This window comes from Streptomyces sp. NPDC002793 (assembly GCF_040295485.1).
Classification (GTDB): Bacteria; Actinomycetota; Actinomycetes; order Streptomycetales; family Streptomycetaceae; genus Streptomyces.
The window spans coordinates 57115-172457 of sequence record NZ_JBEOVL010000001.1 but is presented as its reverse complement, the minus strand read 5'-3'; the positions used below and the strand labels follow the sequence as shown (position 1 = coordinate 172457).

98 protein-coding genes, 2 tRNA genes, 3 pseudogenes and 1 riboswitch (1 of these 104 running past the window's edge) are annotated in these 115343 nt (G+C 71.1%); of the genes and pseudogenes, 63 read left to right on the top strand and 40 right to left on the bottom strand.

Features of this window, described 5'->3' with window-relative positions:
• On the bottom strand, nt 1-1360 hold the 5' portion of the coding sequence (locus tag ABT001_RS00755; protein ID WP_351270252.1) for a dolichyl-phosphate-mannose--protein mannosyltransferase. The gene continues 407 nt to the left of window position 1, outside the view; only the first 1360 of its 1767 coding nucleotides appear in the window; it begins with the start codon at nt 1358-1360; its stop codon lies off the left edge, out of view.
• A gap of 70 nt (nt 1361-1430) precedes the next feature.
• Here ABT001_RS00755 and rsmI point away from each other — a divergent pair, with 70 nt between their 5' ends.
• The 5 genes from rsmI to ABT001_RS00730 all read left to right on the top strand — a co-directional run bounded on the left by rsmI (nt 1431) and on the right by ABT001_RS00730 (nt 5689).
• A complete protein-coding gene (gene rsmI, locus ABT001_RS00750) occupies nt 1431-2309 on the top strand; it encodes a 16S rRNA (cytidine(1402)-2'-O)-methyltransferase (RefSeq protein WP_351270723.1) in 879 nt (292 codons plus the stop codon).
• Nucleotides 2310-2467: 158 nt separating this feature from the next.
• A complete protein-coding gene (locus ABT001_RS00745) occupies nt 2468-2863 on the top strand; it encodes a hypothetical protein (RefSeq protein ID WP_351270249.1) in 396 nt (131 codons plus the stop codon).
• A gap of 100 nt (nt 2864-2963) precedes the next feature.
• Nucleotides 2964-3830, top strand: coding sequence for a TatD family hydrolase (locus tag ABT001_RS00740; protein WP_351270246.1), 867 nt, complete (start codon nt 2964-2966; stop codon nt 3828-3830).
• A 90-nt stretch (nt 3831-3920) separates the two neighbouring features.
• Nucleotides 3921-4793, top strand: a complete 873-nt coding sequence (gene rsmA, locus ABT001_RS00735) for a 16S rRNA (adenine(1518)-N(6)/adenine(1519)-N(6))-dimethyltransferase RsmA (protein ID WP_351270244.1) — start codon at nt 3921-3923, stop codon at nt 4791-4793.
• Nucleotides 4790-5689 (top strand): 4-(cytidine 5'-diphospho)-2-C-methyl-D-erythritol kinase, encoded by a 900-nt coding sequence (locus ABT001_RS00730; RefSeq protein WP_351270241.1) that lies wholly within the window; start codon nt 4790-4792, stop codon nt 5687-5689. Before rsmA ends, ABT001_RS00730 begins: the two co-directional genes overlap by 4 nt.
• A 74-nt stretch (nt 5690-5763) precedes the next feature.
• On the opposite strand, the gene ABT001_RS00725 is transcribed toward ABT001_RS00730, so the two are convergent.
• Nucleotides 5764-6402 carry a lipoprotein gene (locus ABT001_RS00725; RefSeq protein WP_351270239.1) on the bottom strand — a complete coding sequence of 213 codons (639 nt, stop codon included), beginning with the start codon at nt 6400-6402 and terminating at the stop codon, nt 5764-5766.
• Between the two features lie 147 nt (nt 6403-6549).
• Here ABT001_RS00725 and ABT001_RS00720 point away from each other — a divergent pair, with 147 nt between their 5' ends.
• The 5 genes from ABT001_RS00720 (at nt 6550) to ABT001_RS00700 (ending at nt 15269) form a co-directional block, all read left to right on the top strand.
• The gene (locus tag ABT001_RS00720; RefSeq protein ID WP_351270237.1) at nt 6550-8367 is read left to right on the top strand and encodes an ABC-F family ATP-binding cassette domain-containing protein; all 1818 of its coding nucleotides are present in this window, start codon (nt 6550-6552) and stop codon (nt 8365-8367) included.
• A gap of 104 nt (nt 8368-8471) precedes the next feature.
• Nucleotides 8472-10160 carry an outer membrane protein assembly factor BamB family protein gene (locus ABT001_RS00715; RefSeq protein WP_351270234.1) on the top strand — a complete coding sequence of 563 codons (1689 nt, stop codon included), beginning with the start codon at nt 8472-8474 and terminating at the stop codon, nt 10158-10160.
• 336 nt (nt 10161-10496) lie between these two features.
• On the top strand, nt 10497-12332 hold the full coding sequence (locus ABT001_RS00710; protein ID WP_351270231.1) for an outer membrane protein assembly factor BamB family protein: 1836 nt from the start codon (nt 10497-10499) through the stop codon (nt 12330-12332).
• A 58-nt stretch (nt 12333-12390) separates the two neighbouring features.
• Complete coding sequence (locus ABT001_RS00705) at nt 12391-14301, top strand: outer membrane protein assembly factor BamB family protein (protein WP_351270228.1); 1911 nt, start codon at nt 12391-12393, stop codon at nt 14299-14301.
• A gap of 272 nt (nt 14302-14573) precedes the next feature.
• Nucleotides 14574-15269, top strand: a complete 696-nt coding sequence (locus ABT001_RS00700) for a helix-turn-helix transcriptional regulator (protein WP_351270720.1) — start codon at nt 14574-14576, stop codon at nt 15267-15269.
• Nucleotides 15270-15302: 33 nt separating this feature from the next.
• Here ABT001_RS00700 and ABT001_RS00695 read toward each other — a convergent pair whose 3' ends face one another.
• Together ABT001_RS00695 and ABT001_RS00690 are read right to left on the bottom strand one after the other, a co-directional pair.
• On the bottom strand, nt 15303-15602 hold the full coding sequence (locus ABT001_RS00695) for a hypothetical protein (protein WP_351270226.1): 300 nt from the start codon (nt 15600-15602) through the stop codon (nt 15303-15305).
• 15 nt (nt 15603-15617) lie between these two features.
• Nucleotides 15618-17288, bottom strand: coding sequence for a sodium:solute symporter family protein (locus tag ABT001_RS00690; protein WP_351270223.1), 1671 nt, complete (start codon nt 17286-17288; stop codon nt 15618-15620).
• A gap of 238 nt (nt 17289-17526) precedes the next feature.
• Between ABT001_RS00690 and galT the strand changes: the two genes are divergently transcribed.
• Genes galT through galK form a run of 3 tightly spaced genes read left to right on the top strand, consistent with a single transcriptional unit; the run spans nt 17527 to nt 20719 of the window.
• Nucleotides 17527-18570, top strand: a complete 1044-nt coding sequence (galT, locus tag ABT001_RS00685) for a galactose-1-phosphate uridylyltransferase (RefSeq protein ID WP_351270221.1) — start codon at nt 17527-17529, stop codon at nt 18568-18570.
• Complete coding sequence (gene galE, locus ABT001_RS00680) at nt 18567-19547, top strand: UDP-glucose 4-epimerase GalE (protein ID WP_351270218.1); 981 nt, start codon at nt 18567-18569, stop codon at nt 19545-19547. The genes galT and galE overlap by 4 nt, the downstream gene beginning before the upstream one ends.
• A complete protein-coding gene (galK, locus tag ABT001_RS00675) occupies nt 19544-20719 on the top strand; it encodes a galactokinase (protein ID WP_351270216.1) in 1176 nt (391 codons plus the stop codon). Before galE ends, galK begins: the two co-directional genes overlap by 4 nt.
• Here the strand turns inward: galK and ABT001_RS00670 are convergent.
• Nucleotides 20709-21146, bottom strand: a pseudogene (locus ABT001_RS00670) (GNAT family N-acetyltransferase); the annotation flags it as partial. The gene galK and the pseudogene ABT001_RS00670 overlap by 11 nt on opposite strands.
• 270 nt (nt 21147-21416) lie before the next feature.
• On the opposite strand from ABT001_RS00670, the gene ABT001_RS00665 reads away from it, so the two are divergent.
• Nucleotides 21417-22262, top strand: a complete 846-nt coding sequence (locus tag ABT001_RS00665; RefSeq protein WP_351270214.1) for a LuxR C-terminal-related transcriptional regulator — start codon at nt 21417-21419, stop codon at nt 22260-22262.
• Here ABT001_RS00665 and ABT001_RS00660 read toward each other — a convergent pair.
• Nucleotides 22221-22718, bottom strand: coding sequence for a MarR family winged helix-turn-helix transcriptional regulator (locus ABT001_RS00660; RefSeq protein ID WP_351270211.1), 498 nt, complete (start codon nt 22716-22718; stop codon nt 22221-22223). The two genes, ABT001_RS00665 and ABT001_RS00660, sit on opposite strands and share 42 nt — an antisense overlap.
• Nucleotides 22719-22806: 88 nt before the next feature.
• Between ABT001_RS00660 and ABT001_RS00655 the strand changes: the two genes are divergently transcribed.
• The gene (locus tag ABT001_RS00655) at nt 22807-23604 is read left to right on the top strand and encodes a trans-aconitate 2-methyltransferase (protein ID WP_351270208.1); all 798 of its coding nucleotides are present in this window, start codon (nt 22807-22809) and stop codon (nt 23602-23604) included.
• Here ABT001_RS00655 and ABT001_RS00650 read toward each other — a convergent pair.
• The 3 genes and pseudogenes from ABT001_RS00650 to ABT001_RS00640 form a co-directional block, all read right to left on the bottom strand.
• Nucleotides 23600-23701 (bottom strand): annotated as a pseudogene (locus ABT001_RS00650) (Uma2 family endonuclease); the annotation flags it as partial. The gene ABT001_RS00655 and the pseudogene ABT001_RS00650 sit on opposite strands and share 5 nt — an antisense overlap.
• Before the next feature lie 82 nt (nt 23702-23783).
• Nucleotides 23784-24470, bottom strand: coding sequence for a TetR family transcriptional regulator (locus ABT001_RS00645; RefSeq protein ID WP_351270205.1), 687 nt, complete (start codon nt 24468-24470; stop codon nt 23784-23786).
• A complete protein-coding gene (locus ABT001_RS00640) occupies nt 24467-25450 on the bottom strand; it encodes an acyl-CoA desaturase (RefSeq protein WP_351270202.1) in 984 nt (327 codons plus the stop codon). The genes ABT001_RS00645 and ABT001_RS00640 overlap by 4 nt, the downstream gene beginning before the upstream one ends.
• Nucleotides 25451-25777: 327 nt before the next feature.
• Between ABT001_RS00640 and ppc the strand changes: the two genes are divergently transcribed.
• Complete coding sequence (ppc, locus tag ABT001_RS00635) at nt 25778-28507, top strand: phosphoenolpyruvate carboxylase (protein WP_351270199.1); 2730 nt, start codon at nt 25778-25780, stop codon at nt 28505-28507.
• Between the two features lie 30 nt (nt 28508-28537).
• Here ppc and ABT001_RS00630 read toward each other — a convergent pair whose 3' ends face one another.
• The 6 genes from ABT001_RS00630 to ABT001_RS00605 form a co-directional block, all read right to left on the bottom strand.
• Nucleotides 28538-29008 (bottom strand): hypothetical protein, encoded by a 471-nt coding sequence (locus ABT001_RS00630; protein ID WP_351270196.1) that lies wholly within the window; start codon nt 29006-29008, stop codon nt 28538-28540.
• Between the two features lie 75 nt (nt 29009-29083).
• On the bottom strand, nt 29084-29677 hold the full coding sequence (gene pth / locus ABT001_RS00625) for an aminoacyl-tRNA hydrolase (RefSeq protein WP_351270193.1): 594 nt from the start codon (nt 29675-29677) through the stop codon (nt 29084-29086).
• A 105-nt stretch (nt 29678-29782) separates the two neighbouring features.
• Nucleotides 29783-30361, bottom strand: coding sequence for a 50S ribosomal protein L25/general stress protein Ctc (locus ABT001_RS00620; RefSeq protein ID WP_351270190.1), 579 nt, complete (start codon nt 30359-30361; stop codon nt 29783-29785).
• Between the two features lie 199 nt (nt 30362-30560).
• Nucleotides 30561-31541 (bottom strand): ribose-phosphate diphosphokinase, encoded by a 981-nt coding sequence (locus tag ABT001_RS00615; protein WP_351270187.1) that lies wholly within the window; start codon nt 31539-31541, stop codon nt 30561-30563.
• 119 nt (nt 31542-31660) lie between these two features.
• Nucleotides 31661-33109, bottom strand: a complete 1449-nt coding sequence (glmU, locus tag ABT001_RS00610) for a bifunctional UDP-N-acetylglucosamine diphosphorylase/glucosamine-1-phosphate N-acetyltransferase GlmU (RefSeq protein WP_351270184.1) — start codon at nt 33107-33109, stop codon at nt 31661-31663.
• A 106-nt stretch (nt 33110-33215) separates the two neighbouring features.
• Nucleotides 33216-33287, bottom strand: a tRNA-Gln gene (locus tag ABT001_RS00605).
• A 186-nt stretch (nt 33288-33473) separates the two neighbouring features.
• On the opposite strand from ABT001_RS00605, the gene ABT001_RS00600 reads away from it, so the two are divergent.
• The gene (locus tag ABT001_RS00600) at nt 33474-34784 is read left to right on the top strand and encodes a sensor histidine kinase (RefSeq protein ID WP_351270181.1); all 1311 of its coding nucleotides are present in this window, start codon (nt 33474-33476) and stop codon (nt 34782-34784) included.
• 6 nt (nt 34785-34790) lie between these two features.
• Here the strand turns inward: ABT001_RS00600 and ABT001_RS00595 are convergent, their stop codons facing one another.
• A complete protein-coding gene (locus ABT001_RS00595) occupies nt 34791-35300 on the bottom strand; it encodes an SUKH-3 domain-containing protein (RefSeq protein WP_351270179.1) in 510 nt (169 codons plus the stop codon).
• Nucleotides 35301-35311: 11 nt separating this feature from the next.
• Nucleotides 35312-35833 carry a YwqJ-related putative deaminase gene (locus ABT001_RS00590; RefSeq protein ID WP_351270177.1) on the bottom strand — a complete coding sequence of 174 codons (522 nt, stop codon included), beginning with the start codon at nt 35831-35833 and terminating at the stop codon, nt 35312-35314.
• A gap of 237 nt (nt 35834-36070) precedes the next feature.
• Between ABT001_RS00590 and ABT001_RS00585 the strand changes: the two genes are divergently transcribed.
• The 3 genes from ABT001_RS00585 to ABT001_RS00575 all read left to right on the top strand — a co-directional run bounded on the left by ABT001_RS00585 (nt 36071) and on the right by ABT001_RS00575 (nt 40625).
• Nucleotides 36071-37048: an SMI1/KNR4 family protein gene (locus tag ABT001_RS00585; RefSeq protein WP_351270174.1), complete on the top strand. Its 978-nt coding sequence runs from the start codon at nt 36071-36073 to the stop codon at nt 37046-37048.
• 5 nt (nt 37049-37053) lie between these two features.
• Nucleotides 37054-39522 (top strand): SUKH-4 family immunity protein, encoded by a 2469-nt coding sequence (locus ABT001_RS00580; protein WP_502967396.1) that lies wholly within the window; start codon nt 37054-37056, stop codon nt 39520-39522.
• 203 nt (nt 39523-39725) lie between these two features.
• Nucleotides 39726-40625 (top strand): cellulose-binding protein, encoded by a 900-nt coding sequence (locus ABT001_RS00575; RefSeq protein WP_351270169.1) that lies wholly within the window; start codon nt 39726-39728, stop codon nt 40623-40625.
• Here ABT001_RS00575 and ABT001_RS00570 read toward each other — a convergent pair.
• Nucleotides 40603-41112, bottom strand: coding sequence for a MarR family winged helix-turn-helix transcriptional regulator (locus tag ABT001_RS00570; protein WP_351270167.1), 510 nt, complete (start codon nt 41110-41112; stop codon nt 40603-40605). The two genes, ABT001_RS00575 and ABT001_RS00570, sit on opposite strands and share 23 nt — an antisense overlap.
• Nucleotides 41113-41278: 166 nt before the next feature.
• Between ABT001_RS00570 and ABT001_RS00565 the strand changes: the two genes are divergently transcribed.
• Nucleotides 41279-42736, top strand: a complete 1458-nt coding sequence (locus tag ABT001_RS00565) for an MFS transporter (RefSeq protein WP_351270164.1) — start codon at nt 41279-41281, stop codon at nt 42734-42736.
• A gap of 21 nt (nt 42737-42757) precedes the next feature.
• On the opposite strand, the gene ABT001_RS00560 is transcribed toward ABT001_RS00565, so the two are convergent.
• The 3 genes and pseudogenes from ABT001_RS00560 to ABT001_RS00550 all read right to left on the bottom strand — a co-directional run bounded on the left by ABT001_RS00560 (nt 42758) and on the right by ABT001_RS00550 (nt 45362).
• Nucleotides 42758-43060: a WGxxGxxG family protein gene (locus ABT001_RS00560; RefSeq protein ID WP_351270161.1), complete on the bottom strand. Its 303-nt coding sequence runs from the start codon at nt 43058-43060 to the stop codon at nt 42758-42760.
• 237 nt (nt 43061-43297) lie between these two features.
• Nucleotides 43298-43801 (bottom strand): annotated as a pseudogene (locus ABT001_RS00555) (GNAT family N-acetyltransferase); the annotation flags it as partial.
• A gap of 115 nt (nt 43802-43916) precedes the next feature.
• Nucleotides 43917-45362 (bottom strand): NCS2 family permease, encoded by a 1446-nt coding sequence (locus ABT001_RS00550; protein WP_351270159.1) that lies wholly within the window; start codon nt 45360-45362, stop codon nt 43917-43919.
• Between the two features lie 338 nt (nt 45363-45700).
• Here ABT001_RS00550 and ABT001_RS00545 point away from each other — a divergent pair, with 338 nt between their 5' ends.
• Complete coding sequence (locus ABT001_RS00545; RefSeq protein ID WP_351270157.1) at nt 45701-46321, top strand: XRE family transcriptional regulator; 621 nt, start codon at nt 45701-45703, stop codon at nt 46319-46321.
• A 16-nt stretch (nt 46322-46337) separates the two neighbouring features.
• Here the strand turns inward: ABT001_RS00545 and ABT001_RS00540 are convergent, their stop codons facing one another.
• The gene (locus ABT001_RS00540; RefSeq protein WP_502967391.1) at nt 46338-47933 is read right to left on the bottom strand and encodes an MFS transporter; all 1596 of its coding nucleotides are present in this window, start codon (nt 47931-47933) and stop codon (nt 46338-46340) included.
• Between the two features lie 361 nt (nt 47934-48294).
• Here ABT001_RS00540 and ABT001_RS00535 point away from each other — a divergent pair, with 361 nt between their 5' ends.
• A complete protein-coding gene (locus ABT001_RS00535) occupies nt 48295-49083 on the top strand; it encodes an ABC transporter ATP-binding protein (RefSeq protein WP_351270155.1) in 789 nt (262 codons plus the stop codon).
• Nucleotides 49080-51662, top strand: a complete 2583-nt coding sequence (locus ABT001_RS00530) for an ABC transporter permease (protein WP_351270152.1) — start codon at nt 49080-49082, stop codon at nt 51660-51662. The genes ABT001_RS00535 and ABT001_RS00530 overlap by 4 nt, the downstream gene beginning before the upstream one ends.
• Nucleotides 51663-51743: 81 nt before the next feature.
• Here the strand turns inward: ABT001_RS00530 and ABT001_RS00525 are convergent, their stop codons facing one another.
• Complete coding sequence (locus ABT001_RS00525) at nt 51744-52118, bottom strand: type II toxin-antitoxin system VapC family toxin (RefSeq protein WP_351270150.1); 375 nt, start codon at nt 52116-52118, stop codon at nt 51744-51746.
• Nucleotides 52118-52360: a type II toxin-antitoxin system Phd/YefM family antitoxin gene (locus ABT001_RS00520; protein ID WP_351270147.1), complete on the bottom strand. Its 243-nt coding sequence runs from the start codon at nt 52358-52360 to the stop codon at nt 52118-52120. Before ABT001_RS00520 ends, ABT001_RS00525 begins: the two co-directional genes overlap by 1 nt.
• Nucleotides 52361-52544: 184 nt before the next feature.
• Between ABT001_RS00520 and mfd the strand changes: the two genes are divergently transcribed.
• Nucleotides 52545-56075, top strand: coding sequence for a transcription-repair coupling factor (gene mfd / locus ABT001_RS00515; protein ID WP_351270144.1), 3531 nt, complete (start codon nt 52545-52547; stop codon nt 56073-56075).
• Nucleotides 56076-56140: 65 nt separating this feature from the next.
• On the opposite strand, the gene ABT001_RS00510 is transcribed toward mfd, so the two are convergent.
• Nucleotides 56141-56524: an ATP-binding protein gene (locus ABT001_RS00510; RefSeq protein WP_351270141.1), complete on the bottom strand. Its 384-nt coding sequence runs from the start codon at nt 56522-56524 to the stop codon at nt 56141-56143.
• Nucleotides 56525-56674: 150 nt separating this feature from the next.
• Here ABT001_RS00510 and ABT001_RS00505 point away from each other — a divergent pair, with 150 nt between their 5' ends.
• Entirely contained in the window at nt 56675-57217 is a 543-nt protein-coding gene (locus ABT001_RS00505) for a UTRA domain-containing protein (RefSeq protein WP_351270139.1), read from the top strand.
• Nucleotides 57214-58011, top strand: a complete 798-nt coding sequence (locus ABT001_RS00500; protein ID WP_351270137.1) for a GntR family transcriptional regulator — start codon at nt 57214-57216, stop codon at nt 58009-58011. Before ABT001_RS00505 ends, ABT001_RS00500 begins: the two co-directional genes overlap by 4 nt.
• Here the strand turns inward: ABT001_RS00500 and ABT001_RS00495 are convergent.
• Nucleotides 57980-58564, bottom strand: a complete 585-nt coding sequence (locus ABT001_RS00495; protein WP_351270135.1) for a TetR/AcrR family transcriptional regulator — start codon at nt 58562-58564, stop codon at nt 57980-57982. The genes ABT001_RS00500 and ABT001_RS00495 overlap by 32 nt on opposite strands.
• A gap of 108 nt (nt 58565-58672) precedes the next feature.
• Between ABT001_RS00495 and ABT001_RS00490 the strand changes: the two genes are divergently transcribed.
• From ABT001_RS00490 to ABT001_RS00480, 3 genes are read left to right on the top strand one after another with little or no spacing between them, the layout of a single operon-like run.
• Complete coding sequence (locus ABT001_RS00490) at nt 58673-59539, top strand: SCO6745 family protein (RefSeq protein ID WP_351270132.1); 867 nt, start codon at nt 58673-58675, stop codon at nt 59537-59539.
• 50 nt (nt 59540-59589) lie between these two features.
• The gene (locus ABT001_RS00485; RefSeq protein WP_502967390.1) at nt 59590-60342 is read left to right on the top strand and encodes an HNH endonuclease family protein; all 753 of its coding nucleotides are present in this window, start codon (nt 59590-59592) and stop codon (nt 60340-60342) included.
• A gap of 25 nt (nt 60343-60367) precedes the next feature.
• Entirely contained in the window at nt 60368-60694 is a 327-nt protein-coding gene (locus tag ABT001_RS00480; RefSeq protein WP_351270130.1) for a hypothetical protein, read from the top strand.
• Nucleotides 60695-60763: 69 nt separating this feature from the next.
• On the opposite strand, the gene ABT001_RS00475 is transcribed toward ABT001_RS00480, so the two are convergent.
• Nucleotides 60764-61579: a DUF4352 domain-containing protein gene (locus ABT001_RS00475; RefSeq protein ID WP_351270127.1), complete on the bottom strand. Its 816-nt coding sequence runs from the start codon at nt 61577-61579 to the stop codon at nt 60764-60766.
• A gap of 195 nt (nt 61580-61774) precedes the next feature.
• Between ABT001_RS00475 and ABT001_RS00470 the strand changes: the two genes are divergently transcribed.
• The 14 genes from ABT001_RS00470 to ABT001_RS00405 all read left to right on the top strand — a co-directional run bounded on the left by ABT001_RS00470 (nt 61775) and on the right by ABT001_RS00405 (nt 79000).
• Nucleotides 61775-63922, top strand: coding sequence for an N-6 DNA methylase (locus ABT001_RS00470; RefSeq protein WP_351270125.1), 2148 nt, complete (start codon nt 61775-61777; stop codon nt 63920-63922).
• Between the two features lie 161 nt (nt 63923-64083).
• Complete coding sequence (locus ABT001_RS00465) at nt 64084-64758, top strand: hypothetical protein (RefSeq protein WP_351270122.1); 675 nt, start codon at nt 64084-64086, stop codon at nt 64756-64758.
• Nucleotides 64755-66317, top strand: coding sequence for a serine/threonine-protein kinase (locus ABT001_RS00460; RefSeq protein WP_351270120.1), 1563 nt, complete (start codon nt 64755-64757; stop codon nt 66315-66317). The genes ABT001_RS00465 and ABT001_RS00460 overlap by 4 nt, the downstream gene beginning before the upstream one ends.
• A 133-nt stretch (nt 66318-66450) precedes the next feature.
• Nucleotides 66451-67104, top strand: a complete 654-nt coding sequence (locus ABT001_RS00455; protein ID WP_351270117.1) for a SurA N-terminal domain-containing protein — start codon at nt 66451-66453, stop codon at nt 67102-67104.
• A 43-nt stretch (nt 67105-67147) separates the two neighbouring features.
• On the top strand, nt 67148-68143 hold the full coding sequence (locus ABT001_RS00450) for a nucleoside triphosphate pyrophosphohydrolase (RefSeq protein WP_351270115.1): 996 nt from the start codon (nt 67148-67150) through the stop codon (nt 68141-68143).
• Nucleotides 68140-69468: a cytochrome P450 family protein gene (locus tag ABT001_RS00445; protein ID WP_351270112.1), complete on the top strand. Its 1329-nt coding sequence runs from the start codon at nt 68140-68142 to the stop codon at nt 69466-69468. The genes ABT001_RS00450 and ABT001_RS00445 overlap by 4 nt, the downstream gene beginning before the upstream one ends.
• 107 nt (nt 69469-69575) lie before the next feature.
• Nucleotides 69576-70574: a transglycosylase family protein gene (locus ABT001_RS00440; protein WP_351270109.1), complete on the top strand. Its 999-nt coding sequence runs from the start codon at nt 69576-69578 to the stop codon at nt 70572-70574.
• Between the two features lie 290 nt (nt 70575-70864).
• Nucleotides 70865-71035: riboswitch (cyclic di-AMP (ydaO/yuaA leader) on the top strand.
• On the top strand, nt 71036-71734 hold the full coding sequence (locus ABT001_RS00435) for a transglycosylase family protein (protein WP_351270106.1): 699 nt from the start codon (nt 71036-71038) through the stop codon (nt 71732-71734).
• A 299-nt stretch (nt 71735-72033) separates the two neighbouring features.
• Nucleotides 72034-73320 (top strand): phosphopyruvate hydratase, encoded by a 1287-nt coding sequence (eno, locus tag ABT001_RS00430; RefSeq protein ID WP_014155837.1) that lies wholly within the window; start codon nt 72034-72036, stop codon nt 73318-73320.
• A gap of 94 nt (nt 73321-73414) precedes the next feature.
• The gene (locus tag ABT001_RS00425) at nt 73415-73885 is read left to right on the top strand and encodes an FtsB family cell division protein (protein WP_351270102.1); all 471 of its coding nucleotides are present in this window, start codon (nt 73415-73417) and stop codon (nt 73883-73885) included.
• 64 nt (nt 73886-73949) lie between these two features.
• Nucleotides 73950-74564: a DUF501 domain-containing protein gene (locus ABT001_RS00420; RefSeq protein ID WP_351270712.1), complete on the top strand. Its 615-nt coding sequence runs from the start codon at nt 73950-73952 to the stop codon at nt 74562-74564.
• Nucleotides 74561-75514 carry a Ppx/GppA phosphatase family protein gene (locus ABT001_RS00415; protein ID WP_351270099.1) on the top strand — a complete coding sequence of 318 codons (954 nt, stop codon included), beginning with the start codon at nt 74561-74563 and terminating at the stop codon, nt 75512-75514. The genes ABT001_RS00420 and ABT001_RS00415 overlap by 4 nt, the downstream gene beginning before the upstream one ends.
• 527 nt (nt 75515-76041) lie before the next feature.
• The gene (locus tag ABT001_RS00410; RefSeq protein ID WP_351270097.1) at nt 76042-77439 is read left to right on the top strand and encodes an NAD(P)/FAD-dependent oxidoreductase; all 1398 of its coding nucleotides are present in this window, start codon (nt 76042-76044) and stop codon (nt 77437-77439) included.
• Between the two features lie 256 nt (nt 77440-77695).
• Nucleotides 77696-79000, top strand: coding sequence for a class I SAM-dependent methyltransferase (locus ABT001_RS00405; protein WP_351270094.1), 1305 nt, complete (start codon nt 77696-77698; stop codon nt 78998-79000).
• Nucleotides 79001-79058: 58 nt separating this feature from the next.
• Here ABT001_RS00405 and ABT001_RS00400 read toward each other — a convergent pair whose 3' ends face one another.
• The 3 genes from ABT001_RS00400 to ABT001_RS00390 all read right to left on the bottom strand — a co-directional run bounded on the left by ABT001_RS00400 (nt 79059) and on the right by ABT001_RS00390 (nt 83597).
• A complete protein-coding gene (locus ABT001_RS00400) occupies nt 79059-81587 on the bottom strand; it encodes an ABC transporter permease (protein WP_351270091.1) in 2529 nt (842 codons plus the stop codon).
• Between the two features lie 56 nt (nt 81588-81643).
• On the bottom strand, nt 81644-82453 hold the full coding sequence (locus ABT001_RS00395) for an ABC transporter ATP-binding protein (protein WP_502967389.1): 810 nt from the start codon (nt 82451-82453) through the stop codon (nt 81644-81646).
• 124 nt (nt 82454-82577) lie between these two features.
• Nucleotides 82578-83597, bottom strand: a complete 1020-nt coding sequence (locus tag ABT001_RS00390; protein WP_351270085.1) for a LacI family DNA-binding transcriptional regulator — start codon at nt 83595-83597, stop codon at nt 82578-82580.
• Between the two features lie 225 nt (nt 83598-83822).
• On the opposite strand from ABT001_RS00390, the gene ABT001_RS00385 reads away from it, so the two are divergent.
• From ABT001_RS00385 to ABT001_RS00345, 9 genes are all read left to right on the top strand, one after another.
• Nucleotides 83823-85556, top strand: a complete 1734-nt coding sequence (locus tag ABT001_RS00385; protein ID WP_351270082.1) for an ABC transporter substrate-binding protein — start codon at nt 83823-83825, stop codon at nt 85554-85556.
• 83 nt (nt 85557-85639) lie between these two features.
• Nucleotides 85640-86635 carry an ABC transporter permease gene (locus tag ABT001_RS00380; protein WP_351270079.1) on the top strand — a complete coding sequence of 332 codons (996 nt, stop codon included), beginning with the start codon at nt 85640-85642 and terminating at the stop codon, nt 86633-86635.
• Nucleotides 86632-87537, top strand: coding sequence for an ABC transporter permease (locus tag ABT001_RS00375; RefSeq protein WP_351270076.1), 906 nt, complete (start codon nt 86632-86634; stop codon nt 87535-87537). The genes ABT001_RS00380 and ABT001_RS00375 overlap by 4 nt, the downstream gene beginning before the upstream one ends.
• A 4-nt stretch (nt 87538-87541) precedes the next feature.
• A complete protein-coding gene (locus ABT001_RS00370; RefSeq protein ID WP_351270074.1) occupies nt 87542-88486 on the top strand; it encodes an ABC transporter ATP-binding protein in 945 nt (314 codons plus the stop codon).
• Entirely contained in the window at nt 88468-89379 is a 912-nt protein-coding gene (locus tag ABT001_RS00365; RefSeq protein ID WP_351270071.1) for an ABC transporter ATP-binding protein, read from the top strand. The genes ABT001_RS00370 and ABT001_RS00365 overlap by 19 nt, the downstream gene beginning before the upstream one ends.
• Nucleotides 89376-91790, top strand: a complete 2415-nt coding sequence (locus tag ABT001_RS00360; RefSeq protein ID WP_351270068.1) for a glycoside hydrolase family 2 protein — start codon at nt 89376-89378, stop codon at nt 91788-91790. The genes ABT001_RS00365 and ABT001_RS00360 overlap by 4 nt, the downstream gene beginning before the upstream one ends.
• A gap of 249 nt (nt 91791-92039) precedes the next feature.
• Nucleotides 92040-92126, top strand: a tRNA-Leu gene (locus ABT001_RS00355).
• 344 nt (nt 92127-92470) lie between these two features.
• Nucleotides 92471-93358: a Bax inhibitor-1/YccA family protein gene (locus ABT001_RS00350; protein ID WP_351270067.1), complete on the top strand. Its 888-nt coding sequence runs from the start codon at nt 92471-92473 to the stop codon at nt 93356-93358.
• Nucleotides 93359-93585: 227 nt separating this feature from the next.
• Entirely contained in the window at nt 93586-93915 is a 330-nt protein-coding gene (locus tag ABT001_RS00345) for a hypothetical protein (protein ID WP_351270064.1), read from the top strand.
• Here the strand turns inward: ABT001_RS00345 and ABT001_RS00340 are convergent.
• The 3 genes from ABT001_RS00340 to ABT001_RS00330 form a co-directional block, all read right to left on the bottom strand.
• Nucleotides 93912-94775 carry a hypothetical protein gene (locus tag ABT001_RS00340; protein ID WP_351270061.1) on the bottom strand — a complete coding sequence of 288 codons (864 nt, stop codon included), beginning with the start codon at nt 94773-94775 and terminating at the stop codon, nt 93912-93914. The two genes, ABT001_RS00345 and ABT001_RS00340, sit on opposite strands and share 4 nt — an antisense overlap.
• A gap of 278 nt (nt 94776-95053) precedes the next feature.
• Nucleotides 95054-96274, bottom strand: a complete 1221-nt coding sequence (locus ABT001_RS00335) for an acetyl-CoA C-acetyltransferase (RefSeq protein ID WP_351270058.1) — start codon at nt 96272-96274, stop codon at nt 95054-95056.
• A gap of 155 nt (nt 96275-96429) precedes the next feature.
• On the bottom strand, nt 96430-97410 hold the full coding sequence (locus ABT001_RS00330) for an SGNH/GDSL hydrolase family protein (RefSeq protein WP_351270710.1): 981 nt from the start codon (nt 97408-97410) through the stop codon (nt 96430-96432).
• A 155-nt stretch (nt 97411-97565) separates the two neighbouring features.
• On the opposite strand from ABT001_RS00330, the gene ABT001_RS00325 reads away from it, so the two are divergent.
• Complete coding sequence (locus tag ABT001_RS00325) at nt 97566-98969, top strand: cystathionine beta-synthase (RefSeq protein ID WP_351270055.1); 1404 nt, start codon at nt 97566-97568, stop codon at nt 98967-98969.
• Nucleotides 98970-99310: 341 nt separating this feature from the next.
• Here ABT001_RS00325 and ABT001_RS00320 read toward each other — a convergent pair whose 3' ends face one another.
• Nucleotides 99311-99727: a hypothetical protein gene (locus tag ABT001_RS00320; RefSeq protein ID WP_351270052.1), complete on the bottom strand. Its 417-nt coding sequence runs from the start codon at nt 99725-99727 to the stop codon at nt 99311-99313.
• Nucleotides 99728-99855: 128 nt separating this feature from the next.
• Between ABT001_RS00320 and ABT001_RS00315 the strand changes: the two genes are divergently transcribed.
• The gene (locus ABT001_RS00315; RefSeq protein ID WP_351270050.1) at nt 99856-100659 is read left to right on the top strand and encodes a maleylpyruvate isomerase family mycothiol-dependent enzyme; all 804 of its coding nucleotides are present in this window, start codon (nt 99856-99858) and stop codon (nt 100657-100659) included.
• Nucleotides 100660-100719: 60 nt separating this feature from the next.
• On the opposite strand, the gene ABT001_RS00310 is transcribed toward ABT001_RS00315, so the two are convergent.
• Nucleotides 100720-101307, bottom strand: coding sequence for a thioredoxin domain-containing protein (locus tag ABT001_RS00310; protein ID WP_351270047.1), 588 nt, complete (start codon nt 101305-101307; stop codon nt 100720-100722).
• Between the two features lie 148 nt (nt 101308-101455).
• Here ABT001_RS00310 and ABT001_RS00305 point away from each other — a divergent pair, with 148 nt between their 5' ends.
• A complete protein-coding gene (locus ABT001_RS00305; protein ID WP_351270044.1) occupies nt 101456-102304 on the top strand; it encodes a MurR/RpiR family transcriptional regulator in 849 nt (282 codons plus the stop codon).
• A gap of 229 nt (nt 102305-102533) precedes the next feature.
• Here the strand turns inward: ABT001_RS00305 and ABT001_RS00300 are convergent, their stop codons facing one another.
• The 5 genes from ABT001_RS00300 to ABT001_RS00280 all read right to left on the bottom strand — a co-directional run bounded on the left by ABT001_RS00300 (nt 102534) and on the right by ABT001_RS00280 (nt 106237).
• The gene (locus tag ABT001_RS00300; protein WP_351270041.1) at nt 102534-102908 is read right to left on the bottom strand and encodes a hypothetical protein; all 375 of its coding nucleotides are present in this window, start codon (nt 102906-102908) and stop codon (nt 102534-102536) included.
• 98 nt (nt 102909-103006) lie between these two features.
• Nucleotides 103007-103474 (bottom strand): roadblock/LC7 domain-containing protein, encoded by a 468-nt coding sequence (locus ABT001_RS00295; protein ID WP_351270038.1) that lies wholly within the window; start codon nt 103472-103474, stop codon nt 103007-103009.
• 38 nt (nt 103475-103512) lie between these two features.
• On the bottom strand, nt 103513-104325 hold the full coding sequence (locus tag ABT001_RS00290; RefSeq protein ID WP_351270035.1) for a transcriptional regulator: 813 nt from the start codon (nt 104323-104325) through the stop codon (nt 103513-103515).
• A complete protein-coding gene (locus tag ABT001_RS00285) occupies nt 104322-104729 on the bottom strand; it encodes a hypothetical protein (RefSeq protein ID WP_351270033.1) in 408 nt (135 codons plus the stop codon). The genes ABT001_RS00290 and ABT001_RS00285 overlap by 4 nt, the downstream gene beginning before the upstream one ends.
• A 158-nt stretch (nt 104730-104887) precedes the next feature.
• Nucleotides 104888-106237 (bottom strand): APC family permease, encoded by a 1350-nt coding sequence (locus tag ABT001_RS00280; RefSeq protein ID WP_351270030.1) that lies wholly within the window; start codon nt 106235-106237, stop codon nt 104888-104890.
• A 128-nt stretch (nt 106238-106365) separates the two neighbouring features.
• Here ABT001_RS00280 and hutU point away from each other — a divergent pair, with 128 nt between their 5' ends.
• The 7 genes from hutU to ABT001_RS00245 all read left to right on the top strand — a co-directional run bounded on the left by hutU (nt 106366) and on the right by ABT001_RS00245 (nt 115260).
• On the top strand, nt 106366-108030 hold the full coding sequence (gene hutU, locus ABT001_RS00275) for a urocanate hydratase (protein ID WP_351270029.1): 1665 nt from the start codon (nt 106366-106368) through the stop codon (nt 108028-108030).
• Nucleotides 108031-108047: 17 nt separating this feature from the next.
• Nucleotides 108048-109262 carry an allantoate amidohydrolase gene (locus tag ABT001_RS00270; protein ID WP_351270708.1) on the top strand — a complete coding sequence of 405 codons (1215 nt, stop codon included), beginning with the start codon at nt 108048-108050 and terminating at the stop codon, nt 109260-109262.
• A complete protein-coding gene (locus ABT001_RS00265; protein ID WP_351270026.1) occupies nt 109253-110623 on the top strand; it encodes a formimidoylglutamate deiminase in 1371 nt (456 codons plus the stop codon). The genes ABT001_RS00270 and ABT001_RS00265 overlap by 10 nt, the downstream gene beginning before the upstream one ends.
• Nucleotides 110624-110676: 53 nt before the next feature.
• Nucleotides 110677-111849, top strand: a complete 1173-nt coding sequence (gene hutI, locus ABT001_RS00260) for an imidazolonepropionase (protein WP_351270024.1) — start codon at nt 110677-110679, stop codon at nt 111847-111849.
• A gap of 129 nt (nt 111850-111978) precedes the next feature.
• A complete protein-coding gene (locus ABT001_RS00255; RefSeq protein ID WP_351270022.1) occupies nt 111979-113076 on the top strand; it encodes a GNAT family N-acetyltransferase in 1098 nt (365 codons plus the stop codon).
• A gap of 88 nt (nt 113077-113164) precedes the next feature.
• On the top strand, nt 113165-114436 hold the full coding sequence (locus tag ABT001_RS00250) for a glycosyltransferase family 2 protein (RefSeq protein WP_351270705.1): 1272 nt from the start codon (nt 113165-113167) through the stop codon (nt 114434-114436).
• Nucleotides 114433-115260, top strand: a complete 828-nt coding sequence (locus ABT001_RS00245) for a polysaccharide deacetylase family protein (protein WP_351270019.1) — start codon at nt 114433-114435, stop codon at nt 115258-115260. Before ABT001_RS00250 ends, ABT001_RS00245 begins: the two co-directional genes overlap by 4 nt.
• Nucleotides 115261-115343: the final 83 nt, after the last annotated feature.

Here is a 115343-nt window from a genome sequence, read left to right as displayed (position 1 = left end):
ACGCCGCCCACCAGAGCACCGGGGTGCCCAGTGCCAGGACCTCTCGGGCGCACTTGCCGGACGCGGATTGGAGGCAGCCCGTCTCCTCCTCGTAGAAGTACGAGACGGGCCGGCCCAGCACGATCCAGCTCCACGGGTTGGACTCGTACGTGTGGCCGGAGGTCAGGCCGACGTGGAAGTCGTAGACCTGGTTCTCGTAGTGCCACAGGCTGCGCAGCCAGTCGGGGAGCCAGGTCCAGTTGCCGCCCTTGCCCTCGGTGGCCGCCCAGTTGCGGTAGTACCCCTTGTCCGTGACGATCCAGCCGGTCCACGACACGACGTACGTGCCGATCGCGACCGGCACCGTGGAGACGAACGCGGGCAGCAGATCCCTGAGGACCACCGCGCGGTACGGCTGCACCGCGCCCGCCGTACGCCGCGCGCCGACGTCCCAGAGCACCACCATCACACCGAACGCGGCCAGGATGTAGAGCCCGTTCCACTTCGTCGCGAAGGCCAGGCCGAGCATCACGCCGGCCGCGATCCGCCAGGGCCGCCACCCGAGACGGAGGGTTTCGGCGATGTGGGCGTCCGGGCGCAGGAGCCCCTCCTCGTCGACCGGGAGCGCCGCGGCCAGCCTGCGACGGGACCGGTCACGGTCGATGAGGAAGCAGCCGAAGGCCGCGAGCACGAAGAACATGAGCACCAGGTCGAGCAGCGCGGTGCGGCTCATCACGAAGTGCAGCCCGTCCACGGCCAGCAGGGTGCCGGCGAGGCAGCCCAGGAACGTCGAGCGGAAGAGCCGACGGCCGATGCGGCACAGCATCAGGACGGACACCGTGCCGAGCAGCGCCACCATGAAGCGCCAGCCGAACGGGGTGAAGCCGAAGAGCTGTTCGCCGAACCCGATGATCCACTTGCCGACCGGCGGATGCACGACGTAACCCGGGTCCACCGGGATGTCCACCGAGGACGGGTCCTTGAGGATCAGCTTGTCGACGTCCTTCGGCCAGGAACCCTCGTAGCCCTGGTTGACCAGGGCCCAGGAGTCCTTGGCGTAGTACGTCTCGTCGAATATCACCGCCTTCGGGCCGCCCAGATTCCAGAACCGCAGTACCCCGGCGACCAGGGCGACCAGCAGCGGACCGCCCCAGGCGGCCCAGCGCACCAGGCGGCCGGCCAGGGCCGGTGGCACGGCGAGCACGTTCCAGAACTGCCGGCCGGGGCGGGCGTAGGGCGGGACCAGGCGCTCGCGCAGCCCCGCCTCCGGCCGTGGGGAATGGCCGAAGCGGCGCAGCCGCTGCTGCCAGGAAGGCGGCTGTTCGCCGGTGTGATCCCCGGCGTCGTTGCCCTGCTGGGCTTCGGGCGCAGTACTCGTCACCGCGCCATCGTAGGGAACGCATCTGTGCGAGTGGTGCCGCCCGTGCTGGGAGGATGGCGATGTGACTGGAATGACTGGAACGCTCGTACTCGCAGGGACCCCCATCGGTGACGTGTCGGACGCCCCGCCACGGCTCGCCGCCGAGCTGGAGACGGCCGATGTCGTGGCCGCCGAGGACACCAGGCGGCTGCGCCGGCTCACGCAGGCGATGGGCGTCCACACGACGGGTCGTGTCGTGTCCTACTTCGAGGGCAACGAGTCGGCGCGCACGCCCGAACTCGTCGAGGCCCTGGTCGGCGGCGCGCGCGTCCTGCTCGTCACCGACGCGGGGATGCCCTCCGTGTCCGATCCCGGCTACCGGCTCGTCGCCGCCGCAGTGGAGCAGGGCATCAAGGTGACCGCCGTACCGGGGCCCTCGGCCGTGCTGACCGCGCTCGCGCTGTCCGCGCTGCCCGTGGACCGCTTCTGTTTCGAGGGCTTCCTGCCGCGCAAGGCGGGCGAGCGGCTCGGGAAGCTCCGTGAGGTCGCCGACGAGCGCCGCACGATGGTCTTCTTCGAGGCCCCGCACCGGCTGGACGACACCCTGGCCGCGATGGCCGAGGTCTTCGGGGCGGACCGCAGGGCCGCCGTGTGCCGGGAACTGACCAAGACGTACGAGGAAGTGAAGCGCGGCCCGCTCGGCGAGCTGGCGGAGTGGGCGGCCGAAGGCGTGCGCGGCGAGATCACCGTCGTGGTCGAGGGCGCCACGGACTCCGGTGGCGAAGGACCGGACGCCGAGGAGCTGGTGCGCAGGGTGCAGGTGCGCGAGGAGGCGGGGGAGCGGCGCAAGGAGGCCATCGCGGCGGTCGCGGCCGAGGCGGGGCTGCCCAAGCGCGAGGTGTTCGATGCGGTGGTGGCGGCAAAGAACGCGGCTCGGACCGGCCAGGAACAGGGCAAAGGACTAACCTGAAAAGTAAAGCCCGGACCGCGTGCCGGGCCCTTGGGCCATGGATCGGCCAAAAACGTCCCAACACTCGGCAGGCCTGGTGCTTCGCCGCCGGTGAAGGCGTCCACTTGGGGGTGGGACGCACCACCGGAGTGCTTGTCCCACGGACAAGAGGAGCAGGCATGAGTGACACAGCGGCAACCACCGTGCACGAGGCGTACGCCTTCGCCTGCATGAGGTGTGGGCACGGCTGGGAACAGGCCTACGAGATAGAGCACCACATCGACGGCGCGGGCAACGCGTTCGTGGTGTACAAGGCGGACGGTGAGCGTGTGCCCTCGCCGCTGTCCACCCCGACGTGCACCAACTGCGGCGGACACGTGGTGCGGATCATGCGCGCCGGCCGGGTCTCGACCGTGCAGGATCTGCTCCAGCGCCAGTACGCCACCCATCCGGCGCGGGCCGGTGAGGACGTGTCGGGCGGGGAGAAGACGGTCGCCACCGCTGTACCGGCTCCCGGCCCCGCACCACGCCACTGGCAGCTGTCGGATCTGCTGCATCCCTTCCACCGGCGCTGAGACCGCGCGCGTCGGGAACCGCGCGTCGGGACCGGGCGTCGGGAGTACGCGCCGAGACCGCGCGCTGAGAGAGGTCTCCGGGCCTCGTAGAGTCGTCGGTATGAGCCGTACCGACGCCCCGCCGCTGCCCGAACCCCTCAGGGTCCCGGTCGCCGATTCGCACACCCACCTGGACATGCAGGACGGAACCGTCGAGGAGGGCCTCGCCCGGGCCGCGGCCGTCAACGTGACCGCCGTCGTCCAGGTGGGCTGCGACGTGAAGGGCTCGCTCTGGGCCGCAGAGACCGCCGCCGCGCACCCCTCCGTGCACGCCTCCGTCGCCCTGCACCCCAACGAAGCCCCGCGCATCGTGCACGGGGACCCCGAGGGTGCGGCGCGGCAGGGCGTCCGGGAGCCGGGCGGCAGGGCCGCGCTGGACGAGGCGCTGGCCGAGATCGACGCGCTGGCAGCCCTCGACCACGTACGCGCTGTCGGCGAGACCGGCCTCGACCACTTCCGTACCGGCCCCGAGGGCATGGCCGCCCAGGAGGAGTCGTTCCGGGCTCACATCGAGATCGCCAAGCGGCACGGCAAGGCCCTGGTCATCCACGACCGGGAGGCGCACGCGGACGTGCTGCGCATCCTCGCCGACGCGGGCGCGCCGGAGCGGACCGTCTTCCACTGCTACTCCGGAGACGCCGACATGGCCCGGATCTGCGCGGCGGCCGGGTACTTCATGTCCTTCGCGGGCAACGTCACCTTCAAGAACGCGCAGCCGCTGCGCGACGCGCTGGCCGTCGCCCCTACCGAGCTGGTGCTCGTCGAGACGGACGCCCCCTTCCTCACCCCCGCCCCGTATCGCGGACGGCCCAACGCGCCCTACCTGATCCCGGTCACGCTCCGGGCCATGGCCGAGGTGCGGGGCACCGACGAGGACACCCTGGCGGCAGCCGTCTACGACAACACGGCTCGGGCGTTCGACTTCTGAGGGCTGTCGTTCTCGTTCCGACAGCCGGTGTTCTCGTCCGGATCAGGCCGGAGAGAGATCCCGGCCCCGTGACCGCCGTAGGCTTGGCGGGTGAGCACCACAGAGCCCGACGCCCTCCTGGGCCCCGCAGACATCCGTGAGCTGGCCGCAGCACTGGGCGTACGCCCCACCAAGCAGCGCGGTCAGAACTTCGTCATCGACGCCAACACGGTCCGCAGGATCGTGCGGACCGCCGAGGTGAGGCCGGACGACGTGGTGGTCGAGGTCGGACCCGGGCTGGGTTCGCTGACCCTGGCCCTGCTGGAGGCGGCCGACCGGGTCGTGGCCGTGGAGATCGACGACGTGCTCGCGGGCGCCCTGCCGGCCACGGTCGCCGCCCGGCTGCCGGAGCGCGCCGACCGCTTCGCCCTGGTCCACTCCGACGCGATGCTGGTCACGGAGCTGCCCGGCCCGGCGCCGACCGCGCTCGTCGCCAACCTGCCGTACAACGTCGCCGTGCCGGTCCTGCTCACCATGCTGGAGCGCTTCCCCACCATCGAGCGGACGCTCGTGATGGTGCAGGCCGAGGTCGCCGACCGGCTGGCAGCCAAGCCCGGCAACAAGGTCTACGGCGTGCCGTCGGTCAAGGCCAACTGGTACGCAGACGTCAAGCGCGCCGGATCCATCGGCCGCACCGTGTTCTGGCCCGCCCCCAACGTCGACTCGGGGCTCGTGTCCCTGGTCCGGCGCACGGAGCCGGTCCGTACCACCGCGAGCAGGACCGAGGTCTTCGCCGTGGTGGACGCCGCCTTCGCCCAGCGCCGCAAGACGCTGCGCGCAGCCCTGGCCGGCTGGGCCGGCTCGGCCCCCGCCGCCGAGGCCGCCCTGACCGCCGCGGGGATCTCGCCGCAGGCCCGGGGCGAGGCACTGACAGTCCAGGAGTTCGCCGCCATCGCCGAGAACAAACCGGAGCCCTCCGCATGACCCACAGCGTCACCGTCCGCGTACCCGCCAAGGTCAACGTGCAGCTCGCGGTGGGCGCCCCCCGCCCCGACGGCTTCCACGACCTGGCCAACGTCTTCCTCGCCGTGGGCCTGTACGACGAGGTCACCGTCACCCCCGCGGACGCCCTGCGCGTCACCTGCTCAGGACCGGACGCCGGGCAGGTGCCGCTGGACGCCACGAACCTCGCGGCCCGCGCCGCGATCGCCCTGGCCGCCCGGCACGGCCTCGCCCCCGATGTGCACCTTCACATCGCCAAGGACATCCCCGTCGCGGGCGGCATGGCGGGCGGCAGCGCCGACGGGGCCGCCGCCCTGCTGGCCTGCGACGCCCTGTGGGGCACCGGCGCGAGCCAGGAGGAACTCCTGGAGATCTGCGCCGAGCTGGGCAGCGACGTGCCGTTCAGCCTGATCGGCGGGGCCGCCCTCGGGGTCGGCCGCGGTGAACAGCTGACCCCCGTCGAGGTCGGTGGCACCTTCCACTGGGTCTTCGCCGTCGCCGACGGCGGGCTCTCCACCCCCGCCGTGTACGGCGAGTTCGACCGGCTCACCGCGGGCACGCGGGTGCCCGAACCGGCCGCCTCCCCCGCGCTCCTCGCGGCCCTGCGCAAGGGCGACACCACCGCGCTCGCCGGGGCACTCGGCAACGACCTCCAGCCCGCCGCCCTCTCCCTGCGCCCCTCGCTGGCCGACACCCTCGCGGCGGGCACCGCCGCGGGCGCCCTGGCCGCGCTGGTCTCGGGATCCGGGCCGACCACCGCTTTCCTGGTCGCGGACGAGGAGTCGGCGCGCACGGTCGCGGACGCCCTGCTGGCGTCCGGCACCTGCCGCAGCGCACGGGTGGCGGCGTCACCCGCGGCAGGGGCCACCGTCGTCTGACCGGTCGGGCAGGCCCGGCGGCCGGTGGGTCGCCGCAGGAAGACGAACGGGTGCCGCCGTGGGCGGCACCCCGGTCAGGCCGGCTTCACGGTCCTCTTCGCCAGCTCGTACGCCGGGAGCATCTCCTCGTGTTCCTGGGAGTCCAGCCCGCCCAGGTGCACCAGGACCGGGCCCTCCGGCGTCGCGACCGCGAAGGCGCGTGCCGTCTGCGGCCCGTCCAGCAGTACGGAGGTCACCGTGTAGGTGACCTCCACGACCGCCGCCGACCCCGCCCCGGTCGCCGCGTACGACGGTTCGGACGCGCTCCCGTCAGCGGCCAAGAAGTCCTCCAGCGCAGCTCGCGGCGTGGTGCCGGAACCCTTGCCCTGCCAGACGTGGAGGAAGCCGATGTTCCCGGCGGGTTTGGCGTCGATCTCGCAGACCAGCGTGGTCGAGCCCCGCTGCCCCAGTGCCGCGAACTCGGAGGCGGGATCGACGTCCACGGGCTGCGGCTCCCAGTCCGGCGCCAGCTCGAACGTCACCGGCAGCTCGCAGGCCGAGCCGGGGCCGCCCAGCGTGGCGGCCTTCGCCGCGGCGGGGCTCTCCGCCGCCTTCGAGGGGACCTCGTCCCCCTTGCCGGCCGTGTCACCGCCACCCGACGACGACGAACAGCCGGCCAGCGCCGCTGTCACCACGACCGCCGAAACCACGGCACGCACCGCGCCTCGCATCATGAAGTCCCCACCCCGGAGATGTTCCGAACCGCTCCGACCTGGGGTTACTCCCCACGATCGATCGCCGCACGCTATCGCACCCCGCGCGGCGACTACTCTGGGACGTCGAGCGGTCCCCGACGCAGGGACCACCTAGGCAGGAGTGAAATGGCCGTCAATCTGGTCAATGTCGAGCAGGTCAGCAAGGTGTACGGCACCCGTGCCCTGCTCGACGGTGTATCCCTCGGGGTGTCCGAGGGCGACCGGATCGGCGTCGTCGGCCGCAACGGCGACGGCAAGACGACGCTCATCCGGATGCTCGCCAAGCTGGAGGAGGCGGACACCGGCCGGGTCACCCACAACGGCGGGCTGCGCCTCGGTGTCCTGACCCAGCACGACTCGCTGGACCCGAAAGCCACCATCCGGCACGAGGTCATCGGCGATCTGGAGGACCACGAGTGGGCCGGCAGCGCCAAGATCCGTGACGTGCTGACCGGGCTCTTCGGAGGCCTCGCCCTCCCCGGCTTCGAGCACGGCCTGGACACCGTCATCGCCCCGCTCTCCGGCGGCGAGCGGCGCCGGATCGCGCTGGCGAAGCTGCTCATCGCCGAGCAGGACCTGATCGTGCTCGACGAGCCCACCAACCACCTCGACGTCGAGGGCATCTCCTGGCTGGCCGGGCACCTGCGGACCCGGCGCTCGGCGCTCGTCTGCGTCACCCACGACCGGTGGTTCCTGGACCAGGTCTGCACCCGCATGTGGGACGTCCAGCGGGGCAGCGTCCACGAGTACGAGGGTGGCTACAGCGACTACGTGTTCGCCCGGGCCGAGCGGGAGCGGATCGCCGCGACCGAGGAGTCCAAGCGGCAGAACCTGATGCGCAAGGAGCTGGCGTGGCTGCGGCGCGGCGCCCCCGCCCGTACGTCCAAGCCGCGCTACCGCATCGAGGCGGCCAACGAGCTGATCGCCGACGTGCCGCCCCCGCGCGACACCAGCGAGCTGATGAAGTTCGCCAACGCCCGGCTCGGCAAGACCGTCTTCGACCTGGAGGACGTGACCGTCCAGGCCGGGCCCAAGACCCTGCTCACCCACCTCACGTGGCAGCTCGGCCCCGGTGACCGCATCGGCCTGGTCGGCGTCAACGGCGCGGGCAAGACCTCACTGCTGCGGGCGCTCACCGAGGCGTGCCGCAGCCAGGGCGACGTACAGCCCGCCGCAGGGAAGATCGTCGTCGGCAAGACGGTGCGACTCGCCTACCTCTCCCAGGAGGTCGCGGAGCTCAACCCGAACCTCCGGGTGCTCGAAGCCGTGCAGCAGGTGCGCGACCGGGTCGACCTCGGCAAGGGCCGCGAGATGACGGCCGGCCAGCTCTGCGAGCAGTTCGGCTTCGCCAAGGAGAAGCAGTGGACGCCGGTCGGTGACCTGTCCGGTGGCGAGCGGCGACGGCTGCAGATCCTGCGCCTGCTGATGGACGAGCCGAACGTCCTCTTCCTCGACGAGCCCACCAACGACCTGGACATCGAGACCCTGACCCAGCTGGAGGACCTCCTCGACGGCTGGCCCGGCTCGATGATCGTGATCTCCCACGACCGGTTCTTCGTCGAGCGGACCACGGACCGGGTGATGGCGCTCCTCGGCGACCAGGCGCTGCGGATGCTGCCGCGCGGCATCGACGAGTACATCGAGCGCAGGCAGCGCATGGAGGAGACGGCCACGCCCGCCTCCGTCGCCGGGTCCTCGGCGCCGAAGGCGGCACCGGCCGAGACGGTCTCGCCGCAGGCCGCGCGCGCCGCGAAGAAGGAGCTCCAGAAGGTGGAGCGCCAGCTCGACAAGATGTCGACGCGGGAGACCACGCTGCACGCGCAGATCGCCGACAACGCCACCGACTTCGAGAAGGTCGCCCGACTCGACGCCGAGCTGCGCGAACTCGTGGCCGAGCGGGACGTCTTGGAGATGCGCTGGCTGGAGCTGGCCGAGGAGGCCTGAGCAGGCCTGAAGACCGTCGGCACCGACCCCGGGTGGTAGAAAGTAGGCCCGCCCGGGTCGGCGCGACCCCGCGGGGCAACAACCGTACGAGGGGGACTCCGCCGATGACTCAGCCTTCCGGCCCGCAACCGCCGCAGGGCGTCTTCGGGGCGCCGTACGACCCCGCGCGCCAAGGGAATCCTCCGCCTTCGCCGGGGGCTCCGCCGCCCGGATACGGATACCCGCCCCAGCAGCCGGGGCCGTACGCCCAGCCCTCCCCGCGGCAGCCCGGACCGTACGGCGGCCCGCAGCCGGGCCACGGCTACCCGCCGCAGCCGCCCACCGTCACCGCACCGCCACCCGGCGGGTCCGGTGGCGGCGGCCGCTTCAAGGGCCGGACCGGCAAGGTCATCGGCGCCGCGATCGCCTTGCTGCTCCTGGCCGGTGGCGGCATATGGCTGGCCACCTCCGGCGACGGGGAGCGGGAGCCCGTCGCCGGGCCGGACGCCGTCACCACGGGGCCGGGCGGCTCATCAGGGGACGGCAAGGACGAGGCCGTCGCCCGGCCGACCGCCGACGAGCTCAACGCGGGGCGCAAGCCGGGCGAGGCGAAGGTGGCATGGCTGGCGGAGAACGGGGTCGACCTCCCGCAGTACGGCGAGGAGACGCACGGACCCTGGTTCGCCGGGGACGTCGTCGCCAAGGGGATGTACCGCAAGCTGACCGGCTACGCGGTGGCCGACGGGACGGAGAAGTGGAGCCTGCGGCTGCCCACGGACCTCTGCGCCTCACCCACCGCCCCCACGGCGGACGGCAAGATCGTCGTGGCCGTCGAGGACAACGTCTCGGAGTCGGAGGCGGACTGCTCCGTCCTGCAGATGATCGACCTGCGCACCGGCACAGCGGGCTGGAAGAAGACGGTCGACCGGTCCGACATGCAGGACGGCCTCTCGCACGTCGCCATGTCGATCAGCGGGGACACGGTCACCTTCGGGCGTGACACCGCCTCCACCGCCTACCGGGTCAGCGACGGGAAGGAGCTGTTCGGCAAGCGTGAAGGCGTATGCCAGCCGTTCGCCTTCACCGGCGGCGCCCGGATGATCGCGGCCGTCAGCTGCCAGGCGGAGCCCGCCGACCCCGACCGCCAGCAGATCCAGGAGGTCGACCCGGTCACCGGGGCACCGAAGTGGACCTACGAACTGAAGCCGGGCTGGACGGTCGCGCACGTCTACTCCACCGGTCCGCTCGTCGTCTCGGTCAAACAGCCGGAGAAGTGGGCCGTCGTCGTCCTGAACGACGACGGGACCTACCGCTCCCAACTGGCGAGCGGTGAGGAGGACTACGGCGTCCGGTGCGGAGAGGAGTCCGTCGCGACCGGTAGCAACCTGGACGGCTGCGCGGGGGTCACGGCCGACGCGGAGAGGCTCTACCTCTCGACCCTGCCCGTTCCCGGTGCGAAGTCCTTGGACAACGAGGTCGTCGCGTTCGACCTGGACACCGGTGCCTCACTGTGGAGGGCGCCCGCCCCGTCCGGCCGGCTGGCGTTCCCGCTTCGCATGGAGGGCGGGAAGGTGCTGGTCCACGTGGAGGCCGCGTACCGGAAGCAGGGGGAGACCGGCACGCTGGAGCCGTCCACCGGGGCGTACACGACCCTGCTGAAACACCCGGCGTCGGCGACCGACACCGAGATCTCGCTCTTCCAGGCGAAGGCCGCCCACCAGGACGGCCGCACCTTCCTGCTTCCGCAGCGGATCAGCGCCGACCAGGACGAGGAGGAGAAGGCGGCGACCGCCGTTCTGGTCTTCGGCGAATAGGGGCCCAGGGCGCCGGGTGTTCACCAAACCCACTCGGCATGCACGCAGTTGACGGAGCGTCGGGAAGAGGGGCTCCCGCAGGCCCGCCCCGGTCGCGTAACGACGGCATCACGGGCCGGTTCTCCCTTGGGAACAGGGGGTGGACCGAGCCGGTGTCCCGGGTCCCGCGGGTGGTACAAAGAAGCCCCGCTCGACTGTCGTACCGCCGCGGAACCCATGCCCGATTCGCTCCTTTCCGGGGGGAATTCAGAGACTTCTCACACCTGGCCTCTGAGCCCAGCGGAATCGCGGGGGAGACCGGACCGGGCACCGGACCGCACGAAGGGGGACGTGCTGATGACCCAGCCGCCCGACCAGCAACCGCCGCAGGGGGGCTTCGGGGCTCCGCAGGAACCGCACGGCACTCCTCAGCCGCCCCAGCCGCAGTCACCACCCGCCGCACCACCGCAGGTTCCGCCCGGGTCCCCGCAGCCGCAGCCCCCCACGCAGCCGGGGTACGGCTATCCGCAGAACCCCGGCACGCAGCCCGGCTACGCCTATCCCCAGGCACCCGGTCAGGCCCCGGGTCAGGCGGCACCCGGCCCGTACGGCCAGCAGCCCGGCCCGTACGGCGCCCCCTCCGGGCCGTACGCCCAGCAGCCCGGCCCGTACGGCCAGCAGCCCGGTTACGGCTATCCGCAGCAGCAGTACCCCGGCGCGCCCGCGCCCGGCGGCGGTTCCGGCGGCAGCTCCTTCAAGGGCAAGCCCGCCGCCGTCATCGGTGCGGCGGTCGCCGTGCTCCTCGTCGTCGGCGGGGGCGTCTTCTTCGCCACGAGCGGTGACGGCGAGGAGAAGAAGCCCGTCGCCAAGGTAACCAGCGGCGCCCCGGACCCGGCCGCCTCGCCCACCGTCGACCAGGGCGACGGCAAGGGTGACGGCCGTGAGGCGAACGACGACCTGAACGCCGGGCGCAAGGCGGGCGAGGCGAAGGTCCTCTGGCTGACGAAGAACGACATCGACCTGCCGCGCAACGGCGCGGACGTCGAAGGCCCGTGGATCGTCGGGGACACGCTCGTCAAGGGCATGTACCGCTCGGTCGTCGGTCACTCGGTGACCGACGGCAAGCCGAAGTGGACCCTTCCGCTGCCCGCCGACCTGTGCGCCGCTCCCGGATCGGCCACCGCCGACGGCAAGATCGTCATCGGCGTCAAGGACGGCACCACGGACAAGGCCAACTGTTCCGTGCTGCAGATGATCGACCTCAACACCGGCAAGGCCGGATGGAAGAAGTCGGTCAAGAAGAACGGCACCTGGGACATGCTGTCCGACATCGGTCTGGCGATCAGCGGTGACACGGTCACCGTCGGACGTACGAGCAACTCCAACGCCTACCGGGTCAGCGACGGGAAGGAGCTGTTCGGCAAGCCCGCCGGGGACTGCCAGCCCTTCGCCTTCGCCGGCGGCCCCAAGCTGATCGCTGCGACCAGCTGCCGCACCGACGACGTGAACAACCCGCAGCACCAGATCCAGGAGGTCGACCCGGTCACCGGGAAGGCCAAGTGGACGTACGAGCCCAAGCGCGGCTGGGAGATCGACAAGGTCTACTCGGTGAGCCCCCTCGTCGTCTCGCTGACCCAGCGGGACGAGAAGAAGTGGGGCATCCTCGCGCTCAAGGAGAACGGCACGCTCCGTTCCCAGCTGGTCAGTGACAAGGGGGACAGCCCCGCCGTCGACTGCGGAGGCGACTTCTCGATCTTCGGCGCGAAGCTCGAAGGCTGCACCGGCGTCGCCGCCGACGCCAACACCTTCTACATGATGACCGAGGACGACACCAGCGGCAGCGCCCGCACCAACAAGGTCATCGCGTTCGACCTGAACACGGGCAAGTCGAAGTGGAAGGCCGCGGCCCCCGCCGAGCGCACCATGAAGCCGCTCCGCATGGAGGGCGGCAACGTCCTGGTCTACCTGGAGCCCTCGTACGACAAGGGCGGGGCGATCGCGACGATCGCACCCACCGGAGGCGCGCCGAAGGTGGTGCTGCAGCACCCGGACTCGACGACCGGGATCGAGAACTTCTTCTCGTCCGTGGTCGCCTACGAGGGCGGCCGTTCCTTCGTCGTCAGCGACCGCGTCAGCGCGACCAACGACGAAGCAGAGAAAGAGCAGACGACCATGATGGCCTTCGGCAAGTGACGGCCGACGACGGCAACCGCCACCCCTTCTCCTCAGACCCCGCAGAGGTACGCACGCCATGACTCAGCCGAACGACGGACCGCCCCAGGGCGGATTCGGCGCCCCGCAGGACCCGCCGCCCGGCGGATTCGGCGCGCCCACCCCGCCGCCCGCCGACCCGCTCGGCAAGCAGCCCCCGGCCGCATCGCCCATCCCGCCGCCCCCTGGCGGCTACGGCAGCCCGCCCACCCCGCCGCCCCCCGGCGGCTACGGCGCCCCGCAGGCGGCTCCGCCCGGGCAGCCGCCGCAGAACCCGGCGTACGGCTATCCGCAGGCGCCGCCTCCCGGGCAGCCTCCGACCCAGCCCGGCTACGGCTTCCCGCAGGGGCAGCAGCCTCCGACCCAGCCCGGCTACGGCTTCCCGCAGGCTCCGCCCCCCGGTGGGCCCGGCATGGCTCCGCAGCAGGGGTACGGCTACCCGACCGCCCCGATGCAGCCGCAGTACCCCGGCCCGCAGCAGGGCGGCGGCAAGAAGTTCACCACCCAGATGCAGATCATCGTCGCCGCGGCCGTCGCCGTGGTGCTGATCGTCGGCGGCGGCATCTTCTACGCCTCCAGCGGCAGCGACGAGAAGGGCAAGCAGGGCGAGGCGTCCTCGGCAGGAACCGGCGGCGAAGCCAAGGGCGGCGAGGGCGCGGGCCTGGACGGCGGCACCGAGAAGGCCCCGGCCGACACCAAGTCCAAGGTCGGCTTCCAGCTTCCGCACCCCAAGGTCACCGACACCACGACGGTCCACGGCTCCTGGGTCACGGACAAGGCGTACGTGAAGACCGGCGTGTACGAGATCGTGGGCTATGACCTCGCCAAGGGCACCAAGCTCTGGTCGGTCCCGCTGACGGGCCAGCTCTGCGCCGCGTCCCGGCACATGAGCAAGGACTACAAGACCGCCATCGCCTTCCAGGACGGCAAGCCGAGCGCGGAGGACAAGTACCCCTCCTGCACCCAGATCGGCGCGCTCGACCTGGCCACCGGCAAGCTCATGTGGAGCAAGTCCGTCACCTCCGCCGCCAGCGGCGACGAGCCCATCAGGTTCGGCGAGGTCACGCTCAGCGGTACGACGGTCGCCGCGGGCGGGACCAGCGGCGGTGCGGCCTTCAACCTCGCGAACGGCGCCGAGCTCTGGAAGCCGAAGGCCGACGCCAACAACTGCTACGACATGGGTTACGGCGGCGGCGACGCCCTCGCCGTGGTCCGCAAGTGCGGCACCTACGACAACCGGCAGCTCACCATCCAGGCGCTGAACCCGAGCACCGGCGCGCCGCTCTCGTCGTACGACATGCCGCCCGGCGTCGAGTACGCGAGCATCGTCTCCACCAAGCCGCTCGTGGTCGCGGCGGACGTCGGTGACACCGCCGGCGACGGCAGCAGCATCTCGGACTTCTTCTCCATCGACGCGGCCACCGGCAAGCTCATCGTCCGGATCTCGGCGGACGCGGACAAGTACGCCGGGGACTGCGGCTCCACGGAGGTCGAGCAGTGCGGCTCCCTGGCCGTCGGCAACAACAAGCTCTACGTGCCGACCGAGGAGCACGACGGCGGTGGTGAGTTCGGCGACACCAACGAGATCGTCGCCTTCGACCTCACCACCGGCAAGCTCGTCGGGGGCAGGGCGGACGCGGGCGACGACTACACGCTGACCCCGCTGCGCATGGACGGTTCCAACGTCATCGCGTACAAGCAGCCCCCGTACGACAAGGGCGGCCAGGTCGTCTCCATCGACGGCTCCACCTTCGAGGAGACCGTCCTGATGGTCAACCCGGACGACGAGGCGATCCGCGACGCGGAGACCAGCTTCTCCTTCGACTACGCCGAGTTCATCTACGAGAAGGGGCGGCTGTTCATCTCCGAGAAGATGGTCAGTGAGCCCAGGGACCCGTCCAACTCGCTGGACGACAAGCAGTACCTCGTGGTGTCCTTCACCACCGTCTGACAGCACCGTCTGACAGCACGGGTCCGACAGCACCGTCCGACGACGACGCACGTACCCACGGCCCTGCCGGTTGATCATCTAACCGGCAGGGCCGATCGTTTTCCGACGGGTAAGTGGCCCAATATGACGCAGAATTCGGCATTCTGGGGGGCTTCTGACCAGTAGGGGGCGCGCAGCGTCGAACAAGCGTGTAACTTGCCGGGGCAGAGGGGCCGGGGGCCTGGTCAGGGTTACGCAGCGGACGGGGCGCTGCACACATGGGGGCTATGTCGATGGGCGTGCGGCTCATGGTGGTCGATGACCACCGTCTGCTCGCCGAGGCACTCGCCTCGGCGCTGAAACTGCGGGGGCACCGCGTGCTCGCGGCAGCCGCGCCGACGTCCGGGGCCGCGGAACTGGTGGTCAGCAGGGCGCCGGAGGTCTGCCTGTTCGGCACGGCGGCGCCCGCCGAACCCGGGGCGTTCGACCCGATCGTGCGGATCGGACGGGAGCGCCCGCAGATCGCCGTGGTGGTGCTCGGTCCTGTACCGAGTCCACGAGGGATCGCCGCGGCCTTCGCCGCCGGTGCCGCCGGTTACGTCCGCCACGACGAACGCATCGAGGGTGTCGAGCGGGCCATGATCAAGGCCCGCGCGGGAGAGGCCGCCGTCTCTCCGCAGCTGTTGAGGGGCGCCTTCGCCGAGATGCTGCATCCGGCGGTCCAGCCGGACGACGAGGGGCAGCGGCTGCTGCGGATGCTGACCCCGCGCGAGGTCGAGGTGCTGGTGCGGGTCGCCGAGGGTGAGGACACCAGGCTGATCGCGGCCGGTATGGCGATCGCGCCGAGCACCGCCCGCACGCATGTGCAGCGGGTGCTGATGAAGCTCGGCGTGGGCTCCCGGCTGGAGGCCGCCGCACTGGCGGCCCGTACGGGACTGCTCGACCGGGCCGCGTCGGGAACGCGGCGGGGGCCGGACGGCCTCGCGTGATCGCGTGACGGTCCGGCCCCCGCGGCGTACCGGTCAGCTCTCCGGCGCGCTCGGGGCTTCGTCGGGCGCCGGGTCGGGCGCCTGGGCCGGGCGGAGTTTCATCCAGATCAGGAAGAAGAGGCCGAGCGCCAGCATGGCCAGGCCCGTCCACAGATTGATGTGGACGCCCTCGGCCTTCTCCAGGTCGGCGTCGGACGGGTTGATGCCGGCGATGGTGACGATCACTCCGTAGACCACGAAGAGACCGCCGATGATCCGCCGGATGTCGAAGAGCCGGGCCGCGGTCGCGGACTTGCGCTCCAGTTCGGAGACTTCCTTGTGCAGGTCGGACATGGTGAGTGCCTCCGATCAGAGCGAGTAGGGCAGGTAGCACAGGGTGGCGAGGACGATGGCGCCCCAGCCGAGCAGAGCGGGCTTGCGGTACCAGGCGCCGTCGCCCTCGTCCGGCACCTCGTCGGCGTCCGGGGACTCCGTCCCGTAGACCAGACCGGCCAGTTCGGCCTCCGGCTTGGGGGCGGTGAAGAGGGTGACGGCGACCATGACGACCGCACCGGCGACGAATCCGACGATGGCGGACACGAAGTTGGCGCCCTGGTCGGACGGGATGTCGATGATCCCCTGCTTGTAGATGACGAAGTAGTTCACCATCGCGGCCGTGGTGCCCGCGACGAGGCCCCAGACACCGGACTTCATCGAGGCGCGCTTCCAGAACATGCCGATGATGAAGACGACGAACATCGGGACGTTGAAGAACGAGAACAGCGTCTGCAGGTACGTCATGATGTTGGAGAAACTGGCCGCGATGAACGCCGTGCCGATCGACGCGAGCACACCCACCGCGGTGATCAGCCGGCCGAAGCGCAGGTAGTACGCGTCGGGCTGGTCCTTCTTCACGTACCGCTGCCAGATGTCCGTGGTGAACACCGTGTTGAACGAGGACACGTTGGCGGCCATGCCGGCCATGAACGCGGCCAGCAGGCCGGTCACCGCGATGCCGAGGACTCCGTTGGGCAGGAGCTCCTGCATCAGCAGCGGGATGGCGTCGTTGTACGTGAGGTCCGAGCCGGGTGTGCCGATCTTCGGGACGACGACGGCGGCGACCAGGCCCGGGATCATCACCGCGAAGACGATGAATATCTTCGGGAAGGCGGCGATGAGCGGGGTGCGCTTGGCCGCCGAGAGGTTCTTCGCGGACAGTGCGCGCTGCACCTCGGCGAAGTTGGTGGTCCAGTAGCCGAAGGACAGCACGAAGCCGAGGCCGAGGATGATCGTCAGCCAGTTGGCGCCGAGCGGGTTGGCGTCACCGATGCCGGTGCCGCCCCAGGCGGACATGAAGTCCGTGCCGTGCTGCTTCTCCAGCGAGCCGCTCAGCCCGTCCCAGCCGCCGACGCGCTTGAGGCCCAGCAGGGTCAGCGGGATCAGTGCGGCGAGGATGACGAAGAACTGCAGCACCTCGTTGTAGATCGCCGAGGAGAGGCCGCCGATGGTGATGTAGACGAGGACGAAGAGCCCCGCGACGACGATCGCGACCCACTGCGGCCAGCCGAGCAGCGCCTCCACGACGATCGACAGGGCGTAGAGGTTCACCCCCGCGATCAGGATCGCCGCGAACGCGAAGAGCACGGAGCTCAGCAGGTGCGCGGACTTGTCGAAGCGCTGGAGCAGGAACTCCGGTACGGAGCGGACCTTCGAGCGGTAGTAGAAGGGCATCATCACCAGGCCGAGGAAGACCATGGCGGGGATGGCGCCGATCCAGTACCAGTGGACGACCGCGACGCCGTACTGGGCGCCGGTCGCCGCCATGCCGAGGATCTCGGTCGCCCCGAGATTCGCCGCGACGAAGGCCAGACCGGTCACCCAGGCGGGCAGCGACCGTCCGGAGAGGAAGAAGTCGAGGCTTGTCTTCACGCTGGCCCGGGCGGCGAAGCCGATGCCGAGCACCACGACGAAGTAGATCGCCAGGATTGTGTAATCGAGCCCGTTGGTGGGGAGCCGGAGCCCTTCAGCCAGATAGTGCATGGGGGGTACTCGCTTCGTTGCGCGAACTGAACCCGTCGGAACCTACGCCTTTGTGTTCAGAAAATGAACAGTTCGCATGACGTTCTTTGTTCGATCGTGATCGTGCGAGGCTGAAATGCCCCGATCCTGTCGCTCGTCTGCACAGGGTGGTCACAGAACCTGACGGCATTGACGCACCTGTTGGGTTGTGATTAGTTATGTGCGGTTCTGTTTAGAGGGCGTTACATGGAGGAGCCTGGTGAAGAAGACGGTTACGACCCTCGCCGACGGCCGTGAGCTGATCTACTACGACTCCGCGGACGACACCGTCCGCGACGCGGTCGACCTGCGGCCGCTGGACGCCGTCTCGACGTCCTCGGAGATCCGCCACGACCCGCTGCTCGGTGACTCGGTGGCCATTGCCTCGCACCGGCAGGGGCGTACGTACCACCCGCCGGCCGACGAGTGCCCCCTCTGCCCCTCGCGGGAGGGCCGGCTCAGCGAGATCCCCGACACCGGCTACGACGTCGCCGTCTTCGAGAACCGCTTCCCCTCACTCGCCGGTGACTCCGGCCGCTGCGAGGTCGTCTGCTTCACCTCCGACCACGACGTGTCCTTCGCCGGCCTCACCGAGGACCAGGCCGCCCTGGTCCTGGAGGCCTGGACCGACCGCACGGCCGACCTCGCCGAGCTCCCGCAGGTCGCCCAGGTGTTCTGCTTCGAGAACCGGGGAGCCGAGATCGGCGTCACCCTCGGCCACCCGCACGGCCAGATCTACGGCTACCCCTTCGTCACCCCGCGCACCGAGCTGATGATGCGCTCGGCGGGGACCCACCGTGCCGAGACCGGCCGCAACCTCTTTGACGACGTGGTCGACCGCGAGCTCGCCGACGGCGAACGCGTCGTCCTGGAGGGTGAACACTGGGTCGCCTTCGTGCCGTACGCCGCGCACTGGCCCTACGAGGTCCACCTCCACCCGCGCCGCCGCGTCCCCGACCTGCGCGAGCTCGACGAGGGCGCCCGCACAGAGTTCCCACAGATCTATCTGGAACTCTTGAGGCGATTCGACCGGATCTTCGGCCCCGGCGAGCCGCCGACCCCGTACATCTCCGCCTGGCACCAGGCCCCCTTCCGGGGCCCAGGCCGTGAGGAGTTCGGGTTGCACCTGGAGCTCTTCACCATCAGGCGGACCACCGGCAAGTTGAAGTTCCTCGCGGGCTCCGAGTCCGGCATGGGCGCGTTCATCAACGACGTGCCGCCGGAGGCCGCGGCCCAGCGACTGCGAGAGGTAGCGAGCGAGTGAGCAACACCGGCAAGAAGTACCTGGTGACGGGCGGCGCGGGATACGTCGGCAGTGTCGTCGCCGCACACCTGCTGGAGGCCGGTCACACCGTGACCGTCCTCGACGACCTGTCGACCGGCTTCCGCGAAGGCGTCCCCGCGGGCGCCGAGTTCATCGAGGGCCGCATCCAGGACGCCGCCGAGTGGCTGGACGCCTCCTACGACGGGGTGCTCCACTTCGCCGCGTACTCCCAGGTCGGTGAGTCCGTCGCCGACCCCGAGAAGTACTGGGTCAACAACGTCGGCGGCACCACCGCCCTCCTCGCCGCCATGCGCGACGCGGGGGTGCGCACCCTCGTCTTCTCCTCCACCGCGGCGACCTACGGCGAACCGGTCTCCAGTCCCATCACGGAGACCGACCCCACCGCGCCGACCAGCCCGTACGGCGCCTCCAAGCTCGCCGTCGACCACATGATCAGCGGTGAGGCGACCGCCCACGGCCTGGCCGCCGTCTCCCTGCGCTACTTCAACGTCGCGGGCGCCTACGGCAGCTGCGGCGAGCGCCACAGCCCCGAGTCCCACCTCATCCCGCTCGTCCTCCAGGTCGCCCTCGGGCAGCGCGAGTCGATCTCCGTCTACGGCGACGACTACCCGACACCGGACGGCACCTGCGTACGCGACTACATCCACGTCGCCGACCTCGCCGAGGCCCACCTGCTGGCCCTGGAGGCGGCCACCGCCGGTGAACACCTCATCTGCAACCTCGGCAACGGCAACGGCTTCTCCGTACGCGAGGTCATCGAGACCGTCCGCCAGGTCACCGGCCACCCGGTCCCCGAGACCGCCGCCCCCCGGCGCGGGGGAGACCCGGCCGTCCTCGTCGCCTCCGCCGCCACCGCCAGGGAACGGCTCGGCTGGCAGCCGTCCCGAGCCGACCTCGCCGCCATCGTCGCCGACGCCTGGGCGTTCGCCCGCCGTGAGGAGTCCACCGCACCATGACCGACAACGCCGACCTGACCGCCTCGTTCACCGAGCTCTACGGGACCGCCCCCGAGGGGATCTGGGCAGCACCCGGACGAGTGAACCTGATCGGTGAGTACACCGACTTCAACGACGGCTTCGTCATGCCGCTCGCCCTCCCGCACCACGCCCGCGCGGCCGTCGCCCGACGTACCGACGGACAGCTGCGCCTGCACTCCACCGACGTACCGGGTGGCGTCGTCTCCCTGCGCGTCGACGAGCTCGTCCCGCACTCCGGGCACGGCTGGGCCGCCTACCCGGCCGGCGTCGTCTGGGCGCTCCGCGAGGCCGGCCACCCTGTGACCGGCGCGGACATCCAGCTCACCTCCACCGTGCCGGTGGGCGCCGGACTCTCCTCGTCGGCCGCCCTCGAAGTCGTCACCGCGCTCGCCCTGAACGACCTCTTCGCACTGGGCCTGAGCGGCCCGGAGATCGCCGTGCTCGGCCAGCGCGCCGAGAACGCCTTCGTCGGCGTGCCCTGCGGCGTCATGGACCAGATGGCCTCCGCGTGCTGCACCGAGGGACATGCGCTGTACCTCGACACCCGCGACCTCACCCAGCGCCAGGTCCCCTTCGACCTGGCCTCGCACGGGCTCCAGCTGCTCGTCGTCGACACCCGGGTCAAGCACGCCCTGGGCGACGGCGCGTACGCGGAGCGCCGGGCGGGCTGCGAGGCGGGCGCCCGGGCGCTCGGCATCCCCACCCTCCGCGACCTTCCGTACGAGGGCCTGGACGCCGCACTCGAAACCCTCGTGGCGGCCGGCGAGGACGAGTCGGTCGTCCGCTACGTCCGCCATGTGGTGAGCGACAACCACCGCGTGGAGCAGATCATCTCGCTGCTCGACGGGGGCGAGGTGCGCGCGGCGGGTCCGGTCCTCAACCAGGGGCACCTCTCGCTCCGCGACGACCTGCGGGTCTCGTGCCCGGAGCTGGACCTCGTGGTCGCCACGGCGAACAGTGCCGGGGCACTCGGGGCCAGGATGACCGGGGGCGGCTTCGGCGGCTCGGCGATCGTGCTGGTGGAGGAAGCGATGGCCGACACCGTCGCCAAGGCCGTCGCGGAGGCCTTCACCTCCGCCGGACACGCCGCCCCAGGAATCTTCCCCGCGGTCCCCTCGGCGGGGGCCCGGCGGGTCGTTCCAACTGCTTGACCAGGATGAACTCCGCGACGCCCGGCGGGTAGTCCGCCACCTCGCCGACCACCTCGTACCCCTGCTTCCGGTAGAAGTCCGGGGCCTGGAACCCCCAGGTCTCCAGCCGGGAGCGGGTACAGGCCCGGTCGTCGTGCGCGAGGCGTTCGGCCTCGGCGAGCAGCCGCGCGCCGAGGCCGAGGCCGCGGTGGGTGGTGTCCACCCAGAGCAGGTCCACATGGAGCCAGTACGCCCACGTCCGCCCGCTCAGTCCGCCGGCCAGCTCTCCGCCGTCGTCCAGGAGCCATACCTCCAGCGGGACTTCGTGCTCGGCGGATGTGGAATGCAGGGAGCGCAGCTCCGGCGACGCCTCCCAGTTGTCGTCGTGCAGCCGACGGCCCAGCAGAATACGACGTTCCTTGTCCACTTCGGTCTCAAGGCGGAACATGAACAACACCCTAAACACCTTGGGTGGTCAGTTCCGCGAATCGCCTTCCGGCGCACACCGCCCGCCGTACGCTGATGCTCAGCACCGGTGGGGGCCGGTGCCGTATCAGGGGACGAGACAGTCGGATGCGACACCCGGAGCGGGTGGCGGCGGGCACACGGCGGCGGCCGTGTGCCGGCGGCTCACCTGAGTGTTCCGGGTGTCGGGTCCGCCGCGGTCCATCCTCGTCGGGGCCGGCCATGAACGGGGCGCCCCAGGAGCTCACACAGCATGGGGGTGTCTGTGGCTCGTATCCGGGTTCTGGTGGTCGACGATCACCGCATCTTTGCCGAGTCCCTCGCCGCGGCTCTCGCCGCCGAGCCGGACGTCGACGTGTCCGCGGCGGGCAGCGGCCCCGCCGCGCTGCGGTGTCTGGAGCGCGCGACCGCCGAGGGGCGCCGCTACGACGTGATGCTGGTCGACGCCGAACTGGGCATCCTCGCCCCGGGCGCCGTCCGGAGCGTTCCCGCTCAGCGCGGTGCGCCGGACGGCGCGGCCGACGGCGCTCCGGTGGACGGCATCTCGCTGGTGGCCGGGGTGCGCGCGGGCCACCAGGACCTGCGCACGGTGGTGCTCGCCGAGAAGGACGACCCGCGCCGGGCGGCGACCGCGCTGCAGGCCGGGGCGTCGGGCTGGGTCGCCAAGGACTGCTCGCTGCAGCGGCTGCTGACGGTCATACGGGGCGTGCTGCGTGACGAGACGCATCTGCCGGCCGCCCTGCTGACCGGGGTCCTCCGGGAGCTGACCGCGGCCCGCAAGCACCGTACCGAGAGCGAGCAGCTCGTCGAGTCGCTGACGCCGCGCGAGCGAGAGGTGCTGCGTTGCATGGTGGCGGGCCTGGGCCGGAAGGCGGTCGCGGAGCGGCTCTTCCTGTCCCCGCACACGGTGCGTACCCATATGCAGAACGTGTTGGGGAAGCTGGGCGTGCACTCGACCCTGGCGGCGGTGGCGCTGGCCCGGCGGGCCGGAGTGGGCCCGGCCGCGCTGGGGCCCGTGTCGGGTTCCGGGAGCCAGGCCCGGAACCCGACACAGGCCCTAACCGGGGACGTTGTCGAACGGGGCGGTCAACCGGCGTAGCAACCCGGCCAGATCGGACTGCTGTTCACGGGAGAGCTCGACCAGAATGGCGCGTTCCTGGTCGAGCAGCCCGGCCAGCGACTGGTCGGCCTTGTCGCGGCCCAGGGCGGTCAGCCGGACCAGGACGCCGCGGCGGTCGCTCGGGTCGGGCAGCCGCTCCACGAGGTTCTTCTTGGTGAGCCGGTCGATGCGGTTCGTCATCGTGCCCGAGGTGACCAGTGTCTGGGTGAGGAGCTGGCCGGGGGAGAGCTGGTACGGGTCGCCGGCGCGGCGCAGGGACGTCAGGACGTCGAATTCCCAGGGCTCCAGCTCGTGCTCGGCGAAGGCGATCCTGCGGGCCCGGTCCAGGTGGCGGGCCAGGCGGGAGACACGGCTCAGGACCTCGAGTGGTTCCACGTCGAGGTCAGGGCGCTCGCGGCGCCATGCAGCGACCAGTCGGTCGACCTCGTCCTCCATGTCGATCAGTGTAGAGGGTCCCTCGACATGAAGTCTCTTGAATTCAAGTGTCTTGACATCAAGAGACTGGGCCGGTGATCCTGACCGTATGACAACACCCACCTGGGACCCCCGCCAATACCTCCGCCACGCGGACCATCGGACCCGCCCCTTCCTCGACCTCCTGGGCCGCATCGGGTCCCTGCCGCACGAACCCGCACCCAGGATCGCCGACCTCGGCTGCGGTGCGGGCAACGTCACCACGCTCCTCGGCGACCGCTGGCCCGGCGCACGCATCACCGGCTACGACAGCTCCCGCCGGATGCTCGAACGCGCCCGCGCCCACGCGGGACCCCTCCTCGACTTCGCCGAGGCTGACGCCGCCACCTGGACTCCCACCGAGACGTACGACCTCATCGTCTCCAACGCCCTGCTCCAATGGGTCCCCGGCCACACCGCACGCTTCCCCCACTGGCTGGCCGCCCTCGCCCCGGGGGGCACCCTCGCCTTCCAGGTCCCCGGCAACTTCGACGCCCCCAGCCACACCCTCATGCGGGAACTCGCCGGATCCCCGCGCTGGCGTGACCGCCTCGGCGGCGTCCTGCGCCACGACGGCGCCGTACACACACCCGCCGGCTACCTGGAGCAGCTCACCGCACCCGGCCGCACCGTCGACGTCTGGGAGACCACCTACCTGCACCTGCTCCAGGGGGAGGACCCCGTCCTCGACTGGGTCAGGGGCACCGGCCTGCGCCCGCTCCTCGACGCCCTCGACGACGACCCGGACGCCCGCGACGCCTTCGTCACCGAATACCGCGACCTGCTCCGCACCGCCTACCCGACCGGCCCGCACGGGACGGTGTTCCCGTTCCGCCGCGTCTTCGCGGTGACCCGCACGGCCGGGTGACCGCTTCCGCCCGGACGACGCAGACATCGGGCTCCGGGGCGTTGCGCCGGTCGAGGACCACGGTCATCTCGCGGCGAGCTTTGAGTTCCGGCGGGGATCCTGGTCCTGCACCACCACAGCAGGGTCCGTCTCGCGACCAGGTCATCACAACGAGTGATCACGTGCGCACCGTGGCGACGTCAGTTCTTCCGGTGGCCTATCAGCCGCGGCTTCGACTCCAGGTTCTCCAGCCCGTGCCACGCCAGATTCACCAGATGGGCCGCGACCTCGGCCTTCTTCGGCTTCCGCACGTCCAGCCACCACTGCCCGGTCAGCGCCACCATCCCGACCAGGGCCTGCGCGTACAGCGGGGCCAGCTTGGGGTCGAAGCCCCGGGCCTTGAACTCCAGGCCCAGGATGTCCTCGACCTGTGTCGCGATGTCGCTGATCAGCGACGCGAAGGTGCCGGTGGACTGCGCGACCGGGGAGTCACGGACCAGGATCCGGAAACCGTCCGTATACGTCTCGATGTAGTCCAGCAGCGCGAACGCCGCCTGTTCCAGCAGTTCGCGCGGATGGCCCGCCGTGAGCGCACCCGTCACCAGGTCCAGCAGCTGGCGCATCTCACGGTCGACCACGACGGCGTACAGGCCCTCCTTGCCGCCGAAGTGCTCGTACACCACGGGCTTGGAGACCCCGGCGCGCGCCGCGATCTCCTCCACCGAGGTGCCCTCGAAGCCCTTGTCGGCGAACAGGGCGCGGCCGATGTCCAGGAGTTGCTCGCGGCGCTCCTTGCCCGTCATCCGGACCCGCCGGGCCCTTCGGGTGGGGGCAGGCATGCTCTTCTCGCCGCTTGTGCTTCCGTCGGTCGCCACGTCGTCAATCATGCAGGGTCGGCGGCCGGGGGCTTGCGCCGGGAGGCGATACGCGAGGCGTCGGGCCACCGGACGTCGTGCGCCCAGCCCAGCTTCTCGAACCAGCGGATCAGCCGGGCGCTGGAATCGATCTGTCCCCTCATCACCCCGTGCCGGGCACTCGTCGGGTCCGCGTGGTGCAGGTTGTGCCAGGACTCGCCGCACGAGAGGACCGCCAGCCACCACACGTTCCCGGACCGGTCGCGGGACTTGAAGGGCCGCTTCCCGACCGCGTGGCAGATCGAGTTGATCGACCACGTCACGTGGTGCAGCAGAGCGACCCGGACCAGCGAACCCCAGAAGAAGGCGGTGAACGCGCCCCACCACGACATGGTGACCAGGCCGCCGACCAGCGGCGGGATCGCCAGCGAGAGGATCGTGAAGCTGAGGAAGTGACGCGAGATCGCCCGGATCGCCGGGTCCCTGACCAGGTCGGGGGCGTACTTCTGCTGCGGCGTCTGCTCCTCGTTGAACATCCAGCCGATGTGGGCCCACCACAGGCCCTTCAGCAGTGCAGGGAGGTTCTCACCGAACCGCCACGGCGAATGCGGGTCGCCCTCGGCGTCGGAGAACCGGTGGTGCTTGCGGTGGTCGGCCACCCAGCGCACCAGTGGACCCTCCACCGCCATGGAGCCGGCGACGGCCAGGGCGATGCGGAGCGGACGCTTCGCCTTGAACGAGCCGTGCGTGAAGTAGCGGTGGAAACCGATCGTCACGCCGTGGCAGCCCCAGTAGTACATGGCGACCAGCAGGCCGAGGTCGAGCCAGCTGACACCACGGCCCCAGGCCAGCGGCACCGCCGCGACCAGGGCCGCGAACGGCACCACGATGAACAGGAGCAGTGCGATCTGCTCGACCGATCGTTTCTTGTCGCCGCCGAGCGTGGCGGAGGGGGTTGCGGGGTCGCCTGCCGTCGGCAGGCCGTCGTCGATCACGTCGGGGCTGGTGGGCATTGGGGAGTCCCCTGTGAGGTGAGGAAATATGACGGTATGAGCGGGCTACGCTTCCGTAACCTACGGCAACGTAAGTATGGCAGCGAAGAGGGCCGCGACACGAGCGCGCCGCCGCCGTACGCCCGCTGCCACCGGGCCCCTGCTCCCCGCCTACCCCGGATCCGGTCCACCCCGCAGGGCAACGAGCACGCCGAACCCCAGGACACCTATCCTGGGAGCGTCGGACAGCGCGGTCCGCACTCTGCACATCCGGGGTGACCCGTCAGCACCGCGAGCGCCCCGGCCCCCCTGACAGACGTGCTCAACCACTGCAAGGAGCCGCACACTGTGAGCAGTGCCGACCAGACACCTGCCGCCACCACCGAACTGCGGGCCGACATCCGCCGTCTCGGCGACCTGCTGGGCGAGACCCTCGTACGCCAGGAAGGGCAGGACCTCCTCGACCTCGTCGAGCGCGTCCGCGCCCTGACCCGCACCGACGGCGAGGCCGCGGCCGCGCTCCTCGGCGACACGGACCTGGAGACCGCCGCACAGCTCGTGCGCGCCTTCTCCACCTACTTCCACCTCGCCAACGTCACCGAGCAGGTCCACCGCGCCCACGAGATGCGCGACCGCCGGGCCGCCGAGGGCGGGCTCCTCGCCCGCACCGCCGACCGCCTCAAGGACGCCGACCCCGAACACCTGCGCGAGACGGTCAAGAACCTCAACGTACGGCCCGTCTTCACCGCGCACCCCACCGAAGCCGCACGCCGCTCCGTGCTCAACAAGCTCCGCCGCATCGCCGAGCTGCTCGAAACCCCTGTCATCGAGGCCGACCGCCGACGCCACGACCTCCGGCTCGCCGAGAACATCGACCTCATCTGGCAGACCGACGAGCTCCGCGTCGTCCGCCCCGAGCCCGCCGACGAAGCGCGCAACGCCATCTACTACCTCGACGAGCTCCACGCCAACGCCGTCGGCGACGTCCTGGAGGACCTCGCCGCCGAACTGGAGCGCGTCGGCGTCGAACTCCCCGCCGACACCCGCCCCCTGACCTTCGGCACCTGGATCGGCGGCGACCGCGACGGCAACCCCAACGTGACGCCCGCCGTCACCTGGGACGTGCTGATCCTCCAGCACGAGCACGGCATCACCGACGCCCTCGAACTCATCGACTACCTGCGCGGACTCCTCTCCAACTCCATCCGCTACACCGGAGCCACCGACGAGCTCCTCACCTCGCTCCAGACCGACCTGGAGCGGCTCCCCGAGATCAGCCCCCGCTACAAGCGGCTCAACGCCGAGGAGCCCTACCGGCTCAAGGCCACCTGCATCCGCCAGAAGCTCGTCAACACCCGCGAGCGGCTCGCCACCGGCACCCCGCACCGCCCCGGCTGCGACTACCTCGGCACCGCCGAACTCATCGCCGACCTGGTCCTCATCCAGACCTCCCTGCGCGAACACCGCGGCGGACTCTTCGCCGACGGCCGCATGAACCGCACCATCCGCACGCTGTCCGCGTTCGGCCTCCAGCTCGCCACCATGGACGTCCGCGAACACGCCGACGCCCACCACCACGCCCTCGGTCAGCTCTTCGACCGCCTCGGCGAGGAATCCTGGCGCTACGCCGACATGCCCCGCGACTACCGGCAGAAGCTCCTCGCCAAGGAACTCCGCTCCCGCCGTCCCCTCGCACCGACCCCGGCACCGCTCGACGCCGCGGGCGAGAAGACCCTCGGCGTCTTCCACACCATCAAGCAGGCCTTCGAGCGCTTCGGCCCGGAAGTCATCGAGTCCTACATCATCTCGATGTGCCAGGGCGCCGACGACGTCTTCGCCGCGGCCGTCCTCGCCCGCGAAGCCGGGCTCATCGACCTCCACGGCGGCTGGGCCAAGATCGGCATCGTCCCGCTCCTCGAAACCACCGACGAGCTCCGCGCGGCCGACGTCATCCTCGACGAGATGCTCGCCGACCCCTCCTACCGCCGGCTCGTCTCGCTCCGCGGCGACGTCCAGGAGGTCATGCTCGGATACTCCGACTCCTCCAAGTTCGGCGGCATCACCACCTCCCAGTGGGAGATCCACCGCGCCCAGCGCCGGCTCCGCGACGTGGCCCACCGCTACGGCGTACGCCTGCGCCTCTTCCACGGCCGCGGCGGCACCGTCGGCCGGGGCGGCGGTCCCTCCCACGACGCGATCCTCGCCCAGCCCTGGGGAACGCTCGAAGGTGAGATCAAGGTGACCGAGCAGGGCGAGGTCATCTCCGACAAGTACCTCATCCCCGCCCTGGCACGGGAGAACCTGGAACTGACCGTCGCGGCCACCCTCCAGGCATCCGCCCTGCACACGGCGCCCCGCCAGTCCGACGAGGCACTCGCCCGCTGGGACGCGGCCATGGACACCGTGTCCGACGCCGCCCACGCCGCCTACCGCAAGCTCGTCGAGGACCCGGACCTGCCGGCCTACTTCCTCGCCTCCACCCCGGTGGACCAGCTCGCCGACCTGCACCTGGGCTCTCGGCCCTCCCGCCGCCCCGGCTCGGGCGTCTCGCTCGACGGCCTGCGCGCCATCCCCTGGGTGTTCGGCTGGACCCAGTCACGCCAGATCGTCCCCGGCTGGTTCGGCGTCGGCTCCGGCCTCAAGGCACTCAGGGAGGCCGGTCTCGACACCGTCCTGGAAGAGATGCACGGTCAGTGGCACTTCTTCCAGAACTTCCTCTCCAACGTCGAGATGACCCTCGCCAAGACCGACCTGCGCATCGCCCGGCACTACGTGGACACCCTCGTGCCCGACGAGCTCAAGCACGTCTTCGACGTCATCCAGGCCGAGCACGAACTCACCGTGCGGGAAGTCCTCAAGGTCACCGGCGGCAAGGAACTCCTCGGCACCAGCCCGGTGCTGCAGCAGACCTTCGCCATCCGTGACGCCTACCTGGACCCGATCTCCTACCTCCAGGTGTCCCTGCTCGCCCGTCAGCGTCAGGCGGCCGAACGCGGCGAGGAAGCCGACCCGCTCCTCGCCCGCGCCCTGCTGCTGACCGTCAACGGCGTGGCGGCGGGCCTCCGCAACACCGGCTGACGCACAGCGGAGTGACCGGGTGCGGTCCCCTCAGAGGGCGACGAACGTCGCCGTCAACAGGACCGCACCCGCGATCCCCGCGCCCCACGCCGTCCGCGTCAGCCGCATGCCGCCGCCGATCACCGGTGCGGCCAGCACCAGCGCACCGCCCAGCGGCACCCAGGCATGCAGAAGGCCCGGCGTCCCGGTGCGTACGACGTCACCGGTGCCGGGCTTCACCACGACGGGGAGACGAGCCCCCTTCTCCGCCGCCACGGACCGCCGGATCGTCACGGCGGCCCGGTCTCTCGACTCCGCGTCGGCCGTGAACGACCCCGTGCACACGTCCTCACCGCACGCCGTCACGGCCATGGTCCCGTGCTCACGGCCCTTGGCCAGCACGATGTGCTGCGCGCTGTTCCACGACGACCACGCGCCGGCGACCAACAGCAGCAGGACGACACAGCCCGCGGCGAAGACGCGGCCATGAGCCAGCAGCCGGTGGGACGAACTCCGTTTCATGGGGGCCGATCCTTGGGCAGAGCCATGCCCTCGGTCAACCTGTGGCCGAAAACGGCCCGAGAAGCAGCGGGAATGTCAGGAGTTGTACGAGGACTGAGCCCGTTCCAGCCCGTCCTCCAGCAACGACTCCACCGAATCCGCCGCCCGGTCCACCAGGTACGCGAGCTCCTTGCGCTCCGCACCCGAGAAATCCTTCAGCACGAAGTCCGCGACCTGCATCCGCCCCGGCGGCCGGCCGATCCCGAACCGTACCCGGTGATAGTCCGGACCCATCGCCTTCGTCATCGACTTCAATCCGTTGTGCCCGTTGTCGCCGCCCCCCAGCTTCAGCCGCAGCATCCCGAAATCGATGTCCAGCTCGTCATGCACCGCCACGACGTGGTCCAGCGGCACCTTGTAGAAATCACGCAACGAGGTGACCGGCCCACCGGACAGATTCATGTACGACATCGGCTTCGCCAGCACCACACGCCGGCTACCGGGGCCTGGCGAGCCGATCCGGCCCTCCAGCACCTGCGCCTGCGCCTTCTGCGCCCGCTTGAACTTCCCGCCGATCCGCTCCGCCAGGAGGTCGGCCACCATGAACCCGACATTGTGCCGGTTCGCCGCGTACTCGGGGCCGGGGTTGCCGAGGCCCACGATCAGCCAGGGGTCGGTGACGTCGGACATCTGCGCTCGGTCTCCTCGCGTACGAACCAGTGATGACAGGCGAACGGGGCGGCGGATCCCCGGAAGGGAACCGCCACCCCGTCAGTGAAGCAGGTGGGGCGAGGATCAGGCCTCGGCGGAAGCCTCCTCGGCGGGGGCCTCCTCGACCTGCGCGGAGACGACCTGGAGCACGACGGCGTCCTCGTCACCGGCGAGCACGGAGCCCTTGGGCAGCGGAACGTCCTTCGCCAGGATCGAGTCACCGGCGTCCAGGCCCGCGATGGAGACCGTGACGGACTCCGGGATGTGGGTGGCCTCGGCCTCGACGAGCAGGGTGTTCTGCACGTACTCGAGAAGGTTGCCGCCCGGGGCCAGCTCGCCCTCGACGTGCACCGCGATCTCGACCTCGACCTTCTCGCCGCGCTTCACGGTGAGGAGGTCGACGTGCTCGATGTTGCCCTTGATCGCGTTGCGCTGCACGGCCTTCGGGATCACGAGGGCGTCCTTGCCGTCGATCTCCAGACCGATCAGGACGTTGGCGGTACGCAGGGCGAGAAGCAGGTCGTGGCCCGGCAGGTTGATGTGGACCGGCTCGGCACCGTGGCCGTAGACGACTCCGGGAACCAGGTTGGCGCGACGGGTGCGACGGGCAGCGCCCTTGCCGAACTCCGTGCGGATCGTTGCGTCGAGCTTGATCTCAGCCATGCTGCACTCCTCGTAGGGTGACTCGAAAGGTGACGAAAAACCGATGGTCACCCGGCCCACGACAGGCCTGCTACGAAGAGCGCGTCGATAACGGACCACCGGCCCCGTGCCTACGCACGAGAACGGCCTCCCTCGCCGAGCAACTTGCACAGTCTACCCGGCGGAGAGGCCGCACCCAAAGTGGATCAATCGCAGGCGGTCAGTCGCCCTGCTCCTCGAAGAGGCTCGTCACCGAACCGTCCTCGAACACCTCTCGCACCGCACGCGCGATGGTCGGGGCGATCGAGAGCACCGTGATCTTGTCGATCTCCAGCTCACCCGGGGTCGGAAGCGTGTCCGTGAACACGAACTCGCTGACCTTCGAGTTCTTCAGGCGGTCAGCGGCCGGACCCGACAGCACACCGTGCGTCGCCGTCACTATGACGTCCTCGGCGCCGTGCGCGAACAGGGCGTCCGCGGCGGCGCAGATCGTGCCACCCGTGTCGATCATGTCGTCGACCAGGACACAGACCCGGCCCTCGACGTTGCCCACGACTTCGTGGACGCTGACCTGGTTGGGCACGTCCTTGTCGCGACGCTTGTGCACGATCGCCAGCGGAGCGTCCAGACGGTCGCACCAGCGGTCGGCGACGCGCACCCGGCCGGCGTCAGGGGAGACGATCGTCAGCTTCGAGCGGTCGACCTTCGCGCCGACGTAGTCCGCCAGGATCGGCAGCGCGAACAGGTGGTCCACCGGCCCGTCGAAGAAGCCCTGGATCTGGTCCGTGTGCAGATCGACGGTGAGGATCCGGTCCGCGCCCGCCGTCTTCATCAGGTCGGCGACCAGGCGCGCCGAGATCGGCTCACGGCCACGGTGCTTCTTGTCCTGACGGGCGTAGCCGTAGAACGGCACGATCACCGTGATCGAACGGGCGGACGCGCGCTTGAGCGCGTCCAGCATGATGAGCTGCTCCATGATCCACTTGTTGATCGGAGCCGTGTGGCTCTGGATCAGGAAGCAGTCGGCGCCGCGTGCGGACTCCTGGAAACGTACGTAGATCTCACCGTTGGCGAAATCGAAGGCCTTCGTCGGCACGAGACCGACACCCAGTTGATGTGCGACCTCCTCGGCCAGCTCGGGGTGGGCGCGGCCGGAGAAGAGCATCAGTTTCTTCTCGCCGGTCGTCTTGATCCCGGTCACAGCACAGTCTCCTCAGACGTGTATCTGGCACCGCGCGCATGTGTCCCGATGTGCGACGAGCCAGCCGAAATGGGTGAGCATCTATCACGGTACGCCGAGTCCGGCGCGCCTGTTTCCGGTCAGCTTTCGCCGTCGGGCTCCTGGGCGGCGGCCTGAGCCGCCTGCGCGGCCGCGCTGCCAGGACGCTTTCGAGCCACCCAGCCCTCGATATTCCGCTGCTGGCCCCGGGCCACGGCGAGCGAACCGGCCGGTACGTCCTTGGTGATGACCGAACCGGCGGCGGTGTAAACGCCGTCCCCCACCGTGACCGGCGCCACAAACATATTGTCCGACCCGGTCCGGCAGTGGGACCCGATCGTCGTGTGGTGCTTGGCCACCCCGTCGTAGTTCACGAAGACGCTCGCCGCACCGATGTTGGTGTGGTCGCCGATCGTCGCGTCGCCGACGTAGCTCAGGTGCGGCACCTTCGTGCCCTCACCGATCGTCGCGTTCTTCATCTCGACGTACGTGCCCGCCTTTGACTTCGCGCCCAGCCTCGTCCCCGGCCGCAGATACGCGAACGGCCCCACGGACGCGCCGGGGCCCACCTCGGCGCTGTCCGAGACCGTGTTGTCGACCCGCGCGCCCGCGTGCACGACCGTGTCCTTCAGCCGCGAGTTCGGGCCCACCTCGGCGTCCTCCGCGAGGTGCGTCGCGCCCAGCAGCTGGGTCCCCGGGTGCACGATCGCGTCGCGCTCGTACGTCACCGTCGCGTCGATCAGTGTGGACGCCGGGTCCACCACCGTCACGCCCGCCAGCATCGCGCGCTCCAGGAGCCGCTCGTTGAGGAGGCGCCGGGCCTCGGCCAGCTGGAGCCGGTTGTTGATGCCCAGGATCTCCCGGTGGTCTCCCGCCACCGAGGCGCCCACCCGGTGCCCGGCCTCGCGCAGGATCGACAGCACGTCGGTGAGGTACTCCTCGCCCTGGCTGTTGTCCGTGCGCACCTTGCCGAGCGCCTCGCCGAGCAGCCGGCCGTCGAACGCGAAGACCCCGGAGTTGATCTCCCGGATCGCGCGCTGCGCGGCGGTGGCGTCCTTGTGCTCGACGATCTCGGTGACCGCTCCGGTGGCCGCGTCGCGGACGATCCGGCCGTAGCCGGTCGAGTCCGGCACCTCGGCGGTCAGCACGGTGACGGCGTTCGCGTCGGCGGCGTGGGTGGTGGCGAGTGCGGAGAGCGTCCCGCCGGAGAGCAGCGGGGTGTCCCCGCACACGACGATGACGGTGCCGTCGACGGTGCCGCCGAGCTCCTCCAGGCCCATCCGGACCGCGTGGCCGGTGCCGTTCTGCTCGGCCTGGAAGGCGGTGCGTACGGGGGTGTCGCCGGCGGAGAGGTGCGCGGTGACCTGCTCGGCGGCGTGGCCGACCACGACGACGAGGTGCCGGGGGTCGAGCTCACGGGAGGCGGCGACGACATGTCCGACGAGCGAGCGCCCGGAGATCTCGTGCAGGACCTTGGGGGTCTTCGACTTCATGCGGGTGCCCTCACCCGCTGCGAGGACGACGACTGCTGCCGGGGGGTTGGCGCTCACGGATGTGCCCTTCGGCTTCGGGTGGTGGACGTCCGCAGGATACCGGGGGTGTTTGCGCCTGAAACGAGCGCGGGCCCCGACCAGGAGGTCGGGGCCCGCGCGGAAGCTCCCCCACCAGGACTTGAACCCGGACAAATAGCACCAAAAGCTACTGTGCTGCCAATTACACCATGGGGGAACGAAGCGGACATTCCTGCAATCCGCTCGATTGGCACCCAACACTATGCCGTACCGAGCGCCCTGCGCGCGACGGCACAACTCCCCGCTCTCCGCCGAGGGATGGTCAGGCAGGCCATGACAGGTCACTTTCCGTGCTGCAGGAGTCTCCCGAAAATGAGATGCGTGCGCCCGTAGGCTGGATGCCATGACCGCAACGGGGGCAGACCGGGAAGCGGCGGGTCCGACCACCCGCGGCTACTGGTGGTGGGGGCGGCGGCGGAGTGTCGCCCTGGACGTGGGGCTGGCGCTGGTTTCGGCCCTGGAGTGCGCGCTGGAAGGGGTGTCGTTCGCCGGGGACACCGGGCTGCCCGTGCCGCTCGGTGTGCTCTTCGGGCTGCTGGCGGGATCGGTGCTGGTGCTGCGCAGGCGCTGGCCGATCGCCGTGGTGCTGGTGTCGATAGCGACGACTCCGGCCGAGATGGGCTTCCTGATGGGGGTCGTCGGCCTGTACACCCTGGCGGCCTCCGACGTACCCCGCAGGATCACGGTGGTGCTCACGGGGATGACGCTCGTGGGCACCTTCATCGTGTCGTACGTGCGGCTGCGGCAGAGCGTGAGCGAGCACGCCGAATTCGGCCCGCTCTGGTACGTCCCGGTGGTGTCGCTCTTCATGTCGCTCGGGCTGACGGCGCCCTCGGTGCTCTTCGGCCTCTACATCGGGGCCCGGCGCAGGCTGATGGAGAGCCTGCGGGAGCGCGCGGATTCGCTGGAGCGCGAGCTGTCGCTGCTGGCGGACCGGGCGGAGGAGCGGGCCGAGTGGGCGCGTACGGAGGAGCGGGGCCGGATCGCGCGGGAGATGCATGACGTGGTGGCGCACCGGGTGAGTCTGATGGTGGTGCACGCCGCGGCGTTGCAGGCGGTGGCCCCGAAGGACCCGGCGAAGGCGGTGCGCAACGCGGCGCTGGTGGGGGACATGGGCCGGCAGGCGCTGACGGAGCTGCGGGAGATGCTCGGGGTGCTGCGGAGCGGGGACGCGCTGGTGGCTCCGCGGGCGGGGCAGGTTCCGCTGGCCTCGGTACGGGCCGCTGCCGCCGCGGTCACGGCCGTGGCGGAGGACGGGCCGCGGTTGCGCGAGGTGGAGGCGCTGGTGGCGCAGTCGCGTGAGACGGGGATGACCGTGGAGATGACGGTGGAGGGGGAGCCGCGTCCGTACGCGCCGGAGGTGGAGCAGACGGCGTACCGGGTGGTGCAGGAGGCGTTGACGAACGTGCACAAGCATGCGGCGGGCGCCAGGACGTGGGTGCGGCTGGCGCATCGGGGCGCTGAGGTGGCGATGCAGGTGGAGAACGGTCCGTCGGACGGTGCGACGGCGGACGCGGGGCTGCCGAGCGGCGGTAACGGCCTGGTGGGGATGCGGGAGCGGGTGCTGGGGCTGGGCGGTGTGTTCGTGTCGGGGCCGACGGATGTGGGGGGATTCCGGGTGTCGGCGGTCCTGCCGGACGGCGGGACGGTGTGAGGGCCGTCAGCCGGAGGTGAGGCGGGCGGGCTGGATGCCCGTCATGAGGGTTTCGAGGGCGCGGTCGATGTCGGAGCCCAGGTACCAGTCGCCGGTGTGGTCGATGGAGTAGACGCGTCCTTCGCTGTCGATGGCGAGGACCGCTTGGCCGTCACCTTCCTCGCCGAGTGGGGCGACCTCGGTTTCGAGGGCGCGTCCGAGGTCCCCGAGCGTGCGTGCGAGGTGGAGTCCGCTGAGTGGGTCGATGCGGGCGGTGGTGGTGGCGATCTGCCGGCCGGGTGCGGTGGAGCTGATGCGGAGTCCGCCGAATTCGGCCCAGGCTTCGACGGCCGCCGGGAAGACGGCGTGCTGGTGCCCGGCGGGGGAGGCGTAGGAGCGGAGGGCGTCGGCCCATTCCTCGGCCTGGCGGATGTCCCAGCGTCCCGGGCGCCATCCGGCGTCGCGGAGTGCGGCGTCGACGGCGACGGGGAAACGGGTGGTGGAGGTGCGGCCCTGTTGGCCGGGAAGGTCGCGCATGGGTGGTGTGGTCAGCCCTTCTCGGCGGTGGTCGCCGCACCGTTGGTGAGGTCGACGGGGCGTACGCCGAAGTGGGCGAGCATCTCCGTGCAGGAACGGCAGGGGGGCGCGTAGCTGCCGTGGAGGGGGTCGCCGTCCTCGCGGATGCGGCGTGCGGTGAGGCGGGCGTGTTTGAGCGCGCGGCGGGCCTCGCCGTTGGTGAGGGGTTTGCGCTGGGCGCGCTTGGAGCGGCTGTCGTCGGCCGCGGTGAGCTGGCGTGACAGCAGTATGGCTTCGGGGCACCGCCCGGTGAAGCGCTCACGCTGGTTGCTCGTGAGGGTGTCGAGGAAGTCCTGCACCAGGGGGTGGAGGACGGGGGGCTGGTCGCCTTTGCCCGCGGTGCAGGTGAGCGTCTCTCCGCGTACGGACAGGGCTGCGGCCACGGCGGGCAGGATGCCGTCGCGGCGGTGGTGGAGGCGGGGCGGGTGGTGGGGCTCGGTGGTGCTCCAACTGAGTCGCGGATCTCCGGATGTGACTGTTTGTGCTGTGTACATGGCGCTGGTGTCCCTCCCTGCAATCCCCCGAGTTGCGGGGGACAGCCTGCCAAATATGCAGGGTGGTGGGGAAGCGGGGTGGGTTAAACCGGTCTGCGTGTCGCGGCTCGGTGCCCGGGTTGTCGCGTGTCCGTCACGCGCCGGTGACGTTCGGTGAGTGGGGTGCGGGGGCGGGGGGCGTTGTTGCGTCACCGCATAGGCTGTGCGGAACACCGGACGCAGCAGGGGGCAACCGCCATGACGACAGGTCGGCTCGGGCAGCAAGCCGCGCCACCGAACGCGGCCTACGCCGGGCAGGTCGTGCATTTCCCGGATCCTGTCCGGGCGTCCCGCCACCCCAGGGGTGTGCGTGTGGACGGGAACGGCTTTCCGGTGCTTTCGCCGTACGCGCGCGCGGCCGCGGAGATCGCTGATCCACCTCCGGGGTTCGGCGTCGATGAGCTGCGGCTGACGGACTACGTGTCGGCGAACGCGGCGTTGGCGGCGAGCGGGCACGAGCTGTGGGACACGATCCCCGCGGTGGCGACTCCGCACGGCTGGACGTGGCATCACGTGGCGGGTGGCCGGCGGATGGAGCTGGTGCCGGTCGAGGTGAAGGCGCTGTTGCGTCATCACGGTGGCCTGGCGACTGCTTCGGTGGATCAGGCCCGTCGGGGTACGAGACCGTTGCAGGAGACACGGCCCGCTCATTTCCGGCTGCCGAAGGGCTCCGTGGCGGTGGGCGAGCAGCAGATCCTGGGGGTCGAGGAAGACCTCGGGTACCGGCTCCCGGGCGCGTACCGGTCGTTCCTGAAGGCGGCCGGTGGGTCGGCTCCGGTGGGTGCGGCACTGGACGCGGAGCTGGGTCTGCTGGTGGACCAGCCGTTCTTCACGGTGCGCGAGGAAGCCGCCATGAACGACCTGGTGTACGTCAACAAGTGCCTGCGTGACCACTTCACGAAGGATTTCCTGGGCGTGGCCTTCGTCCAGGGCGGGATCCTCGCCGTGAAGGTGCGTGGCGGAGGCGTGGGGTCGGTGTGGTTCTGCGCGTACGACGACGCGCGGGATCAGGACGGCTTGGGCGTGCAGGAGCGGGTGGACCGGCTGCTGTTGCCGTGCGGTGAGGATTTCGATGCGTTCCTGCAGCGGCTGGCGGGCAACCCGCCGGAGCTGGAGACGGTGGCGAACCTGATGGTGGACGGTGGCTTCGCGCGGGCCGTCCCGGTGGAGGGGTGAGCGCGGTGGTGACGTTCGCGCAGGCGCAGGAGCGGGCGGATGAGTGGGTCAACGGTGACGTGCCCGCCTATCAGCAACGTGAGGTCCGGGTCCGTGAGTTCGAGCTCGGCTTCGTGGTGTGGGCCGAGGACCGTGCGGAGGGCCCCGTTTCGGACGGGGGCCGCCAGCGGTTGGTGATCGCCCGGGACAGCGGTGAGGCCACGCTGTGGCCGGGGCTGCCGGTGGGCGAGGTGATACGGCGGTACGAGGAGGAGTACGGGGTTTCCGCGGAGACGCGGGATGCTCCGGAGCCGCCGCAGCGCATCGATCTGAATCAGACGTCGTTCCTGCTGACTCCGCCGGAGTGGTTGCAGGAGGCGGCGGACAAGCTGGGGATCCCGGACGGGCGCGCGGAGGCGGACGCACCGCCGCCACCCCCTGCTCCCTCCCCCTCCGTGCCTGGGCCGGCTCGTGCCGATTCGGGGGCGGGGTGGCCGGCTGCCGGTGGGCAGGAGGATCACGAGCCGACGGCGAATGACGGCGTGCCGGCCGGGGGGACGCCATGGGCGGGTACGGATACGAGTGCGACCGGTGACGGAGGAGGCGTGCCGCTGCCGGCGACGGTGTTCGCGCCGCCGCTCTCGGGGTCGGACGACGACGGGACCCCGCCTCCGGTGGTTCCGGCGGAGGCGCCCACGGCGCTGATGTCGGGTGGCAGCCAGCTGCCGCCGACCGCGGTCGTTCCCGGTCTCGATCCGCAGGCTCCGCCTCCGGGTCCTCGTCCCGCCGCCCCCGGCCCGGCCGCTCCGGCCGTTCCGGGGCCCGGGGCGGGGGACATCGCGGACGCGGCGACGAGCAAGGCCGCCGTGTCGCCGCGTGGTGCGCGGGGGACCGGTGCCACGCCGCCTCCGCCCCCGCCTCCGCCGGGGACCCCCGGCGTGCCGGGAGCGCGTCCGGGAGCGACTCCGCCGCCCTCCGGGCCGGGTGCGCCGGCGGGCGGCTACCTTCCGACGCAGCTCGTCTCGCAGCTCGGCCCTCCGGGCTCACCGCCGCCGCCTCCGGGCGCGACGCCGCCTCCTCCTCCCGGGCCTCCTGGGCCGCCTCCTGGCTCCACGCCGCCTCCGGGTGGCGGGATGCACCAGGCCGCGACGATGTTCGCCGACGCGAGCATCGGGGGTCCGAACGCGCCGCGGCCTCCGGGGCCTCCCGGCCCTCCTGCTCCTCCTGGCCCTCCCGGTGCTCCGGGGGCCCAGGGCGGGACTCCGCCGCCCCCACCTCCTGGTTCCACGCCGCCACCCGGTCCGCCCCCTCCTCCTCCGGGGGCCACGCCGCCTCCGGGCGGCGGGGTGCACCATGCGGCGACGATGCTGGCGGGCCCGGGGCAGGTCGGGCCGCCGGCGCCGCAGCCGCCCGGTCCGCCCGGTCCTCCGGGTCCGCCCGGTCCTCCCGGGATGCAGGGGCAGGGTCCGCACACCCCGCCGCCCCCGGGGGCGTACGGCTATCCGCAGCAGCCGACGGGGCAGCCGACGGTCGGCCCGGGCTATCAGGCCGTCCTGCGCTTCCGCGCGGCGGACGGCAGTGAGCAGCAGTTGATCCGGCGGTCGGCGCCGGGTACTCCGCATCCGGAGTGGCAGATGCTGCACGAGCTTCGTGCGATGAACGTGCCGCCGCAGCAGGTGATAGAGCTGCACACGGAGCTGGAGTCGTGTGAGCTGCCGGGTGGTTACTGCGCCCGGATGATCCGGGAGACCTGGCCGCAGGTCCGGATCACGAGCGTGGCGCCGTACGGTACGGATCATGCGAGCCGTCAGCAGGGGATGCAGCACCTGCTGACGCACCAGGGTGAGTTGCACCAGGTCGCGGACGGTCCGGCGCGGCCGGCTCCGGTGCGGGCGCCGTTGCCTCCGTTGCCGCCGCCTGCCATGGCCGTGCCTCCGGAGGCGCTCGCGGAGGAGCTGCACGGGGCCTTCGGGCCTGGTGTGCTCCGTTTCGATCAGCGTGCGGTGTCGCGTCAGGGTGTGCCGGAGGTGGTGGCGCGGACGCTGGTGTGGGCGGGTCTGCCCGCCGATTTCGGGCCGTTCTTCTGGGCACAGCCGGGTCATCCGGTGGTGCCGACGCTGGCGGAGCTGGCGGTGCAGCGGCAGGTGCAGCCGGCGTCGGACGCGGGCTCGTATCTGGTGATGGGTTCGGACTTCGGCCGGGCGATCTGTGTGCAGTACGGGACGGCGAACATCGTCGCCGTTCCGGTGGAGGCGGGTCCGGGCGGTCAGCCGGTGCCGCCGCAGTTCGTGAACACGGGGCTGCCCGAGTTCGTGCGGTCGATGGCGTTGCTGGGCCGGATGTGGCGGTTGCGGTTCGGGTTGACCCCGGAGCAGGCGGGCCGCTGGACGGTCGACTTCCAGGCGCAGCTGGTGGCTGTCGACCCGGCGGCGCTGGCGTCGCCTGAGGGCTGGTGGTCGGTTCTGCTGGAGCAGATGTGGGATGGACTGTTGTGATCCCGGCCGATGGAATGTGATCTGTTGTGTATGAGAGGCGCTCGTCCCGTGGAGGGACGAGCGCCTTTTGTGTGGGTTTTTGTGATGCGTGTCGCTTCAGTCCTGATTGCAGCTGATCGATTCCGACTTCCGGGTGAATTACCGCATCCTTGGCGTATTGCTTCTGGTCAGGGAGTCGGAGAGCGGGAAAGAGGGCTTCAGGGATGAGTGGTGGACCGGTGTCCGGGCACGGTTTCGTCGGTGTACGGGGGCGTGGCTACCGTCCTGAGCAGGTGGACCGCATGGTGGCCGCGCTGTCGGCGGAGCGGGACGGCGCTCTGGAACGGCTGTCCCGGCTGACGGATCTGGCCGACGAGCTGGCGGTGGAGTCGGCTCGGCTGGGTGAGGTGGTGGCCGCTCTCGCGCCGCAGACGTACGTGTCGCTGGGGGAGCGGGCGCAGCAGATCCTGGCTCTGGCCGAGGCCGAGGCGGAGGCGGCTCGCGGTGCGGCGCTGGAGGAGGCGCAGGGCCTGCGTGATGACGCGGACGCGGCGGGCCGGGAGGTGCGTGAGGCGGCGCGCGGGCAGGCGGAGGCCGTGCGTGCGGCGGCGGATGCCCATGCGGAGCAGGTGCTGACCGCGGCCCGGGAGGCCGCTCTGGCCCTGGTGGAGGGAGCGCGCCAGGAGGCCGGTGAGGTGCGGGAGGCCGCGGAGACGGAGATGGCCGAGACGCGCCGCCGTACGGAGGGTGTGCTGGCGCATCAGGAGCAGGAACATGCCGAGCGGGGCAAGGCGGCGGACGCGGAGATCGCGGCGGCGGAGGCCGCGACGGCGGAGCGCGAGGCCGAGCTGTCCTCTCGTGGCGAGGAGTTGCTGGCGCTGGCGCGGCGGGAGCTCGCGGAGGTGGAGGAAGCGGCCCGGCACGGCCAGGAGGACGCGGAGGCGCGGGCGGCGGAGCTGCTGGCAGGGGCCGGTGTGACCGAGGAGCGTGTGGTGCGGGAGACGGAGCGGGTCCTGCGGGAGCACGAGGAGAGCCGCGAAGAGGTCCAGGCGCACATGACGCACGTACGCAACTCGCTGGCGGCCCTGACGGGGCGTGCGGTCACGGGGCCGGCGGAGGACTGAGCGGTACGCCGCCCGCGGCGGGCCGTGCGGGCCGGGGGCGCGGCCAGGGACGTCCGGAGAGGCGCTCGATGCCGCAGTTGAAGCGCTGGAGGTGGGCGGCGAAGGCGGCGATGTCCTCCTCCGCCCAGTCGTGCATGACCCGGTCCAGGGCGCGCACGACGCGTTCGCGCTCCTGGTCGAGGAGCCCGGCGCCCCGATCGGTGATGCGGAACTTGCGGGCCATGCCGCCTTCGGGGTCGGGGATGCGCTCGACCAGTCCGGCGCGTGCCGCCGCGGCGGTCTGGCGGTTGAGCGTGGAGGCGTCGAGACCGAAGGCCTCGCTGAGCTCGCCGTTGGACATCGGCCCCTGGGCGCGGATGCGGCTCAGCAGGACGTAGGCGCTCCGCTCCAGGAGGGCGTTCCTGTGGCGCCCGCCCCGGTGGTGCGCGAGGTCGTGCCGCCCGAGCAGCATCTGCTCGTACTCCACGTCGTCCGTGGGTCGCTTCATGTCCGCGGGCCTCCAGCTCCTGTGCCCCGTCGATCGCACGTCGGCCGGGCGCCTTCATGCTCCCATGAGATGTGCATGAAGCACATAACGTGTATGACACATTCGGAATGTACGATGCACACTGTTCTTCGCCAGACGACACCACGACCCCAGGAGTTCCGTCCTCATGGATGCCCCCCAGCCGACAGTCAGATCAGGTGGTGTGATCGCCACCCTCGCCTTCGCCGGCACCGTGGCGGCGGTCATGCAGACCCTGGTCACCCCGCTCATCGCGGAGCTGCCGAAGCTCCTCGACACCACGTCCTCCAACGCCGCCTGGGTGATCACCGTCACCCTGCTCGTCTCGGCGGTCTGCGTGCCGGTCTCCGGACGGCTGGGCGACCTGCTGGGCAAGCGCCGGATGCTGCTCGTGTGCGCGGTCCCGCTGGTCGTCGGCTCGGTGGTGTGCGCGCTCGCGTCCTCCGTGGTCCCGATGATCGTCGGCCGTGGTCTGCAGGGGATGGGCATGGGCATGGTGCCGCTCGGCATCGCTCTGCTGCGTGACGTGGTGCCGAAGGAGAAGATGAGCTCCTCCATCGCTCTGGTCAGCGCCTCGCTCGGCATCGGCGGCGCCCTCGGCCTGCCGATCGCTTCGGCGGTCGCCCAGTACGCGGACTGGCGGGCGCTGTTCTGGGGCTCCGCCGCGCTGGCCCTCGTCATCTTCGCCCTGATCTGGTTCCTGATCCCGGACGTCCCGGCCGCCGCCAAGGGGCAGCGCTTCGACGGCCCCGGCGCCCTCGGCCTGGCCGTCGGTCTGGTCTGCCTGCTCCTCGCCGTCTCCAAGGGAGCCGAGTGGGGCTGGACCTCCACGACGACGATCGGTCTGTTCGTCGCCGCCGTCGTGGTGCTCGTCGCCTGGGGCTTCTGGGAGCTGCGGACCCAGGACCCGCTGGTCGATCTGCGCACCACGGCCCGCCCCCGGGTGCTCATCACCAACCTCGCGTCGCTCTTCGTCGGCTTCGGCATGTACGCCGGCATGCTGATCGCGCCGCAACTGCTCCAGTTCCCCGAGGCCACCGGCTACGGCCTGGGCCAGTCGATGCTCGCGGCCGGTCTGTGGATGGCACCCGGCGGCATCATGATGATGATCATCTCCCCGCTCGGCGGGAAGCTCACCGACTCCCGGGGCCCGAAGTTCACGCTGATCTGCGGTGTGCTGGTCATCGCCGCGGCCTATGGACTGGGGATCCTCCTGATGGGCTCCGCCTGGGGGCTGATGCTGTTCCTCATGGTCAGCAGCAGCGGCGTCGGCCTCGCCTACGGTGCGATGCCCGCCCTGATCATGAGCTCTGTCCCGGTGTCCGAGACGGCCGCCGCCAACGGGTTCAACACCCTGATGCGTTCGCTCGGCACCTCGATCGGCGCTGCCGTGATCGGCGCGGTCCTCGCCCAGATGACCACCGAGACGGCCGGTTACGCCTTCACCTCCGAGGCCGGGTTCCGTAGCGGTCTGATGCTCGGCTGCGGTGTCGCCCTGGTCGCCGTGGTGATCTCGGCGTTCATCCCGGCCCTGCGCCGCCCGGCCACCCCGGGTGAGCAGGCCGACGCGCCCGCCTCCCCGGAGGTGGCCGCGGTCAAGAGCTGACCGCGGGCCTGGCGGTCTGCCTCAGACGCGCGGGTCCGTCGGGTGGGAGCCCGTGGTGGGGCCGCCACCGGGAACGTTGCGCCGAGGCACGTCGTGCTCCTTCTTCTTGCGCGGGATGAGTCCGGCCAGACCGAGGAGGCCGACGAGCCCCCACAGTCCCCATCCGCCGCTGCTCTTGTCATCCTTGTCGTTGTCGTTCGCGGCGACGGGGGAGACGGCGGCGGATGACGCCACCTGCGCGGCGGGGGCCTGGGCGAGGGCGGGCGCCGCGGGGGCGAGGAGAAGGGCGGCGGTGAGAGCGAGAGTCGTCGAGGTGTGTCGCATCGTGTCGTTCCTCAGCTTCCGTGAATCGTCGGTGTGCGCTCCGATGACCGGCCACCGTCACGTGCGGAGGAGTGGAGCCCCGCACGCACGTGCGATGGTCCGGACGCATCCCGACCATCACCCCCCGTCGGGGCCGGTTCCGCAACCGCACGGACGGCCCGTCCGGCCGGCCCTGCCCTCGCGACCTGCGAATATGTCCTGACTGTCGTCGGACCACGCACCTGCCGAACGGGGTCGCACGGCCCGGCGCATGCAGGCCCGGGGCCACCGGTCCAGGCCGAGTGCCGTTTCGCGTCGCCGGATCCTCCGCAGGCCAGGGGCGAGCTCGCTGTCGTCCAGGAGCCGGAAGTCCAGGCGCGCGTAGTAGGGGGCGTTCCACGGGACCTCGGTGAACGTGGTGAGGGTCAGGGCGGGTGTTCCCTCGGCTGCGGCATGGCCGGCCAGGTGCTCCAGCAGGGACCGGCCGATACCTCGGCGAGCGCTGTCAGGGTGCACCGACACCTGCTCGACGTGCAGGTTGCCGTCGACGCGGTCCGCGATCAGGTAGGCGGCCGGGGCGTCGGCGGCATCGGCCGCGACCCAGGCGAGCCCGGACCGGTGGTAGCGGGCGAGCTCGCCGAGCGGGAGCGGGTCGTCCTCGGCGATCTCCGGCATGCCGATGTCCCGGAAGCACCGCCCGGCGGCTCTCTCGATGTCCTGGAGGAAGGGCAACTCGTCCAGGTGCGCGGCGCGGATGTGCATGGGCGCATTCTCCATGGCGAACTCTCCACGGCGAGGCCGTCCCGTCGGATACCGGCCGCGGAGGCGGTCGCCCCGGGTCGCACCAGGGGAGACCGCCTCCGCGGCGTTCGGCGTACTACTTGATGCCGAGGATCTGTTCCAGCGGGTCGATCGCGAAGTAGACGAGGAAGAGCGTCGCGGTGCCCCAGAGCAGCCAGTGGACCTCACGGGCCTTGCCCAGGCACGCCTTGATGATGACGTAGGAGACGAAGCCGGCGCCGATGCCGTTGGTGATGGAGTAGGTGAACGGCATGACGACGATGGTGAGGAACGCCGGGACGGCGAGCTCGTAGCGGTCCCAGTCGATGTGCTTGACCTGGGTCATCATCAGGAATCCGACCGCGACGAGCGCGGGTGACGCGGCCTGCATGGGCACGATGGTCAGGAGCGGGGCGAAGAAGAGGGCCAAGGCGAACATGCCGCCCGTGACGAGGTTGGCGAAGCCGGTGCGGGCCCCTTCGCCGACGCCTGCGGCGGACTCGACGTAGGTGGTGGCGGACGACGAGGAGGCGGCTCCACCGGCGACGGCTGCCGCGCCGTCGATGAGCAGGACCCGGCCCAGGCCCGGGACCTGTCCCCGTTCGTCGAGCAGGCCGGCTTCGGCGGTGACGCCGACGACGGTGCCCATCGTGTCGAAGAAGTCCGACAGGATGAGGGTGAAGACGAGCAGGACGACGGTCAGGACACTGATCTGGCCGAACGAGCCGAGCAGGTCGAACTGGCCGAGCAGCCCGAAGTCCGGTGCCGCGACGGGCTTGTCGGGCATGGCGGGGACGGTCAGGCCCCAGGACTTCACGTCGGCGAGCGCGTTGATGGCGAGGGAGAGGACGGTCATCACGACGATGCTGATGAGGATGGCGCCCTTCACCTTGCGGGCGAGGAGGACGACCGTCATGATCACGCCGAGGCAGAAGACGAGCATGGGCCAGCCCGTCAGGGTGCCGGAGCCGAGCTGGACGGGGACCGTGGTGTTCGCGGCGTCCGGGATGCGGGTGACGAACCCGGCGTCGACGAAGCCGATGAACGCGATGAACAGGCCGATGCCGACGCTGATGGCTTGTTTGAGGGCTTGCGGGATGGCGTGCATGATCGCTTCGCGCAGGCCCGTCGCCACGAGTACGCAGATCAGCAGGCCCTCGAACACGATGAGGCCCATCGCGTCGTCCCAGGCCATCAGCGGGGCGACCTGGTAGGCGACGACGGCGTTGATGCCCAGGCCCGCGGCCAGGGCCAGTGGCAGGTTGCCGCCCACGCCCATGATCAGGGTCATCACCGCGGCCACGAGCGCGGTGGCGGTCACCAGCTGCACGGGGTCCAGCTGTTCGCCGAACTTGTCCTTCGCGCCGCCGAGGATGATCGGGTTGAGCACGAGGATGTACGCCATGGTGAAGAAGGTGGCGAAGCCGCCGCGTACTTCCCGGGCGTAGGTCGATCCGCGTTCGGTGATGCGGAAGAACCGGTCGAGAGGGCCGCCGGATCTGGTCGGCGGTATCTCGGCCGGGGCGGTGTTGCTGGGGTGCATGAGCGCGTCTCCTGGACCTGCGGCGGACGAGGGCATGGGGGCGGAACCGCCGCTGCCCGGTGTGGGTGACAGGCAGTTGTGCGAACACACGAGCGGCGCCTTGCGAGCGGATCATACGTGTCAAGGCCGAAACCTCAAGTAGCTTGGCCTGAAACGGAGTTGGCGGCGCGTTGTCGTGTGTCGGTTCCTACGGAATCGCCGGTGATCTATCGAGTCAAACCATGACTCAGGCGACAGGGGCCATAGATTTCCGGTGACCGTGCCCTTACGTTCTGCGCGTGCAGCCTCCACTCCCTTTCAATGCGCGCGCTGCCCGAGTCCTGCGTGAGAAGCTCGGGATGGCCCACGGTCACGTCGCCTACGGAATGCGGTCCTCCTTCGGGACGGCTCATGTCACCCCTGAGCACATCGCGGCGTGGGAGCGCGGCACCGCTCAGCCCGACGCGCAGGAACTCGCCGCCCTGGCGGGTGCGTTGTGGTGCAACCCGCGCGACATCATGGGGCTTCCCCGCACGTTGCGGGAGCACCGCGTCGCCTGCGGCCTGCCGCCCGAGGACGTCGCCCGCGGCACCGGTCTGCCACTGGACGTCTACGTCCGGATGGAGGAGACCGGCCGCTGGACCGGTGACAAGCGGCAGTCCGCGAAACTCGGCGCTCTGCTCCTCCTCCCTCCGCGCGACTTCATCGCCATCACAGGGCTGGAGGACGAACTCGCCCGGCTGCTCACCGAGGCCGTCAGCACCCGGTGGCAGGCCCATGTCCGCGCCATCGCCAAGCTCATCTCCGTGGAGCGCAAGCAGCTGAAGGAGCCGCTGGACGCCATGTACCACGAGTACCAGGCCCTCATGGCGGCCACGCTCAGCCGGGCCAGCGGCAGCACCGCCTCCGGTGAGGACGGGCGGCGCTACGTCGAGGAGATCGTCGACCACTTCTGGGCGCGGCTGCAGGACGCGTCGTAGCCGCCCCTCTCCGGGCTCAGTTCTTGGGGGCCGGGGCGTCGTCCTCGTGCTCGGCCAGTACGGGGAAGCGGCGCGGGGCGACGAACACCAGGACCAGCAGCGCCAGCCCGGCCGCCGCGGCCGCGCCGACGAAGACGTGGTCGGTGGCGGTGTCGACGGCGCGACGCAGGTAGTCGGTCGCGGCGGCGGTCCGCGCGCCCGGATCCTCCAGGGCGCGGGAGATGCCGTCCAGGTCGCCGGGGAGCCCGCCGACCGGGGCGTCCGTCAGCCGGGAGGCGAGGGTCGAGTTGGCGACGGCGCCGAAGAGCGCGGCGCCCACGCTCTGGCCGACCTGGCGGCAGAAGAGGATGGACGCCGTCGTCGTACCCCGCTCGGCCCAGCCCACCGTCGACTGGACCCCCACGATCAGGGGAAGTTGGAAGAGGCCGAGCGTCGCGCCCAGCAGCAGCATGAGCAGGGCCGGCTGCCAGGCGGATCCGGGGTAGGGCAGCAGCGGGAAGCAGAGCAGGGCCAGCAGGGCCCCGGACATGCCGATGATCGCGGTGCGGCGGAAGCCGATGCGGTTGTAGACCCGGTCGGACAGGGCGGCGGAGACGGGCCAGCTCAGGGTCATCACGGACAGGACGAAGCCGGCCGCTATCGGGCCGAGCCCGAGGACGGACTGGGCGTACGTCGGCAGGAAGACGGTCGGCGCGACCATGAGCAGCCCCATCGCACCGAGGGCGAGGTTGACCGAGGCGATGGTGCGGCGCCGCCAGACCCAGCCGGGTATGACGGGTTCGGCCGCGCGCCGCTCGATGAGGACGGTCAGGACGGCCGTCGCGGCGCTCGCCCCCAGGAGCCCGAGCGAGGGCGGGGAGAGCCATGGCCAGGCGACCCCGCCCTGGACGAGCGCGGTCAGCAGCAGCGCGCCGGTGGCGAAGACCGCGAGGGCGCCCGCCCAGTCGACACGGGGACGGGTGGCGGGGCGCGGACGTGCCGGTTCGTGGAGGTGGCGGACCACCAGCCAGAGGGCGACGGCACCGACCGGCAGGTTGATCAGGAAGATCCAGCGCCAGTCGGCGTAGGCGGCGAGCAGCCCGCCGACCGCGGGGCCGGCCACGGCCGAAGTGGCCCAGACGGTGGAGAGTTTCGCCTGGATCTTCGGCCGTTCCTTGAGCGGGTACAGATCGGCGGCGATGGTCTGCACCGTGCCCTGGAGGGCACCGCCGCCGAGTCCCTGGACGACGCGGAAGGCGATGAGGGCGGCCATGTTCCAGGCGACGGCGCAGAGCAGGGAGCCGGCCAGGAAAAGGATGATGCCGGCGATCAGGACGGGCTTGCGGCCGAAGGTGTCGGAGAGTTTCCCGTACACCGGCAGGGTGACGGTCACGGCGAGCAGGTATCCGGAGAAGAGCCAGGAGAAGACGGAGAAACCGCCGAGGTCGCCGACGATCTGCGGGACGGCGGTCGCGACGATGGTGCCGTCGATGGCGGCGAGGCCCATACCGAGCATGAGGGCCGCCGCGACCGGGCGTCGGGCGCGGGCGGTGTCCTGTGCCGTCTCCGGGGCGACCGCTCCGCGCACCGCTTCCGGACTGTCCGTGCCGCCGATGCCGTCCGTGCCGCCCACAGGGGGTTCCCTTCCCTATGCATCTATTTCCTGGGGGTCACTGTCTCACCGCGCGCGCCAGGACGGGAGTGGCGGACCGGTGGGTGGGACCCCTACGCAGGTCTCGTCCGTGGGTGCCGAACCCCTAGGGGAAGCTACGTACTTCTGCCCAGGGGCCGTTCCTCCCGCCGGAGGACGAGACAGGGGCGCTTCGTTCCTTAGCTTGTTCTTACACCGGGGGTGCGGCCGGCCGGAGGGGACGGGGTGGGGGAAACCCCCTTCGAAGACTGCGCCAGGCACCAGCGCGCCGGAACCCCTTTCCATCTGAGACTCGGAACGTACACAGAGACGTCCGCGCATCGAGCGACATAGGAGAAAAACCGTGACAACGGCTGTAACCATTCCCAGGCACGGGGGCACTGGAGGGCGTACGGCCGTCGCGGCGCGAGCGCGGCAGGTCGTCAAGGCGTACGGCGCGGGGGAGACCCGGGTCGTGGCGCTCGACCATGTCGACGTGGACATCGTCCGCGGGCAGTTCACGGCGATCATGGGCCCGTCCGGGTCCGGCAAGTCGACGCTGATGCACTGCCTGGCGGGGCTGGACACGGTGACCTCGGGGCAGATCCACCTCGCGGACACCGAGATCACCGGGCTCAAGGACAAGAAGCTGACGCAGTTGCGCCGGGACCGGATCGGTTTCATCTTCCAGGCGTTCAACCTGCTTCCGACGCTCAACGCGCTGGAGAACATCACGCTGCCGATGGACATCGCCGGCCGTAAGCCCGACGCCGGCTGGCTTCAGCAGGTCGTGGACACCGTCGGTCTCGCCGAGCGGCTCAGGCACCGGCCCACGCAGCTCTCGGGCGGTCAGCAGCAACGCGTCGCGGTGGCCCGGGCGCTCGCCGCCCGACCGGAGATCATCTTCGGCGACGAGCCCACGGGAAACCTGGACTCCCGGGCCGGTGCCGAGGTGCTGTCCTTCCTGCGCAGGTCCGTCGACGAGCTCGGCCAGACGATCGTCATGGTCACCCACGACCCGGTGGCCGCCTCCTACGCGGACCGGGTCCTCTACCTCGCGGACGGCTCCATCGTCGACGAGATGCAGAACCCGACGGCCGAACAGGTCCTCGACCGGATGAAGGACTTCGACGCGCGCGGGCGGACGTCATGACCGTGTGGAAGACCTCGATGCGCAACTTCCTGGCGCACAAGGGACGCATGGCGCTGTCCGCCGTCGCGGTCCTGCTGTCGGTGGCCTTCGTCTGCGGGACCCTCGTGTTCACCGACACGATGAACACCACCTTCGACAAGCTCTTCGCGGCGTCGTCCGCCGACGTGACCGTGCGCCCGAAGGCGGCCGAGGGCGCCGACGACATCCCGGAGAACGGCAAGCCCGCGTCGCTGCCGGCCTCCGTCCTCGCCCAGGTGGAGAAGGCCGAGGGGGTGAAGGGCGCCGAGGGCGGCGTCATGAGCATGTCCGTCACGGTCGTCGACAGCCGGGACAGGAACATGAGCGCCGAGACCGGCGCCCCGACGATCGCAGGCAACTGGACGCGTAACGACCTGCGGTCCATGGAGATAGCCTCCGGGCACGCCCCACGCGGCCCGACCGAGGTCATGGTCGATTCCGACACCGCCGAGAAACACGGTCTGAAGATCGGTGACGAGCTGCGCACCATCGCGGTCACCGGTGACGTCAGGGCGAGGATCAGCGGCATCGCCGCCTTCACCGTCACCAACCCGGGCGCGGCCGTCGTCTTCCTCGACACGGCCACCGCCCAGCAGAAGCTGCTGGGTGCCCCCGGCCTCTTCACCCACCTGTCGGTCACGGCCGACTCCGGTGTCAGCGACACCCAGTTGAAGAAGAACGTCTCCGCCGCGCTCGGCGACGGCGCCGCGTACAAGCTGCAGACCCAGGACGAGGCAGCTGCCGCCGACAAGGACTCCATGGGGTCCTTCCTGGACGTCCTGAAGTACGCGATGCTCGGCTTCGCGGGGATCGCCCTCCTCGTCGGCATCTTCCTGATCGTCAACACCTTCTCGATGCTGGTCGCCCAGCGCACCCGTGAGATCGGGCTGATGCGGGCCATCGGATCCAGCCGTAAGCAGGTCAACCGGTCGGTGCTGATCGAGGCGGTGCTCCTGGGCGTCGTCGGATCGGTCCTGGGCGTCGTGGCCGGCATCGGTCTGGCGGTCGGGCTGATGAAGGTCATGAGCGCCGTCGGGATGGAGCTGTCCACCGGGGACCTCACCGTCGCGTGGACGACGCCGGTGACCGGGCTGGTGCTCGGCATCGTCGTCACCGTCCTCGCCGCGTACGTCCCGGCCCGCCGGGCCGGCAAGGTCTCCCCGATGGCCGCCCTCCGCGACGCCGGAACCCCGGCGGACACCAGGTCCGGCCGGGTCCGGGCGGCGCTCGGCCTGGTCCTCACCGGGGCCGGGGCCGCCGGCCTGTGGGCGACGACCCGGGCCGACGAGGCGAGCGAGGGCTCGCTCTACCTCGGCCTCGGCGTGGTGCTCACCCTCATCGGGTTCATCGTGATCGGCCCGCTGCTGGCAGGCGTGGTCGTGCGGGTGCTCGGCGCCGTCGTCCTGCGGCTCTTCGGTCCGGTCGGGCGGCTCGCGGAGCGCAACGCGCTGCGCAATCCCCGGCGTACGGGAGCGACGGGCGCGGCCCTGATGATCGGCCTGGCGCTGGTCGCGTGCCTGTCGGTCGTCGGGTCGTCCATGGTCGCCTCGGCGACCGAGGAGCTCGACAAGTCGGTCGGTACGGACTTCATCGTGCAGTCGAACACCGGTCAGCTGATCGTGCCGCAGGCCGCGGACGCCATCGGGAAGGTGCCCGGGATCGAGCACGTCACGAACTACAAGGTGCTCGCCGCGAAGCTGACGAACCCCGACGGCTCGACGGCGGACGAGCAGGTCATCGCCGCCGATGCGACGTACCCGCAGGACCTGCGGCGCAAGACGGTCGCCGGTGACCTGGCGAAGGCGTACGGCGCGGACTCCATGTCGGTCGGGTCGGACTACGCGGCCCTGCACGAGATCGAGGTCGGCGACGAGATGACCGTCGCCTTCAAGGCCGGCGAGACGGCGGAACTGAAGGTCGCCGCGATCACCTCGGACGACACGAACGTCGACCGGGGCGCGATGTACGTCAACGTGACCACCGCCGAGCGGTACTTCGAGGCCGCGGCGATGCCCGCGAACATGATCATGTTCGCGGCGGCGGAGGACGGCAAGGAGAAGGAGGCGTACGCGGCCCTCAAGAGCTCGCTCGCCGCGTACCCGCAGTACAACGTCCAGAATCAGGCCGACTTCAAGCAGGATCTGAAGGACCAGATCGGCCAGCTGCTGAACATCGTCTACGGGCTGCTCGCCCTGGCGATCGTCGTCGCGGTGCTCGGTGTGGTGAACACCCTGGCACTGTCGGTGGTCGAGCGGACCCGTGAGATCGGGCTGATGCGGGCGATCGGCCTCTCCCGCCGCCAGCTGCGGCGCATGATCCGGCTGGAGTCCGTCGTCATCGCCCTGTTCGGGGCGCTGCTGGGACTCGGCCTGGGCATGGGCTGGGGCACCTCGGCACAGAAGCTGCTGGCGCTGGAGGGGCTCGGGGTCCTGGAGATCCCGTGGCCGACCATCCTCACGGTGCTCGTGGCCTCGGCCTTCGTCGGACTGTTCGCCGCGCTGGTCCCGGCCTTCCGGGCGGGCCGCATGAACGTCCTGAACGCGATCGCCACGGACGGGTGACGGAGGTCGCCGCAGGATGACGCGATCCGGCCCCGGGTGCTCCACCGAGCGCCCGGGGCCGGATCACGTCCGCCGCCGTCGTCAGGCGTGCATGACCGGCACGTCGTACTGGGGGATCCACTTGTCGCGGGTGACGACCGTCAGCCCTTCGGTCTGGGCCTGGGCGACGAGGATGCGGTCGAAGGGGTCCCGGTGGAGCGGGGGGAGGCGGCCGGCCTTGACGCCGTGTCCTGCCGTGATCGCGAGGGTCGTCAACTGGCAGTCGCGGACGCGCTCAGCCAGATCGGCAGACCCTGGGAGCTTTCCGGCGGACTGCTTGATCGCGATTTCCCACGGGGTCGCGGCACTGAGATACACCGCAGGCTCCGTGTCGATCAGATCCTTGACCTCTTCGGAAAGCTCGGGAGAGTCATCGAGCCACCACAGGGCGATATGGGTGTCGAGCAGAAGACGCATCAGCGCATCCCGAAGGCTTCGGCGATGTCGTCCGGCAACTCGTCGAAGTCGTCGGGAATATGGATCTGCCCCCGGAGAGACCCCCGACCGGTCCGTCGTACCTTCGGATGAAGGGGCACGACCTTCGCGATGGGCTCGCCCGCCCGGCTGATCACGACCTCCTCGCCCGTCTCGACCTGTTGCAGTATCCGGGAGAAATGGGTCTTGGCCTCGTGCACGTTGTACTGCCGGGCTGCTTCCATGACCGCCTCGCTCGGGTCCGGAGTGGACTAGCTGCCGGACTAAGGTTAGCCCCGCTGCCGCCGTCCGGACAACGGCGTTCCCTCGCGCGAGTGACACCCCGGCGTCGTAGGCTGGAGCCCCCGGCCCGTCCCACGTGTCGGGCCCTTCGCGTTGCTCACTCGCCACACCGGACGGAATCCCTACATGAGCCTGCACGGTCTGCTGGATGTCGTCGTCACCGACCCGGCGCTCTCCGAAGCGGTGAAGGCCGCCGCCGACGGGCACCGGTCCCATGTCGACCTGGTCGGGCCGCCCGCCGCGCGCCCCTTCGCCGTGGCCGCGCTGGCCCGGGAAGCGGGGCGTACGGTGCTCGCCGTCACCGCGACCGGCCGGGAGGCCGAGGACCTGGCGGCGGCCCTGCGGACGCTGCTGCCCCCCGACACCGTCGCGGAGTTCCCGTCCTGGGAGACCCTGCCCCATGAGCGGCTCTCGCCCCGCTCCGACACGGTGGGCCGCCGTCTCGCCGTGCTGCGCAGGCTCGCGCACCCCCGGCAGGACGACCCGGAGACCGGCCCGGTCAGCGTGGTCGTCGCGCCGGTCCGCTCCGTGCTCCAGCCGCAGGTCAGAGGGCTGGGCGACCTGGAGCCCGTCGCCCTGAGCAGTGGGCAGACCGCGGATCTGGGTGAGGTCGTGGACGCCCTCGCGGCCGCGGCGTACGCCCGTGTCGAGCTGGTCGAGAAGCGCGGGGAGTTCGCCGTGCGCGGCGGCATCCTGGACGTCTTCCCGCCGACCGAGGAGCACCCGCTCCGGGTGGAGTTCTGGGGCGACGACGTCGAGGAGATCCGCTACTTCAAGATCGCCGACCAGCGGTCCCTGGAGGTCGCCGCGCACGGGCTGTGGGCCCCGCCCTGCCGTGAGCTGCTGCTCACCGAGGACGTACGCACCAGGGCCGCGGCGCTCGCGGAGGCCCACCCGGAGCTGGGCGAACTGCTGGGCAAGATCGCGGAGGGGATCGCCGTCGAGGGCATGGAGTCACTCGCTCCGGTCCTCGTCGACGAGATGGAACTGCTGCTCGACGTGTTGCCGAAGGGCTCGATGGCGCTGGTCTGCGACCCGGAGCGGGTGCGGACCAGGGCGGCGGACCTCGTCGCGACGAGCCAGGAGTTCCTCCAGGCGTCCTGGGCGGCCACAGCCGGCGGCGGCGAGGCTCCGATCGATGTCGGCGCGGCCTCCCTGTGGGGCATCGCCGACGTCCGGGACCGGGCCCGTGAGCTGGGCATGATGTGGTGGTCCACCTCCCCGTTCGCCGCCGACGAGGAACTGGACGGGGACACCCTGAAGCTCGGGATGCACGCCCCGGAGACGTACCGGGGGGACACCGCCCGGGCGCTCGCCGACACCAAGGGCTGGCTCGCCGAGGGCTGGCGCACGGTGTACGTCACCGAGGGACAGGGCCCCGCCTCCCGCACGGTCGAGGTGCTCGGCGGCGAGGGCATCGCGGCCCGCCTCGACCAGGACCTGGCCGAGCTCACTCCGTCGCTCGTCCACGTCTCGTGCGGGGCCATCGAGCACGGATTCGTCGACCCGGCCCTGAAGCTCGCCGTGCTGACCGAGACGGACCTGACCGGGCAGCGCACCGCCAGCAAGGACCTGGGACGCATGCCGGCCCGCCGACGCAAATCCGTGGACCCGCTGACCCTGCAGACGGACGACTACATCGTGCACGAGCAGCACGGTGTCGGCCGCTACATCGAGATGGTCCAGCGCACCGTGCAGGGCGCGACCCGCGAGTACCTCCTCGTCGAGTACGCCCCCGCGAAGCGTGGCCAGCCCGGGGACCGCCTGTACATCCCCACCGACCAGCTGGAACAGGTCACGAAGTACGTCGGCGGCGAGGCGCCGACCCTGCACCGGCTCGGCGGCGCCGACTGGACGAAGACGAAGCAGCGGGCCAAGAAGGCGGTCAAGGAGATCGCCGCCGACCTGATCAAGCTGTACTCGGCGCGGATGGCCGCCCCCGGGCACGCCTTCGGCCCGGACACCCCGTGGCAGCGCGAGCTGGAGGACGCCTTCCCGTACGCGGAGACGCCCGACCAGCTGTCCACGATCGCCGAGGTCAAGGAGGACATGGAGAAGTCCGTCCCGATGGACCGGCTGATCTGCGGTGACGTCGGGTACGGCAAGACGGAGATCGCGGTGCGCGCGGCGTTCAAGGCGGTCCAGGACGGCAAGCAGGTCGCCGTGCTGGTGCCCACGACCCTGCTGGTCCAGCAGCACTTCGGGACGTTCACCGAGCGGTACGCCCAGTTCCCCGTCAACGTACGGGCGTTGAGCCGCTTCCAGTCGGACACCGAGTCGAAGGCGACGCTGGAGGGGCTGAAGGACGGGTCCGTCGACCTGGTCATCGGCACGCACCGGCTGTTCTCGTCGGAGACGAGGTTCAAGGACCTGGGCCTGGTCATCGTCGACGAGGAGCAGCGCTTCGGCGTCGAGCACAAGGAGCAGCTGAAGAAGCTGCGGGCCAACGTGGACGTGCTCACGATGTCGGCGACACCCATCCCCCGTACGCTCGAAATGGCCGTCACGGGCATCCGTGAGATGTCGACGATCACGACGCCCCCCGAGGAGCGGCATCCGGTCCTCACCTTCGTCGGCCCGTACGAGGAGAAGCAGATCGGCGCGGCGGTCCGCCGTGAACTCCTGCGTGAGGGACAGGTGTTCTACATCCACAACCGGGTCGAGTCCATCGACCGGGCGGCGGCGCGGCTGCGGGAGATCGTGCCCGAGGCACGGATCGCGACGGCGCACGGGCAGATGGGGGAGAGCCGGCTGGAGCAGGTCGTCGTCGACTTCTGGGAGAAGCGGTTCGACGTGCTGGTCTCCACGACGATCGTCGAGTCCGGCATCGACATCTCCAACGCGAACACGCTGATCGTGGAGCGGGGCGACAACTTCGGCCTGTCGCAGCTGCACCAGCTGCGCGGCCGTGTCGGCCGTGGCCGGGACCGGGGCTACTCCTACTTCCTGTACCCGCCGGAGAAGCCGCTGACGGAGACCGCGCACGAGCGTCTGGCGACCATCGCCCAGCACACCGAGATGGGTGCGGGCATGTACGTGGCGATGAAGGACCTGGAGATCCGCGGCGCGGGCAATCTGCTCGGTGGTGAGCAGTCCGGACACATCGCGGGTGTCGGCTTCGACCTGTACATCCGGATGGTCGGCGAGGCGGTGGCGGACTACCGGGCGGCGGTGGACGGCGGCGTCGAGGAGGAGCCGCCGCTGGAGGTCAAGATCGAGCTCCCGGTCGACGCGCACGTCCCGCACGACTACGCCCCGGGCGAGCGGCTGCGCCTGCAGGCGTACCGGTCGATCGCCTCCGCGAATTCGGAGGAGGACATCAGGGCGGTCCGCGAGGAGCTCACCGACCGCTACGGCAAGCTGCCGGAGCCGGTGGAGAACCTCCTGCTGGTGGCGGGACTGCGGATGCTGGCCCGGGCCTGCGGGGTGGGCGAGATCGTGCTGCAGGGGCCGAACATCCGCTTCGCGCCGGTGGAGCTGAGGGAGTCGCAGGAGCTGCGGCTGAAGCGGCTGCACCCCAAGACGATCTTCAAGCCGGCCGCTCGGCAGATCCTGGTGCCGCGGCCGACGGCGGGCCGGATCGGCGGGAAGCCGGTGATGGGGCGCGAACTCCTGGCGTGGACCGGGGAGTTCCTCACGACGATCCTGGGGTCGTAGACGGCGGGATCTGTCGCGCGTCGGCCTCGCGGTGTTCACCGGCGGGGCCGACGCGTCTCTCGGAGTCAGGGCTTCTTGAATGTCACCCGGACGGTTTTGCCGACGCCGTGGTGGTCGACCTCGAATTCGGCGGCCAGCTGGGTGACGAGATACAGGCCGCGTCCCGAGCAGCTCTTGTCGTCCGGTTCCCGGGGTGCCGGCAGACCGTCGCCGCTGTCCCGGACCTCCAGCAGCACGAGATCATCTGCGGCGCTCAGCTGCACGGCGAACTCCCTGCCGGGAGGGACCGCGTGTGCGAGGGCGTTGGTCGCGAGTTCGGAGACGCAAAGCCTTATGTCCTCGATCAGGGGCGTCAGCCGCCACTCCGTAAGGACGCCGATGACGAAGTCGCGAGAGGCGCGGACGGACGTCTCCCGCCGGGGGAAACGTCGTTGCTGCGACAGAGACACGGTGGTCACCCCGTTGCTCGTGGGTTGTAACGCGACGACCGTACTGCGTTTCGTGAAAGGTGGCAAGGTATCCTTTCTGGGGTCGCATCGCTTCGCCTACCGTGTGCATCGATACGGTCCATGGTGTCGGTCGGTGGCAAGGAGGAGCCCATGGGTGAGGGAGAACCGGTCAGCACGTCCGCCCGCTATCTGACGCCGCCGGTGTCCGGTGCCGGGGACGCGTGGGCCGCCGAAGCGGCGGCCGGAGGGCGGCGGGGCACGCAGGAGATCCTGGGGGCGGGCGAGGTGGCGGCCCCCGGCCAGGTGGCGGATCTGCTCGGCGTGGAGTGGGGTGCGCCGGTCGTGGAGAGGCGGCGGATCATGTATCTCGACGGTGAACCGTGCGAGCTGACCCACACCTACTACCCGGTGGAGATCGCCCGGGGGACGGCGTTGGCCGTGACTTCCAAGATCAAGGGAGGCGCTGTGCGGCTGCTCGCCGAGCTCGGGCATGTCGGTGTCACGGCCCGCGAAGACGTGGCTGCCCGGCTGCCCACCGAGAGCGAGCGGCGTTCGCTTTCGCTGGGTGCGAGTGAGCCGGTCCTCGAACTGGCCAGGCTCACGTCGGCCGCCGATGGCCGGCCGATCCAGGCGGACGTGATGGTCATGGCTTCGCGCGGCCAGGGTTTGCGATACGAGATCAGGATCGGATGACCGTGCCCGGACGCGAAGAAGGGCCCGTGGACCGTCGTTCGCTCCATGAGCGGATCGCGGCCGATCTGCGGGAACAGATCATGTCGGGGGACCTGGTCCCTGGAGCGAGCCTGCCGTCGACCGCCCAGTTGAAGGAGCGGTTCGACGCCGCGAATGCCACGGTCCAGAAGGCCTTGCAACTCCTGAAACAGGAGAGGCTGGTGGTCGGTCGGCCCGGGGCCTCGGTGACGGTTCGCGACCATCGGCAGCGGACGATGCGGCCTGCCTCGTACATGGCGCCGGCGGCTGAGGGGGAACCGTACCGCTGGCTCACCGAGGCGGCGGGCTCGGGAGCCCGGACGTACAGCACGTTGGTGGACGTCGGTGAGTCGGAGCCCCCGGCGGACGTGGCCGAGGCGTTGAATCTTCGTTCGGGAGATACGGCGATCCTCCGACGTCAGGTGCTGTCGATCGACGACGAGCCCGCCGAACTCGTCGCCTCGTACTACCCGCTGGACATCGCCGAGAAAACCGCGCTCACGGAACGCCGAAGGATCCCTGGCGGTACGCCCACGCTTCTGGCCGCTCTGGGGTACCCGCCCAGGCTCGGTGTCGACCGGGTCTCCGCGCGGGTGGCCACGCAGGAGCAGTACGGTCTGCTGCGGCTCCCCGGTGACCTGCCCGTGCTGCGGACCCTGCGTGTGGTCTTCAGTGACCACGACCGCCCCGTCGAGGCCACGGTGATGGTCAAGGCCGGTCACCTCTACGAGGTGCAGTACGAGTTCACTGCGGACGGTCCGGGGTGCCCTGTCTGAACGTCAGTCCGGCCACGGTCCGGAACGCCTCCTCCGGAGTGCGGCCTTCGAGGGCGTCGGTCAGGTTGCCGCTGAGCAGCAGGGTCGCGAAGCCGTGGGCCAGGGACCAGGCGGCGACGCCGGTGAGGCGGGAGTCCTCGCCCCTGGCCGCGTCGGGCAGGCCGCTGACGCCGGCGCGCAGCGCCTCGGTGGCGCGGGCCTTCGCGGCGAGCAGGGCGGGGTCGTCGGCGCGGTGCAGTTCCGGGCGGAACATCACCTGGAAGTGCGCGGGGTGCGCGGCGGCGAAGCGTACGTAGGCCACGCCCCGTTCCTGGAGGTCGGGGGCGGCGGCCAGGGCGTCGGCGAAGAGCGCGTAGCCCTCGGCGGCGACGGCGGTGAGCAGACCGGTCCGGTCCTTGAAGTGGTGGGCCGGCGCGGCGTGCGAGACGCCGGCCCGGCGGGCCAGGTCGCGCAGGGACAGGGCGTCGGGCCCGTCGGCCGTGATGACGCCGAGCGCGGCCGTCAGGACCGCCCGCCGCAGGTCGCCGTGGTGATAGGTGCGCTCGCTGCTCATGGACCCACGGTACGCGAGATCTAGTCATTGACAAGTTCTGGAGGTGGTCGCATGCTGGGATCTACATCTAGGCGTTGACAAGTTTTGTGACGACGGGAGACCGGGGACATGGCCGACGAGCTGGGGCACGTACGTCAGATGTGGCACTTGCTGGAGCCGCTGCACGCCGTCTTCTACTACGCGCCGCAGGTGACCGAGGAGGCCGCCGCCCTCGGACACTCCACGGACGAGCGCTGGCCCGCCTACTTCGCATGGCGCGCGGCGCCGCTGGGGGCGGTGGACGCGGACCGGGTGACGGCCGTGTTCCACAGCTTCAGCCCGGCCATGGTGGCCAGGTACGTCCCGGCCGGGTGGGACGTGGCGGAGCCGCAGGAGGTGCTCGTGGCGCGTACGAGGGCGGTCGACCGGGCGTACCGGGCGCTGTTCGGTGACCGGGTGGAGGGTGCGGAGTTCGCCGAGGCCGCCGCACTGGCGCGCCGGGCCGCCGAGGCGGCGGACGTCACGGGGCTGCCGCTCGCCGGGGCCAATGCCGCGCTGCCCTGGCCCGAGGAGCCGCACCTGGTGCTGTGGCAGGCCGCCACGGTGCTGCGGGAGCACCGGGGGGACGGGCATGTCGCGGCGCTGGTCGCGGCGGGACTCGATCCGGTGGAGTCCCTGGTGTCGTTCGCGGCGGTCGGCGCCGCCCCGCCCGAGGTGTTCGCCGGTCGGGGCTGGAGCTCGGCCGAGTGGGAGGCCGGCCGGGCGCGGCTGGCCGGCCGGGGTCTGGTGGCGGCGGACGGGTCCGCCACGGAGGCGGGCCGGGCGCTGCGGGCGCGGGTGGAGAGGCGCACGGACGAGGCCGCGGCGGGCCCCTGGGTGGCGCTCGGGGCGGAAGGGCGGGAGCGGCTGGTGGAGTTGCTGGGCCCGCTGTGGGTGGAGGCCATCGGCTCCGGGCTCCTGCCGTCCGAGACGACGCTGGGGATCGGGAAGGTCTGAACGGGCCCTGGGGGGCGGGGGCCTTGCGCCCGACGCCTACGCTGGCCGCCGTGACGCCTCTTCCTTCCGTACGCCGCCCGGCCCGCCCGCACCGCTACCGCCCGGCCACGTTGCTGACGCTGGCCCTGACCGGATCGCTGGCCCTGACGGGCTGCGACGCGCTGACCGATGTGGCGGGCCCCTCGGCGACGCCATCCGCACGGGCCGCCGCCGGTACGGCACTTCAGGCGGTCGAGGGGCTCGTGGTGAAGGGCCGGGCGCCGAAGACGGGGTACGACCGGGACGAGTTCGGGTCCGCCTGGGCGGACACCGACCGCAACGGGTGCGGGACCCGGGACGACGTACTGGCGGAACAGCTGTCCGATGTCGCGCGGGACGCGGACGGTTGCAAGGTGCTCCAGGGGGTCCTCGACCCGGATCCGTACACCGGGACCCGCATCGCGTTCGTGCGGGGCCGCAGCAAGGTGGACATAGACCATCTCGTGGCCCTGTCCGATGCGTGGCAGAAGGGCGCCCAGCAGTGGAGCGCCGGAAAGCGGCGGGCCTTCGCGAACGACTCGCTCAATCTGGTGGCGGCGGACTCGTCCACCAACCGCCGCAAGGGGGAAGGGGACACCGCGACCTGGCTGCCGCCCAACACCTCCTACCGCTGTACGTACGTCGCGGGCCAGGTCTCCGTGAAGAGGAAGTACGGGCTGTGGGTGACCTCCGCCGAACGCGATGCCATGCGCGAGGTGTTGGCGAGCTGCCCCGAGCAGAAGCTGCCCGTGGGCGGCGAGCCGACCGAGGCGCCCGCGCGGTGAGCGCCGAGTGGCGATACTGGGGCCCATGTGGAGATGGCGGCTGACGGCCGTAGGAATGAACCTGTTGCTCGGAGTGCCGGGCATCGTGCCCGTGTGGCTGATGTGGTACTTCCTGTCGAACGGCTGGCTCGCGGACTCCGGCTTCACGCGGCCGGAGCCGACCGAGAACGACGGCATGATGCTGTGGCTGGTCGTCATCGTGCCCGTGGTGGGGGTCTTCGGGATCATCTGGTGGCTCGCCAACGACTGGGTGAGGCGCAGGTCCTCGCTGGCGCCCGGGGCGTACTGGACGGCCGGGGCGCTGCTCACGCTCGTGCCGACGGGGGTGCTCGTCGTCGGCTCGGTCGTGTGAGACGGCCCGGGGGCCGGCCCGTCCCCTGAGGGGTGGCCGGCCCTGTAGGGGCTTCGTGCGGTCCGTCCGTCAGAGCGTCAGCTCCCACTGGCTCGCGTCCCATTCGAAGCCGGGGCTGACCTCGACGGTCAGGTTCTCGGCGTCGGCGGGGGCGTCGAAGGCGTACGTGGCCGTGACCTTCTTGCCCGGCATGACCGTGGTGCCGGTGAACCCCTCGCCGATCTTGTCGTCGAAGATCTGCTCGGCGTTCACACCGTCCTCACCGGCGCGGGCGTCGACGCCGAGGAGCGTCGCGTCGAACTTCTCCTTGCCCTTGTTCTCGATGATCACCGAGACCTCGTAGGCGCTGTTGCCCTTGGTGTGGCCGATCGCGAACTCGGAGGCGGTGTACGGCGCCGGGGCGGCCACCGTGATCTCCAGGCCGTCGTCGTACGCCGCGGCGTCCCCCGCTCTCAGGGTGTCGTCCTCCTTGCCCTCGGCGCCGCCCGCCGCCCCGCCGCCGGCTGCGGGCTTCGCGGAGGCCGACGTGTCGGCGACCGCCTTGTTGAGGTCGGTCACCACGTCGTCCACGGCCTGGAAGGTCAGGACGGCCCCGACGACCGACAGGACCAGCGCGACCAGGCCGAGAATCGCGCCGAACGTCGTCACCCCCTTGTTCGTGGCCTCGCCGCGCTTGGCGCGGCCACGCCCGGCCAGGCCCAGGATCAGGGCGATGAGGCCCAGGATCCCCGCGAGCCAGAAGAAGAAGGGGATCAACCCCGAGACCGTCCCGATGATGCCGAGGACGAGCGCGGAGATACCGAGACCGTTACGGGCGGGACGGGTGCCCGGCGCCTGTGCGGGGGCGTACGGCTGCTGGGGCTGCGGCTGCGTGTACTGGGACATGGCTGTGCCCTTCCGATGAAGACGGGGAGTGTGAGCGGATCACTTCGCCGCATCGGTGTGCGGCGGGTCAATAAGACCAGAGGCTGTGAACCGAGTCAACACGGTATTGGTTGTGAACCGACCGAAGAGCGCTGTCGGTATGCTCGGCTCCACACATCAGGCGACACCGACGTGCGCGGAACGGGAGACAGGCCAGTGCCGGATGACTCGACAGAGGTGACCGCGGCCGGAATCGCCAGGCTCGCGGGCGTGGGGCGCGCGGCCGTCAGCAACTGGCGCCGCAGGCACGCCGACTTCCCGAAGCCGGTCGGGGGCACCGAGTCCAGCCCGTCCTTCGCACTGCCCGAGGTCGAGCGGTGGCTGCGCGAGCAGGGCAAGCTCGCCGAGGTCCCGCTGCGTGAGCGGGTGTGGCAGCAGGTGACGGGCCACCCGGACGGCGCCGTGACCGCGCTGATCCACACGGGGTGCGCACTGCTGCTCGTCCGGGACAGGCCCACCGCCTGGCTGGAGATCACCGCCGTCTCCGACGCCCGGATGGCAGGTGTGCTGCCGGGAGCCATGGACCACGTACTCGCCGACCGCTTCGGAGCGGACCGCTCGGAAGCCGGCCGTTCCGGGGCGGACCGTTCCGGCGCGGGCCGTGCGGTCCCCACCCCCACGGCCTCCGCCCTCCTCCCGTCCGTGCCCCTGCTGCGCGCCGCGGCCGAACTGGCGGCGGAGACCGGCGCCCAGCAGGCATTCGACTTCCTCTTCGGCCGGCAACTCGACGCCAACCCGCGTCAGTACACGCTCACGCCCCCCGGCCTCGCCGAGCTGATGGCCGACCTCGCGCAGCCCAGGGACGCCGCCCGGCGAGGCGGCAAGCGGGCCTCCCGTACCGTCCTGGACCCCGCCGCCGGAACCGGCGCCCTGCTGTGCGCCGCCGACGGGCCCACCGCGCTGTACGCCCAGGAGGCCGATCCCGACCTGGCGGCGCTCACCGCGCTCCGGCTGGCCCTGCACTCCACGGGCGGCGGCGCCGACGGGCCCACGCTCGCCGTGAGTGCGGGCGACACCCTGCGCACCGACGCGTTCCCCCGGCTCACCGTGGACGCGGTGCTCTGCCACCCGCCCTTCAACGAGCGCAACTGGGGCCACGACGACCTGGCCTACGACCCGCGCTGGGAGTACGGCCTCCCCGCCCGCACCGAGTCCGAACTCGCCTGGGTCCAGCACGCCCTCGCCCATCTCCGCGAGGGCGGGACCGCAGTCCTGCTGATGCCACCGGCCGCCGCCTCACGCCGCTCGGGGCGCCGGATCCGCGCCGACCTGCTCCGGCGCGGTGCCCTGCGCGCCGTCATCGCGCTCCCGGCCGGCGCGGCGCCTCCGTACGGCGTCCCCCTCCACATCTGGGTCCTCCGCAAGCCGGGGGCCGAGCAGCCCCAGGCACCCGAACTGCTCCTCGTCGACGCGGCGGAACCCGAGGCCGCCGGTCAGTCCGGCCGTGACCGGCTGGACTGGCCGGCGGTGCGAGGGACGGTGCTCGACGCGTGGACCCCCTTCGAGGTGCCGGGGCGCCGCGATCCCGTCGAGGAACGACCCGGGACCAGCCGGTCCGTCCCCGTCATCGAACTCCTCGACGACGACGTGGACCTGGCTCCCGCCCGCCATCTGCCGCCCCGGGCCGCAGGCGCCGGAGCGGCCGAACTCGTCCGCGTGCGGGAGCGGCTCGACGCCACCCTGAAGCTGACGGCCCGGCTCACCCCGCCGCCCGCCGCCCCCCGCGAACCGGCCAGGCGGCCCTTCACCACGGTCGGTGAGCTCGCCCGCGCGGGCGCCCTGCGCCTGCGGACCGGCACCGGCTCCGGCGGGGGCACGGCGCCCGTCCTCACCGAGCACGACGTCCTCGCCGGTACGGCCCCCAGCGGCACGCCCACCACGCAGACCGCGGCACCGGACGACGACCCGCTCCTCCTGGAACCGGGTGACGTCGTCGTGCCCGTACTCGGCGGGGGCTCGGTCGCCAGGGTCGTCGACGACGAGACCGCGGGTGCCGTCCTCGGCCGCAACCTCCAGCTGCTGCGCCCCGATCCGGCCGCTCTGGACCCCTGGTTCCTCGCCGGTTTCCTGCGCGGCACCGCCAACAACCGGCAGGCCAGCAGCTACGCCTCCACGGCGACACGGCTCGACGCCCGGCGTCTCCAGGTGCCACGTCTGCCGCTGGCCGAACAGCGGACGTACGGCGAGCAGTTCAGCGCCCTCGCCGCGTTCGAGGACGCGCTGCGCACGGCGGGGCGGATCGGCGGGCAGCTGGTGCAGGGGATGTACGACGGGCTGACGGACGGTTCGGTAGCCCCGGAGTGACGTGGGGGCACCCCGCAGTGACGTGAGGGTGCTCCGAGTGACCTGACAGGACCCCGGAGTGACGTGAAGCACAACGGTTGAGCACAACCCGGAACCGGTTGTCCGTGTCGGTGTATACGCTCACTGCACACGTCCGATCAACGCCCTCCCGGGAGCAGCACATGCACGGCTACGGCTATCCGCCGGAGCAGCAGCCGACGCGTCGTCCGTCCTCGGCCACCCTCATCACGCTGCGGGTGCTCTTCATCGCGCTCGCCCTGCTGAGCTGTGGAGTTCTCGCCTGGGCGGCCATGCTGCGACTGGCGGTCGTCACCCGGAGACCGCGCGACTGGTGGCTGTTCGGTCTGGTACTGGTGCTCAACGTCGGACTCATCGCCTACATAGGGGCGTTGCCCTCGGACGAGGACGTGATGACGGACGGGCAGGCGGTCGTCCTGCTGGCGTGGATCCTGGTCGTCTTCGGCGGCACGGTCACGTACTACCTGTACGCGGAGATTCGGCACTACGGCCCGTACGGCGCGTCGCGGGGCGCGCCTCACGCAGGGCCGCACACCGGTCCGCAGGCCGGTCCGCAGGCCGGTCCGCAGGTCGGCCCGTACACCGGCCCGTACGGCGGCTACGCGCCGCAGCGCGTGGGGCCCGCGACGCCCACGCCTCCCCACGGTTACCCGCCGGCCCCGCGGCAGAGCCCCGCGGCGGCCACACCGCCCCCGGCCACTCCTCCGGCGCGGCCCTCCGACGCGCCGAGGACCGCCGCTCCGCAGCGCCTCGACCAGGTGCGCGCCGAGCTCGACGAGCTGAGCGACTACCTCCGCAAGGAGGGCGACAACCGGTGAACGGGCGTGTCATCGCCGGGCGTTACGAGCTGGCGACCATCCTCGGTCAGGGCGGCATGGGCCAGGTCTGGACGGCGTACGACCAGCGCCTCGACCGCAGGGTCGCGGTGAAACTGCTGCGTCCCGACCGGGTCGCGGGCCCCTCGGGCAGCGTGGCCGCCGACGACCTGCGCCGCCGGTTCGTCCGCGAGTGCCGGGTCACCGCGCAGGTCGACCACCCCGGTCTGGTCACCGTCCACGACGCGGGGAGCGACGGCGAGGACCTCTATCTCGTCATGCAGTACGTCGAGGGCGCCGACCTCGCCGACCACCTCGCCGAGCACGCCCCCTATCCGTGGCCCTGGGCCGTGGCGATCGCCGCCCAGCTGTGCGCCGTGCTCTCCGCCGTGCACGCCGTGCCGATCGTCCACCGCGACCTCAAGCCCCGTAACGCGATGGTGAAGCCGGACGGCACCGTCACGGTGCTCGACCTGGGCATCGCCTCGGTCATGGACACCGACACCACCCGCCTGACCCACACCGGTTCACCGATCGGCTCCCCCGCCTACATGGCGCCCGAACAGGCGATGGGCGGGGCCGTCGGCCCGTACACCGACCTGTACGCACTCGGGGTGCTCCTGCACGAACTGCTCAGCGGGGACGTGCCGTTCGCCGGGTCCACCGCCCTGGGTGTCCTGCACCGCCACCTCTACGAGCCGCCGCTCCCGGTCCGCCAACTCCGGCCCGAGGTCCCCGAGGCGCTCGAAGCCCTCGTCCTGCGGCTGCTCTCCAAGGACCCGCAGCACCGTCCGGCCTCGGCCCAGGAGGTCTACGAGTCCCTGCGGCCCCTGCTGCCCACCGGCGGCGCACCGTCCGGACCCCTGGACCCGACCCGGCCCTTCCTCCGTCCGCAGGCCCCCTGGCCCGACCGGACGGCCGTGCCCGCTCCCGCGCCCGTCGTCCCCGTCCCGCAGCCGCCGCCCGCCGCGCCTCAGGAGCCGCCCGCCCGGCCGAACGTGGCGCGCGCCGTCGACGACGTGAAACGGCTGCTCGGCGAGGGCCGCATCACCCAGGCCGTCGACATCCTCGGCGGAATCCTGCCGGCCGCCGCCCAGGAGCACGGCGAGCACTCACCGGTCGTACGGATCCTGCGCAAGCAGTACGCGGCCACGCTCATGGACGACGGCCAGTACCGCCGCGCCCTTCCGGAGCTCCGTCGCCTCGCCGACGACCGCGCGGCGGAAGCGGGCCCCGCCGACTCCCAGACCCTGCACTACCGTTACGACGCCGCGCAGTGCCTGGAGCAGCTCGGCGAGGCCGCCGCCGCGCTCACCGAGTACCGCGCCGTCCTCCCTTATTACGAGAACGGCTACGCGACCTCCTCGGGACCCGGCCGGGCCTTCGACATCCGCCACCGCATCGGGCACCTCCTGCTCGCGGTGGGCGACCACACGGCGGGCCGCGCCCAGTTGCAGGCCCTGCTGTACGACACGGAGCGCGCCTACGGCCCCCACCACCAGCTCCCCACGGAGCTCCGCCGGCAGCTGGTCCACCACCGGGACGTACGCGGTTCCATGTGACCGGGTGCCGACCCCACACGGACCGGTCCGGAAATCGTTGGTCGAAGCAGTGGCCCGAATCACGTCCACTGCCTAACATCGATCACCGCAAGGCTTTGTGCACTGATGCACAAACTCTCCCCGGGAGGCTCCTTTGCACCGCCGACGTCGCACCGCGCTCGCCCTGTCCGCCGCAACGCTCGTCGCGGCGCCGCTCCTGACCGCCTGTGGCAACGAAGCCCATCCGGGCGCCGCGGCGGTGGTGGGCGGCGACCGGATCGACGTGGCCACGGTCCAGCGGCAGGCCTCGGACGTCCGCAGCGCGCAGCAGACGTCGGCACGGTCCGAGGATCTGGTGAAGGAGTCAGGGCAGCTGAATCGCGCCAAGTTGCACGGCCTGATCTTCGCGCGGGTCCTGGACCGTGCCGCGAAGGACGCGGGGGTGAGCGTCAGCCGTAAGGAGATCCAGCAGGTCCGGGCGGCGGCCACCGCCCAGTACGGCGGTGACACGGGCCTGAAGGCGGTGATGCTGGAGCAGCGCTGGGTCGCCGCCGGCCAGATCGAGGACGACCTGCGCAAAGAGGTCCAGCTCCCGAAGCTGGCCCAGGCGCTCGGCGCCGATCTGCAGACCCCGGCGGGACAGCAGGTGGTGGGGAAGGCGCTCACCGAGGCGTCGAAGGCGCTGCACATCGACGTCAACCCGCGCTACGGCAGCTGGGACGATCAGAAGATCCAGCTCAGCACCTACAAGGCCCCGTGGATCAGCCAGGTCACCCCTGTCCAGGGGCAGCCCGAGGCGGGGGCCTGAGCCGAACGGAGGGCCATGCCCGCCCAGGGGTAGGTTCGGGGGCGTGAACGCTGAAGATCCCGGTCGTATCGTCCTGCTCACCGCCAGCCACCGGGTCGCCCCCGGTCTGTTGTCCTGGCCCGCCTGGCAGACCCTGCACGGCGCCGACCGGGTGCTGTGCACCGAGCGGGACCACCCGCAGCTGCCGTACCTGCGCGAGGCGGGGGTCGCCGTCGAGCACGCCGCTCCCTCGGCCGAGGAGTTGGTGGACGACTGCGCGGGTGGCCGGACCGTGGTGGTGCTCGTGGGCGGCGAGGGCAATCAGCCGCTGACCGACGGCCTGGCCCGGCTCGGCGGTTCGGGCCGGGTGCAGATGCCGGACCTGGAGCTGCTGCCCGGTTCGTACGACCTGCCCGGCGCACGGCTGCTCGATCTGGTCCAGGTCATGGACCGGATCCGGCTGGAATGCCCGTGGACCTCGCAGAAGACGCACGAGGGCCTCGCGAAGTACGCCATCGAGGAGGCGTACGAACTGGTCGAGGCCATCGAGGACGGCGACCGCGCGGAACTGCGGGAGGAGCTCGGCGACGTACTGCTCCAGGTCGTCTTCCACGCGCGCATCGCGCAGGAGGACCAGGAGGAGCCGTTCGGTCTCGACGACGTCGCGGCCACGATCGTCGAGAAGCTGATCCACCGGCATCCGCACGTGTTCGGTGACGAGACCGCCGAGACCCCGGAGGACGTCCGAGCGCACTGGATGCGGACGAAGGCGATCGAGAAGCAGCGGGAATCGGTCACCGACGGTGTGCCGCCGGGCCAGCCCGGTCTGGCACTGGCGGCCAAGCTCGGCAGCAGGGTCCGCGCCGCGGGCCTCGACGTGGCGCTCCCCGAAGGCGAGGGGATCGGCTACCGGCTGCTCGCCCTCGCCGTACGGGCCGAACGGGTCGGCACCGACCCGGAGGCCGCCCTCCGGGCCGCCGCCCGCGCCTACCGGGACGCGATCCGGGCGGCGGAGGGGCTCGGGACGCCCGGCACCGCCGCGGACGGCGTCGAGGGATGAACGACGACCCCGGGACGGCCCCCGCGCCCGACGCACATCCCGACGCGACGCCCGCCGTGCCCGACACAGCGCCCGAACTCTTCACCTGGGAGTTCGCCACCGACCCGTACCCGGCCTACGCCTGGCTCCGTGAACACAGCCCCGTGCACCGCACGGCCCTGCCGAGCGGTGTCGAGGCCTGGCTGGTGACCCGGTACGCCGATGCCAAGCAGGCACTCGCCGACACCCGCCTCTCCAAGAACCCGGCCCACCACGCGGGCTCCGCGAACGCCAAGGGCAAGACGGGCATCCCGGGGGAGCGCAAGGCGGAGCTGATGACGCATCTGCTGAACATCGACCCTCCGGACCACACCCGGCTGCGCCGGCTCGTGTCCAAGGCGTTCACCCCGCGCCGGGTCGCGGAGTTCGCGCCCCGGGTTCAGGAACTGACGGACCGCCTCATCGACGACTTCATCGAGAAGGGGGACGCGGACCTCATCCACGACTTCGCCTTCCCGCTCCCGATCTACGCGATCTGCGACCTGCTCGGGGTGCCGCGCGAGGACCAGGACGACTTCCGGGACTGGGCGGGCATGATGATCCGGCACGGCGGCGGGCCGCGGGGCGGGGTGGCCAGGTCGGTCAAGAAGATGCGCGGCTATCTCGCCGAACTCATCCACCGGAAGCGGGAGAACCCCGGCGACGACCTGATCTCCGGGCTGATCCGGGCGAGCGACCACGGCGAGCACCTCACCGAGAACGAGGCCGCAGCCATGGCGTTCATCCTCCTCTTCGCCGGTTTCGAGACAACCGTGAACCTCATCGGCAACGGCACCTACGCCCTGTTGCGCAATCCGGCCCAGCGCGAACGCCTGGAACGCTCGCTGGCCGCCGGGGAGACGGACCTCCTCGACACGGGCTTGGAGGAGCTGCTGCGCTACGACGGTCCGGTGGAGCTCGCGACGTGGCGCTACGCCACCGAACCCGTGACGCTGGGAGGACAGGACATCGCGGCGGGGGACCCCGTTCTCGTGGTGCTGGCCGCAGCCGACCGCGACCCGGAGCGATTTCAGGATGCGGACACCCTGGACCTCGCTCGGAGTGACAATCAGCACCTCGGATACGGGCACGGCATCCACTACTGCCTGGGGGCGCCGCTGGCCCGGCTGGAGGGCCGGGTGGCGCTGGCGACCCTGCTGAGACGCCTCCCCGACCTGCGGCTCGCTGCGGAACCTGCCGATTTGCGCTGGCGTGGAGGGCTGATCATGCGCGGACTACGCACACTTCCCGTCGAGTTCGATCCCGGACATCCGGCCGCAGAAAGTGACAGCCTGTCAACTCTGTGACTTTCACGTGATCTCCGCTGCATCGACTTGTGACACACGTTCGAGTAGGGCTAGGTTCACCGTTCGACCAACCCGTTACACATGTCAGTCACACGGAAGGCAATCCCATGGGCTCCGCGACCGGCAGACACCGTCGCCCACGCCAGGCACCCGCCATCGTCGTCGCCGCAGGCGTCACGGGATCGGCCATCGCCATCCCGCTGCTCGGCGCGGGCAGCGCACAAGCCGCAGACGCGTCGACCTGGGACCGGGTCGCCGAGTGCGAGAGCGGCGGCATGTGGAGTGCCGACCTCGGCAACGGCTACTACGGTGGCCTGCAGCTCTCCGAGGACACCTGGTCGGACTACGGCGGCACGGACTACGCGTCCCGCGCCGACCTCGCGAGCCGCTCGCAGCAGATAGCCGTCGCGGAGAAGGTGCTGGCCGACAAGGGACCCCAGGCGTGGTCCAGTTGCTCGGTGATCTCCGGGCTCGCCGTGGACGAGGGGCTGCCCGGCGTCGACCCGGGCGACGAGCCCTCCGCCGAGCCCTCGGACACCGCGACCCCGTCCGGGACCCCCTCGCCCGAGGCGTCGGACGCGGAGGACGAGACGGCGGGCGCCGAGGACGAGTCGGACGCCTCGGAAGCCCCTGAGGGCTCCGGCGACGCCGAGGGCGGCGCGGACGAGGACACGACCGAGGACTCGACGGACCGGGGCGAGGCCGGCGCCTCGCCGTCCGCGACGCCGTCTCCCGAGGCATCCGGTACGCCCGGCGACTCGAAGGGCGACGGGGCGAACGGCGGGAAGCACCGCGGCACCCCGGCTCCCGAGGCGGACGCCGGTTCCGGTCCGGACGCCGGACGGGACTCCGGGCGCCACGCCTCGCGCGGCGACTCCGGGGCACGTGAGGGCGCCGAGGGGACGTACACCGTCCGCGACGGCGACAACCTCTGGGCGATCGCGGACGCGCAGGAGCTCTCCGGCGGCTGGTCCGCGCTCTACGAGGCCAACAAGGACGAGCTGGGCTCCGACCCGGACCTGATCCTCCCCGGCCAGAGCCTGGACCTCGGACTCGTCGGGGCGAACGCGCCGGGCGACTCGGCGGAGACCACCACCGCCGACTGATCAAAAGCGCAAAAAGGCCCCGAAAACAGGGGCAGTTCAGAGGCCTATGTCCACTTATGCGTAAGTGAGACATGGGTCTCTTTGCGTCAACTGGAGCGCCCCGTCCGCCCGATCCGTCCATATTGGCTCCGACCTGCGAAAACAGCTCGATCCGACTGGCCGTTACGTGCTGATTAGCCGTTATGTCCATCTTTGAATGTAGGGGTTGCGTGTGTTTACGGTCGGAGCCGCTCGCACCGCGGGCACCTTCGACCGTCACGCCGAATCCTGCCGTCGGCCGAAGGGGACCGACGCGTAAAGCGCCGTAGGCAGGAGCGGGGGACCCAGGTAAGTGCCGGACCCGGCCGTCGGAAGACGGGCGGGGTGCGGCTAGGGGTGAAGTCGTCCGCGGGAGCGGGTGACCGGGCAACTCACAGGCCCGAACCCGACAGCTCACCTCGTAGGCGTCGGTGAGGAGAACCATGCTGCTTTCCAGCAAGGGCAAGCACCGTCGCCCGTCCAAGGCCGTCCGTATCGCGACCCTGGCCGGTGTCACCGGTGCCGCCGTCGCCGTCCCGCTCATGGGTGCGACCGGCGCCTCTGCCGCCTCCGTCGAGACCTGGGACGCCGTCGCCCAGTGCGAGTCGGGTGGCAACTGGTCCATCAACACCGGCAACGGCTACTACGGCGGCCTGCAGTTCTCGCAGTCCAGCTGGGCCGCCGCCGGCGGTACCCAGTACGCCGCCCGTGCCGACCTGGCCACCAAGGGCCAGCAGATAGCCGCCGCCGAGAAGCTCCTCGACCTGCAGGGCCCGGGCGCCTGGGCCTGCGCCGGCGCCGGCGGCCTGACGAACGACGGGGTGGATCCGGGCGTCGACACCGGCTCCGGTTCCGAGAAGAACGGCGACACGGCCCCGCAGGCCGCACTGGAGCGCAAGGCCGAGCAGCCCACCACGCGCAGCGAGAAGCGTGAGGCCCCCGCGAAGACCGTCACCACCCCGACCGGCGAGAAGGTCGAGAAGGGTGACGGCGAGTACAAGGTGAAGTCCGGCGACACCCTCAGCAAGATCGCCGACGCGAAGAAGGTCAAGGGCGGCTGGGAGAAGCTCTTCGAGCTGAACGACGACATCGTCGACGACGCCGACCTGATCTTCCCGGGGCAGCAGCTCCACCTGAAGTAGGCACCAGCCGCCCGGGGTCCCCTCCTGCCCCGGTGGCCCGGTGGCCCGGCCCGGCGCGCTGACCCCCCGCGTGCCGGGCCGGGGTCCGTTCGCGGACGCGTCAGGGGATGCGTGTTCACTTCTTGTGGTTACTTGCCAGTAGAATTCTGGAGCTTTGCCCGGAATGAGGGCCCGCGGGTCCTTTTTCGTCCCAGGGGACGGGCGTACGGCCGACGGAGCGGGCCGGGCCGGTTAGGCTCGTGGCGCAAGGCCACAGTGACCCTGCACAACCAGTGTCAGATCCCAGAAGGAGATGCCTCGTGCCGTCCATCGACGTCGTCGTAGCCAGGGAAATCCTCGACTCCCGGGGGAACCCCACGGTCGAGGTCGAGGTCGGCCTCGACGACGGCAGCACGGGACGTGCTGCTGTTCCGTCCGGAGCCTCCACCGGAGCGTTCGAGGCCATCGAGCTTCGCGACGGTGACCCGAACCGTTACCAGGGCAAGGGCGTCGAGAAGGCCGTCCTCGCCGTGATCGAGCAGATCGGCCCGGAGCTCGTCGGTTACGACGCCACCGAGCAGCGCCTCATCGACCAGGCGATGTTCGACCTGGACGCGACCGAGAACAAGGGCTCGCTCGGCGCCAACGCCATCCTCGGTGTCTCGCTGGCCGTGGCGCACGCCGCGTCCGAGGCCTCCGACCTCCCGCTCTTCCGCTACCTCGGCGGCCCGAACGCGCACCTGCTGCCCGTTCCGATGATGAACATCCTGAACGGCGGCTCGCACGCCGACTCCAACGTGGACATCCAGGAGTTCATGATCGCGCCGATCGGCGCCGAGTCCTTCTCCGAGGCCCTTCGCTGGGGCGCGGAGATCTACCACACGCTGAAGAAGGTCCTGAAGACCAAGGGCCTCTCCACCGGTCTCGGTGACGAGGGCGGCTTCGCCCCCAACCTCGAGTCCAACCGCGCCGCCCTCGACCTCATCCTGGAGGCCGTCAAGGAGGCCGGTTACGTCCCGGGCCGCGACATCGCGCTCGCGCTCGACGTCGCCGCGTCCGAGTTCTACAAGGACGGCGTCTACGAGTTCGAGGGCAAGTCCCGCTCGGCCGCCGAGATGACCGAGTACTACGAGGAGCTCGTCTCCGCGTACCCGCTCGTGTCCATCGAGGACCCGCTGTACGAGGACGACTGGGCGGGCTGGAAGGTCATCACCGACAAGCTCGGCTCCAAGGTGCAGATCGTCGGCGACGACCTGTTCGTCACCAACCCCGAGCGCCTCGCCCGCGGCATCGAGGAGGGCTCGGCCAACGCCCTGCTCGTCAAGGTCAACCAGATCGGTTCGCTGACCGAGACCCTGGACGCCGTCGAGCTGGCCCAGCGCAACGGCTTCAAGTGCATGATGTCCCACCGCTCCGGTGAGACCGAGGACGTCACCATCGCCGACCTCGCCGTCGCCGTGAACTGTGGCCAGATCAAGACCGGCGCCCCGGCCCGCTCGGACCGCGTCGCCAAGTACAACCAGCTGCTGCGCATCGAGGAGATCCTCGACGACGCCGCCGTGTACGCCGGCCGTTCGGCGTTCCCGCGGTTCCGCTTCGAGGGCTGACAGCCCGAGCCCGGAGCACCAGCCTCCGTCCGTCCCCGCATCCGGTCCCGTACCGTGTGCGGGGACGGACGTGCGTAACGGGGAGGCGTGAGACATGGCCGGGAAGGACCGCGACCGGTTCTCCACCGCGACCAGGCTGCGACTGCTCGGTGAGCAGACGGCGGCCCGTGTCTACCGGTCCCAGAACCGCCGCCAGGCCCGCCGCTCCCGGCTCACCGGCCGGGCCGCGTTCCTCGCGCTGATCGTGTGCTCGCTGGTGGTGGCCCTCGCGTATCCCATGCGGCAGTACATCTCCCAGCGCGACCAGATCGCGGAGCAGGAGAGGCTTTCGCAGGAGGCCCGCCAGCGGACCGAGGAGCTGCGCGACGAGAAGGCGCGGCTCAAGGACGACGCCTACATCCGCCGTCTCGCGCGCCAGCACCTGCACTACGTGCTGCCCGGTGAGACCGGTTACACGGTGGTCGACCCGGACGCGGCCGAGGTGCGGCGGGGCGAGCCGGGGGCGACGGGGCGGCCGTGGCACGAGAACCTCTGGGACGGCGTGGACAGCGCGGACCGCGAATGACCACCGTCCTCCCCGTGCGTACGTACCGATTCATACAGTCCGACCGATGACATTCAAGGCAGGCATGGACACGCCCCCTCCGCAGACCGAATCCACCACTCCCACCGATGTGGACATCGCCGCGTTCGAGCTCCAGCTCGGTCGGCCGCCGCGTGGGCTGCGCGCCATCGCGCACCGCTGCCCGTGCGGCAACCCGGACGTGGTCGAGACGCAGCCCCGTCTGGAGGACGGCACACCGTTCCCGACGACGTACTACCTGACCTGCCCGCGTGCCGCGTCCGCGATCGGCACGCTGGAGGCCAACGGGGTCATGAAGGAGATGACCGAGCGGCTCGCCACGGACCCCGAGCTGGCCGCCGCCTACCGCGCCGCGCACGAGGACTACCTCGCGCGGCGTGACGCCATCGAGGTGCTGGAGGGCTTCCCGAGCGCGGGCGGCATGCCGGACCGGGTGAAGTGCCTGCACGTGCTGGTCGGCCACTCGCTGGTCGCGGGCCCCGGGGTGAACCCGCTGGGCGACGAGGCGATCGCGATGCTGCCCGAGTGGTGGGCCAAGGGCCCCTGCGTCAAGCCGTGCCCGGCTCCGTCCGAGGGCGAGGGGTGGACCGTCGACGGGGACGAGGACGGCCACTTCGCGTTCAAGCCGCTCGACGGGCCCGGCGAGGGGACGGGCCGGTGACCCGGGTCGCCGCCATCGACTGCGGTACCAACTCCATCCGTCTGCTCGTCGCGGACGTGGACCCCGCCACCGGTGACTTCAACGAGCTCGACCGGAGGATGAGGATCGTCCGGCTCGGCCAGGGTGTGGACCGGACCGGCCGGCTGGCCCCCGAGGCGCTGGAGCGCACGTTCGACGCCTGCCGTGAGTACGCGACCGTGATCAAGGAGCTCGGCGCCGAACGGATCCGGTTCGTCGCCACCTCCGCCTCGCGTGACGCGGAGAACAGCGGCACGTTCGTCCGCGGCGTCCTGGACGTCCTGGGCGTCGAGCCCGAGGTCGTCACCGGGGACCAGGAGGCGCAGCTCTCCTTCGACGGCGCCACGAAGGAACTGGTGGGCGGTGACCACCTGGAGAAGCCGTACCTCGTCGTGGACATCGGCGGCGGTTCCACCGAGTTCGTCGTCGGTGACGACACCGTCCGCGCGGCCCGGTCGGTGGACATCGGCTGTGTACGCATGACCGAACGTCACCTGGTCCTCGACGGGGCCGTGGTGGATCCGCCCACGCCCGACCGGATCGCCGCGATCCGCGCGGACATCGGTGCCGCCCTGGACCTGGCCGAGGAGACCGTGCCGCTCTCCTCGGCTGCGACGCTCGTCGGCCTGGCCGGGACGGTCACCACCGTCGCCGCGATGGCGCTCGGGCTGGAGGAGTACGACTCCGAGGCGATCCACCACTCCCGGGTCTCCGTCGGGCGGGTCCGTGAGATCACCGAGCGGCTGGTGGCCTCGACGCACGAGGAGCGCGCGGCGATCCCCGCGATGCATCCGGGCCGGGTCGACGTGATCGCCTCCGGGGCGCTCGTGCTGCTCGCGGTGATGGAGCGCACCGGTGCCCGCGAGGTCGTCGTCAGCGAGCACGACATCCTCGACGGGATCGCCTGGTCCGTGGCGCTCGGGGAGCGTTAGCCGGGATTCCGGTACATGTCGCGCCGGTTGCCCACCTCGACGACGAGGCGCCCGTGAGGTGAGTGGGACGGGGTGTGCTCACGGGTGTCCTCGAGGAGCGGTGAGATGCCGCTCATACGCATTCCGGCCTGCACCTCTGAGCTCGCCGCGGCCCCCTCCGGGTACCTCCGGAGGGGGCTTTCGCGAGGTCTCGCCACGAGGTTCGTGAACTTCTTCACAAGGAATTCGGCCCCTCTGGGGGAAGTTCTTCCCCCGAGGGGCCGTGCGGGTCGCCGGCGAGGTCGCACAGCAAGGCTGCGCGGAGGTTTCCGGGGTGTGGCAAGGGCGTGTCCGAGGTGGGTGGTTCGCCGTCCCTGGAGGCTCAAGGGCCAGCTCACAAGTGGTGAACAACGTTCGCCACGGCCTCGTGGTTCCCCGCCCGCACCATGACCTGGGTCACGTGGGCGGCGAAGTGTAGCAGAGGGTGGCGCATACCTTGTGAAGGGGCTCACGAGCATGCCCCCCGAGGGGGGTGGATACTCGATGGCATGAGCACCACGGAGCGTCCCAGGATCCTCGTTGTAGGCGGTGGGTACGTAGGCCTGTACGCAGCTCGTCGCATTCTGAAGAAGATGCGGTATGGAGAGGCGACCGTCACGGTCGTCGACCCGCGCTCGTACATGACGTACCAGCCCTTCCTCCCCGAAGCTGCTGCCGGCAGCATCTCGCCTCGGCATGTCGTCGTCCCGCTGCGACGCGTCCTGCCGAAGGCGGAGGTTCTCACCGGCCGTGTCACGACCATCGATCAGGACCGCAAGGTCGCCACGGTCGCGCCGCTCGTCGGCGAGGCCTACGAGCTGCCCTTCGACTACCTGGTCATCGCGATGGGCGCGGTCTCCCGCACCTTCCCGATCCCCGGCCTCGCCGAGCAGGGCATCGGCATGAAGGGCATCGAGGAGTCCATCGGTCTGCGCAACCACGTCCTCGAGCAGCTGGACAAGGCCGACTCGACGACCGATGAGGACGTCCGCCGCAAGGCGCTCACGTTCGTCTTCGTGGGCGGCGGCTTCGCCGGTGCGGAGACCATCGGCGAGGTCGAGGACATGGCCAGGGACGCCGCGAAGTACTACACGAGCGTGAAGCGCGAGGACATGCGCTTCATCCTGGTCGACGCGGCCGACAAGATCCTTCCCGAGGTCGGCCCGAAGCTGGGCGCGTACGGCAAGGAGCACCTGGAGAGCCGTGGTGTCGAGGTCTACCTCTCGACCTCCATGGACTCCTGCGTCGACGGTCACGTGGTGCTGAAGAACGGCCTCGAGGTCGACTCCAGCACGATCGTGTGGACGGCCGGCGTGAAGCCGAACCCGGCGCTGGCCCGCTTCGGTCTGCCGCTCGGCCCGCGTGGTCACGTGGACACCTCCGAGAAGCTCCAGGTGCAGGGCACCGACTACATCTGGGCCGCGGGCGACAACGCCCAGGTCCCGGACCTGGTCGGCCGCCGTGCGGGCAACCCGAACGCCTGGTGCCCGCCGAACGCCCAGCACGCGCTGCGTCAGGCCAAGGTCCTCGGCGACAACGTCATCTCCGGCATGCGGGGCTTCCCGCAGAAGGAGTACAGCCACGCCAACAAGGGTGCGGTGGCCGGTCTCGGCCTGCACAAGGGCGTCGCGATGATCGTCGTCGGCAAGATGAAGATCAAGGTCAAGGGCCGTCTGGCCTGGTACATGCACCGTGGGTACCACGGCATGGCCATGCCGACCTGGAACCGTAAGATCCGGATCTTCGCGGACTGGACGCTGGCGATGTTCCTCAAGCGCGAGGTCGTCTCGCTCGGCGCCATGGAGACTCCGCGCGAGGAGTTCTACGAGGCCGCCAAGCCGAGCCCCCCGCCCGTCGCGGCCAAGGCCGACGGCGACAAGGCCGGCGAGAAGGCCAAGGCTTCCTAGTACGTCACCGAAGGGGTCGTCCGCCATCCGTGGTGCGGACGGCCCCTTCGGTGTTTCCCGGGCTCCCTGGGCGCCCGGGAATAGATGGTGCGTGCAGGTATTTTGCCGTTCCGTTGCCCTGGAAAGGGATGGCGTGAGCACCGGACGGCGTTGACGCCGGTGTACCTCGCCCGGACCCCGAGGTGTCGCGGCCCGGTAGAGGCGCGTATATGCGAATTTGGGCACGTTCGGAAACACCACCACGGAGGTGTGCACCATGGCCGATGCCGCATCGCGGCTGACCGCTCTCGCCGAAGAGTTGCTGGGAGAACCCCTGCCGGTCCGGATCCGGGCCTGGGACGGCAGCGAATCCGGGCCGCCGGGTGCCCCCACCCTCGTCCTGCGCCATCGCCGCGCCCTGCGCCGGCTGCTCTGGAAACCGGGCGAGCTGGGCCTGGCCCGTGCCTGGGTGGCCGGGGAGATCGACATCGACGGCGATCTGTACGAGACCCTCGACGCCCTGGCCGCGCTGCTCTGGGAGCGCGGTGCCGACGCGAAGGACACCGTCCACCCCGTGCGGGACCCGAAGGTACGGGCGTTCGCCCGTGGCCTCGTCCAACTGGCCGGCCCCTGGCCCCCGCCGCCCCCGCCCGCCGAGGAGATCCGCCGCCGCACCGGCGCGCTCCACACCAAGCGCCGGGACAAGGAGGCCATCAGCCACCACTACGACGTGGGCAACGACTTCTACGCCATGGTCCTCGGCCCGTCCATGGTCTACTCCTGCGCCTACTGGCAGGACGGCGCCACACTCGAGGACGCCCAGCGCGACAAGCTCGACCTCGTCTGCCGCAAGCTCGCGCTCCAGGAGGGCGACCGCCTCCTCGATGTCGGCTGCGGCTGGGGCTCCATGGCGATCCACGCCGCCCGCGAGTACGGTGCCCAGGTCACCGGAGTGACGCTCTCCACCGAGCAGGCGGCGTTCGCCCGCAAGCGGATCGCCGAAGAGGGGCTCACCGACCGGATCGAGATCCGGGTCCAGGACTACCGGGACGTCAGGGACGGCCCGTACGACGCCATCTCCTCGATCGGCATGGCGGAGCACGTGGGCTCGGTCCGCTTCCGGGAGTACGCCGACGACCTCTACGCGCTCCTCAAGCCCGGCGGCCGGCTGCTCAACCACCAGATCGCCCGCCGTCCCGAGAAGGACGAGTCGGCCTACCACGTCGACGAGTTCATCGACGCCTACGTCTTCCCCGACGGCGAACTGGCCCCGGTCGGCCGCACCGTCGCCACCCTGGAGGAGGCCGGCTTCGAGGCCCGGGACGTGGAGGCGATCCGCGAGCACTACGCGCTGACCCTGCGCCGGTGGGTGACCAATCTGGAGGAGCACTGGAAGGAGGCCGTACGGGCCACCTCGCCCGGCCGGGCCAGGGTGTGGCGCCTCTACATGGCAGCCTCGGCGCTCTCCTTCGAGCACAACAAGATCGGTGTCAACCAGATCCTCGCGGTGCGCCCGCGGGAGGGCGGCGCGGCGGGCATGCCGCTGCGGGCCCGTGACTGGAAGGCGTCGGCGAACGGCTGATCCGGGAAACGGGAAGGGGCGGTACCCGCGTGGGTACCGCCCCTGTCCTACGTCCTGGTCACTCGGTCTTGATGGCGGTCAGCATGTTCAGCTTCGCGCCGCTACGGGCCGGCCAGAGGGAGGCCAGGACGCCCACCAGCCCTGCCAGCACCAGGAAGAGCGCGAGCCGGTCCCACGGGATGACCAGGGCGTAGCCCGGGATCGAGGCGGACAGGCTCTTCCCGATGGCCCAGCCGAGGAACGTACCGAGGGCGACTCCGACCACCGCTCCGAAGAGCGAGATGACGACGGCCTCCAGCCGGATCATCCGCTTGACCTTGCGCCGGTCGAGGCCGATCGCCCGCAGCATCCCGATCTCCTGCTGGCGTTCGAAGACCGACATGGCCAGGGTGTTGACGACGCCGAGGACGGCGATGATCAGGGCCATGGCCAGCAGCGCGTACATGATGTTCAGCGCGGTGTTGATGAAGCCGCCGAACATGTCCCGGAAGCCCTGGCGGTCCATGACGCTCATCGCCGGGTTGTCGCCGAGCGCGTCGATCACGGCCTGTTCGTTGGCATCGCTCTGGCCGCCGTCCATGGTCAGCCAGATCTCGCGGATGTCGGAGAGGGTCTCGTGCGGGGCGACGACGTCCTCGGGGATCAGCATCGGGGAGAGGAACTCGTTGCCCTCGTAGAGCGCGCCGACCTTCAGGGTCTCCTTCTTCTCGTCCTGGAACGTGACGGGCAGGCTGTCGCCGGTCTTCCAGCCGTGCGACTTCGCGGTCTCACGGGCGATGGCGATCTCGCCGTCCTTCAGGGAGGACAGCGAGCCGGAGACCGTCTTCAGGTCGAAGACCTTCTCGACGTCGCCCGGGGTGACTCCGGAGGCCGAGACGACGTCCTCACCGACGGAGGGGTAGAGAGCCCGCTGCGGGGACGCCGCCGCGACGCCGTCCGCCTTGCGCAGGGCGGTGAGGGCCGACTCGTCGAGCGGGCCCCCGCTGGCCATCGAGACCATGTAGTCGGCCCGGATGTTGTCCGTCGTCATCTTGTCGATGGCCTGGCCGAGCGTGACACCGAGCACGGAGATACCGGTGACCAGGGTGAGCCCGATCGCCAGGGCGGAGGCGGTGGCTCCGGTACGGCGCGGATTGCGGACCGCGTTCTGGGCCGCCAGCTTGCCGGAGACGCCGAACGTCCCGCGCATCAGCGGACGCACCAGGGCGATCACCGGGCGCGAGAGCAGCGGGATGAGCACGATGACACCGACGAGGGCGAGGAACGCCCCACCGCCGAGGAGCCAGCGGCCGTTCTCGTCGCCCTGGGCGGCACCGCCGACGATCAGGGCGGACCCGATGAGGGTGATCACCGCGCCGAACGAGTTGCGCACGACCAGCGACTTGGTGGTGGCCACCGCGTGCACGCTGCTCATCGCCGCCACCGGCGGGATCTTGGCGGCGCGGCGGGCGGGCAGCCAGGCGGCGAACACGGTGATCAGCACCCCGACGGCGAAGGCGGAGACGACCGCGGTGGGGGAGACGACCAGCGGACCGGCCGGGATCTGTCCGCCGAACGCGCCCATCGCGGAGCGCAGTCCCGTCGCGAGGCCGACGCCGAGGAGGAATCCGATCACCGAGGCGATCAGACCGACGACACCGGCTTCGAGCAGGATGGCCCACTTGACCTGACGGCGGGAGGCGCCGACGGCGCGCATCAGGGCGAGTTCCTTGGTGCGCTGGGCGATCAGCATGGTGAACGTGTTGGCGATCAGGAACACACCGACGAAGAGGGCGATGGCCGCGAAGGCCAGCAGCATCGCGTTGAGGCTCTTGAGACCGGACTCGGTCATCTCGGCCTCCTCGTCCGCGAGTGCCGCGCCCGTCCCGGCCTCGGCGTACTCAGGGAGGAGGGGCTTCACGGCTTCCAGCAGCTGCTGGTCGGACGCGCCGGCCGTGGCGGTGACGGTGACGTCCTTGAACTCGCCCGGCCGCAGGTAGAGCTGCTGGGCGACCTCGGTGTCGAAGAGGACCAGGCTGCCGCCCGCGTTCACGGCGCCGTCCTCGGTGGTGAAGATCCCGGAGAGGGTGTACTCCTTCACCGGCCCGTTGGTGGCGACCCGCACCGGCTCACCCACGCGGTACGCGCCCTTGCTCGCGGTCTCCTTGTCGAGGGCGACCTCGTCGGCCTTCGCCGGTCCCGAGCCGTCGGTGAACGCGTACTGCGCGTCCTTGCCGTCGGCGCCCGGGGAGAAGTTGGAGCCGGTGTTGGACCATCCGTCGCCGATGAGCTTGCCGTCGGTGTCGCCGACGCCGGCGAATCCGGAGACCCGCCCGGTGGCCTCGGCCACGCCGTCGAGGTCCTGGATCTTCCCGAGTGTGGCCTCGTCGATGCCGGGGGTCTCCTCGTCACCGCGTTCGGCCCACGTCGTGACGGCGACGGCGACCTTGTCGTAGTTCTTGGCGGACTGGTTGCGGAAGGCGTTGCCGAGGGTGTCGGTGAAGACCAGCGTGCCGGAGACGAAGGCGACGCCGAGCATCACGGCGAGCACGGTCATCAGCAGCCTGGCCTTGTGCGCAAGCACATTGCGCACGGCGGTACGGAACATGGAGTCGATTCCTGGGGGAGTTCGGAGCGCGGAAAGGGGGGCAGCCTCAGGGGGCGTCAGCTGGTGCGGCCCTTCGCGTCGAACGCCTTCATCCGGTCGAGGACTCCGTCGGCGGTGGGGTGCATCATCTGGTCGACGACCGCGCCGTCCGCGAGGAAGACCACGCGGTCCGCGTAGGCGGCGGCCACCGGGTCGTGGGTGACCATCACCACCGTCTGGCCGAGCTCACGCACCGAGTTGCGCAGGAAGCCGAGGACCTCGGCGCCTGAGCGGGAGTCGAGGTTGCCGGTCGGCTCGTCACCGAAGATGATCTCGGGCTGCGAGGCCAGGGCGCGGGCGACCGCGACGCGCTGCTGCTGGCCGCCGGAGAGCTCCGTGGGGCGGTGCTTCAGCCGCTCGGAGAGGCCCACCATGTCGATGACCTTCTGGAGCCAGGCTGCATCGGGCTTACGGCCGGCGATGTCCATCGGGAGGGTGATGTTCTCCAGGGCGGTCAGGGTGGGCAGCAGGTTGAACGCCTGGAAGATGAAACCGATCTTGTCCCGGCGCAGCTGCGTGAGCTGCTTGTCCTTCAGTGTCCCCAGCTCGGTCTCACCGATGCGCACGGAGCCGCTGCTGAAGCTGTCGAGACCGGCCACGCAGTGCATCAGCGTGGACTTCCCGGAGCCCGACGGGCCCATGATCGCGGTGAACTCCCCCTGCGGGAAGTCCACGGACACGCGGTCGAGGGCGACCACCTGGGTCTCACCCTGGCCGTAGACCTTCGACAGCTCCGTGGCGCGGGCGGCGACCGCGGTGGTGCGGTGAACGGTGGTGGTGGTCACAGGGGTACTCCTGGTTCGACTGTTTCGCGGGGACCCCTCCATCGTCCCCGCCGCATCCCGCCGGGGCGTCAGCCCCCGTGCCCGTTCCCGGGGCCCTCTTGAGTCGCATCCGCCGGCCCCCGGCGTACGTCTGAGGTAGGAGGCCGACCCTGAGCCGGCCGGGCCGTCAGCGGGGTGGGGCGGTCGATCCGCGAGGCACCAGACGGGCGGCCACGTCCTCGAAACCGGGGGCCGAGCCGTCCGCCACCATTGCCAGCAGCGTACGGGCCGCATGGGCGCCGTACGCCGAGATGTCCCTGCTCAGCGCGGTGAGCGGGGGGCGTACGACACGGGAGAGCTGGGAGTCGTCCCAGGCGACCAGGGAGAGGTCGGCGGGCACGTCCAGACCCATCTCCTGGGCGACCGAGAGTCCGGCGACGGCCATGATGTCGTTGTCGTAGATGACGGCGGTGGGCCGCGCGGCCGAGCCGATCAGCCGCCGGGTGGCGTGGGCGCCCTCCTCGCCGGAGTAGTCGGTGTGGACGACGACCGGCTCGTCGAGGCCGAGTCCGGCGCTGATCTCGCGCTGCGCGCGGTCGCGCAGCTGGGTGTGGATCAGCTCGGGCAGCCCGGCGACCCGGGCGACGGAGCGGTGACCGAGCGCGGCCAGATACGTCAGGGTGTCCCGCAGCGCCGCCGAGTCGTCCGACCACACGGGGGTGAGGGCCCCGGCCGCCGAGGGATGGCCGATCACGACGGCGGGCATGCCCAGCTCGGTGATGCCCTCGATGCGCGGATCGGGGGAGCGCACATCGGCGAGGAACACCCCGTCCACCCGGCCCTCGCCCCACCAGCGGCGGTACATCTCCAGTTCCTGCGCCGGTTCGGTGACGACCTGGAGGAGCAAGGCGCAGCCACGGGCCGAGAGTTCGGTCTCGATGCCGCTGATCAGCTCCATGAAGAACGGTTCGACCCCGAGCATCCTGGCCGGCCGGGACAGGGCGAGCCCCACGGTGTCGGCCCGGGCGTGGGTGAGGGCGCGGGCCGCGCTGTTGGGACGCCAGCCGATCTCCTGCGCGATGGCCTTGATGGAGGCACGCGTCGTGGGGGAGACCCCGGGCCTGTCGTTCAGGGCGTACGACACCGCGACCTTCGATACCCCGGCGCGCCGCGCGATGTCGGCGATCGTGGGGCGGTGCTTGGGCATGGGACCTCGCTTAACCGGTTCGTGATTCAAGCGCATCCTAGCCGCAGGTGTCTGACCAGTGTCTTCCCCTCATCGGTCCAGACCACTTCGAGAGCCCTTACAAAAACAGGCATGGGAGCGCTCCCGCTCTCTTGACACCGCTTCGGGCCACCCATACCTTCGCGGCACTTACCCGGTTCAGTAACTCCGCTCGGCAGGGACGGCGCGCGGGGAAAAGGAGGGGCTATGGGTTCGCGTACCCGGCTGCGGGTCACGACCGCGCTCGCCGTGTTCACGTTCGCCGCGACCGCCTGCACGGGAGGCGGCTCGGGGACGGCCGGCACCGGCGGCACGGCCGGCAAGGGCGGAGCACTGCCGCGCAACGAGACGCTCTACACGACCGGCACGCAGTGGGGGCCGCCGGCCAACTACAACCCGCTGCGCAACTGGGACCACGCGACCGGCACCCAGGGCCTGGTGTACGAGACCCTGTTCCACTTCGATCCGAACGAGGGCGAACTGAAGCCCTGGCTCGCGGAGTCGGGCAGCTGGACCGATGACAAGACGTACGAGGTGAAGCTGCGCCAGGGCATCACCTGGGCCGACGGCAAGCCGTTGACCGCCGGGGACGTGGCGTACTCCTACGGGCTGGGCAAGATCGAGGCCTCCTCCTTCCACTCGCTGTGGAGCTGGCTGTCCGACGCGAAGGCGGTGGACGACACCACGGTCCGCTTCACCTTCAAGGAGGCCCGCTACCAGGAGTGGGACTTCACCCTCTACGGCCAGCCGGTCGTCCCCGAGCACGTCTGGGGCTCGCGCTCCGACGAGGACGTCCTCAACGGCGTCAACGACAAGCCGGTCGGCACCGGGGCGTACAAGCTGAAGAACAAGTCCCAGGACCGGGTCGTCTGGGAGCGGCGTGACGACTGGTGGGGCACGGAGGCGCTCGGCATGACGCCTGCCCCCCGCTACATCGTCGACGTCTCCAACCCGAGCAACGAGGTGGTCATCGGCCAGCTCGGCCAGGGCCAGCTGGACCTCAGTAACAACTTCCTGCCCGGCGCCTCCTCGCTGATCAAGAGTAAGAAGGTCGTGTCGTACTACGACAAGGCCCCGTACATGCTCTCGGCCAACACCGCCTGGCTGGTGCCCAACACCACCAGGAAGCCGATGGACGACGCCGCCTTCCGCAGGGCGCTCGCCGCGTCCGTGGACATCGGGAAGATCGTCAAGGGGGTGTACGGCGACCTGGTCAAGCCCGCCTCCCCGACCGGTCTGCTCCCGCAGTGGGAGCAGTTCGAGGACAAGGCGCTCATCGCGGAGAAGGGCTTCACGCACGATGCCGCCGCGGCGAAGAAGGAGCTCGCGGAGGCCGGCTACGAGGACACGAACGGCGACGGCTTCGTCGAGAACAAGGACGGCTCCGCCCTCGCCCTGAAGCTGGCCGTGCCCTCGGGCTGGACCGACTGGATGGAGGCGGCCAAGGTCATCGCGGCCGGGGCCAAGGAAGCGGGCATCAGGATCAGCACCGAGTTCCCCGACCAGAACGCTCTCAACGAGCAGCGCGCCAAGGGCGAATTCGACCTCGTCCTCAACAACGAGCGCCAGCTGTCGAGCACCCCGTGGACGTACTACGAGTACATGTTCAAGATGCCGGTCCAGAAGCAGCAGAACACGGTGAACTTCGGCCGGTACGAGAACGCGGAGGCCTGGAAGCTGGTCCAGGAGCTGGGCGGGGTCAGGACCGACGACACGGCGGGCATGAAAGCCGCCGTCTCGAAGATCCAGGACATCCAGCTCACCGAGATGCCGATCATCCCGCTCTGGTACAACGGCCTCTGGTCGCAGTCCACCACCGGGACCTGGACGAACTGGCCGTCGGACGCCGAGGGAGCTCCCAGGACGGCGCCGGCCCTGTGGCGCAACTGGCTGGAGATGGGCGGCTTCGAGACGCTCACGCAGATCAAGCCCGCCAAGTGACGTCGCCGACTCCATGACCGCCCCGCCGTGCGCGTGCACCTGACCGTGCGCGCACGGCGGGGCTCTCCACCAGGGGAGCCCTCTTGCGCCGCTATTTCGCCCGCAAACTTCTCATCTACGCACTGACGTTCGTCGTCGCCGTCACCGTCAACTGGATGATCCCGCGTTTCATGCCGGGGGACCCGGTCTCCGCCATGGTCGCCCGCGCGCGGGTCTCACAGCCGGAGGCCGCCGAGGCGATGCGCACCTACTACAACAACCTGTTCGGCTTCGACGAGCCGCTGTGGCAGCAGTACCTCCACTTCTGGGGCGCGCTGCTCCAGGGTGACTTCGGGATCTCCGTCTTCGTCTTCCCCACCCCCGTCGGGGACGTCCTGCTCGACGCGCTCCCGTACACGCTCGGCCTGATGATCCCGGCCGTCCTGCTCAGCTGGTTCGTCGGCAACTGGATCGGCGCGCTGTCCGCCCGCCGCAAGGTCCTCGACAACACCGTGCTGCCGGCCGGTTATCTGCTGACCGCCATGCCGTACATGTGGATCGCCGTGATCCTCGCCTGGGCGCTGGGCGCCAAGGCCGGCTGGTTCCCCCTGTCGGGGGGCTACAGCCTGGACATTCAGCCCGGCTGGAGCGCCGCCTTCGCGGCGGACGCGCTGCACCACTGGGTGCTGCCGTTCCTCTCGCTGTTCCTCGTCGCGCTCGGCGGCTGGGCGATCGGCATGCGCAACATGATCATCTACGAGCTGGAGTCCGACTACTCCTCCTACCTGGCGGCCCTCGGCGCCCCCCAGCGGCTCATCCGCCGCTACGCCTTCCGCAACGCCGTCCTGCCCCAGGTCACCGGGCTGGCGCTCCAACTGGGCGTGCTGGTCGCCGGAGCGCTCGTCACCGAGATCGTCTTCGCCTACCCGGGGCTCGGCTCGCTGATCCTCGCCGCGATCCAGAACCAGGACTTCTTCCTGCTCCAGGGCGCGTTCCTGTTCATCGTCATCGGCGTACTGATCGCCAACTTCCTCATCGACATCGTGTACGTCGTCATCGACCCCCGCACCCGTACGGGCATGGCAGGAGGCACGGCATGAGCACACGGCCCGACCCGGCACCCGAGGCCCCCTCCGCACAGGCACCCGTGGCCGGGGCCGGCCGCGAGTCGCTGCACTACGCGGTGCGCAACCCCAAGCTGATCATCGGCGCGGGGGTGGTCGCGGTCCTGCTCGCGATCGGCCTCCTCGGCCCGACGCTGCTCGACAACGGCAGCCCCAACGAATACGTCGGCCCGCAGGCTGCGGCGCCCGACGGCACGTACTGGATGGGCACCACCACCTTCGGTCAGGACGTGTACGCCCAGTTCGTGCACGGGCTGCGCGCCACCTTCCTGGTAGGCGTCGTCGGCGGTGCCATCGCCGCCGTCATCGCCATGCTCGTCGGCTTCCTCGCCGGCTACCGGGGCGGAGTCGTCGACGAGATCCTCAACATGCTCACCAACGTCGTCCTGGTCATCCCCGCCCTCGCCGTCCTGCTGATCATCAACGCCTACCTGGGGGTGCGCAGCGTCGCCGTGCAGGGCCTGTTCATCGGCCTCACCTCCTGGCCCTGGGCGGCCCGCGCCATCCGCGCGCAGACGTTCTCGCTGCGCACCCGGGAGTTCGTCGACCTGGCCCGGCTCAGCGGGAGCGGCACCTGGCGGATCGTGTTCCGCGAGATCGCGCCCAACATGAGCTCGTACCTCTTCATGACGTTCATCCTGCTCTTCGGCGGATCCATCCTCATCGCCTCCTCACTGGACTTCATCGGGCTCGGCCCGACCGAGGGCGTCTCGCTCGGCCTGATGCTGCAGAGCGCCCAGCAGTGGAGCGCGCTCCAACTCGGCATGTGGTGGTGGTTCGTCCCCCCGGGCGCCGGGATCACCGCGATCGTCGGCGCGCTCTACGTCGCCAACGTCGGCCTCGACGAGGTCTTCAACCCGAAGCTGAGGGAGTCGTGAACGCATGACCCTGACCGTCAACGATCTGCGGGTCCACTACCGCACGCTCCGTGGCGAGGTCCGGGCCCTGGACGGAGTCGGCTTCGACCTGGCGGACGGCGAGATCCTGGGACTCGCGGGCGAGTCCGGCTGCGGCAAGACCACCCTGGGCAAGTCCCTCATCCGCCTCGACGGCCGGATGCGGCACGCGGGCGGCACCGTGACGCTGGACGGCGACGAACTGCCGCTCTCCGACGACCGCGCGATGAACGCCTACCGCTTCCACAAGATCTCGCTCGTCCCCCAGTACTCGATGAGCGCGCTCAACCCGACCCGGCGCATCGGCCGCATGATCCGCGAACTCCTCGCCTCGCGCGGCGTCACCGTGGACACCGGCGAACTGCACCGCCGGCTCGCCCTGGTCGGCCTCCAGCCCGAGGTGCTGGAGCGCTATCCGATCGAGCTGTCCGGCGGTATGAAGCAGCGCGCCGTCATGGTGATCTCCACGCTGCTCGACCCGTCCGTCCTCGTCGCCGACGAGGTCACCTCGGCGCTGGACGTCTCCAACCAGCAGGCCGTCGTGGGCGCCCTCACGGGACTCCGTGACAAGGGCCTGGTCAGAAGCATGATCTTCGTGACCCACGACCTCGGACTGACCTCGCACATCGCCGACTCGATCATGGTGATGTACGCGGGCAAGCTCGCCGAGAAGGCCCCCACGAAGGCGCTCACGAACACGCCCCGCCATCCGTACACCAAGATGCTGATCGGCTCGCTGCCCCAGGTCGGAGCCCGCTACACGGACAAGCCGCTCAGCGGCATCGAGGGCTCTCCGCCCTCCCTACTGAACCCTCCCGCGGGCTGCCGCTTCCGCGACCGCTGCCCGATCGCCGACGCCCGGTGCGCCGAGGAGCCGCCGGTCGTCGAGGTGGCCCCCCGTCACTCCGTCGCATGCTGGAAGGCGGCCTGATGCTGACCCTCGACCGTGTCACCAAGACCTTCCGGGCCGGCGCCTTCGGCGGCGGGTCCGTCACCGCCGTCGACCGGGTGTCCTTCGAGGTGGCGCCCGGCGAGCTGGTCTCCCTCATCGGCGAGAGCGGCAGCGGGAAGTCCACCATCGGGCGCATGGTCCTCGGCCTCACCCAGGTCAGCAACGGCAGCCTCAGCCTGGACGGCGAACAGGTCCGCCCCGGCAAGGACTTCTACCGCCGCGTCCAGGGCGTCTTCCAGGACCCCTTCAGCTGTTGCAACCCCGTCTTCAAGGCCGACCGCGTCTTCGCCGTCATCCGCCGCGCCTACCACCCGGGTGTCCAGGACAAGGAGTGGGCCGACCGCGTGGAGAAGGCCGTACGGGACGTACGCCTGGACCCCGGACAGGTCCTCGGCCGCTACCCGCACCAGCTCAGCGGCGGCCAGCTCCAGCGGATGCTCATCGCCCGCGCACTCCTGCTCGACCTGCGCTTCCTGGTCGCCGACGAGATCACCAGCATGCTCGACGCCTCGACCCGCATCGATGTGCTCAACCTCCTCGCCGGCCTCAAGGAGCGCGGACTCGGCGTCCTCTACATCACCCACGACCTCTCGCTCGGCACGTATCTCGCCGAGAAGACGGTGGTGCTGCGGGGCGGCCGTGTCGTCGAACGCGGCGACACCCAGAAGGTCTTCGGCAACCCCCTCCACCCCTACACCCGTACGCTCCTGGCCGCCGTGCCCCGGCTGAACCAGCCGTGGACCTCGGCCGAGCCCGTGGAGGCCTGCGCCTACCACCGGGCCGGCGCACGGGACACCGACCTGTACGAGACCGAGCCGGACCACTTCGTCGCCTGCGCCGGGCTCCCCGACTGCGGAAGGACCTCCGAGTGACCCCCCGCCACCTGCCCCTGCACGACGGCTGGACGCTCGTCGCCGACGGCCCCGTCCCGGTGGGGCTCCCCACCGCCGGCGTCCCCGCGACCGTCCCCGGCTGCGTCCACACCGACCTGCTCGCCGCCGGACTGATCGACGACCCCTACCTCGACGACAACGAGAAGCGGCTCGGCTGGATCGGCCGCACCGACTGGACGTACCGCACCGCCTTCACCTGGTCGGCCGACGCGCACGCGTTCACCGACCTGTGCTTCGACGGCCTCGACACCGTGGCCACGATCCTGGTCAACGGCACCGAGGCCGGATCCACCGCCAACCAGCACCGCGGCTACCGCTTCCCCGTCCGGCAGCTGCTCCGCGAGGGCCGCAACACCCTGGACGTGCGCTTCACCGCCCCGTACACCTACGCCGAAGCGCTGCGCGACGAGCTCGGCGACCTGCCGGGCGCGTACAGCGAGCCCTACGCCTTCATCCGCAAGATGGCCTGCAACTTCGGCTGGGACTGGGGCCCGACGCTGGTCACCTCAGGCATCTGGCGGCCGGTCGCGCTGGAGTCCTGGAGCGGGCCGCGCCTCGCCGAGGTCAAGGTCCTCGGCGACCTCGACGGGGACGGGGTACCGCGCCTGACGGTCACCGTCCACGTCGACCGGGCGGGGGACGAGGAACTGGCGGCCTCGGTCTCGGTGGTGGGCGCGGGCGCAGCCGTCGCCTTCCTCGTCCCTCCGGGCGAGGACCACGCCACGGTCACCTTCGCCGTCCCCGACGCCGAGGTCTGGTGGCCGCACAGCCACGGCGCCCAGCCGCTGTACGACATCGTCGTCACGCTCGGCGACGACGACGCCTGGAACGGCAGGACGGGCTTCAGGGGCGTCGCCCTGGAGCGGGACGCGTTCCGGATCTCCGTCAACGACGAGCCCGTCTTCGTACGCGGGGTGAACTGGATCCCCGACGACTGCTTCCCGGCACGCGTCACCCGGCAGCGAATCTCCGACCGCTTCGACCAGGCGATCGCCATGGGTGTCAACCTGATCCGCGTCTGGGGCGGCGGCGTCTACGAGAGCGACGACTTCTACGAACTGGCCGACGAGAAGGGGCTGCTGGTCTGGCAGGACTTCCCGTTCGCGTGCTCGGCCTACCCGGAGGAGCAGCCGCTGTACGACGAGGTGGCGGCCGAGGCCCGGGAGAATCTCGTGCGGCTCGCCCCGCACCCCTCGCTGGTGCTGTGGTGCGGCAACAACGAGAACCTGGAGGGCCACGCAGACTGGGGCTGGCAGGAGGAGCTGGAGGGCCGCACCTGGGGCCACGCCTACTACCACGAGCTGCTGCCCGCCCTCTGCGCCGAGATCGACCCCACCCGCCCCTACTGGCCGGGCTCGCCCTACTCCGGCTCCCCGGACCTTCCCCCCAACGACCCCGCCCTGGGCACGGTCCACCTGTGGGAGGTGTGGAACCGTGTCGACTACACGCGTTACGCCGACACCGCCCCTCGCTTCGTCGCGGAGTTCGGCTTCCAGGGCCCGCCCGCGTACGCCACCCTGCGCAGGGCCGTCAGCGGCCCGCTGGGCCTGGGTGCCCCGCTGATCGCCCACCACCAGAAGGCGGAGGACGGCGACGCCAAGCTGCTGCGCGGCCTGGGCGACCACCTTCCGCAGCCGACGTCCTTCGACGACTGGCACTGGCTCACCCAGCTGAACCAGGCCCGCGCGGTCGCCTTCGGGATCCGCCACTTCCGCTCCCACAGCCCGTACTGCATGGGGGCGATCGTCTGGCAGCTCAACGACTGCTGGCCGGTGGTGTCCTGGGCGGCGGTGGACGGCGACGGACGCCGCAAGCCGCTCTGGTACGCCCTGCGGTCCGCGTACGCCGACCGTCTGATGGCCGTACGCGACGGGGCCCTGCACCTGGTCAACGACTCGGCCCGGCCGTGGGAGGGCACCCTGCGGCTGACCCGGCGCTCCCTGGACGGCGCGGTGCTGGCCGAGGAGACGGCCGTGGTGGGCACGGCGGCCCGCGCGGTCACCCGGGTGCCCCTGCCCCCGTCGGTCGCCGAGCCGGACGACAGCACCCGCGAGGTACTGGTGGCGGAGCTGGGCGAGCTCCGGGTGGTCGAGTTCTACGAGGAGGACACCCGTCTCGCCCTGCCGCCGGCGCGGTATGACGCCACTGTCACCCAGGGTGACGAATCGGGCATCGGTTACCGGGTCACGGTGACGGCGCGGACGCTGCTGCGGGACCTCGCGCTCTTCCCCGACCGCCTGGATCCGGCGGCCGAGGTGGACGACATGCTCGTCACCCTGCTGCCCGGCGAGAGCGCCGTGTTCCACGTCACGGGCGCGGTGCTGAAGGACCCGGAGGCGCTGGGTGCGCGGCCCGTTATCCGGTGCGTCAACGACACCGCCCGGAGCTGAGGTGGCGGGCCCTGGCGAACGGTGGCGCACCCCATGGCGTGTGGGCCGTACGGGTGCGGCGAGTTTCCGTCATTCCCGTTTGCCAGGGTTCGTACCCATCGACCGGCCCGGGCGTGTGCTGATGCGGTAGGCGGTGTCTGACGGACCCTCACACGATCAATAAAATAAGACAACATCGGGCGCCTGTTCCGCTGTTCGAGGGAAGCCCCCGGATAGTGTCTTGTGGCAAACGCGGAGCAGCGCGCCCACGCCCGGGTGGTGGAATGCAGACACGGCGAGCTTAAACCTCGCTGCCTCCTCGGGGGCGTGCCGGTTCGAGTCCGGCTCCGGGCACCACCCGCACCGCGTGGGCGCCCGACCGCACTCCCCCTGTTCCAGCCGCCGCCTTCTTCCGGCCGCCCTCGGCGGGCGCGCGTTCCCGGGGACGTCGATCACTGTGTGTGCGTCGCCCGGCCCTCTCCGTGGGGGCGCGGGCAGTCGCTCATCGAGGCCGTCCACGGACAGTGCCGACGCGGGTGCTCCTTTTGCGGACAGGCCCGGTGGGCAGGAGGGTATCCGTGCAGCCCGGAGGAGGGGAACGTCAAGTTCCCGCGAAGATCCTCCTCCGGTATTAGGGTCATTGTTTTGCCTACCCATTACTCTTGACGCAAGGCCGCGCAAGGTGGCCATGGAGGAGTGAAATGAGGAGCAGCAACCCGGTCTTCTCGCGACGGGGGTTCAGCCGCGACAACGGCTACGCGGGCTTCAACGCGGCGCCGCAGGCCGGGGCCCCCGCAGCGGGTGCCAACCCGTACGCGCAGGGCACCGCCGCCAACCCGTACGCCACGAACCCCTACGCCCAGCAGGACACCCAGTACGGCGCCCCGCAGGCGCCCGCGCGCTCCGGTGCGATGACGATCGACGACGTCGTCACGCGTACGGCGATGACGCTGGGCACCGTGGTGCTCACCGCCGCGCTCTCCTGGGCCCTGCTGCCGGTCGATCAGGCCAATCTCGGCAAGTCCTACGGCATCGCGATCGGCGCCGCCCTCGTGGCGTTCGTCTTCGCGATCATCCAGTCCTTCAAGCGCAAGGCCTCGCCTGCGCTGATCCTGTCCTACGCGGCCTTCGAGGGTGTCTTCCTCGGGGTGATCTCCAGCACGGTCAGCACCTACATCAGCCCCGGCACGGTGATGCAGGCGGTGATGGGCACCATGTGTGTCTTCGCCGGTGTGCTCATCGCGTACAAGATGCGCTGGATCCGCGTCACGCGCCGCTTCTACGGCTTCGTGATGGCCGCCGCCATGGGCTTCGTGCTCCTGATGATGGTCAACCTGCTGTTCAGCGTCTTCGGCGGCGGTGACGGCCTGGGCTTCCGCAGCGGCGGCCTCGGCATCCTCTTCGGAGTCATCGGCATCATCCTCGGTGCGTGCTTCCTGGCCCTGGACTTCAAGCAGGTCGAGGACGGCATCAACTACGGCGCACCGCGCGAGGAGTCCTGGCTGGCGGCCTTCGGCCTCACCCTGACCCTGGTCTGGATCTACCTGGAGATGCTGCGTCTGCTCTCCATCCTCAACGGGGACGACTGACCCGTAGGTACGACGACGGGACGGCCCGCAAGCGCGATGCGCCTGCGGGCCGTCCCGCGTTTCGCGGGGAGTGCGTTCCCCGGCGGAGCTGAGCGGAGGAGGGAGGGGTCTTCGTCGACGGTGCGGAGCCGGTCCGTGATGTCGCGACCGGTGCTGTTCCTTCCCGGCACCGTGCCCGAGCGTCGGCGCGTTGGCAACCATCGTGCAGGGGCGCGTAGGGTCACGGCGTGCTCGATACGACCCCTCTGATCGCCGCCGTGGACCGATTCGCCGACCGACTCCGGAGCGCCCCGCAGAGCCGCCTCCAGCAGAACCTGGCCGCCGAGGCGCTGGCCACGGCCCGGGAGCTGTCCGCCCGGGCCCAGCGCGCCGAGGCGCCCGACCGGGAGCCGAGGATCATGCCGGACGCCGGGATATTCGCGGTCGGTGACCAGCTCGCCGTCGCGGGCCGGGACCTGGCCGTGGCACTGGAAACGGCCTCGTCCCAGGAGCTGGACGAGGCCGTGCGGTGTGTCGAGGAGGCGGCGGCGCGGGCCTTCGCGCCCGGGCCGCGCTAGAACGAGGCGATGACGCGGTCGGCGAGGATGTAGACGTTCTCCTCGCCGCACGAGAACGTCAGCGCGTAGGCGCCGGAGACTCCGGAACCTCCCAGCAGCACCGGCTGCTCACCGGAGCGCAGCGAGTCGGCGAGCCGCTCGGCGGTCTCCCGGTGGCCCGGTGTCATGCAGAGGGTGGTGCCGTCGGCGAAGACGTACACGTCGAGGGTCCCGAGCGGGCCGGGGCGTACGTCGGTGAGCTCCGTGGCGGTGTCGGCGAGCCGTTCCAGCCTGTTCACGGTACGCTCATGGTCGGTGACGACCGGTGTCTGTACGGGGACGAAGTCCGGGTGCGAGGGGTGGCGGCGGCGGGCCGCGGCGAGCTCGGGTGAGTCCTCGGCGAATTCCGCGTACTCGGCCACCTCGGCCGCTTCCGGGAAGTCGGTGAGCTCGGCCAGTTCCGTGAGCTCGTCCAGGGCGTCCCCGGCCTCCAGGTCCATCGCCTCCAGGCCCGCGAAGTCGGTCTGCCGGGGCATGAAGAACGGGGCGTCGTCGCCGAGGCCGCCCAGCAGTGACGGGGCGTCGGCGGCGTCGCGTGCCTCCTGGGCCGCCCAGAAGGCGCGGGCCTCGGCGAGCTCGCGTTCGCGTTCCTCGGCGAGGGCGTCGGCGACCGCCGCGCGTATCTCCTCGGCGGGCGTGCCGGCGCTGCGGTTCTGCTGTTCGGGCACGGACGCATGAAGGCTCCGTGTCTCCGCCAGCTCCGTGCGCAGAGCGGTGACCTGTCGACGCAGCCCGTGAGCGGCGTGCAGAGCGGCGGCGCCGACGGCCGTGGCAGCGGCGGTGGTCAGCAACAGGGCAAACGGCATGGCGCTCACTGACATACTCCCGGTTTCAATCGACACCCCCGACTTCCTACATCAGCTTGTCCTGTACCGGCGCCCACTGTCAGTGCATTACGTCACGAATTGGACAGGTCTTTGGGCCCGGTGTTCAGCTCTGTGGCCGGTGTGACCTGCGGGAATGCCTCTCCCCCGGGACGCAGATCACATCCTGGGGGAGATTCGGTCACGATCGGAGCTCGGGCCGGTTGAGAACTGCCCCCGTGAGGGAGCGCTGACCTGCTCCTGAGCCGGGTCCGGTGCGGATCGGCCCGCTCGGCTCAGCTCAGTCGCTCGATGACCATGGCCATGCCCTGGCCGCCGCCCACGCACATCGTCTCCAGGCCGAACTGCTTGTCGTGGAACTGCAGGCTGTTGATCAGCGTGCCGGTGATGCGGGCGCCGGTCATGCCGAAGGGGTGGCCCACGGCGATGGCGCCGCCGTTGACGTTGACCTTGTCGAGCGGCAGGCCGAGGTCCCGGTAGGACGGGATGACCTGGGCGGCGAACGCCTCGTTGATCTCGGCCAGGTCGATGTCGTCGACCGTCAGCCCGGCGCGCTTGAGCGCCTGCTTGCTGGCCTCGACCGGTCCGTAGCCCATGATCTCGGGGGAGAGGCCGGAGACTCCGGTCGAGACGATGCGGGCCAGCGGGGTCAGGCCCAGCTCGCGCGCCTTGGTGTCGGACATGATCACGAGGGCGGCGGCGCCGTCGTTCAGCGGGCAGCAGTTGGCCGCGGTGACGAGTCCGTCGGGGCGGAACACCGGCTTCAGGCCCTGCACGCCCTCCAGGGTGACGCCCGCGCGGGGGCCGTCGTCCTTCGAGACGACCGTGCCGTCCGGCGTGGTGACGGGGGTGATCTCGCGCTCCCAGAAGCCGTTCTTGACGGCTTCCTCGGCGAGGTTCTGTGACCGCACGCCGAATTCGTCCATGTCCTGGCGGGTGACGCCCTTGATCCGGGCCAGGTTCTCGGCGGTCTGCCCCATCGCGATGTACGCGTCCGGGACGAGGCCCTCCTCGCGGGGGTCGGTCCAGCTGGTACCGGTCTGCTCCGCCCGGGCGGCGGTGCGGGCCTCGGCGTCGGCGAAGAGCGGGTTGTGGGTGTCCGGCAGGCTGTCGGAGTTGCCCTTCGCGAAGCGGGACACCATCTCGACGCCGGCCGAGATGAAGACGTCGCCCTCGCCGGCCTTGATGGCGTGCAGTGCCATGCGGCTGGTCTGGAGCGAGGACGAGCAGTAACGCGTGACCGTGCAGCCGGGGAGGTGGTCCATCCCCATCTGTACGGCGATGACGCGGCCCAGGTTGTTGCCCTGCTCGCCGCCGGGGAGGCCGCAGCCGAGCATCAGGTCGTCGATGTCCTTCGGGTCCAGCTCGGGGACCTTGGCCAGCGCGGTTTGGATGACGGTCGCGGTCAGGTCGTCCGCGCGCAGGTCCTTGAGGGACCCCTTGAAGGCCCGGCCGATCGGCGAACGGGCGGCAGAGACGATCACGGCTTCGGGCATCACGCGGCTCCATGAGGGCTGGACGGCAGGAAGGCTGGGCTGCCTTGGAAGTTACCCGGACGTATAGCTGAGGTCACCCGACAGGCGATGTGATGCGGACCTCTTTTCTAAGCAACCGCTCAGTCGCCCGCATTGTTCCGTGGCGGGGAGCGGCGTCACGTGTCCTCGTGCGGCACCGGTTCCGTGTGCGCGGGCAGACGCTGCCGCCTGCGGTGCTTGAGCAGGGCCCAGGGCGCCCGGGCCGCCGTGACCTCGGTGCCCGCCTCCCTCGCCGCGCGGGAGGCCGCCTTGGCGACCGGGAGCATGCCCTCACGGCGCGAGCCGTCCAGGTGGTCGGACTCCGGCCACAGGCCGAGGACCGCGCACAGGGTCGGCAGCATCGCCATGGAGGCGGTCGCGTATCCCTCGGCCGAGGGATGGTAGTTGTCCGGGCCGAAGAGCTCCCGGGGGTTCGCCTCGAACTCCGGGCCGAGCAGGTCGCCCAGCGAGACCGTCCGTCCACCCTGTTCCACCGCGCCGATCGTCTGGGCCGCCGCCAGCTGCCGGCTCACCCGCCGGGCCAGCCACCGCAACGGCTGGTAGACGGGCTCGATCGTGCCCAGGTCCGGGCAGGTGCCCACGATCACCTCCGCACCGGCCGTGCGCAGCCTCCGTACCGCGGCGCTCAGACAGCGCACCGACTGCGTCGCGGGCATCCGGTGGGTCACGTCGTTCGCGCCGATCATGATCGCGCACACGTCCGGCAGCCCCGACGGATTTGCCAGCACCAGGGACACCTGCCGCTCCAGGTCGTCCGACCGGGCCCCCGGCAAGGCCACGTTCCGGAAATCGACCGGCCGTTCGGCCACCGCCGCCAGCCCGGACGCCAGGAGCGCCCCCGGGGTCTGGCCGGCCCTGCGCACCCCCTGCCCGGCCGCCGTGGAGTCGCCCAGCAGGGCGAAGCGCAACGGATCGGAGGGGCCGGCGAACGCCACCCCGTACCGTCCGTCCGCACTCGGCGGGACCGGGGCCTTACCCCCTCCCACCAGCCGTTTCGCCAGCTGCACCTCGGCCAGAACCAGGCCCACCGTCGCCGCACCGATCAGACCGACACCGCCGCCCCCGTAAGCCGCACCCGCCGCGATCCGCCGTGCCACCCTCGCTCTCGACACAGTCCGGTCCACCTCCTCCGTGCCGTACAGCCGTACGCAGCACTACCTGCCCCGTGGAGGGCGTAGCTCAATCGCTTCGCCCGATCTCCTGCCCGTACGCATACTCTTGCCTGACCATCACGGAGACCCCGGAGTACACGGTGCAATTCCACGATTCGATGATCAGTCTTGTCGGCAACACCCCGCTGGTCAGGCTGCGCAATGTGTCGGCAGGCATTCAGGCGACGGTCCTGGCCAAGGTCGAGTACTTCAACCCCGGCGGGTCGGTGAAGGACCGCATCGCGCTGCGCATGATCGAGGCCGCCGAGCAGAGCGGAGAGCTTCAGCCGGGCGGCACGATCGTGGAGCCGACCAGCGGCAACACGGGGGTCGGCCTGGCGATCGTCGCCCAGCAGAAGGGCTACAAGTGCATCTTCGTCTGCCCGGACAAGGTGTCCACGGACAAGATCAACGTGCTGCGGGCGTACGGCGCTGAGGTCGTCGTCTGCCCGACGGCGGTCGACCCGGAGCACCCCGACTCGTACTACAACGTGTCCGACCGGCTGGTCCGCGAGACGCCGGGGGCCTGGAAGCCCGACCAGTACTCCAACCCCAACAACCCGCGCTCGCACTACGAGACCACGGGTCCCGAGCTCTGGGAGCAGACGGACGGGCGGATCACCCACTTCGTCGCCGGCGTCGGCACCGGCGGCACGATCACGGGTACGGGCCGCTACCTCAAGGAGGTCAGCGACGACCGTGTGAAGGTCATCGGCGCGGACCCGGAGGGCTCCGTCTACTCCGGCGGCTCCGGACGCCCCTACCTCGTGGAGGGGGTCGGCGAGGACTTCTGGCCGAGCGCCTACGACCGTACGGTCACGGACGAGATCGTCGCGGTCTCCGACAAGGACTCCTTCCGGATGACCCGCCGCCTCGCCAAGGAGGAGGGGCTGCTCGTCGGCGGCTCCTGCGGCATGGCGGTCGTCGCGGCCCTGGAGGTCGCCGAGCGGCTCGGCCCCGAGGACGTGGTGGTCGTCCTGCTGCCGGACAGCGGCCGCGGCTACATGAGCAAGATCTTCAACGACGAGTGGATGGCGGACTACGGATTCCTGGAGGACTCCGGCCCCTCCGCCCGGGTCGGCGCCGTCCTCGACTTCAAGGACGGCCCGCTTCCCTCCCTCGTCCACATGCACCCGGAGGAGACGGTCGGCGAGGCCATCGAGGTGCTCCGTGAGTACGGCGTCTCCCAGATGCCGATCGTGAAGCCCGGTGCGGGCCACCCGGACGTGATGGCCGCCGAGGTCATCGGCTCCGTCGTGGAGCGCCAGCTGCTGGACGCGCTGTTCACCCAGCGGGCCGTGCTCTCCGATCCGCTGGAGAAGCACATGTCGGCCCCGCTGCCGCAGGTCGGTTCGGGAGAGCCGGTCGAGGACCTGATGGCCGTGCTCAGCGGTGCGGACGGTGCCGACGCGGCGATCGTGCTCGTCGAGGGCAGGCCGACGGGCGTCGTGAGCAGGCAGGACCTGCTGGCCTTCCTGGCGAAGGACGCGGGGCCCAAGCACTGACGTCCTCTCCCGTGAGGCCGTGGGGCCACGTGACCGCGAGGCCTGGGGCCGGGTTTCCCGGGTTCGCGAAATCGGTACGAGCGCGACACGTCGCCGCAGCACCGACTTAACACGGCTCCGGCAGAGTGAGGGGTGTCGGCAGGGAAACCCGCCGGCACCCGAGACGGCGACACGGACTACGGAGCGGCTCCCGGACCTCCACCGTCGCCCGGACGCGTCACCCGGCCCTGACCCGGAACCGCGTCCCTCGCGGGGACCGCCGTCGTCCCGCCCCCCGGGCAACCGGGGGTGCGGCGGTCCCCGCGATCACTCATGTGCGGGTCCGCCCGGGCGCCCGATTCTCAGCCGTCCCATTCGGATGCGGGCCGCTGCCTCTTCCGGATCCACGGCCAGGTACGGGCGTGTACGGCGTTCACGCCGAAGATGCCCAGCCAGGCCACGACGAGCCCTTCGATCCCGGCGTTCGCGACACCGATCGCGGACAGGGGGATGGCCAGGACCAGCGAGGCGACACCGAAGCCGAACCGCTCCCCGAACGTCCCGAGCGGCGCGGCGGGCTGTGCACCGCCCCGGGCGGCAGCCATCTGCTGCTCGGCGAGCCGACGCCGCGTCCGCCGGTCGTCCGTGCCGGCGAGCCGCTGCTCGACCTTCTCCAGGAACGAGTCGATGAGCGCGGACTCGTACTCCGGCCCCAGCTCGCGGCGGGCCTGCAGGGTGGCGTCGAGCTCTCGCCTGAGCTCAGGGTCACGGGCTTCCATGCGCCCACGGTACGAATCCCGGGAGCCCCGGTCATTGGGGCTATCCCCCCTGTTCCGGCGGGTCGGCGCACGGGGCGGGCCGTGCCCCGTCGGCGTAGCGTGGTTGACGGAAGACGGGAGGCGCGCCCATGGCCACCACCACAACGTCCGCCCGTGCCGTTCCCCGCACGACCGGGACCAGGGCCCGCCTGGTCAACGAGGCCGAGCTGCGGGCGACGCTCACCACGTACCGTGAGCTCTCCGACGAGGACTGGCGGCGCCCGGCCCCCTGCACCGGCTGGAGCGTCCGGGACATGCTGGCCCACATCGTCGGCCAGTACGAGGAGCTGCCGCGTCCCTGGGTCGCCGTGCGGCGTATCCGGAGGGCCGCGCTGACCCATCCGGGCCTCGGCCGGCTGGACGGGCACAACGAGGCCCAGATCGAGGACCGGCAGGCCGTCCCGGGGCGTGAACTGATCGGCGCACTGGCCCACTTCGCACCGCAGGGCCTCATCGCCCTGCGCCGTGTGCCCGCCCCGGTGCGCCGCAGGGTCCGGCTGAGTCTGCTCTATCCGGAGGCCAGGGCGCTGCCCGACGACTCGATGGACTACCTCGGCAACGTCCTCGTCGCCCGCGACACCTGGATGCACCGGGTGGACCTCGGCGACGCCATCGGGGCCGAGCCGGTCCTCGACGGGCACGACCGGGAGATCGTGGACCAGGCGGTGCTGGACCTGGCCCTCGCCTGGACGGGCCCGGCGGCGGAACTCGACCTCCACGGCCTCGCCGGAGGGCGGTGGCTGCTGGGCATCGGCACCCCGGCGGCCACCCTCCACGCGGACGCGGTCGACTTCGCCCGGCACCTGTCGGGGCGGCCGGTACACGGCGGGCTCGAACTGGAGGGCGAGCCCGGGGTGCGGGCCGCTCTGCTGGCGGCCCGTGTCGTGTTCTGACGTGTTCCGACGTGCGGGCCGGGACTCACGGCGGAGTCACCCGGTCACCCCGCCACTTCGTCATCCCGTCACATCGGCCACCTCGGCGAGGAACGCCTCAGGTGTGACGGCGTACCCCAGGGCGTTGATGACGGGGACGGGACTGCGGTCGATCAGGACCGTGGGGGTGGACCGTACGCCGCTCGTCCCGAAGGCAGCCGACACCTGAGCCGCCCAGGGCAGATAGGTGCGCTCACCGACCTTCTGCCGGAAGCCGTCCGTGTGCAGGGCCTCGACCCCGTCGGCCAGCCGCAGCAAGGTGTCCCGGTCGGCGAAGGCGTCCACCTCCTCGCTGGGCTGATCGGCGTACAGCGCCCGCAGGAAGTGCATGAACGGTTTCTGCCCCTCGTCCGCCGCGGCTCCCAGCGCGGCCAGTGCCTCCAGGGATCCGCTGCCGCCCGCGGCGTCGTCGATGAACGTGCCGAAATGGTGGTCCACCGCGAACCGGCCCTCGTCCGCCGCCCGCTCCATCACGGCTCCGAGGTCGAGCTCCATGCGCTTGCAGTAGGGGCAGCGCAGATCGGCGTAGACGCTCAGCACATGCGCGGCCTCGGGGTCGCCGTAGCGGACGATGACGCCGCCCGGCCCTCTCGTATTGGCTGGGATCATGACCCCAGGTTCGGTAGGGGAGAGCGGGCCCGCAATGCGGGAGCCGGACGGTGAGCACGCCCGGCTGTATATGGACATGCAGACCGTCGGCTGGCTGAATGGATTCCGCGCCGCCGGACCGGTGCGGCGGAACTCTGGAGGGGACAGCATGAGCGGGAGCAGCCCGGCTGCGCGGTTGCAGCGGCTCTTCGAGGAGCGGCGGCTCACGCCCACCCAGCGGCGGATCGCGCACTCCATGGTGCGGCGGGCAGCCGATGCCCCGTTCCTGTCGAGTGTGGAGCTCGCCGAACTGGCCGGGGTCAGCCAGCCGTCCGTCACCCGGTTCGCCGTGGCGCTCGGGTTCGACGGGTACCCGGCGCTGCGCAAGCACCTGCGGGAGGTCACCCCGGAGGGGACGGCCGCCGGGGGCGGGGTGGAGGAGAGCCTCAACGAGTACCAGCAGGCGGTGCTGGCGGAGATCGGGAACCTGCGGCAGCTGGCAGAACTGCTCGCCGATCCGGCCCCCGTGGAGCGGGCGGGGCAGCTGCTCGCCGGGTCGAGGCCGCTGCTCGTGCTCGGGCTGCGGGCCGCTTCCGCGCAGGCCCGGGGGTTCGGGTACTTCGCCGCCAAGGTGCACCCGGACGTACGCGTGCTCGACGAGGGCGGCAGCATGCTGCACGACCGCGTCGACGCGGCCAGGCGGGCCGGTGCGAGCGCGGTGATGTGCTTCGCGCTGCCGCGGCACCCGCGTGAGGTCGTCGACGCGCTGGCGTACGCGCGGGAGCAGGGGCTGACCGTCGTGACCGTGGCCGACTCGGCGTTCGCGCCGGTGGCGGCCCACAGCGATCTGCTGCTTCCGGCCGCCGTGGGGACCGGGCTCGCCTTCGACACCGCCTGTGCGCCGATGCTGCTGGGGCGGGTCCTGCTGGAGGCCATGTGCGACGGGTTGCCCGAGGCGCAGGCCCGGCTGGAGGAGTTCGACGCGAAGGCCGCCGCACGGGGGCTGTTCGTCGACTAAGGGCTGTCGGGACATCCCTTAGGGATTCCTCGTTTTCTCAGACGTCGCTCATCCGTCCGGCTCGGGCGCCGGGAGCGGCGGGACGACGTCCTGTACTGGGTGCGCACCGACTGGGTGGACCGTGGCCGGCCCGCGGGCCGGAGTGTGAAGGGCTACCGGACGACCGGCCCCGTGGCGGGGGACGCCGCACCCGGTGGGGCGCGGCGCCGCCGCCGGTGAGGACGCCGGGTCAGACCTCCAGATCCGCTTCGACCTTCCGGAGCTGGTGGCGGGCCATCGCGAGGTTGGCCCGGCCGGAGTCGAGCACGAGGTAGAGGAACAGGCCGTTGTTGCCACGGGTTTTGAGCAGCCGGATCAGGTGGTACTGGGTGCCGAGGGTGATCAGGATGTCCTCGATCTCGTCCTTGATGCCCAGGTGCTCCATGGTCCGGAGCTTCGCCCGGACGACGTCCGTGTTCCCGGCGGCGGCGACCTCCAGATTGAAGTCCTTGCCCCCGCCGAGGGTGCCCAGTGCCATGCCGCTGGTGTAGTCGACGAGTGCGACACCCAGGGTCCCCTCGATCGACGCCATCGCGTTCTTCAGCGATGCTTCGGTGTTGGCCATAGTGCTCGTTTCCTTTCCCCGGCCGGCCCGGTGGCCGGTCCGTTGCTCGGTGGTGCGCTGTCCGCCGGTGGCGCGTGCGTGACGGGCCGCGGCGGATGTCACGTGGAGTCCGGTGTCGTGGCGCGGCGGGGCAGGGCCCGGGACTGCTGCGGACGCGGAGGCGGCGCGGGGCGGTCGCCGCGTTCCTGTGCGGCGTCGACCATGTCGCCGATGCGCGCTCCGGCGCGGCGGCCTTCGAGGTGGAGGCGGCCGACGTTGATGCGGTCCTCGGCCAGCAGGGTCAGGACGGCGGAGGAGCCCGCCGCGTACGTGGCGACGTAGCCGCGCCCGCCTCGGATCAGCAGTTCGCGGAAGCCGCCGCGACCGGTGGCGTCCGTCATCCGGATCGAGACGCCGAGTGCCGCGGCGGTCAGCGCGGCGACGCCCTCGGCCTCGATGCCCGGGGTGTCGTGGGCGACGACCAGGCCGTCGGTGCTGGCGGCCAGCGCGCCGGTGAGGAGTGGGACCCGGGCGCGTAACCGCTGGAGCTCGGCGAGGACATCCTGCGCTTCGGCCTCGGGCACCATCAGCTGTCTCCTCCCGGCACGCTGTCTCAGCGCGCGTATCACAGGGCCTCCAATGCGTCTCTGAGCCGGCGCAGCAGGGCGACGTCGGGGTCGTTCGTGACCTCGGGCAGCGTGATGCGGCTCCGCCCGGCCGCCGACGCCGCTCCCGGCTCCGCCGCGGCCGGGTGGACCGCTTCGACGAGGCCGGCGGCCGCCAGCCTGCGCAGGTCGACCAGGAGGTGGAAGGCCGAGCGGCCCAGCTCCAAGGCCATGTCCGTGGCGGTGCGTTCGCCGTCCACCAGAGCCAGGACGCGGCGCTGGCGCGGGGGCACCGGGGTGTCGACGGGGTGGGCCGTGCGGGAGAGCGGCGCGGTGTCGGTGCGCGCGTCGGGCCAGATCCGGTCCAGGAGCTCGCGGCGCCGGAGCGTCTCGCGCTGCACGGCGTCCACGGGCACGGGGCGGACCGGGCCGATCCAGTGGGAGATCCCGTAGCGGAAGCGGGCCGGAGCGGTCGTGGGGGCCAGGGCGAAGAAGGCCGCGTCGTACAACGCCCCCAGATGGCAGAGCTCCAGCGCGCCGCCGGGGATCCGGCCGCTGTCCACGAGGTAGCGGCCGACCCGCTGCCGGGCGCCTGCCTGGGCGACCGCGTCCCACCAGCCCTCGGAACGCAGGGCCCCGCCCGTGGTGAGCAGGACGTCGATCCCGGGTGTCGCGGGGCTCTCCGCGTGGACGACCTCGCCGTCGGTGAGGTACAGGGTGCCGCGGTCACGCATCAGCGCGCCGGTCGCGCGCTCCGCCGCGAGCCGTTGCAGCATCGGGGACGGGGCGGCCCGTTCGGGTATGCCGGGTGGGGCGGTGGCGGTGGGTCTCATGCGAGGACCAGCCGCTCCGCTATCTCGCCGAGCCTCATGCGGGCCAGGGCGAGGTTGCCCTCCGAGCGGTCCAGCCAGAGGTGGAGGAAGACGCTGCTGTCGAAGGTCGTCTCGACGAAGCGGAGGATGTGGTAGCCGGGCGCGGTGGTGACGATGACGTCCTCGACGGCGGGGGCCGACGGGCCCGGTAAGCCGGCGACGGGTGTGTCCGGCGGCGCGAAGACCGGCTGCTCGGCGGCCATCCTCGCCACCTCGGCCGTCTCGGCCGCCGTGGCCTCGTGGTCGCCGTTGGGCGACTCGCCGATGGTGCCGAGCGCGAGGCCGCTCGTCCAGTCGACCACCGCCGCACCCCGGGCACCGGGCAGCCTCATGACTTCGATCAGGCACTCGTCGATTCCGGGCAACGCGAACTCCCCTCCCGACGTGGCGTACGGATGTAATGGAGAGGCTACGCAACGTGTGCGCGCGGGGTGGGAGTTCTGGCATTTTCCAGAGGTACATGCGGGGACCGTGTAAGAGCGGCCGGCCTCCCGAGGCGGAGCCGTTCCGCCTCCGCCCGCTGTCAGGCCCTGTCGCGGGCCCGCATCACCGCCCTGTTGAGCACCCAGAGGCCGATCCCGATCAGGAGGAGGATCCCGGCCCGGATGTAGACGTCCCCGGCCCGGTCGGCCAGTGGGCTCGCCAGGATCAGGGAGGTGATCGCCCCCAGCACGGGCAGCGCCGTCGGCGTGCGGAAGTGCCGGTGGTCCACCCGGTCCTTGCGCAGCACCAGTACGGAGATGTTGACGACGGCGAAGACGCAGAGGAGGAGGAAGGACGTGGTGTCGCCGAGGCCCTGGATCTCGCCGGTGGAGACGAGTCCGACGGCGAGCACGGTCACGAAGACGATGCCGGCCCAGGGGGTGCGGCGTCCGGCGAGGACGCGGCCCATCGCGCGGGGCAGGATGCGTTCGTTGGCCATGCCGTAGCAGAGCCGCGAGGCCATCATGATGTTGATGAGTGCCGAGTTGGTGACCGCGAACAGGGCGATGAGCGCGAAGAGTTCGGGCGGGAAGCCGACGCCGCCCGCCTTCACCACCTCGAGGAGCGGGCCGCTGGATCCCTCCAGGGTGCGGGAGTCGACCAGCAGGGACGAGACCAGGGCGACCAGGACGTAGACGGTGCCCGTCACCGCGACGCCGATGAAGATGGCACGTGGAAACGTCCGGGCCGGGTCGTGGGTCTCCTCGGCCATGTTCACCGAGTCCTCGAAGCCGACGAAGGCGAAGAAGCCGAGTGCGGTCGCGCCGAGGACACCGGTGATCAGGGCGTATCCCGTGCCGCCCGTGTCCAGGTCGGTGAGCCGGGAGGGTTCGCCGCCGCCGGTGAACACGGCGTAGGCCCCGATCGAGAGGATCACCGCGAGGCCGCTGAGCTCGACGAGCGTCAGGACGACGTTCGCCTTCACCGACTCGGCGACGCCCCGCAGGCTGATCGCGGCGAGGGCGAGGACGAAGAGGACCGCGACGAGTGTGGGCGGCAGGGCGTCGGTGAACTCGCCGAGGTAGTCACCGCTGAAGGCGCGGGCCGACGCGGCGGCGGAGGACAGGCCCGAGCACATGACCATGAAGGCGACGACGAAGGTCAGGAACGGGACCTTGAACGCCTTCTGGGTGTAGAGCGCGGCGCCCGCCGCCTTGGGGTACTTGCCGACGAGCTCGACGTACGAGGCCGCCGTGAGCAGCGCGACCACGAACCCGATCAGGAAGGGCAGCCAGAGGGCCCCGCCGACCTTGCCCGCGACCTTGCCGGTGGTGGCGTAGATGCCGGTCCCGAGGATGTCGCCGATGACGAACAGGGTGAGGAGCTTGGGGCCGAGGGCACGTCTGAGGGCGGGCTCACCGGTCGATGTCGTGGGCTGCGGTGCGGGCACGGGCGCCTCCCCGGGAGTGTGATGACTTCAGGTCTGCCCGGGGGAGGTGAGTGCCTCACCTGTTGACTAGGACTATTCAGGTAGACAGGATGTGAATAGGAGAGTCACATTCGCGAGGAGGCATCCCCATGTCAGGACCCCGCCCCGTACGGGCACCGCGCGGTACGGAACTGAGCGCCCTGGGATGGCAGCAGGAAGCCGCCCTCCGCATGCTGCAGAACAACCTCGACCCCGAGGTCGCCGAACACCCCGACAAGCTCGTCGTCTACGGCGGCACGGGCAAGGCGGCCCGCGACTGGCGGTCCTTCGACGCCATGGTCCGTACGCTGCGGACGCTGAAGCAGGACGAGACGATGCTGGTCCAGTCCGGGCGGCCGGTCGGTGTCATGCAGACCCACGAATGGGCGCCGCGCGTCCTGATCGCCAACTCCAACCTGGTCGGCGACTGGGCCAACTGGGAGGAGTTCCGCCGGCTGGAGGCCCTCGGGCTCACCATGTACGGGCAGATGACCGCGGGTTCCTGGATCTACATCGGAACCCAGGGAATCCTCCAGGGCACCTACGAGACCTTCGCCGCCGTCGCCGCCAAGCGGTTCGGCGGGACACTGGCGGGGACCATCACACTGACGGCCGGTCTCGGCGGGATGGGCGGGGCCCAGCCCCTGGCCGTCACCATGAACGACGGCGTCGCCCTGTGCATCGACGTCGACCCGCGCGCCATCGAGCGGCGGATCGAGCACCGCTTCCTGGACGTCAGGGCCGACTCGCTCGAACACGCGCTCCAGCTGGCCGTCGAGGCCCGCGACGCGCGGCGCCCGCTCTCCATCGGCCTGCTCGGCAACGCGGCGGAGCTGCTGCCCCGGATGCTCGCCGAGGGCGCGCCCGTCGACATCGTCACCGACCAGACCAGCGCGCACGACCCGCTCGCCTACCTGCCCGTCGGAGTCGACCTCGACGACATGGCCTCCTACGCGGCCGAGAAGCCCGCCGACTTCACCCGGCGCGCGCGTGAGTCGATGGCCACACACGTCGAGGCGATGGTCGGCTTCATGGACGCGGGGGCCGAGGTCTTCGACTACGGCAACTCGATCCGGGGCGAGGCCCAGCTCGCCGGGTACGCCCGCGCGTTCGACTTCCCGGGCTTCGTGCCCGCGTACATCCGGCCGCTCTTCTGCGAGGGCAAGGGGCCCTTCCGATGGGCCGCTCTCTCGGGTGAGGCGTCCGACATCCACAAGACGGACAAGGCGCTCCTGGACCTCTTCCCGGAGAACGAGTCGCTGCACCGGTGGATCAGGATGGCCGGTGAGCGGGTCCACTTCCAGGGCCTCCCGGCGCGCATCTGCTGGCTCGGCCAGGGCGAGCGCGACAAGGCGGGCGACATGTTCAACGACATGGTCGGCAACGGCACCCTCGCCGCTCCGCTCGCGATCGGCCGCGACCACCTGGACTGCGGTTCGGTGGCTTCCCCCTACCGCGAGACGGAAGGCATGCTCGACGGCTCCGACGCGATCGCCGACTGGCCGCTCCTGAACGCCATGGTGAACGTCGCCTCGGGCGCCTCCTGGGTCTCCATCCACCACGGCGGCGGCGTGGGCATGGGCCGTTCCCTCCACGCGGGTCAGGTCTCGGTCGCCGACGGCACGGAGCTGGCCGGCGAGAAGATCCGCCGTGTCCTCACCAACGATCCCGGCATGGGCGTCATCCGGCACGTCGACGCGGGCTACGACATCGCGGAGTCGGTGGCCGACGAGCGCGGTGTGCGCATCCCGATGCGGGAGGAGGGCACCGCGTGAGCGACACCTTCCACGCCATGTGGCGGTCGCTGCGCCCCATCGGCCGCAGCGACGCCTCCGGCGGCTACCGCCGCCACGCCTGGACCGGCGCCGACGCCGAGTGCCGCCTGTGGTTCCAGGCGCAGGCCGAGGCGCGCCGCCTCGACCACGAGGTCGACCGCAACGGCAACCAGTGGGCCTGGCTGGGCGATCCGCTCGCCGGGGATGCCGTGGTCACCGGGTCCCATCTCGACTCCGTGCCCGACGGGGGCGCGTTCGACGGGCCTCTCGGCGTGGTGTCCGCCTTCGCCGCTCTGGACGAACTCCGCCGCAGGGGAGTGGTGTTCACCAGGCCCCTCGCCATCGTGAACTTCGGCGACGAGGAAGGTGCCAGGTTCGGGCTCGCCTGTGTCGGCTCACGGCTCGCGGCAGGGCAGCTGACCGTCGAGAACGCGCACCGGCTGCGCGACGGGGACGGTGTCTCGCTGCCGCAGGCCATGGAGGCCGCCGGGTACGACCCCGACACCCTCGGCCCCGACCCCGAACGCCTCGCCCGGATCGGCGCGTTCGTCGAACTCCACGTGGAGCAGGGGCGCGCCCTCGACCTGACCGGGGACCCGGTCGGGGTCGCCTCGGCCATCTGGCCGCACGGCCGCTGGCGGTACGACTTCCGGGGCGAGGCCAACCACGCGGGCACCACACGGCTCGCCGACCGGCGGGACCCGATGCTCACGTATGCCGAGACCGTGCTCGCTGCCCGGCGCGAGGCGGAGCTCGCCGGAGGCCTCGCGACCTTCGGCAAGATCACCGTCGAGCCGAACGGGGTCAACGCCGTCCCCTCCCTCGTGCGGGGCTGGCTCGACTCGCGCGCCGCCGACCAGGAGACGCTCGACGCCGTCGTCAACGGCATCGAGCGGGCCGCGCGGGAGCACGCCGAGCGGGCCGGGATCGATCTCGACGTCGTACGCGAGTCGTTCACCCCGGTGGTGGACTTCCAGCACGCGCTGCGGGACGAGATCCGCCGGATCCTGGAGAAGCGAGGCGCCGACGGCGCGGGGGGACCCGTGCCCGTGCTCGGTACGGGGGCGGGACACGACGCGGGTATTTTGTCCGCTTCCGTGCCGACCGCCATGCTGTTCGTACGGAACCCCACCGGGATCTCGCACTCACCCGCCGAGCACGCCGCGGAGGACGACTGCGTGGCCGGGGTGCGGGCACTCGCCGACGTACTGGAAGGTCTCGCGTGCCGCTGACTACGCAACCGACGGGCACACCGGTCACCGCGACGTACTGGATGTCGCACGCCTGGCTCGGCACCCACGTCGAGCCGGGCGTCCTCCTGGACGTGTCCGGCGGGCGCATCGCAGGAGTCCGGACGGGCGTCGACGCGCCGCCGCCCGGAGCCACCGCCCTGCACGGGCTGACCGTCCCGGGACTGGCCAACACCCACTCGCACGCCTTCCACCGCGCGCTGCGCGCCACCGCCCAGGTGGGCTCCGGCACCTTCTGGACATGGCGCGAGCTGATGTACCGGACGGCCTCCCGTCTCACCCCCGACACCTACTTCGCCCTGGCCCGTGCCACGTACGCGGAGATGGCGCTGGCCGGGATCACCGCGGTGGGCGAATTCCACTACGTGCACCACGCGCCGGGCGGCACGCCCTACGCGGACCCGAACGCCATGGGCGAGGCGCTCATCGCCGCGGCGGCCGAGGCCGGCATCCGCATCACGCTGCTCGACACCGCCTATCTCGCCGCCGGATTCGGCGAGAAGCCGAACCGCCACCAGCTGCGCTTCTCCGACACCACCGCCGACGCCTGGGCCGAGCGGGCCTCCCTCCTCAAGGGCGACGACGACCTGGTGGTGATCGGCGCCGCGATCCATTCCGTACGCGCGGTCCCGGCCGGGCAGCTGTCCGCCGTCGCCCGGTGGGCCCAGGAGCGGGGAGCCCCGCTGCACGTCCACCTCTCCGAGCAGACGGCGGAGAACGACGCCTGCCTCGCCGCCCACGGGCGCACCCCTGCCCGGCTCCTCGCCGACCACGGGGTCCTCGGACCGCACACCACGGGCATCCACAACACGCACCTCACGGCCGAGGACATCGAACTCCTGGGCTCCTCCCGGACGGGAACCTGCATGTGCCCCACCACCGAACGCGACCTCGCCGACGGCATCGGCCCCGCGACCGCGCTCCAGGGCGCGGGCTCCCCCCTCTCGCTGGGCAGTGACAGCCACGCCGTGATCGACCTCTTCGAGGAGGCCCGCGCGATGGAGCTCAACGAACGCCTGCGCACCCATGTACGCGGCCACTGGACGGCGGCAGCCCTGCTCAGGGCGGCCTCCGCCGAGGGACACGCCGCGCTCGGCCGGCCCGACGCGGGCCTGCTCGAACCGGGCGCTCCCGCCGACCTGGCCACCGTCGCGCTGGACTCCGTCAGGACAGCGGGGCCGCTGCCCCGACTGGCAGCCGAAACAGCCGTATTCGCCGCCACAGCGGCCGACGTACGGCACACCGTGGTGGCGGGCCGGCACATCGTCCGGGACGGCCGTCACACACGGGTCGAGGACGTGCCCGGAGCACTCGCCTCGGCCGTCGCCGCCCTGCACGGCTGAGCGCCGCACCGCGAAGACGCCCCGGGCCCGAGCCGAGAGAAAGCCGTACCAGGATGACGACGACCGCCCTCACCCACATCGCGAACCTGGTCACCAACGACCCCTCCCTCGGAGACGGGACCCCCCTGGGCCTGATCCGGGACGCGGCCGTCGTCATCGACGGCGACCGCATCGTGTGGACCGGTGAATCCAGCAAAGCACCCGCCACTGACAACGCCGTCGACGCGGGCGGCCGTGCCGTGCTCCCCGGCTTCGTGGACTCCCACTCCCACCTGGTGTTCGCGGGTGACCGCACCGCCGAGTTCAACGCCCGTATGTCCGGCCGCCCCTACTCCGCGGGCGGCATCCGCACGACCGTGGCCGCGACCCGCGCCGCCTCCGACGACGCGCTCTCCGCCAATGTCGCGCGCCACCTGGCCGAGGCACTGCGCCAGGGCACCACCACCTTCGAGACCAAGTCCGGCTACGGCCTGACCGTCGAGGACGAGGCACGCGCCCTGCGCATCGCCGCCCGCCACACGGACGAGGTCACCTTCCTCGGCGCCCACATCGTCTCCCCGGACTACGCCGACGACCCGTCCGGTTACGTGGACCTCGTCACCGGGCCGATGCTGGACGCCTGTGCCCCGTACGCCCGTTGGATCGACGTCTTCTGCGAGCGGGGCGCCTTCGACGAGGACCAGGCGCGCACGGTCCTCACCGCGGGGAAGGCCAGGGGCCTGCACCCCCGCGTCCACGCCAACCAGCTCGGCCACGGCCCCGGCGTCCGGCTCGCCGTCGAACTGGACGCGGCGTCCGCCGACCACTGCACCCACCTGGACGACGCCGACCTCGACGCGCTCGGCCAGGGCCGCACCGTCGCGACCCTGCTCCCCGGCGCCGAGTTCTCCACCCGTGCGGCCTGGCCCGACGCCCGCCGCATCCTCGGTGCCGGCGCCACCGTCGCCCTGTCCACGGACTGCAACCCGGGCTCCTCGTTCACCTCCTCCATGGCCTTCTGCATCGCGCTGGCCGTACGAGACATGGGCATGACCCCCGACGAAGCGGTCTGGTCCGCGACCGCCGGAGGCGCCGCCGCACTGCGCCGCACCGACATCGGCCGCATCACCCCCGGAGCCCGCGCCGACCTCCTGCTCCTCGACGCGCCGAGCCACGTCCACCTCGCCTACCGGCCGGGAGTCCCGCTGGCCGCCGCCGTGTGGCGGCGGGGGGAACGGGTCGTGTGACGTCCCGGCTCCGGCGCGGGCGTCGCCCACCGGCCCGTCACAGGACGTCGCGGCCGTCTACCGCCGAGTGACCGCGCCCGGTACCGTTCCCGGCAGCGTGGCTCAGGGGGGTAGGACCGGGGGGTCTTGATGAGCGGCAGGCGCATACGTGTGGTCAGGCCCGGAGACCTGGGCGCGGGGGACATCGAGGACTGGCGGCAGCTGCGGGCGAGGTCCGGTGCCCCGGCACAGCCGTTCATGGAACCGGAGTTCACCCTGGCAGTCGGCCGCGTCCGGCCGCACGCGCGGGTGGCGGTGATCAGCGAGGAGTCCGGGGGAACGGCCGGCTTCCTCCCCTTCGAGCGGGGACGGCTCGGCCACGGACGGGCCATCGGCTTCGGGGTGTCCGACGTCCAGGGCGCCGTGCTGCGCCCCGGCCTCCGGCTGGACACCAGGGAACTGCTGCGGGCCTGCGACCTCTCCGCCTGGGAGTTCGACAACCTGGAGGAGCGCCAGGGCCTCTTCGCACCGGACGCCGCCCGCTCGTACGCCTCGTACGTCATCGATGTCGGCGACGGGTACGAGAGCTACGAGCAGGCGCTGCGTTCCCGGTCGCCGAAGTTCCTCAGGACCACCCTGGCCAAGGAGCGCAAGCTCGGCCGCGCGGCCGGAGAGGTGCGGTTCGTCCTCGACGAGAGGGACCCGGAGGTGCTGCGGACCCTGATGGAGTGGAAGTCCGCCCAGTACCGCAGGACCGGCCGCCGCGACCGCTTCGCCCGACAGTGGATCCGCGGGCTGGTGGAGTTCCTCTTCCACACCCGGGCGCCGGGATGCTCCGGCCTGCTCTCCGTCCTGTACGCGGGGGACCGGCCGGTGGCCGCCCACTTCGGGCCGCGCTCGCGGACGGTGCTCTCGTGCTGGTTCCCGGCGTACGACCCCGCGTTCGCGAAGTTCTCCCCGGGCCTGGTCCTGCACCTGCGGATGGCGCGGGCGGCGGCGGACGACGGCATCGGGCTGCTCGACCTGGGGCGCGGGGCGGCCGAGTACAAGGACGCGCTGAAGACCGGGGAGTTCACGGTCCACGAGGGCGCCTCGGTCCGGCCGGGCGCGGGGGCGGCCCTGCGGTGGCTCGGCCGTGAGCCCTCCCGCCGCGCGCACGCCTTCGTGACGAGACGGCCCCGGCTGGCGGGTCTGGCACAGCGCGGCCTGGAACGGGCAGGCCGGCTGCGCGAACCGAAACGTCCATAGCGCCACGACCCGGGGGGACCGGATGCCGTACGGGAACGGACCGACAGGGAACACGAGGCGGGTGCCGGACACCGGCCGACTCGCCGGCATGGCCGTCGCCGAGCTGGAGCTCGACGCCGCCGACGGGACGGGCGCGCGGCTGAGGCCCGCACCCGGCGGACCGCCCCTGGAGCTGCGGGACGGCGGCGAGCAGCGCGTCTTCGCCCTCGTACGGCTGCGCGGGCGCCCGGTCGGCACGGTCGTCGGGCGCGTCAGGGCGGGCGACGACCCGGCCTCCGTCCTCGCGCGGCAGGCGGCGGACGAGATCGTCGTCCCGGACGCCCCGGAGCGGCCGACGGCCGGGGAGGCCCCCAGGGCCACGGTCGTCGTCGCGACCAGGGAGCGGCCCACGCAGCTCGCCCGGGCCCTCGACTCGCTGCTCGCCCAGGACCATCCCGACCACGAGATCGTGGTCGTCGACAACGCCCCGGTCACCGGAGCCACCCGTGAGCTCGTCACCTCGGCGTACGCGGGCCGGGGCGTGCGCTACGAGGTGGAGCCCGTTCCCGGGCTGGCCGCCGCGCACAACAGGGGGATCCTCGTCGCGGAGGCGGAGGTCGTCGCCTTCACCGACGACGACGTCATCGCCGACCCGCAGTGGCTCGGCGCCCTCACCCGGCCCTTCGGTGAGGACCCCCGGACGGCCTGTGTCACGGGGCTGATCCTTCCGGCCAGGCTCAGCACCCCGGCGCAGGTCCTGCTGGAGAGTCACGGGGGCTTCGCCAAGGGCTTCTCCGCGCGCCTGTACGACCCGGCGCACCCGCCGGCGGACGAGCCGCTCTTCCCGTTCACCGCCGGACGGTTCGGCTCCGGTGCCAACATGGCCTTCCGGCGTGAGGCGCTGAACGCCGTCGGCGGTTTCGACCCCGCCACCGGCACCGGCACCCCCGCCAAGGGGGGCGACGACCTCTACGCCTTCGTGCGGCTCCTCGCCGAGGGGTATCCGCTGCACTACACACCCGACGCGGTCGTCTGGCACCACCACCGGGAGCGCTGGGAGGACCTGTGCGGGCAGGCGTACGGCTACGGCGCCGGGCTCACCGCCTGCCTCACCGCGCTGCTGGTCCGCAGGCCGGCCCTGCTGCCGGCCCTCCTCGCCCGGCTCCCGCGCGGTCTCGCCCATGCCCGCTCGATGACGGCGCCGCGTGACACGGGTGCCGCCGTGCGTACCGGTGTCCCCGGCGCGCACGGCACGTACACCTACCCGTGGCCCCGGCATCTGTCCCGGCTGGAGCGGCGCGGCCTGCTGTACGGCCCCCTCGGGTACGCACGCGCCCGGCTCGCCGTCCGTGGCGCGGCACGCCGCCGGGAGGGGAGATGAGCGCCGTCAGACCCGAGGGGAGTGGCGCGGCAGCACGGATACCCGTCCTGCTCTACCACGCGGTGATGGACGATCCGCCGCGGTGGATCGCCGAGTTCACCGTCACGCCGCGGGAGTTCGCCGCCCAGCTGGACGTGATCGTGGCCTCCGGCCGCACCCCCGTCACGGTCGGCGCGCTCGTCGAGCGTCTCGTGGGAGGGCAGCCGCTGCCGGACCGCCCGGTCGTCCTGACCTTCGACGACGGCTTCGCGGACCTGCCCGGCCCGACCGCCGAGGCGCTCGCCGGCAGGTCGATGCCGGCCACCGCCTATCTCACGACCGGTGCGCTGACCCGCTCAGGTCCGGGCAGTCTGCTGCCGCCCGCGCCGATGATGAGTCTGGGACAGGCGCCGCTGCTGGAGCAGTACGGCATGGAGGTGGGCGGGCACACCGTCACCCACGCGCAGCTGGACACCCTCTCCGGTGCCGCCCTCCGGTCCGAACTCACGGATTCCAAAGCGGCGTTGGAGGACGTCCTGGGGCATGAGGTGGCCCACCTGGCCTATCCGCACGGATACAACAGCGCACGCGTGCGCCGCGCCGCCCGTGCCGCCGGTTACGAGAGCGCGGTGGCCGTCCGGCACGCGCTGAGCTCCGTTCGGGACGAGCCGTACCGGATCGCGCGCCTGATCCTCCGGCGGGGCCACACGGTGCGCGACGTCGAGCGCTGGATGGCGGGCGAGGGCGCACGCGTGGCGCCGTACCGCGACTCCCCGCCGACCGTGGGGTGGCGGTGGTACCGCAGGGCGCGGGCCGCCGTGCGGGGGCCGGTGTTCGCGGGGTGAGGGGGCGGACCCGCGTAAAACGTCGAGAGCGCCACAAAGCCGAAGTACACTCCTATACTTCGCTCCAGGGGACAGCGGCGTGA

Bases quoted from the DNA above. Each gene is read 5' to 3' on its own strand.
- rsmI (WP_351270723.1), top strand. From the start codon at position 1,431: ATGACTGGAACGCTCGTACTCGCAGGGACCCCCATCGGTGACGTGTCG.
- ABT001_RS00745 (WP_351270249.1), top strand. From the start codon at position 2,468: ATGAGTGACACAGCGGCAACCACCGTGCACGAGGCGTACGCCTTCGCC.
- ABT001_RS00740 (WP_351270246.1), top strand. From the start codon at position 2,964: ATGAGCCGTACCGACGCCCCGCCGCTGCCCGAACCCCTCAGGGTCCCG.
- ABT001_RS00730 (WP_351270241.1), top strand. From the start codon at position 4,790: ATGACCCACAGCGTCACCGTCCGCGTACCCGCCAAGGTCAACGTGCAG.
- ABT001_RS00725 (WP_351270239.1), bottom strand. From the start codon at position 6,402: ATGATGCGAGGCGCGGTGCGTGCCGTGGTTTCGGCGGTCGTGGTGACA.
- ABT001_RS00720 (WP_351270237.1), top strand. From the start codon at position 6,550: ATGGCCGTCAATCTGGTCAATGTCGAGCAGGTCAGCAAGGTGTACGGC.
- ABT001_RS00715 (WP_351270234.1), top strand. From the start codon at position 8,472: ATGACTCAGCCTTCCGGCCCGCAACCGCCGCAGGGCGTCTTCGGGGCG.
- ABT001_RS00710 (WP_351270231.1), top strand. From the start codon at position 10,497: ATGACCCAGCCGCCCGACCAGCAACCGCCGCAGGGGGGCTTCGGGGCT.
- ABT001_RS00705 (WP_351270228.1), top strand. From the start codon at position 12,391: ATGACTCAGCCGAACGACGGACCGCCCCAGGGCGGATTCGGCGCCCCG.
- ABT001_RS00700 (WP_351270720.1), top strand. From the start codon at position 14,574: ATGGGCGTGCGGCTCATGGTGGTCGATGACCACCGTCTGCTCGCCGAG.
- ABT001_RS00695 (WP_351270226.1), bottom strand. From the start codon at position 15,602: ATGTCCGACCTGCACAAGGAAGTCTCCGAACTGGAGCGCAAGTCCGCG.
- ABT001_RS00690 (WP_351270223.1), bottom strand. From the start codon at position 17,288: ATGCACTATCTGGCTGAAGGGCTCCGGCTCCCCACCAACGGGCTCGAT.
- galK (WP_351270216.1), top strand. From the start codon at position 19,544: ATGACCGACAACGCCGACCTGACCGCCTCGTTCACCGAGCTCTACGGG.
- ABT001_RS00665 (WP_351270214.1), top strand. From the start codon at position 21,417: ATGGGGGTGTCTGTGGCTCGTATCCGGGTTCTGGTGGTCGACGATCAC.
- ABT001_RS00660 (WP_351270211.1), bottom strand. From the start codon at position 22,718: ATGGAGGACGAGGTCGACCGACTGGTCGCTGCATGGCGCCGCGAGCGC.
- ABT001_RS00655 (WP_351270208.1), top strand. From the start codon at position 22,807: ATGACAACACCCACCTGGGACCCCCGCCAATACCTCCGCCACGCGGAC.
- ABT001_RS00645 (WP_351270205.1), bottom strand. From the start codon at position 24,470: ATGATTGACGACGTGGCGACCGACGGAAGCACAAGCGGCGAGAAGAGC.
- ABT001_RS00640 (WP_351270202.1), bottom strand. From the start codon at position 25,450: ATGCCCACCAGCCCCGACGTGATCGACGACGGCCTGCCGACGGCAGGC.
- ABT001_RS00630 (WP_351270196.1), bottom strand. From the start codon at position 29,008: ATGAAACGGAGTTCGTCCCACCGGCTGCTGGCTCATGGCCGCGTCTTC.
- pth (WP_351270193.1), bottom strand. From the start codon at position 29,677: ATGTCCGACGTCACCGACCCCTGGCTGATCGTGGGCCTCGGCAACCCC.
- ABT001_RS00620 (WP_351270190.1), bottom strand. From the start codon at position 30,361: ATGGCTGAGATCAAGCTCGACGCAACGATCCGCACGGAGTTCGGCAAG.
- ABT001_RS00600 (WP_351270181.1), top strand. From the start codon at position 33,474: ATGACCGCAACGGGGGCAGACCGGGAAGCGGCGGGTCCGACCACCCGC.
- ABT001_RS00595 (WP_351270179.1), bottom strand. From the start codon at position 35,300: ATGCGCGACCTTCCCGGCCAACAGGGCCGCACCTCCACCACCCGTTTC.
- ABT001_RS00590 (WP_351270177.1), bottom strand. From the start codon at position 35,833: ATGTACACAGCACAAACAGTCACATCCGGAGATCCGCGACTCAGTTGG.
- ABT001_RS00585 (WP_351270174.1), top strand. From the start codon at position 36,071: ATGACGACAGGTCGGCTCGGGCAGCAAGCCGCGCCACCGAACGCGGCC.
- ABT001_RS00575 (WP_351270169.1), top strand. From the start codon at position 39,726: ATGAGTGGTGGACCGGTGTCCGGGCACGGTTTCGTCGGTGTACGGGGG.
- ABT001_RS00570 (WP_351270167.1), bottom strand. From the start codon at position 41,112: ATGAAGCGACCCACGGACGACGTGGAGTACGAGCAGATGCTGCTCGGG.
- ABT001_RS00565 (WP_351270164.1), top strand. From the start codon at position 41,279: ATGGATGCCCCCCAGCCGACAGTCAGATCAGGTGGTGTGATCGCCACC.
- ABT001_RS00560 (WP_351270161.1), bottom strand. From the start codon at position 43,060: ATGCGACACACCTCGACGACTCTCGCTCTCACCGCCGCCCTTCTCCTC.
- ABT001_RS00550 (WP_351270159.1), bottom strand. From the start codon at position 45,362: ATGCACCCCAGCAACACCGCCCCGGCCGAGATACCGCCGACCAGATCC.
- ABT001_RS00545 (WP_351270157.1), top strand. From the start codon at position 45,701: ATGGCCCACGGTCACGTCGCCTACGGAATGCGGTCCTCCTTCGGGACG.
- ABT001_RS00530 (WP_351270152.1), top strand. From the start codon at position 49,080: ATGACCGTGTGGAAGACCTCGATGCGCAACTTCCTGGCGCACAAGGGA.
- ABT001_RS00525 (WP_351270150.1), bottom strand. From the start codon at position 52,118: ATGCGTCTTCTGCTCGACACCCATATCGCCCTGTGGTGGCTCGATGAC.
- ABT001_RS00520 (WP_351270147.1), bottom strand. From the start codon at position 52,360: ATGGAAGCAGCCCGGCAGTACAACGTGCACGAGGCCAAGACCCATTTC.
- mfd (WP_351270144.1), top strand. From the start codon at position 52,545: ATGAGCCTGCACGGTCTGCTGGATGTCGTCGTCACCGACCCGGCGCTC.
- ABT001_RS00505 (WP_351270139.1), top strand. From the start codon at position 56,675: ATGGGTGAGGGAGAACCGGTCAGCACGTCCGCCCGCTATCTGACGCCG.
- ABT001_RS00500 (WP_351270137.1), top strand. From the start codon at position 57,214: ATGACCGTGCCCGGACGCGAAGAAGGGCCCGTGGACCGTCGTTCGCTC.
- ABT001_RS00495 (WP_351270135.1), bottom strand. From the start codon at position 58,564: ATGAGCAGCGAGCGCACCTATCACCACGGCGACCTGCGGCGGGCGGTC.
- ABT001_RS00490 (WP_351270132.1), top strand. From the start codon at position 58,673: ATGGCCGACGAGCTGGGGCACGTACGTCAGATGTGGCACTTGCTGGAG.
- ABT001_RS00480 (WP_351270130.1), top strand. From the start codon at position 60,368: ATGTGGAGATGGCGGCTGACGGCCGTAGGAATGAACCTGTTGCTCGGA.
- ABT001_RS00475 (WP_351270127.1), bottom strand. From the start codon at position 61,579: ATGTCCCAGTACACGCAGCCGCAGCCCCAGCAGCCGTACGCCCCCGCA.
- ABT001_RS00465 (WP_351270122.1), top strand. From the start codon at position 64,084: ATGCACGGCTACGGCTATCCGCCGGAGCAGCAGCCGACGCGTCGTCCG.
- ABT001_RS00445 (WP_351270112.1), top strand. From the start codon at position 68,140: ATGAACGACGACCCCGGGACGGCCCCCGCGCCCGACGCACATCCCGAC.
- ABT001_RS00440 (WP_351270109.1), top strand. From the start codon at position 69,576: ATGGGCTCCGCGACCGGCAGACACCGTCGCCCACGCCAGGCACCCGCC.
- ABT001_RS00435 (WP_351270106.1), top strand. From the start codon at position 71,036: ATGCTGCTTTCCAGCAAGGGCAAGCACCGTCGCCCGTCCAAGGCCGTC.
- ABT001_RS00425 (WP_351270102.1), top strand. From the start codon at position 73,415: ATGGCCGGGAAGGACCGCGACCGGTTCTCCACCGCGACCAGGCTGCGA.
- ABT001_RS00420 (WP_351270712.1), top strand. From the start codon at position 73,950: ATGGACACGCCCCCTCCGCAGACCGAATCCACCACTCCCACCGATGTG.
- ABT001_RS00410 (WP_351270097.1), top strand. From the start codon at position 76,042: ATGAGCACCACGGAGCGTCCCAGGATCCTCGTTGTAGGCGGTGGGTAC.
- ABT001_RS00405 (WP_351270094.1), top strand. From the start codon at position 77,696: ATGGCCGATGCCGCATCGCGGCTGACCGCTCTCGCCGAAGAGTTGCTG.
- ABT001_RS00400 (WP_351270091.1), bottom strand. From the start codon at position 81,587: ATGTTCCGTACCGCCGTGCGCAATGTGCTTGCGCACAAGGCCAGGCTG.
- ABT001_RS00395 (WP_502967389.1), bottom strand. From the start codon at position 82,453: ATGGAGGGGTCCCCGCGAAACAGTCGAACCAGGAGTACCCCTGTGACC.
- ABT001_RS00390 (WP_351270085.1), bottom strand. From the start codon at position 83,597: ATGCCCAAGCACCGCCCCACGATCGCCGACATCGCGCGGCGCGCCGGG.
- ABT001_RS00385 (WP_351270082.1), top strand. From the start codon at position 83,823: ATGGGTTCGCGTACCCGGCTGCGGGTCACGACCGCGCTCGCCGTGTTC.
- ABT001_RS00375 (WP_351270076.1), top strand. From the start codon at position 86,632: ATGAGCACACGGCCCGACCCGGCACCCGAGGCCCCCTCCGCACAGGCA.
- ABT001_RS00370 (WP_351270074.1), top strand. From the start codon at position 87,542: ATGACCCTGACCGTCAACGATCTGCGGGTCCACTACCGCACGCTCCGT.
- ABT001_RS00365 (WP_351270071.1), top strand. From the start codon at position 88,468: ATGCTGGAAGGCGGCCTGATGCTGACCCTCGACCGTGTCACCAAGACC.
- ABT001_RS00350 (WP_351270067.1), top strand. From the start codon at position 92,471: ATGAGGAGCAGCAACCCGGTCTTCTCGCGACGGGGGTTCAGCCGCGAC.
- ABT001_RS00340 (WP_351270061.1), bottom strand. From the start codon at position 94,775: ATGTCAGTGAGCGCCATGCCGTTTGCCCTGTTGCTGACCACCGCCGCT.
- ABT001_RS00335 (WP_351270058.1), bottom strand. From the start codon at position 96,274: ATGCCCGAAGCCGTGATCGTCTCTGCCGCCCGTTCGCCGATCGGCCGG.
- ABT001_RS00320 (WP_351270052.1), bottom strand. From the start codon at position 99,727: ATGGAAGCCCGTGACCCTGAGCTCAGGCGAGAGCTCGACGCCACCCTG.
- ABT001_RS00315 (WP_351270050.1), top strand. From the start codon at position 99,856: ATGGCCACCACCACAACGTCCGCCCGTGCCGTTCCCCGCACGACCGGG.
- ABT001_RS00310 (WP_351270047.1), bottom strand. From the start codon at position 101,307: ATGATCCCAGCCAATACGAGAGGGCCGGGCGGCGTCATCGTCCGCTAC.
- ABT001_RS00305 (WP_351270044.1), top strand. From the start codon at position 101,456: ATGAGCGGGAGCAGCCCGGCTGCGCGGTTGCAGCGGCTCTTCGAGGAG.
- ABT001_RS00300 (WP_351270041.1), bottom strand. From the start codon at position 102,908: ATGGCCAACACCGAAGCATCGCTGAAGAACGCGATGGCGTCGATCGAG.
- ABT001_RS00295 (WP_351270038.1), bottom strand. From the start codon at position 103,474: ATGGTGCCCGAGGCCGAAGCGCAGGATGTCCTCGCCGAGCTCCAGCGG.
- ABT001_RS00290 (WP_351270035.1), bottom strand. From the start codon at position 104,325: ATGAGACCCACCGCCACCGCCCCACCCGGCATACCCGAACGGGCCGCC.
- hutU (WP_351270029.1), top strand. From the start codon at position 106,366: ATGTCAGGACCCCGCCCCGTACGGGCACCGCGCGGTACGGAACTGAGC.
- ABT001_RS00270 (WP_351270708.1), top strand. From the start codon at position 108,048: ATGTGGCGGTCGCTGCGCCCCATCGGCCGCAGCGACGCCTCCGGCGGC.
- hutI (WP_351270024.1), top strand. From the start codon at position 110,677: ATGACGACGACCGCCCTCACCCACATCGCGAACCTGGTCACCAACGAC.
- ABT001_RS00255 (WP_351270022.1), top strand. From the start codon at position 111,979: ATGAGCGGCAGGCGCATACGTGTGGTCAGGCCCGGAGACCTGGGCGCG.
- ABT001_RS00250 (WP_351270705.1), top strand. From the start codon at position 113,165: ATGGCCGTCGCCGAGCTGGAGCTCGACGCCGCCGACGGGACGGGCGCG.
- ABT001_RS00245 (WP_351270019.1), top strand. From the start codon at position 114,433: ATGAGCGCCGTCAGACCCGAGGGGAGTGGCGCGGCAGCACGGATACCC.